The following is a 112,866-nucleotide window of genomic DNA, read 5'->3' as shown; positions in this document are numbered from 1 at the left end:
CGGTGAACAGGACGATCGCCAGCGCGGTCGGCAGTACCTGGGCCAGCGCGGCGACGGCGGCATGGGCGACGGCGACGGCCGGGTCGAGAACAGCGAGAACGGACATGGTGGAGCGAGCCCTCCGGGGGTCTCGGAAAACGAGTGGTCGACGGAGGACGGCCGCGCGGAACGGCGGAAGACGACGAAGCTACGCGGCCGCCGGGGCCGCACCCGGTGCCCTCGGGCGTCGCCTGCCCCGGGCATCGGGATCGCGCTGCGGCAGGAAGGCCGTACGGAACGCGCGCCGCCGCAACACCCCGCTGCGCACCGCCGTCGGCGCCCGCGCCCCCAGCAGCCGCGCCCCCGCCAGCGTGCCCGCGACCGCACCGGCCAGCAGCGCCACGGCGGCGACCGCCGCCACCGACGCGACCGTCCCGCCCTCGGTCACCAGCTCCCCGGTCAGCACCCGGAGCAGCCCGAGCAGCATCGCGACGACGGTCATGCGCTGCTCCTCCTTCGGCGTGATGGACCTGGGGCTGCACGGACTTCGCGGCCCTCGGGCTTCGGCCCCACGGACTTCTGGCTCCACGGACTCGGGGCCGGACTTCAGACGTTCAGGACGATCGCCGAGCCCGCCGAGTTCCCGCCCGGCGCGGAATTCCCGTGGCGCACCCGGCGCGCCGAGGTGCTTCGCGAGGCGGTGCAGGGGCGTAGCCGCAGGTGCTACACGGGGCTACCGTGGAGGGATGAAGACGATTACCCAGCGGGAGTTCCGGAACAACTCCGCCGCGGTGATGGACGCGGTGGAGGCCGGGGAGACCTTCCACATCACCAGGAACGGGGTCGAGGTCGCGGAGCTGCGACCGGTGTCCGGACGGCGGCGGCTCACGGCGGAGGAGCTGGTGGCGCGGCACGTGAAGCTGCCGCGGGTGGACTACCAGCAGATGCGCAAGGAGGCCGAGGAGTACTTCGGGCCGGAGGAGCTGGTGGGCGACGAGGGCGACGACCCGTTCGAGCGGCGGCGTGGCTGAGCGCAGGCGGGCAGCCCGGCGGCGGCCGGCCGGGGTGCTCGACACCTGTGTCTACATCGATCTGGCCCTGCTCTCCCCGGCGAACCTGCCGGCCGTGCCGGAGCTGACCGCGATCACCTTCGCGGAGCTGCAACAAGGCGTGTCGATGGCCCGCGACGCGGTCAGCCGGGCGGCCCGGCTGGAGGTGCTGGGCGCGGCGATGGCCGACTTCGACCCGCTGCCGTTCGACGCGGCGGCGGCCGCCCGCTACGGCACGCTGGTGACCCTCACCATCGCCGCCGGGCGGCAGCCGCGCCCGCGCCGGATCGACCTGATGATCGCGGCCGTGGCCTCGGCCCACGGCCTGCCGCTGTACACCCGCAACGTCGCGGACTTCCGGGGCCTGGGTTCGGCGGTGGAGGTCATCGGGGTGTGACGGCCGCCGCTCGCCGGTGGAGCCGTGCTCTTCGCGCTCTTCGTGTCGCTGGCCTGCCGCCCCCGCCCCGCTGGCTGGTCATCTAAGCAGCTTAGAAGTGGAATCGAGGGATGGAAGGGGGCGGCAGGCCCGGCAGTCGCTCAGCCCAGGCGGACCGCGGTGCCCGTGGCGGCGGAGGCCCGGGCGGCCTCCAGGACGGCCAGGGTGGCCACCGCGTCGCGCGGGTCGACCGGGGGCGGGGTGCCCGGGGAGGCCAGGGCGGCGGCGATGCCCGCGTAGAAGGCGGGGTAGTCGCCCGGTTCGGTGGGCAGCGCGATCGAGGACTCGTCGGTGCCGAGGGTGCCGTACTGCGAGGGCTGGTCGGCACCCCACGGGCGGGCGCCGTCCGGTCGGTGCCCGGCCCGCAGTTCCGCCTCCTGCGGGTCCATGCCGGGCTTGACGTACCCGGCGGCGTCGCCGAGCACCCGCAGCCGGGGGCCGATCAGCGGGGTGATGGCGCTGGTCCACAGGTGCGAGCGGGTGCCGGAGGCGTGGGTGAGGGCGAGGAAGGCGTCGTCGTCGACGACCGCGCCGTCCCGGCGCACGTCGACCTCCGCGTACACCGTCTCCACCGGGCCGAACAGGGTCAGCGCCTGGTCCACCAGGTGGCTGCCCAGGTCGTACAGCGTGCCGCCGACCTCCGCCGGGTCGGCGAGCTCGCGCCAGCCGGGCTTGGGCTTCGGGCGGAACCGCTCGAAGCGGGACTCGAAGCGGTGCACCCGGCCGAGCGCGCCGCCCCGGACCAGCCGGGCGGCGGTCAGGAAATCGCCGTCCCAGCGCCGGTTCTGGAACACGGAGAGCAGGGTGCCCCCGGCCTCGGCGAGCTGGCACAGCTCCAGCGCCTCGGCGGCGGTGCCGGCCAGCGGCTTGTCGACGACGGTGGCCAGCCCGGCGCGCAGGGCGGCGCGGGCGAGCGGCGCGTGGGTGCGGTTGGGCGAGGCGACGACGACGAGGTCGAGCGCGTTCGGGTCGGCGAGCAACTGCTCGGGGGTGTCGACGGCGCGGGCACCGGGGTGTTCGCGGCGCAGCTGCTCGCGGCGCTCGGGGTTGGCGGTGACCACGGCGTCCAACCGCAGCCCCGGCGTGGTGGCGATGAGCGGGGCGTGGAAGGCGGAGCCGGCCAGGCCGTAGCCGATCAGGCCGACGCGGAACGGGCGGTCCGGAGAGGACGAGGGGGTCGAGGCGCTCATGCGCCCACTCAATCACGAGGCGCCCGGTTGCTCCCGGTTTCGCAGGGGCGGGGCCCGGGAGACGGGGCGGACGTCGGTTCGCGTCCTCGCTCGTCGGACGGCATGGGGGCGAGGCGTCTCAGGGCAGTTGACGGGTCAGCCGACGCAGCCGGGTACCGAGGGGGAGCTGCCGACGCAGTTGTCGGGGGTGTTTCCACTGACCGGTGTCGTGGTGAGTGTCATGGTGCCGTTCTGCCGGTAGATGCCGCCGGCCGTCATGACGGCATGGTTGGCGCTGATCCGGGTGCTGGTCAGCGTGGTGGCGGTGGAGTCGATGGCGGCGATGCCGCCGCCCTGGGATCCGGAGCTGTTGCCCGCGTCGATGAAACTGCTGGTGGTGGTGAGCGAGCCGCGTAGGCCGTTGTAGATCCCGCCGCCCTGGCCGGTGGCGCTGTTCCCGGCCACGGTGCTGTTCGTGAAGGTCGCCACCGCCCCCTTCTGGGGGGCGCCGACGTCCTCGTTGGCCAGGCCGCCGCCCCTGCCCTGGGCGGTGTTGCCGGTCAGGGCGCTGGCCGTGAGGGTCACCGCGCCGTAGTTGAGGATGCCGCCGCCGTCGGTGACGGTGGAGCCGTTGCTGAGGGTGACGTTGCCCTTGAGGGTGAGGCTGGCGCCCGCGGCCACCTTGACGATGCGGAAGCCGGCCGTACCGGCCGTCGTCGAGCGCGTGATGGTGTCGTTGTCACCGGTCAGGGTGATGGCGGTGGTTATGACCGGCAGCGCGTTCGCGCCGTCGGTGTCACTGCTGTGCGACGAGGCGATGGTGTAGACGCAGTCGGTCGCGAGGACGACGTTGCCCCCGCCGGCGCTGTTGGCGGCGTTGATCGCCGCGACCAGCGCCGTCTCGTTGCAGGCCACGGCCGCCTGTGCGGAGGTGGGGGCCAGTGCGGCCAGCACGGCGGTCAGGACGACGGAACCGGCGAGGACCGGAATGGTGCGGATGCGTCGCATGACGCTCCCTTCGGGTTGATGGAGACCCCCGTGTTCGTGGTGCCGTGCCAGCAGCAGCAGCAGCGGGCGCGGGCGCGCCCGGCTCGGCCCGCGCGAGCAGACCGGGCCAGGCCGTGGAGGCTTCGCGCCACGGCCTGGCCCGGCGGCCGAGCGATGCCGCGCGTCCGTCTCAGGTGGTGGGGACCGGCGGAACGGCGCAGGCCTTCACGGCGGCGGTGCTGGCGGTGGCGGCGGTGGCGGCCGCGGTGGCGGCAGCGGTGGAGGAGGTGACCGCGGCGGCCTCGGCGGCGGCGGCGCTGGTGGCGGCTGCGGCCTCGGCGGCGGCGTTGGGTGGCACGGCTTGGGTCGCCGCGATGAAGGTCTTGAGGGCGGCGGCGGCCGACGCGGCGTCGGCCTGCGCCGCGGCTGCCGCGGTGGAGGCGTTGGCGGCGGCGACCGACGAGGAGACGGTGGCGGCCGCGCAGGCCACGGCGTCCCTGTGGGCCTGGCCGGTCGACGCCGAACTCGGTGTGTTCGTCGAGATGTTGGTGGCCCCGGCCGCAGCCGTGCCTCCGGCCAGCAAGGTGCCGATGGCAAGAGCTGCGACGGCTATGCGATGGATCTTCATGGGTCCCTGTCCTGGGAAGGATGGGCTCACGTGCCCGGCAGCACAGCCGAACACGGATGCCACGGTGACGGGAGCCGAACCGGCTCCCACCAGAACAAGAACACCGAGCGGCTCGCCTGTCCCTTCGACCATCGCGCCGACGTGCTGAACAGCCGGACCGGAACTGTCCGACTTCCTGTGCGACTTCGCTGGTCAGGAGCGCACGGGAAGGTCTGGTACGAACTGCTCGGTGGTCCCCTCATCGGCGTAGCGCGTTTGCGCGGAGGAACCCGCCCACCGGCCGGCTGCCTCCGTTCGCACCGCGGCCGTGCCTGGGCGGAAGTGGTGCACGCGGATGCGTTGCTGCCGGCGTGCCGTGGCCGTTCCCGTCCGGGGCCGCCCCGGTCGGCCCGAGGAGGCAGGCTCTAGGCTGGTGCGTGTTGGGGCAGCCAGTGGCGCCCGGCCGGCCGAGGGTGTCCGGTCCGGAGCGATGTGCGAAATCGTTCAGAACCGTTGCAAGACCAAGGAGACACCTACGTGGCAGACCGCAAGCCCATCGAGTCCTGGCTGACCGACATGGACGGCGTCCTCATCCACGAGGGCACGCCGATTCCCGGTGCGAAGGAGTTCCTGCGCAGGCTGCGGGAGTCCGGCAAGCCGTTCCTGGTCCTCACCAACAACTCCATCTACACCCCGCGCGACCTCAGCGCCCGCCTGGCCGGGATGGGCCTGGAGGTGCCGGAGGAGTGCATCTGGACCTCCGCCCTGGCCACCGCCAAATTCCTCAAGGGCCAGCGCCCGGGCGGCACCGCCTACGTGATCGGCGAGGCGGGGCTCACCACCGCGCTGTACCAGGCCGGTTACGTGCTGACCGACAACAACCCGGACTACGTCGTCCTCGGCGAGACCCGCACCTACAGCTTCGAGGCGCTCACCAAGGCGATCCGCCTGATCAACCAGGGCGCCCGGTTCATCTGCACCAACCCCGACGAGACCGGCCCGTCCCCCGAGGGCGTGCTGCCGGCCACCGGCTCGGTCGCGGCCCTGATCACCAAGGCGACCGGCGTCGAGCCGTACTTCGTCGGCAAGCCCAACCCGCTGATGATGCGCGAGGCGCTGAACACCGCCGGGGCCCACTCCGAGACCGCCGTGATGATCGGCGACCGGATGGACACCGACATCGTCGCGGGCATGGAGGCCGGCATGGAGACCATCCTGGTGCTCACCGGCCTGACCGCCGCCGCCGACGTCGAGCGCTTCCCGTACCGGCCGACCCGGGTGGTCAAGTCGATCGCGGACCTGGTCGAGCTGGTCTAGCCTCTGCGGTGCTGTCGTGGGCCCCGTTCCGGCCGGTCGCCGGAGCGGGGCCCGTTTCGTACCTGTGGTTCGTACCTGTGGGGAGGCACCGGCGCAATGAGCGCGACGGGGGACGCGGGGCCGCCGGAGGCGCGGCGGGATGCCGGGGGCGTTGGCGGGGAGGCCGACGAGAAGCGGGTCACCTGGGCCGAGCTCTACTTCGACCTGGTCTTCGTCTTCGCGATCACCCAGGTCTCCGGGCTGCTGCACCACCACCACGACGCCACCGGGCTGGTCCGGGCGCTGGTGGTGTTCGTGCCGGTGTACTGGTGCTGGGTGGGCACCACCGTGCAGGCCAACATCCGGGACGTGGACAACCTGCGGGACCGCCTCGGCATCCTGGCGGTCGGGCTGGGCGGCCTGTTCATGGCGCTCGCCGTCCCGGGCGCGTACGGCGGGCGGGGCGTGCTGCTCGGCGCCGCGTACTGGCTGGCCCGGCTGGTGCTGCTGCTCCTGCTGATCCGCCTGCCGGGCGTCTGGCGCGGCCCGTACGGCGTCGGCGTGCTGGTCAGCGGGCCGCTGCTGGTCGTGGGCGGACTGCTGCCGGCCGGGCCGCGGCTGGCCCTGTGGACGGCGGCCGCGCTCTGCGACCTGGCCGCGCCGCTGGTGTTCCGGCGGCGGCTGGCGGCGGTGGCGTACCACCCCTCGCACATGCCGGAGCGGTTCGCGCTGTTCCTGCTGGTGGCGCTCGGCGAGTCGATCGTCGGGATCGGCGGGACGGCGGCCGGCGCCCGGCTCGACGTGGCCGAACTCGCGGCCGTGGCCGCCGCGTTCACCATCTCGGCGGGGCTGTGGTGGCAGTACTTCGTGTACGCGGCGGACGCCATGCGGTACGCCGTGGAGGTCGCCGACTCCCGGCGGGACGTCGTCCGGCGGATCTTCCAGTACGGGCACCTGGCGCTGGCCGCCGGGGTGATCGGGGTGGCGGTCGGCTTCGGGGAGACCGTCGCGGACCCGTGGCAGACGCTGGGCCCGGGGTCGGTGGCGCTGCTGTACGGCGGGTGCGGGCTGTACCTGCTGACCTTCGGGTACACCCGCTGGATGATGTTCCGCAAGGTGGCGACGACCCGGGTCGGTGCGGCGGCGGTGGTGCTGGGACTGGCGCCGGCGGTGGTGCGGCTGCCGGCGTTGGCGGTGCTGGTGGCACTGGCGGTGCTGCTGGTGGCGCTCAACGTGGTGGAGCACGTCCGGGTGGTGCGGGCGGTCGGTGCGGACCCCGCGCCGGTGCCGCCTGCCGGGTCCGCGCTGCCTGTTGGGTCCCCGCTTCCCGCTGGGTCCCCGCTGCCTCCGGCGGCTCCGGCGGCTTCTGCGGCTTCGGCGGAGTGAGTTGTCGGTGGGGCTGTGTAGCGTTCGGGGTGAAAGAGGGCGTGCGGCACAACAGCCGCGGTGTGGGAGGTAGATGTCGTGACGGACACGGTCGAGGCGGGCGTGGTGGAGGCCGGCGAGGGCGGCGGGCTGGAGCTGCCCGAGTCCTGGCGCCCGGTGCTGGGCGCCGAGACGGAGAAGCCGTACTTCGCCGAGCTGGCGGCCTTCGTGGCGGCCGAGCGTGCGCAGCACCAGGTGTTCCCGCCGAGCGGCCAGGAGTTCGCCGCGCTGGAGGCCACGCCGTACGAGAAGGTCCGGGTGCTGGTCCTCGGGCAGGACCCGTACCACGACGACGGCCAGGCCCACGGCATGAGCTTCTCGGTGCTGCCCGGCACCAGGACGCCGCCCTCGCTGCGCAACATCTTCAAGGAGCTGGACGCCGACCTCGGCGTCCCCGCCCCGGACAACGGCTACCTGATGCACTGGGCCGAGCAGGGCGTCCTGCTGCTCAACGCGGTGCTCACGGTGCGCGCGCACGAGGCCAACTCGCACAAGGCGAAGGGCTGGGAGAAGTTCACCGACGCCGTGATCAAGGCGGTGAGCGAGCGCGAGGAGCCGGTGGTCTTCGTGCTGTGGGGCAACTACGCGAAGAAGAAGCTGCCGCTGATCGACACGTCCAAGCACGTGGTCGTGCAGGGCGCGCACCCGTCGCCGCTGTCGGCCAAGCTGTTCTTCGGCAGCCGCCCGTTCTCGCAGATCGACACGGCGCTGGACGGTTTCGGCGGCGAGCCGATCGACTGGCAGGTGCCCAACCTGAAGCAGGGCTGAGCACCCGGGGCTGAGCGCCCGGGGGCTGGGTGAGGGGTGGTTCGGGCGGGCGGGGTCGCCCGTCCGCCCGCTCACGGCCACCCGGCGTTCACCGCCCGTCGCGGGCGGGCGGTGGCCGGTGTGCTTAGCTGGTGCCGACCGGTCGCCGGACCGGCTCTGGGGGAGGGGCGGTACGTGCGCCGGGTGGGACGGGTAGTGGCAATCCGACGGGCCGTGGGGGCGGCCCTGGTCGTGCTGTTGGCGGGGGCCGCGGGCTGTAGCGGTTCGACCGCCGGGTCGGCCAAGGGATCACCTGGCGGCCCGGGCGGCGGTGCCTCTGCCGGTGCCGCGGCCGGCGGGCCCGCCGCCGCGCCCACAGCCGCGCCCACCGCCTCCGCCGCGAACCCGGGCACCGGCCCCGCGAGCCTCGCCCAGCTCCCCGGCCAGGCCTTCTACGTCTCCGACCAGACCAACGCCGCCCGGCAGGTGACCGCCCTGCGCGGCCAAGGTCGACCGGTGGAGGCCGACACGCTGCTGCGGATCGCCGCCCAGCCCTCCTCGCAGTGGCTGGGCGAGCAGGGAGCCAAGGAGATCGCCGAACAGGTCAGCCGCCGGGCCGCCGAGGCGGACCGGACGGCGGTCTTCGTCGCCTACAACATCCCGCACCGCGACTGCGGCCTGTACTCGGCCGGCGGCGCCGCCGACGCGGCCTCCTACCGGGCCTGGATCAGCGGTGTCGCGGAGGCCCTCGGCGACCGCAAGGCCTGGGTGGTGCTGGAGCCGGACGCCGTCGCGCACACCCTGGACAGCTGCGGGATCAAGGGCGACCTGGCCGCCGAGCGGTACGGCCTGCTGGCCTTCGCCGTGCAGGAGCTGAAGAAGCGTCCGCAGGTGCGGGTCTACCTGGACGCGGGCAATCCCGGCTGGTCGCAGGACCCGGCCGAACTCTCCACCGCGCTGCGCAAGTCGGGGATCGCGGCGGCGGACGGCTTCGCGGTGAACGTCGCCAACTTCTACGACACCGGCCGCAACACGGCCTACGGCGGCCAGCTCTCCGCCGCCCTGGGCGGGAAGCACTTCGTCATCGACACCAGCCGCAACGGCAACGGCCCGCTGGGCGGCGACGCCTGGTGCAACCCGCCCGGCCGCGCGCTCGGCGAGCGGCCGACCGCCGACACCGGCCGGGACGGTGTCGACGCCTACCTGTGGATCAAGAACCCGGGGGAGTCGGACGGCGAGTGCGGGCGCGGCGAGCCCCGGGCGGGCGAGTTCTGGCTGCCGTACGCGCTCGGCCTGGCGCAGGCCGCCCGCTGAGGGGGCCGGTCCGCATCAGTGCCGGTCCGCGCCAGGCCGCGACGCACCGGTTCGCTCAGCCGGTCACCTGGATCCAGCGCGCGACCGACGGGGTGCCGGCGGCGTCGGTCAGGAACAGCATGTACCAGCCGGGCGGCAACAGGTTGGGGTTGGCGGGGAGCGTGAGCGAGACCCCGTCGGCCGTGCGACCGCTGATGTCCAGGGCCACCGACCGCTGTTCGACGTCGGTCACGTGGGTGACCGAACTCGGCCGGATCAGCTTGGCGGTGGCGACCGCGTCCGGCCGGGCGGTGCCGATCCGCACGGTGGTGCCGAGCTTCGCGGCCCCCGGCGCGGCGGCCACCTGCGGGCGGTCGCCGTGGAACAGGTACGGCGGGGTGTAGATCTCGATGCGCTGCTCGAAGCCGCCCGGTGTGGTCTCGGCCTTGTCCGCGAACAGCGGGTTGGAACCGAGCACGGCCACCCGGCCGTCCGGCAGCAGCAGCGCCTCGGAGTGGTAGTTGCGGCCGACGGCGGGCTCGGCGGCGGTGCTGAAGCTGTTGGTGTCCGGGTGGTACACCTGCGCCTTGAGCAGGTCGCTGGCGCCCCGGCCTCGGTAGCCGCTGGAGCCGCCGGTGGTGAACACGGTGTCGTCCGGGAGGATCACGCTGTTCAGGTAGCGGGTGCCGCCGGCCGGCAGGTCCGGGCCCGGGGTGAAGGCGGGCTTGGCGGCGGAGAGGTCGACGATGTCGGTTCGGGCGGTGGACAGCGGCGACTCGCCGACGCCCCCGCCGCCGAGCACCATCACCTTCTGCGCCTGCGCGGGCGGCAGCAGCACCGAGGACGAGGTCTCGGTGAGGGCGGGGTCGCGCAGGCCGGGGACGGGCTGGAAGCCGTTGTTCGACAGGTCCCACACCCCGGGGTCGCGGCCCTTGTCGGCCGGGCCGTAGCCGGCGTTCGAGCCCGAGTAGAAGAGCTTGCCGGAGGCGGTCAGGAAGATCGACGGGTAGGTCGGGAAGTAGCGGTCCGGGCCCTTGGACCAGGTCTTGTTCTTCGGGTCGTAGATCTCGTTGTCGTTGCCGTTGAGGATCTCCCCGGTGTCGTCCAGGCCCGAGACGGTGACCACCCGTCCGTCCCCCAGCCCGGTGAGCGTCGGGTACCAGCGGGCGTACGCCATGTCGGTGACCTGCTCGTACAGCTCGGTGTCCGGGTTGAACTCGAACGCGGAGCGGATGCCCTGGTACTCCTGCTTGTCCAGGGTCAGCTTCGCGCTCTGCCCGTACAGGTTGTGGGCGTCGGCCCCGGCCAGGCCCTTGATCCGGTACTGGGCGGGGGAGTCGGTGACGTAGCCGGCGCCCTCGCCGACCGCCTCGACGAACACGTGCTGCTCGCCGGCGGTGACGACGGTCTGCTTGCCGGTGCCCGTCTTCACCGCGGCCGGGACGGTCACCGGCACGGTGGAGGCGTACTCGCGCCCGTTCGGGCCGACGAAGACGGTGCCCTTGGGGAACGTCCTGGCGCGCTCGGGGCTCTCGTTGCGCACCCGCATGACGCCGGCCGCCCTCTTCACCACGCCCGCCAGCTTCTCGTACCGCTGGGTGCCGCCGGCCACCAGGACGCGGCCGTCCGGCAGCGAGGCGTGGCCGCCGCAGAACATGTCGGCCGGGGTGGGTATCAGCTTGTAGGTGTTCGCGGCCGGGTCCCAGAGCAGGCTGCGGAAGCTGCCCGCGTCGAAGCGCTTCTCGTCGTTGCCGGAGCCGGCCACGATGAGGACCTTGCCGGTGCGCAGCAGCGTGGCGTGGACGGCGTTGACCCGGAACTCGGCGGGGAGCGTGAGGGTTTGCCAGTGGCCGTACTCCGCCTTGTAGTCGGGGCGGTTGATCACGTACTGGTGGTACTGCTGGCCGGCGAAGCCGAGGACGGCGGGCGCGTTCATCCCGGCGACGGTCAGCGCGACGGTGCTGCCGAGGGCGAAGCGCTTGGTCCGGCCGGTCTTGTGGATCTTCACGGTGGTTGGTCCCCTCGTGAGGTTCGGGAGCTCGTGAGGTTCGGGGGTGCTGGCGGGTCGGGCGGCTTCAGCGGGTGGTGGTGTGCTCCGCCCGGTCGGGCACTGCGGGGGCGCCCGGCGGCGCGGCCGGGGCGGCCGGTGCGGTCGGGCCGCGCCGGGGATCGCGGGCGTGTCGGGGGCGGCGCTTCTCCAGGACGACCCTCGGGGTCGCCGCCGGACCGCCGGTGACGGTGAGCGTGGCCGTGGGCCGGGCGCGGCGGCGGCGGACGGCGTCGCCGGCCAGCACCAGGATCGGCAGCACGGTCAGGACCAGGGCGATCCAGGCCCAGGTGCGCATCGCGACGTGGTCGTAGCCGGTGAAGAAGGAGGCCGCTATCGCGCCGCCGAACACCAGCGTCCAGAACAGGTGGAAGCGGAAGGTGCTCACCCGGTCCGCGCTGGCCGAACGACCCTTCGGCGTCACCACGAAGCGGCTGCGCCGCCGCAGCAGCGCCTGCACCAGCGAGGCCGCGTAGACCGGGCCGCAGAGCGCGGACATCAGCATGCCCGCGACCCCGGAGGAGCCGGCCGGCTCGTGCGGGCTGACGTTGTGCTTGCGGTTCCAGGTGTAGAGCAGCAGTTGGAGCGCGGCGGCGTCGCTGTACAGCATCATCCAGATCTCGGAGGACACGTGGACCCCCGAGGCACCGAACACCAGGTAGAGCACGCTGGACAGGCCGCCGAGCAGCCAGGTGAGCGCCGCCATCGGGTAGAAGCCCACCATCAGCGAGTAGTTGAGCAGCCGCCCGGGCGACAGCCGCCAGAGCACCCGCCAGTACTGGGTGAGCAGGGTCTCGTAGGTGCCGCGGCTCCAGCGCAGCTGCTGGGAGAAGAAGTCGGTCCAGGAGGACGGGCCCTCGCCGACCGCGAGCACGTCCGGGGTGTACACGGATTTCCAGCGTTCACCGGTCTCGGCGTTCCGGCTCCGGTGGAACTCCAGGCCGGTCGCCATATCCTCCGTGATGGAGTCGTACAACCCGCCGATCGACTGGAGCGCACGGATTCTGACGGCGTTGTTGGTGCCGACGAACATGGGCGCGCCGTAACGGTTTCCGGCGCGCTGGATGAGTGCGTGGAAGAGGTACTGCTGGCTCTCGGAGAATTTGGTGACGGCCGATCCCGAGCTGCGGTAGTTCCCGTACACCTGGGGTCCGACCACGAATGCCACGTCGGGGTCGCGGAAGTAGCCGAGCATCCGCTCGCAGAAGTCCGGCAGCGGGACGTGGTCGGTGTCCACCGAGACCCAGAAGTCGTAGTCGTCGCCGTGCGCCTGCAACCAGGCGTTGTAGTTGCCGTGCTTGGTGCCGGTGCGGAACCGGCCCTTGGGCTGGTTCCAGTACGGGCGGCCGAAGCGGCTGAAGTGGCGGACGCCCAGCTCGGTGCAGAGCGCCCGCATCGCAGGATCGTTTCCCTCGTCCAACAGCCAGACGTCGTACGGGCCGTCGTGCCGGACGGCGCGTGCCGCGACCAGCGTGGCCCGCACCATCTCCGCCGGCTCCTTGCCCGGCACGCAGGCGGTGACGAACGCGACCCGGGTGCCGGACTCCGGCGTCACCGGTATCGGATCGCGGGCGACGAGCGTGGCGTGGGTGTTGGACACGACGTTGACCAGCCGGAACACCTCGACCACGGCGATGATCCCGATCATCACCTTGTCGCCCAGCAGTACCAGGGCGTGCGTCTCGCCGGGGCGCTCCGGCCAGTGCTCCGGCAGCAGCAGCCAGACCAGCAGCACCACCTCCACCAGTGGGGCCGCGACCATCAGCAGGGCGGCGCGGATCCGGTGCGGCTCGCGGCGCAGCAGGCTGCGGTACTGGACGCGGTAGGAGGCGGTGGGGTCGACCTCTTGCACGGCCTCTTGCGCGGCCTGGTGCATGGTTTCCTGTGCGGCCTGGTGCGCGTGCCACGGTGTCGGCGGGGCTCCGTGGTGGGCGGGCTCGGGCCGGTAGACGCCGCCGCCGAGGTCGTCCTCCTCGTCCGGGTCGTGTGCCGGGCCGGCCAGCCGGCTGAAGTGACCGTAGTCGTACGGGGCTTCGGGTACGGGAACGGCGGCCAGGTCGTCGTCGAGCCGCCGTCCGGCGCCTCGCCCGCGGGCCGTCCCGGCGTCCTTCTGTCGCGCGAACGGCATGGTCATCGTCTGCTCCCCCCGGCCGGGGCCCGGCCGTGGCGGCGGGCCCGTTGGTGCGTGTTCAGACCGGGGGTATGCGATCCGCCGTTCCGCGGCGCGCCTGGCCGGCCGCGTTCGGCGGGGCTGGTCCGCTCCCCCCGGAGCCTTGCTTCGCCTTGCCTCTTGCCTCGAAAGCCGCCCCCGTGAAACACCGCCCGGTGGACCGCCGTTGTTTCCAAGCGGTTTTCGGGCCGTCATTCGCGTCATGCGCCTGCTCGCGCCGGTGGGCGTTTGCGAGCGGAATTCATTGCGCGCCTGCCGGGGACTTCGAATGCGGATCCCGGTGCGCTCCCGGCTTCCCCTCCGGGCACGCGGGATCCACGGCGCCCCCAACTCTCCCGGAGGGCAACCGTGATCGCAACCTGTCTGGGAAATGATCACCGCGCAAGCGTGAAGATCCCACGGTTCCCGGCCAATCCGCACCGCGGTGGTGCTAATGCGGCGAATTCGGCGGGCAGGGCGGCGGTAGTGGCGCCACGGAGGCAAAGCGAACGGCCGGACCTCCCCGACGGGAGGTCCGGCCGCTGCCGCGGGGCGGGGCCGGTGCGTCCGTTCCGGCTGGTGCTGGCCGGTCCGGTCGACCAGGTCCGGTCAGAGCCGTGGAAGGAGGGCGGCGCCCGTCGCGGCCTGGACGTCCGCGAACCCCGTGCCCGGGGCCGTCTCCACCACCCGCAGCCCGTCCGGCGTCACGTCGATCACGGCCAGATCGGTCACGATCCGGTTGACAACTCCGCGTCCGGTGGCGGGAAGTGAGAGCTCATCGACGATCTTCGGGGAGCCGTCCCGGGCGGTGTGCTCCATGACCACGATCAGTCGGCGGGCCCCGTGCACGAGGTCCATCGCGCCGCCCATGCCCTTGACCATCTTGCCGGGGATCATCCAGTTGGCGAGGTCGCCGGCCGCCGAGACCTGCATGGCGCCGAGCACCGAGACGTCGATCCGGCCGGCCCGGATCATGCCGAAGGAGAAGGCCGAGTCGAAGTACGAGGCGCCGGGGGCGACCGTCACCGTCTCCTTCCCGGCGTTGATCAGATCGGCGTGCTCCGTGCCCTCGACCGGGTACGGGCCCACGCCCAGGATGCCGTTCTCCGAGTGCAGCACCACCTCGACGCCCGGCGGGAGATGACTGGGGATCAGGGTGGGCAGGCCGATGCCCAGGTTCACGTACTGGCCGTCGCGCAGTTCGCGGGCGGCCAGGGCGGCCAGGGCGTTGCGCGGGTCGAGGTCGGGCTGCGGACGGCGGACGGGGTGCGGGTCGAGGTCGGGCTGCGGACGGCGGACGGGGTGCGGGTGGTGGAAGGCCTGCGGTCGGTGGGCGGTCTGCGAGGTGGGCGCGGGGGCCGGGGTGCTGGTCGGGGTGGGCATCGGTTCAGGCCTCCTGGAGTGCGGGGCGGACGGTCCGGCGCTCGATGCGGCGGTCCGCGGGATCGGCGGCCACCACCCGGTCCACGTACACGCCGGGCAGGTGCACGGCGTCCGGGGCGAGCTCGCCCGCCTCGACGATCCGGTCCGCCTCGACCAGGGTGATCCGGCCCGCCGTCGCGCAGAGCGGGTTGAAATTGCGGGCGGCGGCGTGGAACACGCAGTTCCCGTGCCGGTCCGCCACCTCGGCCCGGACCAGCGCGAAGTCCGCCGTGATGGCTTCCTCCAGCAGGTACCGGCGGCCGCCGAACTCCCGGACCTCCTTGGCCGGTGAGGCCAGCGCCACCGAGCCGTCCGCCGCGTAGCGCCAGGGCAGCCCGCCCTCCTCGACCTGGGTGCCGACCCCGGCCGGGGTGTAGAACGCGGGGACGCCGGCGCCGCCGGCCCGCAGCCGCTCGGCCAGCGTGCCCTGCGGGGTGAGTTCCACCTCCAGCTCGCCGGAGAGGTACTGCCGGGCGAACTCCTTGTTCTCGCCGACGTACGAGGACGTCATCCGGGCGATCCGGCCCGCGCGCAGCAGCAGGCCGAGCCCCCAGTCGTCCACCCCGCAGTTGTTCGAGACCACCTGGAGGCCGGTGGTGCCGGTGTCCGCCAGGGCGCCGATCAGGGTGCTCGGGATGCCGCAGAGGCCGAAGCCGCCGACGGCCAGCACCGCGCCGTCGGGGATGTCCCCGACAGCGTCGGCGGGGGAGTCCAGGACCTTGTCCAAGGGATCACCTCGTGAGGAGTGGGATACGGGAGAGGGCACGCCCGGGCCGGGCCCGGTGGGAAGACCCGGCGGGATGGCTCGGCGGGAAGACCCGGCGGCCGCCGCCGGACGGCTGCCGAGCCCCTCCACCGTCACCGGACGCGGGCCGCCGCAGCCATGGCGGCTCCCGCCATGGGCGGGTACGAGCTCGTGTCGGCTGGCCACACCCGAACGTCCGGGGAACGGCGCCGCCCGGGTGGTATGTCGGCCGGAGCCACATCACGGTGGGCCGATGCGTCGCCCGGGCACATGTCGCCAGTCCCACCGCACACCTACGGTTCCGGCATCCACCCCGCCGCACCCTCAGGAGTCGGTCACCATGCGCAGCTCGACAGCCCCCACTCGGCCCGCCTCCGGCGCCCGCCCGGGCGAGACCCTGACCGGCGGCCCGGCCCGGAAGCTCGCCGCCGTCGCGGCGTGCGTCCTGCTCGCCGCGGGCTGCGCCAAGGCCGGCACCGCCGGGACGGTCTCGGCGGACGGCGGTGGCGCGAAGAGCCCGGTCAAGGTCGGCCTGGTGTACTCCAAGACCGGACCGCTGGCCGCCTACGGCAAGCAGTACCTGGAGGGCTTCAAGGCGGGGCTGAACTACGCGACCAAGGGCACCGGCGCGGTCGACGGACACAAGGTCGAGTTCGAGGAGCAGGACGACGCGGGCGACCCGGCCAAGGCGGTGTCGGCTGCCAAGGACCTGATCGGCAAGGGCTACAAGGTCCTGGCCGGTTCCACCGCTTCGGGCGTCGCCCTCCAGGTCGGCCCGATCGCCGCCCAGAACAAGGTGCTCTTCATCAGCGGCCCGGCCGCCGCCGACAAGGTCACCGGCTTGAACAAGTACACCTTCCGTTCCGGCCGCCAGTCCTTCCAGGACATCCGCACCGCGGCCTCGTTCATCGGTGACGCCAAGGGCAAGAAGGTCACCGTGCTCGCTCAGGACAACGCCTTCGGGCAGGCCAACGTGGCTGCCGTCAAGGCCGTGCTCGGAGCCCAGGGTGCGACGGTCGACCAGGTGCTCGCCCCGCCGAGCGCCACCGACCTCACCCCGTTCGCCACCCAGGCCAAGACCGCCAAGCCCGACCTGCTGTTCGTCGCCTGGGCCGGCGACACCTCCTCGGCCCTGTGGACGGCGCTCAACCAGCAGGACGTGTTCGCCGACACCAAGGTCGTCACCGGCCTGGACCTGGCCGCCTCCTACCCGCTGTTCGGCCCGGCGGCCGAGAAGATCTCCTTCCTGAACCACTACTTCGACGGAGCCGCCGGCACCCCGGTGGAGAAGGCCATGGACGAAGCCGTCACCGCCGCCGGCGGGAAGACCGACATCTTCACGCCCGACGGCTTCACCGCCGCCCAGCTGATCGTGCACGCCGTCGAGGCCAACCACGGCTCCGCCGACGACACGTCGGCCCTGGTCAAGGCGCTGGAGGGCTGGAGCTTCGACGGGGTGAAGGGGCGTACCACGGTGCGTGCCGAGGACCACGCCCTCCTCCAGCCGATGTTCCAGGCCCGGCTGACCGGCACCGGGGCCGCCGCCAAGCCCTCGGTGGAGAAGGCCCTGACCGCGGACGAGGTGGCGCCCCCGGTCACCCCGATGGCGGGCTGATCCCGATGCCCGCTCCCACCGCCCCCACTCCTTCCGCAGCCGGTTTCCCGGCCTCGGCCACGGTCTCGCCTGCCCCGGTGCTGCGGCTGGACGGACTCGGCTGGTCCGTCCGCGGGGTGCCGATCGTCGAGGACGTCTCCTTCTCGGTCGGCGAAGGCGAGTTCATCGCCTTCATCGGCCCCAACGGCGCCGGCAAGACCTCCCTCTTCAACCTGATCTCCGGCATCTACCCGGCGAGCCACGGAAGCCTCCACCTCGACGGCGTGGACGTCACCGTCGAGGCCGTGCACACCCGGGCGCGCCGCGGCCTCGGCCGCACCTTCCAGACCTCCTCCCTCTGGCCGGGGATGACGGTCGCCGACCACGTCCGACTGGCCGCCCAGGCGGCGGCGGGACCGCGCGCCTCGTACCGGCTCTGGCGCCGTGCCGACCGGTACCAGGAGCAGCTGGCCGAGACCCTCCACCGCACCGAACTCACCCACCGTGCGGACACCTTGGCGGGCGCGCTCTCGCACGGCGAGAAGCGCAAACTGGAACTGGCCGTCCTCCTCGTCTCCGATCCGCGGCTGATCCTGCTGGACGAGCCGATGGCCGGGGTCAGCGCCGAGGAGGTACCGGCCCTCACCGAGCTGATCCGGTCCGTGCACCGCGACCTGGGCCGGACCGTCCTGATGGTCGAGCACCACATGGACGTCCTGCTCGGGCTGGCCGACCGCCTCGCGGTGATGCACCACGGCACGCTGCTCGCGCTGGACACCCCCGAGGCCGTGATGGCCGACCCGACCGTGCAACAGGCCTACCTGGGCGAGGCGCTGTGACCTCCTCTCCGCTCCCCTCGCCCGTCTCCACCTCCACCTCTGCCTCTGCCTCTGCGGCCGTGCCTACGCCTCCTGCCGTCCCTCTCCTCTCCGTACGCGATCTGCGGGTGGTCGTCGGCGGGCTGCACATCCTGCACGGTGTCGACCTCGACGTGGCCCCCGCCGGGGTCACCGCACTCCTCGGCCGCAACGGCGCTGGCAAGACCACCACCGTCAAGGCCGTGATGGGCCTGGTGCCGCGCACCGGAAGCGTCCGCTTCTCCGGTGTCGAACTCGCCTCCCTTCCCACGCACCTGGTGGTCCGTCATGGCATCGGCTACGCGCCCGAGGACCGGGGGATCTTCGCTGGCCTGACGGTCGCCGAGAACCTCCGCCTCGCCGAGCGCGCCGTCCGGGGCGGGGGCGAGGCGGACGAGCCGAACTATCCGCTCGTCCACGAGCTCTTCCCCGAACTCAAGCAGCGGGCCGGCCAGTTGGCCGGGACGCTCTCCGGCGGCCAGCAGCAGATGGTGGCGATAGGCCGGACGCTGCTCAACCGCAACCGGTTGATCATCGCCGACGAGCCCACCAAGGGTCTGGCGCCGAAGATCGTCGCGGAGGTGGCCGAGGTACTGGCGCGAGCGGCCGAGGCCGTGCCCGTTCTCCTGGTCGAGCAGAACCTCGCCCTCGTCCGACGGCTGGCCGGCACCTGCGCCGTCCTGGCCGACGGCCGTACCGCCCACCGGGGCGACACCGCCGAGCTGTTGGCCGACGAGGAGGCCGCCCGCCGCCTGCTCGGCGTCGGCTCCCGTCGCCCGCTCGCCGGCGGACCCCGGCCCGCCACTTCTCCGGCCACCCCTGTCGTCACCGCGGAGGTGAAGCCCTGATGGACACCGTCGTCCTCCTCTCCTGTACCGGACTCGGTCTTGGTGCGCTGTACTTCCTGGTCGCCTCCGGCCTGTCGTTGATCTTCGGTCTGATGGACGTGCTCAACTTCGCGCACGGCGCCCTGCTCTCCATCGGCGCCTATGCCACCTGGTGGGCAGGCACCGAGGCCGGCCTCTCCTTCTGGCTCGCGGTGCCGTTCGGCACCCTGGTCGGAACGGCCGCCGCCGTCCTGCTGGAGCTCTTCCTGATCCGCCCGCTCTACAGCCGGCCGCGCGATCAGATCCTCGCCACCGTCGGGGTCGGGCTCGCCGTGCCCGCCCTCCTGATGGGGGTCTGGGGCGCGGACGCCCGCCCCTTCCCCCAGCCGGCCGTGCTCTCCGGCACCTGGCACGTGCTCGGTGCGACCGTCCCGGTCAACCGCTTCGTGCTCGTGGCCGCGGCCGCGCTGCTGCTGCTCGCTCTTCGGTTGTTCCTCGCCCGTACCCGCTACGGGCTGATCGTCCGGGCCGGCGTCGAGGACCGGGCGATGGTCACGGCGCTCGGCATCGACGTCCGGAAGGCGTTCACCCTCGTCTTCGCCATCGGCGGGGCGGCCGCCGCGCTCGGCGGTGCCCTCGGTGGCCTCTACTTCGGTTCGGTCAATCCCGGCCAGGGGACCGGGCTGCTCATCTTCGCCTTCGTCGTCGTGGTGATGGGCGGCATGGGCTCCGTCACCGGGGCCGCCGTCGCCTCCGTGGGCGTTGGTCTCGTCCAGCAGTTCGCCAACTACTACACCGGCGCCGGGCTCGGTGACCTCTCGGTCGTCGTCCTGCTCGCCGTGCTGCTTCTCGTCCGACCCCGTGGACTCACCGGGAGGCTCGCGTGAGCGCCGAAACTCCGATCACGAGCACCGGTGGCCCCGCGGCCGACCGCAGCGCCGCCACCATGGCAGGGGGGACTGACACCAGCCCTGCCATGACCGCCATGCTGGCAGAGGGGACTGACACCAGCTCCGCCAACACCGTCACTGTGGCAAGGGGGACTGACACCAGCCTTGCCGGGACCCATTGTGAACACACGACCGACCTCGGCGCCATCCCTCGAACAGGTGATTCAGTCACTAATCGCTGGACACCGGTACACAGAGCGCTACGCTGGTGGCCGATCGCCCTGCTGATCACGCTCCTTGTCGCCCCATATAGTGCGCTTCCCGTCCCGGGACTGCTCGACGGCCCGCTCGGCAGCCCCGGCAGCCTGCAACTGCTCGCCCTGTGCCTGCTCTACGGGGCCCTCGCCTCCGGCTACGACCTCCTGCTCGGCCGTACCGGACTGCTCTCCTTCGGCCACGCTCTCTACTTCGCGACCGGCCTCTACGCCACCGACCTCGGCATGCTGGAACTACGACTGCCGTTCGCCGCCGCGGCGGTCTTCGGCGTCGCCTGCACCGTCGCGCTGGCCCTGCTGCTCGGCTCGGTGAGCCTCCGCGTCACCGGCATCGGCTTCTCCATGGTCACCCTCGCCTTCGCCCAGGCCGGCTCGATCCTCGTCCAGCGCAACCCCGGTGGCGTCACCGGCGGAGAGGAGGGCCGCTCGGCCCCGGCCGACCTGCTGCCCTCCGGCCTGCTCGGGATCGAGAACACCGCCAACCTCTACTGGATCGCCGTCGGCTACCTGGTGCTGACGGTCGCCGTGGTCCACTGGGCCGTCAACTCGCCGGCCGGACGGGTCTGGGAGGGGATCAAGGAGAACGAGCGCCGGGTGGAGGTGCTCGGACTTCGGCCCTACGGCTACAAGTTGGTCGCCTTCGTCCTCGCCGGCGGCCTCGCCGGGTTGGGTGGGGTGGTCTACCTGCTGCTGACCGGCGGCGCCACCCCGCAGGCCGCTGGCTCCGACGCCACGCTCGCCCTGCTGGTGATGGTGGTGCTCGGCGGCTCGGGGACTCGCTGGGGTCCGCTGCTCGGCGGTGTCCTCTACACCTGGGCCGGCCACCGGCTCGGCGACCTCGCCAACTCGACGACGATCGCGGACCTGCCCGCGGTCCTGCGGGTGCCGCTCTCCCAACCCCTGTTCCTGCTGGGCACCCTGTTCGTCGCGGTGGTCTACCTGCTGCCCGGTGGCCTGGCTAGACTGCCTGCCCGCATCCGCGCCGCCCGATCCGCCCGTGCGGTCCGCACTCCGGCCGCTGCCCGGACCGCCCGTCCCACCGGAGGTACCCCCGCGTGAGCCAGTCGCCCCTGAAGCCCGAGGAGTTGACCGTCGCCGTGCCCGGAGGGGAGCTGGCGGTCCTGCGCTGGCCCGCAGCCGAGCCGGACGCCCCGACGGTCGTGGCGGTGCACGGCATCACCGCCAACGGCCTCGCCTGGTACGAGGTCGCCCGCCAACTCGCCGGGCGGGTCACCCTGCTCGCGCCCGACCTGCGGGGGCGCGGCGGGAGCCGCGCGGTCGCCGGGCCGTACGGGCTGGCCCGGCACGCCGACGACGTGGCCGCGCTGATCACGGCCCTCGGTACGGGCCCGACCACCGTGGTCGGCCACTCGATGGGCGCCTGGGTCACCGCCCTGGCCGCCGTCCGGCACCCGGAACTCGTCCGCCGGGTGCTGCTGGTGGACGGCGCGCTGACCTTCCCGCTGCCGGAGGGCATCAGTGAGGAGGACGCGCTGGCCGCGGTGCTCGGCCCCGCGCTGGCCCGGCTGTCGATGACCTTCCCGGACCGGGATGCCTACCGGGAGTTCTGGCAGCGGCACCCGGCCTTCGGGGCGGCCTGGTCAGCGGAGATCGACGCCTACACCCAGCGCGACCTGGTCGGCGTCGAGCCCGAACTGCGCTCCTCCTGCGTGCTGGAGGCCGTACAGACCGACGGTGCCCAGGTCCTGCTGGACCGGGACGCGGCCACCGCCGTGCACCGGCTGCCCTGCCCGGCCGAACTGCTCTGGGCCGAGCGCGGCCTGCTCGACGAGCCCCAGGGCCTCTACGACCACCAGCGGATCGGACTGGCCGGGCTGGACCGGGAGCGGGTGCCGGCCTCGCTCGTGCCGGACACCAACCACTACTCGATCCTCTGGGGAGAGCCGGGGGCCGAGCGCATCGTCCGCGGCCTGCTCGCGGACGTCACCGCCGCGGGGTAGCGGGCCCGGCCCCGACGACGGCGGCCGGCGGGGTCCGTCCACCCCGCCGGCCGCGCCTGTCTCGTTCTGCCCTGCTCGGTCCGCCCGTCTCAGCCCGCGGCGCCGAGGAAGGTCTCCCAACCGCCGCTCGGCGCCTGGCCGACGTTGAGCGTGCGCAGCTTGCGCAGGGTGGACTGGTCCTGCACCTCCAGCCACTCGACCAGCTGCCTGAAGGAGACCAGCCGGACGTCCGGCTTGCCGGCGATGGTCTTGAGGGTCTCCTCGACGGCGTCCATGTAGATGCCGCCGTTCCACTGCTCGAAGTGGTTGCCGATGAAGAACGGCGCACGGTTGCTGTTGTAGGCGCGGTCGAAGCCGGCCAGGTAGGAGTCCTTGGCCTGGGTGCGCCAGTCGTTGTACTTGGACGGGTCGCCCTTGGTGCTGCCCGCGGACTGGTTGGCCAGGATGTTGTAGTCCATCGACAGCACCTGGAAGGTGTGCCCGGGGAACGGGATGGACTGCAGCGGGAAGTCCCAGACCTTACCGTCCTGCACCTTCTGCGGCCATATCTGCAGGCCGCCGGAGGAGCTGGCGTCGTACTTCCAGCCCAGCTTCGCGACCGTCGGCAGGAGCGCCTTCTGGCCCTCCAGGCAGGGAGTGCGGCCGCCGATGAGCTCCTTCTTGTAGTCGAAGGGCAGCGGGTCGACGTCGGTGAAGCCCGTGTTGGTCCGCCACTGGGTCACGAAGCCGATCGCCTGGTCGATCTCGCTCTGCCAGTCCTCCGGGGTCCACATGTTGACCCCGTTCTTGTCCGGGCGGCTGGAGCAGAAGTGCCCGTTGAAGTGGGTGCCGATCTCGTGCCCGGCCAGCCACGCCTGGCTGACGAGCTTGAGCGTGCTCTTGACCGCGCCGTCCGACAGGTACGGGATGTCGGAGGCGCCGACCGAGTGCTTCGGCGGGTGGTACAGGTCGGCCTTGCCCTTGGGGAGGGCGTAGATCCCGGAGAGGAAGAAGGTCATCGTGGCCTTGTACTGCTCCGCCAGCTTGAGGAAGCGGGGGAACTGGCCGTCGTCGGTGCCACCCGCGCCGTCCCAGGAGAACACCACGAACTGCGGCGGCCGCTCGCCGGGCTTGAGCTTCTCGGGCTTCGGCTGGTTCGGCTGCGGGCCGGTGTCGGCGTTGGAGCCGTCGCCGATCGGAGTGCCCTTGGGCACCCCCGTCTTGGTCGGGTCGGTCGTGCCCGCCGGGGTGGTGCCGGGGCTGCCGCCGGTCGTGGGGGAGGAGGAGTTCTGGCTCGAACCGGATCCGCTGCTGGAACAGGCCGCGACCGCGCCGAGGGCCGCGGTCGCAGCGGTCGCACTGAGCACCGTCCTGCGCGAGATGCTGGTCATGGTCTCCCCTGGGTGCCGATGCCGGTGGTGAGGGCGGCCCGGGGCCGCACCGGTCAAATCGGGCAATTGATGAATTTTCCGCCGTTAGCATGCCATGTGGCCGCAGCGGCCACCAAGGCCGTCGACCCTCTACGAGAGTCAACACGTCAGCAGGACCGGGCTGGGCTGCAAGGATTCGTGGTCTGTTGCCGTCCTGTGACGCTTCGCTCCTCGCGCCGCCAGGGGAGTACGGTACCGCCGGTCCGGCGGGGCGGGTCAGAGTTCGTCATCGCTCGGTACGGCCCGTCGTCCGTCCGGGCAGATCTCGCCGATGGCGAGGGTGCGGCGAGGGGTGGCCGGGGCGCCCGGGGCCGGGGGTGCAGGCCGAGGCGCAGTGGTCAGAGCGCGGCGAGCCGCCGGTTGCGGCGCACTATTCGTGCGATCGCGGTGCTGACGATGGTGGCGGCGGTGCAGGACACCGCGAGGCTCAGCCAGGCGGTGTCGAACCAGTGGCTGTTCAGCCAGCCCAGCGTCACGATGTAGGCGGCCCAGACCAGCGCCGCCAGCGCCGACCAGTGCAGGAAGCGGTGCGGGTGGGCGGGGGAGTGGCCGATGGCCACGTCCAGGACGGTCCGCCCGGCCGGGACGAACCGGGCGACCACCACCATGGCCGCGGCCGCCCCGTGGGGGCGTTCGACCAGGGCCTGCTGGACCCTGGTCACGCTGGCCGCCAGTTCCGGGCGCTGGGCGAGCCGGCGCTGGAGCAGCGGGGCGCCGCGCCGGGCGAGGTGCAGGAGGAGGAGGTCGCCGAGGAACGAGGCCACTGCCACGCCCAGGCCGAGCAGCACCGGGGCGCCGTCGATCCGCGCCGTCTTGAGCACCGCCAGGATGACCAGTGTCCCGCTGGGGATGAAGGGGAGGAGGGCGTCTCCGAGCACGGCGAAGAGCGCCAGGGCGCAGATCCACGAGGATCCGATCGCCGCCACGAAGTTCAAGGCCTGTACTCCCTCCACGCCGCCCGGGGGAGCAGGTGGCTGCTGAGGTCAACGCTAGCGCCTCGACTTTTCATGTCATGAAGCACCCCGGTATGCCATGGGTCACAGACCCCGGCCCCGACCTGCACAAAGGCGCGAGCCCCTGGAGCGGGGTGCCGCTCCAGGGGCTCGCGGGGATCGATCGGCGCTGGTCCAGCCCGACGATCTTGCTGGCGGAACGCGGATCCTGTTGGGCGGATCCGGTCCTGTCCACCAGCCTGCCGGACGCCGACCGCCGGCCGCGAGCCCTCCGCCTGGCGACGTCCGGCGCTGGCGTGAAGTCGCCAGGCGTCTCCGTGCGCTGGCTCTCCGTCATCCGAATGGTCGGTCGGCGGCACCGTACCGGGCCGTGCCCGCCGACGCCGAGCGGGGCCGGAGCGGGGCCGGATCGGGGCTGGCGTACGGGTCGGAGCGGGGTCGCCGCACGGGCCGCGACGGAGCGGGCGTGAGGTCGGCGCGGTGACCGGCGTGCAGGCCGACACGTGCCGGATGCGGGAACAGCCGGCTCGGCGCGGTGGTTGACCCCGGTCGGCAGCAGCGACCGCCGGGCCACCCGAGACCCGCGGTCGCCCACCAGGGCCGGCTCACGAAAGCCAGAAGGGCGGACGGCATGACCACCGAGGACCAGCAGGAGCACCCGACCGAACCGCGAACCGGCGCGGCGATCCGGGGCACCGCCCGCGGCACGGCGCCCGCCCCGCTCTCCATCCTCGACCTGGCCACCGTGGGCGTCGGCTACACGCCCGCCGAGGCCCTGGCCGCGACCACCGCGCTGGCCCGCAACGCTGAGCAGTGGGGCTACCACCGCTTCTGGGTGGCCGAGCACCACGGCATGCCGGGAGTGGCCAGCTCCACCCCGGCCGTCCTGCTCGCCCACCTCGGCGCCAACACCACGACCCTGCGACTGGGCTCGGGCGGGGTGATGCTCCCCAACCACGCCCCGCTGGCCATCGCCGAGCAGTTCGGCCTGCTGGAGGCCCTGCACCCGGGCCGGATCGACCTGGGGCTCGGCCGCGCCCCCGGCACCGACCCGGCCACCGCCCGGGCGCTGCGCCGCGGCCGCGCCGAGGGCGCCGACGACTTCCCGCAGCAGCTCGCCGAGCTGACCCACTTCCTCGACGGCGACTTCCCTTCCGGCCACCCCTACGCCCAGCTGACCGCCGTCCCCCGGGGCGACGGGCGCCCGCCGGTCTGGCTGCTCGGGTCCTCCGGCTTCAGCGCCCAGCTGGCCGGCCGCCTCGGCCTGCCGTTCGCCTTCGCCCACCACTTCAGCAGCGTCAACACCATCCCGGCGCTCGACCTCTACCGGGAGTCCTTCCGGCCCTCCGCGGTGCTCGCCGAGCCCTATGCGCTGATCGGTGTGAGCGCGGTCGCCGCCGAGGACGAGGGCGCGGCCCGTCGCCTCGCCCGCTCCGCGGCCCTCGGCATGCTCCGGCTGCGGCGCGGCAACCCCGGCCCGATCCCCACTCCGGAGGAGGCCGAGGCCTACCAGTACAGCCCGGCCGAGGCGGAGTTCATCGACAGCTGGCTCGACAACGTGGTGCTCGGCGCCCCGGGCGAGGTCGCGGACGGGCTGGAGGTCCTGCGCAAGCGGACCGGCGTCGACGAGCTGATGGTCACCTCGCACATCCACGGCCACGAGGCCCGGCTCCGCTCCTACGGCCTGATCGCCGAGGCGTACGGCCTGACGGCGGAAGTCTGACGGCCGAGGCCTGAGCGGGGGAGGCCTGAACGGAGCGGCCCGGCCGCCGGTCCCGGTTACCGGCTGGTGTCCGGGCCGGGGCGGCCCTCGCGGAGTATGGCGGCGACGAGCTCGGCCTCGCCCGGCCGGGCGAAGTACCAGCCCTGGGCGGTGTCGCAGCCGGTCAGCCGTAGCCGTTCGGCCTGCGCGGCGCTCTCGATGCCCTCGGCGGTGACGGTCAGGCCGAGGGTGTGGGCCAGCTGCACCATCGCGCCCACGATCTGCTCGTCGGCGTCGCTGCGGCGGGAGCCGAGTTCGGGGAGCTCCGAAGGGTTCGTCGCCGGGGCCGGGTCGCGGAACCCCTCGATGAAGGTGCCGTCGAGCTTCAGGACGTGCACCGGCAGCCGGGAGAGGTAGGCCAGGTTGGAGTAGCCGGTGCCGAAGTCGTCGATCGCGATCCGCACGCCCATGTCCGCGAGCGCCTGGAGCGCCTGCAACGGCCGTCCGCCGGGGCCGAGCAGGGCGCTCTCGGTGATCTCCAGCTGGAGCAGCCGAGCCGGCAACCCGGTGCGTTCGAGGGCGCGGGCGACGTCGGCGACCACGTCGGAGTCCCAGATCTGGCGGGCGGCCAGATTGACGCTCACGAAGGTCTCGGTCTCGGGGAACTCGGTGAGCCACTGCCGGGCCTGGCGGCAGGACTCCTCCAGTACCCAGGTGCCGAGGGGCACGATCGCGCCGGTCTCCTCGGCGAGCGGGATGAAGCGGTCTGGGGAGAGCGTCCCGTAGCGGGGGTGGCGCCAGCGGACGAGGGCCTCCGCGCCGTGGACGGCTCCGTCGGCCAGGCCGACCAGCGGCTGGTACTCGATGGTGAACTCGCCGCGCTCCAGGGCGGGCCGCAGCGCGGTGGCGAGGAGCTGGCGGGTCAGCTGGTGGGCGCCGCGGTCCGGGTCGTAGAGGGTCCAGCGGGCGCGGCCGTCGGCCTTGGACCAGTAGAGCGTGGCGTCGGCGTCCTTGACCAGGTCGGTGGGGGTGGTCTCGTGCACGGACCGCTCGACGACGCCGACGCTGGCCGTGATGACCAGCCGGTGTCCGGCGACGTCGAAGGGGTGTTCCAGTTCCTGGAGGATCCGGGCGGCCAGGTCGGTCAGTTGGTCGCTGCCCCGGCTGTCGGTGACCAGGACGGCGAACTCGTCACCGCCCATCCGGGCCACCAGGTGGGCGTCGTGCTCGGAGAACCCGCGGCGCAGCCGGGCGGCGACGGCGATCAGCAACTGGTCGCCGATGTGGTGCCCGAGCGTCTCGTTGATCGCCGCGAAGCCGTCGAGGTCCAGGTAGCAGACGCCGACCCGGCGCCCGTCCGCCGGTGCGAGGACGGTGTCGCTGGTGCCGGCGGTGTCGGGGGTGTTGGGAGCCTCGGCGGGCTCAGCAGCCCCGGTGGCCCCGGTGGCCGTGACGCAGGCGGCGTCGAGCCGTTCGAAGAAGGACGTCCGGTTGGGCAGTCGGGTCAGCGGGTCGTGCAGGGCTTGGTACTCCAGGCGGTCACCGAGCCGGCGCTGCTCGGTGATGTCCTCCACCAGCGCGAGGGTGTAGAGCGGCTGGCCGGCGCCGTCCCGGATCAGCGAGACGGTGACCTTGCTCCAGACGGTGCGGCCCTCGCGGTGCTTGAGCTGCTTCTCCACGCGGAACCGCTCCCGCTCGCCGTGGACGAGTTCGGGGAAGAGCCGGTGCGGCATGCCCTCCGGATCGATGATCTCGTGCAGGTGGGTGCGGACCAGTTCGCCGACGCCGCGTCCGATCAGCGCGGCGAAGGCGGGATTGACCTCGATGATCCGGTCCTCGGGGTCGATCAGGGCCATCCCGATGACTGCGTCGCAGAAGGCGGCCCGGAAGCGGGATTCGCTGGCCCGCAGCGCGGCCAGCAGCCGGTCGTTCCCGCCCTTCTCCTGGCCGAGGCCGTCGACGGCGCTCCGGTGGGTGCCGTCGGTCAGCGGCGCCGAGCAGGTGGGGCAGAGCAGCATCCCGGGGTCGTCCAGCATGGTTCCCGTCGCACCCGTCGCACCCGTCGCACCCGTCGCACCCGTCGTGCCGACGGCCCGGCCGCCGGCCGCGACAGCAGCACCGACGGCCGTGACGGAACCGGCGCCACCGACCGGACCGACCGGACCGACGGGACCGATCGAACCGACCGAATCAACCGAACCAGCCGGACCGACGGTGCTGATGTTCGGGCCCAGGAGGGGTGTTGTGAGGTGACGGTGGTGCGGTGTTTCCTCGTGCCGCACGCCCGGGTGGTGTGCGTCGGCCCCCTCGTTCTGGCCCGGCACGGCATGCTCCCGTCCGCTGCTGACGCTGGATGCTGGTCCGGCCGGCCAATCGGGACTCCGGCGGCCGGCTCCGCACTCTGTCGAGGTCCTCGGAGTCGGTCCGGTGCGGGGCGCCCGCCGTGGGGCGCTGTCGCGCGGAGACCCGCGTGAAGAACAGGGCGCTGCGGCCGATCATAGGCCGCGGCGGCAACACGCGGTGACCGCCGCCAGGGTGATTCGCCCGCTTTGTGATCATGTGCGGCGGTACATGCAGACGCCCCCGGTGCACATCACATGATGTGCGCCAGGGGCGCGTGCGCCGAGATCGCGCCCCCGGGCGCCGACCGCGCGCCCGGAGCGGCCGGAGCGCGCCGGGATCCGTCGCGATCCGTCGGGGCGTCAGGCCAGCTTGGCGGTGAGGGTGATGGTGGTGCCGGCGAGCGCCTTGCTGACCGGGCAGTTGGCCTTGGCGTCCTCGGCGGCCTTGGTGAAGTCGGCCTCGTCCAGTCCGGGCACCTCGCCGGTGACGGTCAGGTGGATGCCGGTGATGCCGGTGCCGGGCTGGAAGGTGACGTCGGCCTGGGTGTCCAGCTTGACGGGCGGGGTGCCGGCGCCGGTCAGGCCGTGTGAGAGGGCCATCGAGAAGCACGCGGAGTGAGCGGCGGCGATCAGCTCCTCCGGGCTGGTCTTGCCGTTGGGCTGTTCGGCCCGGGCCGGCCAGGAGACGGGGTACTCGCCGATCCCGGACGAGGCGAAGGTCACCTGCCCCTTGCCGTCGAGCAGGTTGCCCTCCCAAGCGGTGCGGGCGGTGCGGGTGGTTGCCACGATCGGTACCTCCATTACTGAGGGACTGCTGAGTCGTCACTTCCGGTCATGCGCACACCAGCCTACGGGGCGGCCCCGGTTCGGCCCGGGGCGGCACGGGCCCGGATCGGTACGGGGCGCCGGGTGGCGCGGGCGATGTCCGGATTGTGGACGGATCCGCCAAAAGGTGCGGCTCCACCACGGGGGCCCTGTTAGATTTGCCCGGGCCCGAGCCCGGCCGCCGTACGGCCGGGTGCCCACTTCAGACACCGGGAGCCGCCCCGATGACGGACCACCCCACGACCCCCGACGCCGGCCTGCCCGACGGGGTCGACGCCGCCGTGCGGGCGGAGCTGACCAGCCTGCGCGAGAGCATCGACAACATCGACGCCGCGGTGGTCCACATGCTGGCCGAGCGCTTCAAGGCGACCCAGCGGGTCGGCAGGCTCAAGGCCGAGCACAAGCTGCCGCCGGCCGATCCGGCGCGTGAGCGCGACCAGATCAAGCGGCTGCGGGAGCTGGCCGCCGGGGCCAAGCTGGACCCGGTCTTCGCCGAGAAGTTCCTGACGTTCATCATCGCCGAGGTCATCCGGCACCACGAGGCCATCGCCCGCGCTTGAGAGCACCCCTGAGGGGGCCGGTGGTGAGCCGTCGAGAACGGCCCCGGCGCCGCCCGGCCCGGACATGTCGGGGGCGGCTAAACGCCGGATTTCGTGAGGCTCCGGGGTTGGCGTAGCGTGCAGGTTCCCCCAGCCGGAGAGGTGGAGCAGCGACGATGGCGGTGAACCTGCCCGAAACGCCGAGCGATGCCGGGTCCGGTCCGGCCCCCGCCGCCGGACGCGACCCCGGTGCTTCCGACGCCCGTGACGCGCCCGGAGGCCGCGCCGAGGCCCGCCGCCGTGCGCGCGGTTCGCGCGGCCGCAAGGCCCGGCGGACCGGGCGCAGGCCCCGGCCCTGGTGGATCGAGATCCCGGCGATGGTGGCGGTGGGCCTGGTGGTCGCGCTGCTGATCAAGACCTGCCTGTTCCAGGTGTTCACCATCCCGTCCGGCTCGATGGAGAACACGCTGCGGATCGGCGACCGGGTGGGCGTGAACAAGCTGGCGCCGTTGACCGGCTGGAAGCCGGAGCCCGGGCAGCCGGTGGTGTTCAAGGATCCGGGTGGCTGGCTCCCGCCGCAGCCCATCGACTCGAACCCGTTCACCAACGCGGCCGGCTCGGTGCTGAGCTTCGTCGGCCTGGTGCCGCCGAAGGACGACAACTACCTGGTCAAGCGGGTCATCGCGACCGGCGGCCAGACCGTGCAGTGCACGGGCACCACGCTGACCGTCGACGGGAAGAAGGTCGACGAGCCGTACCTGCACCCCGGTGACGACTCCTGCGCGGGCCTGGACTTCGGGCCGGTGACGGTGCCCTCGGGCCACGTCTGGGTCGAGGGCGACCACCGCAGCGACTCGGCGGACTCCCGCTACCACCAGCGCGGTCCCGGGGACGGGGCCGTGCCGGTGGACAACGTGGTCGGGCCGGTGTCGGCCGTGGTGTGGCCGCTCAATCACCTCGACTGGTTCGGCTGGTTCGGCCGCTGACCTGCCGCTCGGCGGTGACCCGTTCCGGAGAGCCCGGAGCATCCCGGGCGTCCGGAGCACCCCCGGCGTCCGCGGCCTCCATGGCCGCCGGCTTGCCGGTCTGCGCCGCGAAGGCGCCGGTCAGCACGAGCAGGCCGCCCGCGATCTGCGGCAGACCGAGGTGCTCGCCGAGCAGCACCCAGGCCAGCACGGTGGCGACGACCGCCTCCAGGTTGGCGACCACCCCGGCGACCGGGGGCGAGAGGTGCCCGACGGCGATCACGCCGGTCAGGTAGGCGAGCACGGTCGCGATCAGGATCATCCAGGCGGCCGGGAGCAGCGCGGGCAGGGTGTGCCCGTTCATCACCACGGATCCGCCGAGCGTGCTCCAGTCGGCCTGCCAGGGCCGGGTGAAGACGGTGAGCAGGACGGCGCCGATCAGCAGCCCGAACGCGCTGACCGCCAGTGGGTCGACCGGGCGCTCGCCCCGGCGTCCGGCGTCGGCGAGCACGAAGTAGCCGACCTGGCAGCAGGCCGCGCCGAGGGCGAAGAGCACGCCCAGCGCGTCGAAGCTCAGGCCGTTCCAGACCTCCACCACGCAGGCCAGCCCGGCGACCGCGACGCCGGCGCCGATCGCGGCGCCCCGGCTGATCGGCTTGCGCTGGACGAACTTGACGTAGCCGATGAGCAGCGGCGGTCCGAGGTACTCGATGAGCAGGGCGACGCCGACCGGGATGCGGGAGATCGCCGCGAAGTAGCAGGCCTGGACGCCGGCCACGGCGAGCAGGCCGAACCCGATCAGCAGGCCGGGGCGGCGCAGGACGGCGTCCCGGTGGCGGTAGGCGATGGGGAGCAGGGCCACGGCGGCACCGGTGACCCGGAGCCACACCACGTGCAGCGGTGAGAGGCCGGCCTCGATCAGTGGTTTCGCGGCGGTGCCGGAGCCGCCGAAGGCGAACGCGGAGACCAGCGCGAGGCTGAGGCCGAGGGTTCTGCCCGTGGGGAGGGTGGGCGAGGCCGTTGATCTGTGCACCGACGCATTGTGGCAGTCATACCGGGCGGTCAGTAAGGTGCCATTCCGTCATTTGGTCCTGCACGGAACTGTGCGCAGCGGCGCACTCACCCGGCCCGCGCACGCCCCTGCGCCGTCCGCGCCCCCTCGCCGGCCCGAGCCCTCCCGCCACTCGGGCGCCCCGCCCCCGCCGCCGCTACCCGGCGTTCGCCCCCGCCCCGGTGAGCGTGTCCGACCCGCCCGTGGGCTGGGTGGTCGGCTGCGTGGTCGGCGCCGTGGTCGGGCCGGTGGAGGGTGTCGGCCGTCCGGTGGGCCGTCCGGTGGGCCGCGTCGTCGGCGGGGCGGTCGGCTGCTGGGTGGCCGGGGGCGCGGTCGGCGGGCTGGTCACACCGCCGCCGCCGGAGTTCGAGCCGCCGGCCGGCGTGGTCGGGCCCGAGCCGGCCCCGGCCCCGGCCCCGGCGCCGTCGCCCGGCGGGGTGGTCGGCGCCGCGGGGGCGGTCGAGGCGCCGTTCGAGCCGGTCCCGGTCGACGGGGTGCTGCTCGGCGAGGACGGGGCCGTCGGCAGATCGGTGGCGCCGGAGGAGTCGCCGCCGTCGGCCGGGGTCTGGAAGTCGCTGACCGGCACGCCCTTGAGCGCCGCCTTCATGTAGCTGGTCCAGATCTGCGCCGGGAACTGGCCGCCCGCCGCGCCGTCGATCCCGCCGACGCCGCTCAGGCTGACCTGGGCCCCGCTGCCCGGGTCCTGGCCGAACAGGGCCACCGAGGTGACCAGCTCGGGGGTGTAGCCGACGAACCAGACCGACTTCTGGTCGTCGGTGGTGCCGGTCTTGCCGGCCACCGGGCGGCCCAGCGCCTTGGCTCGCCAGCCGGTGCCGCCCGGGTCGTTCACCACACCCTGGAGCATCGAGGTGACCTGGTTCGCGGTGTCCGTGCTGATCGCCTGGGTGGTCTTGTGCGCGGGCAGCGGGACGGCCTCGCCCTCGCGGTCCACGGACTGCACCAGCCACGGGGTGATCTGCTTGCCGCCGTTGTCCAGCGCCGCGTACACGCCGGCCATGTCGAGCACGCTCGGGGTGGCCGCGCCGAGCGGGATGGACGGCACCGGGTCGAGGCCCGGGGTGCTGCCGGGCAGGCCCAGCGCGATGCCGGTGTCCTTGACCTTCTGGAGCCCGGTGTCCTGGGCCAGCTGGGCGAACGCCGAGTTGACCGACCAGTCGGTGGCCTGCTGGAGGGAGATCTGGCCGTAGCTCCTGTCGCCCTCGTTCGGCGGCGCGTACGGGGTGCCCTTGCCGCCGCGGACCTTGCGGCCGCTGGTGCCGTCGTAGACGGTGCGCGGGGTGACGGTCCGGCCGTCCTGGGTCTTGGCGTTGTTCTCGAACGCGGCCGCCAGGGCGATCGCCTTGAAGGTCGAGCCGGCCTGGTAGTCCCGCCGGGTCGCGTTGTCGACGTAGTGCTTGACGTAGTCGACGCCGCCGTAGAGGGCGACGACCGCACCGGTCTTCGGGTCCACGGAGACGGCGCCGGCCTGGGCGGCCGCGTCCTTCTTCCGCTTGTCCGGGTTCAGGGTGTCGTGCAGCTGCGCCTGGACGGAGTCCTGGAGGGCCTGCTGGCGGGCCGGGTCGATGCTCAGCTTGATCGTGTAGCCGCCCTTGGCCAGCTCGGTCTCGCTGATGACCTGGTTCGAGGTGAGGTACTGGGTGGCCTCGTTCACCAGGTAGCCGGTCTGGCCGGACAGGCCCGGGTTGGGCTGCGGGTCCTTGACGTCCGGGAAGGTGGTGGCGGACCGTTCCTCGGCGGAGAGCCAGCCCTCCTTGACCATGCCGTCCAGCACGTAGTTCCAGCGGTTGACGGCGTTCTGCTTGCCGGCCGGGGTCGCGGTGGCCACGTCGTAGGCGCTCGGGGCGTTCAGCAGGGTGGCCAGGTAGGCGCCCTGGGCGGGGTTGAGCGCGGAGGCGTCGACGCCGAAGTACGCGTGGGCGGCGGCCTGGATGCCGTAGGCGCCGCGGCCGTAGTAGGAGGTGTTCAGGTAGCCGGAGAGGACGTCGTCCTTGCTCTCGGTGGCGTCCACCTTGATGGCTATGAAGAGTTCCTTCACCTTGCGGGTGACCGACTGCTTCTGGTTCAGGTACGTGTTCTTCACGTACTGCTGGGTGATCGTGGAGCCGCCCTGGGTGCCCGCGCCCTTGGCGGTGTTGACCGCGGCCCGGAGCAGGCCCTGCACGTTGACGGCGCCCTCGTGGTAGAAGTTGCGGTCCTCGGCGGCCAGTGCGGCGTGCTGGGCGGCGGGGGAGACCTTGTCCAGGCTGACGTTCTGCCGGTTGGTCTGGCCGGTGCGGGTGATCACGGAGCCGTCGGCGTAGAGCCAGGTGTTGCTCTGCGCGGTCGCGGCGGCGTGCGCGTCGGGGACCTTCACCAGCGTGACCCCGAGCACGAACAGGCCGACGCCGAGCAGCAGGGCCGCGGCGAGGCCGAGCAGGCTCATCCGCCAGGTGGGGATCAGCCGGCGCCAGCCGGTGCGCTTCGGGCGGCGGGGCTTCCCGCCGCCCGTCACGGGGGCGGCGCGCTTGAAGCGTTTGACCGGTCGGAGGCCTGTCGACGGCGTGCGACGGCCGCTCTGGGCGTTCTCGGACAAGGCGCGGCCTTTCCTGCGGGCGGACCGGGTCAGCCTGCACGGACGGGGACATCGGTGGTTAGGGACCTTTGTCCCGATTCCGGTTTACTGCCCTGGACGAGCCGGGCGGGCCGATTGGCTCCACCGGAACGGCAATCGAGACCGACATCACACGCAAAACGGACGTCGAAGGCCAAAAAATTGAGGAGCCCCTCGCTGTTGCGAGAGGCTCCCCAAATGTCTGTGCGCCGCCAGGGACTCGAACCCCGGACCCGCTGATTAAGAGTCAGCTGCTCTAACCAACTGAGCTAGCGGCGCCTGCTGACCTGGAAAACAATACACGGTCCCGGCGGGTGCCTCGAACCGCCCGGAACCGCCCGCGGCCGCGCGGGAACGAGCCCGCCGCCGAGGTGTCCGTTTCCGCCCGGTTGGGGTGCAGTTCGCCGCCGGTTAGGGTGGAACGGTGCCCAGCCCCAAGCCCGGACACCCGAACGCGCGGAAGGCGGTCGCCGCGCTGCTGATGCTCAGCGCCACGGCGTACACCGCGTGGGTGCTGGAGGTCGTGCTGAGCACCGGACTCGACCCGGTGCAGGCGTACATCAGCGAACTCGCGGCCGAGGACCAGCCGCTGGGCGGCCTGTTCCGGGCCACCGACCTGGTCGCCGGGCTCTGTGTGCTCGCCGCGGCCGTCACCGCCCTCGCCGGTGGGCAGGCCGGGCCGCGCGGCGCCCGGCGCGGGTGGGCGGTGGTCGGCTGGTCCGCCCTCGCCCTGTTCGGCGCGGCGACCGCCGCCGACTCCCGGCTGCCGCTCAGCTGCGCCCCCACCAGCGACGAGATGTGCGCCGCCCGCGAGACCGCCGGGCTCGTCCCCGCGACCCACACCGCGCACGCCGTCACCAGCAGCCTCGCCATGCTCGGTGCGCTCACCGGGCTGGCCGCGCTCACCGTCGCCGCCCGCCGCTACGGCTGGTGGCCGCCGGTGCGCCGGATCGGGCCCTGGCTGCTCGGCGCCGAACTGCTGGCCACCGGCTGGAGCCTGGCCGCGATCGCCGCCTTCGAGGCCGGGCGCGGCACCTGGGCGCTCGGGGCCGGCCAGCGGCTCCAGGTGCTGCTGGTGGCGCTCTGGCTGGCCGTCCTGGCGCTGAGCCTGGCCCTCCCCGCAGGGGCGCCGTCCGACGAATCCACCTGGTCCGACGCTTCTCCGCCGCACCGGGGGCCCCGGCCGGCCGAACGGCCCCCGGGCCGGGAGCCGGCATGACCGCACCCGACGACCCCCGCACCCGGGCGCGCTTCCTGCGCGTCGACGGCGTCCCGCTGCACGTCCGCACCGAGGGCAGCGGCCCGGTCTGCCTGCTCACCGGGGGCCTCGGCAGCAGCTGGTTCGACTGGGACCTGGTCGTCCCCTTCCTCACGCCCTACCGCACCGTGGTCCGCTTCGACCGGCCCGGCTACGGGCTGAGCGCCCCCGAGCCCGCCACCGGGCGGCCCGCTCCGACGGCCGCCGGCGAGGCCGAGCGGATCCGCGCGGTGCTGGACGGCCTCGGGCTGCGCGGGCCCTGCACCGTCGTCGGCCACTCGCTGGCCGGCTTCCACGTCGAGGCCTTCGCCCGGCTGCACCCCGACCGGGCCGCCGGGCTGGTCCTGGTGGACGGCAGCGTCGAACCGGCGGCCCGGCCGTACCCGGCCCCCGGCGCGCGCGACCTGGCGGCCCGGGCGCTCGCGGGCGCCGCCACCGCCGTCGCCGTGCCGTACCTGCTCGGCCCGGCCGCCCGCCGACTGACGGCCAGGCTGTCCACGGTCTGCCGCGAGGACCTCGCCCCGGCGCCGCTGGTGCGGCACTGCTACCGCACCGGCCGGGCCCTGCGCGCCCTGCTGCGGGAGAACGCGCGCTACCTCGACCTGGCCGCCGAGGTGGACGGGCTGCGGCGCACCCGGCCGCTGCCCGAGGGCCTGCCGGTCACCGTGCTCGCCGCCGACGACGGCTGCCGCAGCCGCCGTACCGAGGAGTGGCTGGCCGGCCAGCGGGAGCTGGCGGCGCTGCTCGGGGCCGACTACCGCACCACCGCCCCGGCCGGGCACCTGGTGATGTTCGACCGCCCGGACGCGGTGGCCTCCGCCGTCCTGGACACTGGTTGAGGCCGGGCATCCGTTGAGGCCGGGCGCCTTCTGAGGCCGGGCACCCGGCGCGACGCCCACTGAAACGCCTCAGGCCGCCCACCGAAGTGAGCGGCCTGAGACCTTGCCATGTGCGCCGCCAGGGACTCGAACCCCGGACCCGCTGATTAAGAGTCAGCTGCTCTAACCAACTGAGCTAGCGGCGCCTGCTGACCCGGAGAACTTTACACGGCACCCGGTCGATCCGCCGAATCGCTTTCGGACGGTCACCTGCAGTGATCACCCGCAGTGGTCGCCCGCGGCGATCACAGGCGGCCGGCTACGACTCCGGGTAGTGGCAGGCCGCCTGGTGGTCCTGTGCGGGGATGTCGTCGAGGAGCGCCGGCCGTTCCTGTTCGCACCGCGTGCGGGCGGCCGGGTCGGCGAGGCGGGCGTACACCGGGCAGCGGGTGCGGAAGGAACAGCCGGTGCGGCGCTCGGTGGGGGAGGGCGGGTCGCCGGCGAGCAGGATGCGGTCGCGGGCGCGCTCGGCGGCGGGGTCGGGCAGTGGGACGGCGGAGAGCAGGGCGCGGGTGTACGGGTGCCGGGGGCGGTCGAAGACGGCGGAGACCTCGCCCTGTTCGACCGTCCGCCCGAGGTACATGACGCTGACCCGGTCGGCGAGGTGCCGGATCACCGAGAGGTCGTGCGAGACGAACAGGTAGGAGAGGCCGAGTTCGGCCTTGAGCGCTTGCAGCAGGTTGAGCACCCCGGCCTGGATGGAGACGTCCAGGGCGGAGACCGGTTCGTCCAGGACCAGCAGTTTCGGCCGGACGGCCAGGGCCCGGGCGATGGAGACGCGCTGGCGCTGCCCGCCGGAGAACTGGTGCGGGTAGCGGGCGGCGTGGTCCGGGTCGAGGCCGACCTGGTGCAGCAGTTCGGGCACCCGGCGGGCGATCTCCTCGCGGGCGGCGTGCTGGGCGCGCAGTGGTTCGGCGATGATGTCGCCGATCGGCATCCGCGGGTCGAGGCTGGCCATCGGGTCCTGGAAGACGATCTGCAGCCGGGCGCGCAGCCGGTGGGCCTCGGCGCGGGAGAGCTCGGCGGTGTCGTGGCCGAGCAGTTCGATCCGGCCGGTCTCGGGGGCGGTGAGGTTCAGCAGTTCGAACAGCGTGGTGGACTTGCCGGAGCCGGACTCCCCGACCAGGCCGAGGGTTTCGCCCTCCCGGAGGTCCAGGTCGACGCCGTCCACCGCGTAGACCTCGCCGACCCGGCGCTTGAACACCGTGCCCTTGAGGAGCGGAAACGTTTTGCCAAGGCCGCTCACCGCCAGCACCGGCGCCCGCGAGCTCCGGTCCCCCCGGTCCTCCGGAGCGGCCGACGGGGCCGGAAGCGCCGGCACCGGGTAGACGTCGGCCGGCGCGGGCCGCCGCTCGGCCAGCTCCGCCGACCGGACGCAGGCCGCCAGGTGACCGTCGCCCCCGGCCAGTTCCGGCTCCGCCGCCGAGCAGCGCTCCTCCGCCAGCGGGCAGCGGGCGGCGAACGGGCAGCCCGGCGGCAGGTCGGCCATCGGGGCGGGTGCGCCGGGGATCGGGACGAGCGGGCCGCCGAGCCCGTCCAGCCGGGGCACCGCGCCGATCAGGCCGAGCGTGTACGGGTGGCGCGGGGCCGCGAACAGCTCGTCCACCCCGGCGGTCTCGACCACCCGCCCCGCGTACATCACCGCGACCCGGTCGGCCATCCCGGCGATCACCCCGAGGTCGTGGCTGACCAGGACGAGGGCCGCGCCGGTCTCCCGCTGCGCGGTGCGCAGCACGTCCAGCACCTGGGCCTGGATGGTGACGTCCAGCGCGGTGGTCGGCTCGTCGGCGAGCAGGACGTCGGGGCCGTTGGCGATCGCCATGGCGATCATCGCGCGCTGGCGCATGCCGCCGGAGAACTCGTGCGGGAAGCTGTCCAGGGCCCGTTCGGGGGCCGGGATGCCCACCAGGTCGAGGAGTTCGGCGGCCCGGCGGCGGGCGGCGACCCGGTCGACCCGCTGGTGGATGCGGACGGCCTCGGCGATCTGGTCGCCGATCCGGTAGACCGGGGTGAAGGCGGACAGCGGGTCCTGGAAGACCATGGCGATCCGGCGGCCGCGGATCGCGGCGAGCTCCTTGCCGGGCAGCCCGACCAGTTCCCGCCCGTCCAGTCGCACCGAGCCCTGGACGCCGGCCGTCCTCGGCAGCAGGCCGAGCACGGACAGCGCGGTGACGGACTTGCCGGAGCCGGACTCGCCGACGATGCCGAGGGTCTCGCCGCGCCGCAGGGTGAGGTCCACCCCGCGGACGGCGGGGACGGGGCCGTGCGGCCCGGCGAAGTCCACCCGCAGGTCGCTGACGGCGAGCAGGGGGGTGTCGACGGTGGTGGTCACGGCTTCTTCCTCCGGGCGGAGCGGCGGCGGGGCGCGCCCCCGGCGGTGGGGTCGAGGGCGTCGCGCAGCCCGTCGCCGATCAGGTTGACGGCGAGGACGAAGAGCACCAGCAGCCCGGCGGCGAAGTAGAACAGCCAGGGGAACACCGGGGCTTCGCTGGTCCCGGCGGCGAGCAGGGTGCCGAGCGAGACGTCCGGCGGTTTGACGCCGAAGCCGAAGTAGGAGAGCGCGGTCTCGCTCATCACGGCGCCGCCGACCGCGATGGTGGCGTCGATGATGAGGAAGGAGGCGACGTTCGGCAGGATGTGGCGGGTGATGATCCGCAGCGGCCGCACTCCCATGAACCGTGCGGCGCGGACGAATTCGCGCTCGCGCAGCGAGATGGTCATCGAGCGGACCACCCGGGCGGTGATCATCCAGTTGAACAGGGCGAGCAGCAGTACGAAGGCGATCCAGCCGGCGCTCTTCAGCCGGGGCGAGACGATGGTGATGATCAGGAAGCTGGGGAAGACCAGCAGCAGGTCCACCGCGAACATCAGCGCGCGGTCGGCCCAGCCGCCGAAGTAACCGGCGCAGGCGCCGACCAGGGAGGCCAGCACGGTGGAGAACAGGGCCACCAGCAGGCCGATGACCAGCGACTTCTGCAGGCCGCGGACGGTCTGGGCGAAGACGTCCTGGCCGATCCCGTTGGTGCCGAACCAGTGCTCGGCGGACGGCGGTTGGTGCAGCGCGCCGAAGTCGGGGGCGGCGTAGTCCCAGGGCGTGAGGTACGGCCCGCCGAAGGCGAGCGCGAACAGCAGCAGGACGATCACGGCTCCGGCGACGGCCCCGCGGGCGGCCAGCAGCCGGGCGAGGACGAGCCGGGCCCGGCCGGTGGTGCGGGGGGCGGCGGCCGGGGCGGCCGGTTCCACGGCGACGGTGGTCACGTCAGTTCACCTCCGGTCAGGACCGCACGCGCGGATCGAGGGCGGCGTGCAGGGTGTCGGCGAGGAAGCCGGAGGCGAGGACGACGACGGCGGTGAACAGGTTGACGGCGACGACCGAGTTGACGTCCTGTTCGTTGATCGACTGGATCAGCCACTCGCCCATGCCGTGCCAGCCGAAGATCGTCTCGGTGAAGATCGCGCCGGTGAAGATGCCCAGGAAGCTGTAGGCGAACATGGTCGACATCGGGATCACCGCGGTCCGCAGCCCGTGCTTGACCAGCGCCCTGCGGCGGGTGAGCCCCTTGGCCTCGGCGGTGCGCAGGTAGTCGGAGCCGAGCACGTCGAGCATGGTGCCGCGCTGGTAGCGGCTGTAGGTGGCGAGGCCGCCGAGCGCGAGCGAGATGGTGGGCAGCAGCAGGTGCAGCGCCCAGTCGGCGAGGTGGGCGCCGAGGCCGCCGGTCAGTCCGGGGGTCTCGTAGCCGGTGAACGGGATGACGTCGTGGCCGGCCGCGTCCTTGGCGGCGATGGCGCCGTTCTTGAGGAACAGCGCGACCAGGAAGACCGGGGTGGAGAGCAGGACGAAGGAGAGCACGGTGAGCAGCCGGTCGGAGATCCGGTACTGGCGGACGGCGCTCCAGGCCCCGGCGGCGATGCCGAGGACGATGCCGAGCAGGCTGCCGAGCAGCAGCAGCCGCAGCGAGACCCAGACCCGGCGGCCGAAGTCGTCGGTGACCGGGGTGTCGTGGATGGTCCGGCCGAGGTCGCCGTGGAGCAGCCCGTCGGCCCAGTGGCCGAAGCGTTCGACGACCGGGGTGCGGTCGTTCAGGTTGAGCGCGGTGAGCTGGCGCTCGACCGACTCGGCGGCCGGGCGGGGGACCTTGGCGTCGAAGTAGGTGCGCGGCTGGAGGGCGGTCGCGGAGATCGCGTACGCCAGGAAGACGGCGGCGATCAGCAGCACCGCGTAGTAGCTCAGGCGCTTCGCCAGGTAACGGAGCATCAACGGCCGCCCGGGGTGGGGGAGGGGCCGACGCGTCTGGTGGGCATCGGGTGGTGGCCTTCGGTCGGGGCCCGTTCAGGCCTTCGGACGGCAGGAGGACGAGGCGGTACGGGGAAAGCGCAGGTCAGAGTCTGGCAGCGGTGCGCGGCCGGGGTGTTGCGGCAGTATTGCCGCGGATGACTTCTGGATCAGGTGTGCGGTTCTCCCCCTGGTGACGGAACTGATCGGCTGTTACGTTCTGCTGGCCCGGTGCCGACTTGGCTGCCCACGCTCAAGCCCCGCCACACCTCACGCGGCACAACTGCCCGTTACCGCCCGTTTCGAAGACCTCACCAGGGGGACTCCATGGACGCTTCCACCACGGCCCGCCGCCTCGGCCGGGCGACTGCCCTCGCCGTCGCCGTCGCGCTGGCGGTCACCGCGTGCACCTCGGGCGGGGGCGGCTCGGCCGACAAGGTGGCGAAGAGCGAGCCGCCCCGGCAGGACTCCCAGGACATCAACGCCAAGCCGCTGGACCAGGTCAAGGACGGCGGCGAGGTGCGGTTCCCGCTGTACCAGTGGATCACCCAGTGGAACCCGCTCCAGGTGGACGGCACCTACGGCGACGCGGTCTCGATCATGCGCGCCCTGGAGCCGTCGCTCTTCAACACGGACGCCTCCGGCACCTTCCAGCCCAACGCCGACTACCTGCTGGACGCCAAGGTCACCTCGACCTCGCCCGAGGTGATCACCTACAAGCTCAACCCCAAGGCCAAGTGGTCGGACGGCAAGCCGCTCAGCTACCTGGACTTCAAGGCCGACTGGCAGGCCAGCAACGGCAAGGACCCGGCGTACAACATCGCCGACCCGTCCGGTTACGAGCAGATCTCCGCCGTCGAGCAGGGGGCCGACCCGAGCGAGGTGAAGGTCACCTTCTCCGAGCCGTACGCGGACTGGCAGAACCTGTTCCGCCCGCTGATCCCGGCGGCCGGCATCGCCACCCCGGACGACTTCAACAAGGGCTGGGTGGAGAAGATCCCGATCACCGCGGGCGCGCTGAAGATCGGCGTGGCGGACAAGACCGCGCAGACCCTCACGCTCGTCCCGGACCCGGCCTGGTGGGGCACCAAGGCCAAGGCGGACAAGATCACCTTCCGGGTGATGACCCAGTCCGCGACCACCCAGTCGTACCTCAACAACGAGATCGACCTCGCCACGGCCGGCACCGCCGCCGCGTACGGGCAGCTCAAGGACGCCAAGGACACCGCGATCCGGGCCGCCAGCCCGTGGGACGAGGTGCACATCTCCTTCGGCTCCGGCGGCGCGCTGGCGGACCAGAAGGTCCGCCAGGCGCTCGGCAAGGCGCTCGACCGGTCCGCGCTGATCAAGATCGCCAACAACGGGGTGCCGGTGGAGTTCAAGCCGCTCGGCAACCACATCTTCATGCCCAACCAGACCGGCTACCAGGACAACTCGGGCGAGTGGGCGAAGTTCGACGTGCCCGCCGCCAAGAAGCTGCTGGACGACGCCGGTTGGAAGGAGGCGGGCGCCGGCCAGCCGCGCACCAAGGACGGCCAGTCGCTGCAACTGCACTGGACGGTCAACGAGTCCACCCCGCAGGCCCAGATCGACCTGGCCACCGCCGCCGCCGCGATGTGGCTGCAGGCCGGGGTCAAGGTGAGCCTGGACAAGGTGCCCGCCAACGACTTCTTCACCAAGTACGTGAACCCGGGCAAGTTCGAGATCGCGAGCTGGCGCAACACCGACTCGTTCCCGCTCTCCAAGAGCCTGGGCAACTTCCGTCTGCCGGTGGGGGACAACACCTTCAACAACCCTTCGCGGATCGGCAGCCAGGAGGTCGACGACCTGCTCAAGAAGGCGGCCGGGACGGTCGACCCGGTGGAGGCCGCGAAGCTCTACAACCAGGCCGACGCGAAGATCTGGGAACTCGGCCACACCGTCGAGCTCTACCAGCGGCCGACCGTGGTGGCGACGCGCAAGGGCCTCGCCAACTACGGCGCCTTCGGCCTGGCCGGGGAGGACTACGCCAAGGTCGGCTGGGAGAAGTAGCCCCCGCCGCGGACGCGGCGAGAGCGACCGGGCGGCAGGCGCTGGCGAGCAGCGCGGTGATCACGAGGCCGGTGGTACGGACACGGGAAGGTCGGCTCTGCCGCCCCCGCTCTCCTGCCACCGGCCTTGACCTTCCGCGTTGCCCGCAGGCCGCCCGTGTCGTGGGGCCCCGCAAGGCCCGCGCTCGCTTCCAACCGGGGACGAATCTAGCGGGGCCGTCCGGCCGGCCGCGGCGCAGCGCGCGGGGCGCGCCCGGAAACCCGCCGCGCTGTCACCCGGTTCGCGCACCGGGGCGTCAACTACGGCTGACGGCAAGGAAAAAAGCGGACGAAAGGCGCAATCGATCCCGGGATCGCGAACCGCTGCGCCCGTCGCGCCGGTGCGTGCGCGGGGCCCGGGCCGCTGCCAGGATGCGCGGGACAGCCAGCCCCTCCCGAACCCGGAGCAGCACCGATGGCCAGCGAATCCGCCGCCGCCCCCCACCCGCGCCCCGTCGACCCGCCCCCGGTGCGCCGGATGGTCCCGCGCGACCGGGACGAGCCGCACCGGGTCGCCACCCCGCTGGAACTCTTCTTCGACCTCTGCTTCGTGGTCGCCGTCGGCCAGGCCGGGCGCGAACTCGCCCACTCCCTGGCGGCCGGCCACTACGGCGACGGCCTGCGCGGCTACGCGATCGCCTTCTTCGCGATCTGGTGGGCCTGGATGAACTTCACCTGGTTCGCCTCCGCGTACGACTGCGACGACGTGCCGTACCGGGTCACCACGCTGGTGCAGATCGCCGGGGTGCTGGTCCTCGCGGCCGGGGTGCCACGGCTGTTCGCCACCCAGGACCTGACGCTGGCGATCGCCGGGTACGTGGTGATGCGCCTGGCGATGGTCACCCAGTGGCTGCGGGCGGCGGCCAGCGAGCAGGGCGAGGCGCGCCGGGTCGCCGTGCGGTACGCGGTCGGGATCGCGCTCTGCCAGGTGGGCTGGGTGGTGGTGGTGCTGCTGCCGGACGCCGTCCGGCCGGTGGTCATCCCGCTCGGGGTGCTGTGCGAGCTGGCCGTGCCGGTGGTCGCCGAACTGCGGAAGCAGACCTCCTGGCACCCGCACCACATCGCCGAGCGGTACGGGCTGTTCACCCTGATCGTGCTCGGCGAGACGGTGGCGGCCGCGACGGTCGCGGTGCAGTCGGCGGTGGACGAGCACGAGGAGCTGGGCCGGCTGCTGCCGGTGGCGGTCGGCGGCCTGCTGATCTGCTTCGCGGCCTGGTGGATCTACTTCGCCCGGCCGGTCCACGAGCACCTGCGCTCCAACCGGCAGGCCTTCGCCTGGGGGTACGGCCACTACCTGGTGTTCGGCGCGGCCGCCGCGATCGGCACCGGACTGGAGGTGGCGGTGGAGTCGGCCGTGCACCAGGCGGAGATCTCCGCGACGGCCGCCACCGCGACGGTCACCGTGCCCACCGCGCTCTACCTGCTCACGGTCTGGCTGCTGCACTCCCGGCACACCAAGACCGGCTTGGCGCAGGCGCTGGCCCCGACCGGGGCGGTGCTGGTGCTGGCCTGCACGGCGTTCGGGGGCTCCGGTGTGCCGGCGGCGGGCCTGGTCTGCGCGCTGACCGTGGCGGTGGGCGTGGTGCTGCACAGCCGGGAGGGCTGACGGGGGTGCCCGGCGGTTCTGGGGTGCTTGGCCGTCGTGGGGTGCCCGGCCGTCGTCCGCCGGCCGAGCGGGAAGGTGATGCTCAGGCGCAGTCCAGCAGGATCGGCTCGTGCCGGGCCAGCCAGGCCAGGTAGGCCGGGTTGACCTTGGCCAGGTCCAGGTAGGCGGCGCGCAGTTCGCCGTACAGCGCGTCCAGCGCGGGCTGGCTGAGCGCGCGAGGGCGCCAGGTGAGGAGCAGCCGGACGGCCAGCGGGTCCCCGTGCACGGGGCGCACCACCGTGCCGGGACCGGGGGCGGAGGTCGGCTGGCAGGGGCGGACGGCCTCGCCGGAGGCGACCAGTTCGGCGGCGGTGGCGTTGTCCCGCACCTGGACCACCCGGGGGTTGAGCCCGGCATCGCTGAACACCCGGCGCATCGCCGCGTACTCGTGGTCGGCGGTCGGGTCGACCATCCAGGTGTCCTCGGCGAGATCGGTCAGGTGGACGACCGGGCGGGCGGCGGCCGGGTGTCCGGCGGCGAGCGCGACGAACTGGGGCTCACGGGCCATCAGCACCCGGTGCTCGGCGTCCGGCGGCACCCGTAGCGGGAAGCCCTCGCTCTCGTAGACGAAGGCCACGTCCAGCTGGTCGGCGGCGACCATCCGCAGCAGGGCGCTGGCCGAGACGTCGACGTGGATGGTGGTGTCGGTGTCCGGCAGCCGTTCGTGCACCCGGCGCAGCCAGGCGGCGACCGCCCGGCTGCCGACGCTGCCGATCCGCAGCCGGCGCTGCCGCCCGGGGCCGGCCGCGTCGCGGGCCTCCTGGCGGGCGGCGGCCACCAGCGCGGCCATCTCGGTGATCACCGGCCGGGCCCGGGACAGCACCGAGTGGCCGAGCGCGGTGGGCCGGCTGCCGGTCTGCTCGCGGGTGAACAGGGTGCCGCCGATGGCCCGTTCGATGCGGTGCAGCTGGGTGGTGAGGGAGGGCTGGGTCATGCCGAGCTGGAGCGCGGCCTTGCGGAGGCTGCCGGTGTCGGCGATAGCGCACACCACCCGGAGGTGTCTCACGTCGAGCTCCACGCCCGGAGCATAGACGCCACCCGGCCTTGTCGCCAAGGACATGACAGAACAAAGCGCGGCGGGAGGGCGCGCTGCGGGCCCCGCCGGTATGCGGCGGTGCTATCGCCGGTTGACATCATCCGCCGCGGGCCCGGGCGGGTCGAAGCTCGGGGACAGCGAATCCGCCCCGGCCCCACCGGGGCGCCCCCACCGTCGCCGCAGCCGTGTCCGGCCCCCACCGGCCCCGGCGGTTCGGCGTACCGCGAATCCGGAGCCCCCACATGAAGCGATCCGTGCTGTCCGCGACCCTCGGCCTGGCCCTCGCGGCCGGTCTCGCCGTGCTGCCCGCCACCGCCGCGTCCGCCGCCACCCCCGGCCCGGCCGTCCAGGGCTACACCGCCTCGACGTACGCCGGTTCGGCCGCCGAGGCCGCGAACAACCAGGCGTTCTTCCACGCCGTGATGGCCTCCGCCAAGGCCAAGCAGGCAGCCAACCCGTGGCTGCAGACCGTCACCGTCACCTACGACACCGCCGGCGCGCCCTCCTTCACCAGTCAGATATCCCAGGCCGCGCAGATCTGGAACAGCTCGGTCAGCAACGTCCAGCTCCAGGCGAGCAGCGGCACCGGCGACTTCTCGTACTACGAGGGCAACGACAGCCGCGGCTCCTACGCCAGCACCGACGGCCACGGCCACGGCTACGTCTTCCTCGACTACCAGCAGAACCAGCAGTACAGCTCGCTGCGCGTCACCGCGCACGAGACCGGGCACGTGCTCGGCCTGCCCGACAACTACTCCGGCCCGTGCAGCGAGCTGATGTCCGGCGGCGGCCCCGGCCCGTCCTGCACCAACCCCTACCCCGACAGCAACGAGCGCGGCCAGGTCGACAGCCTCTGGTCGAACGGCGTCGAGTCCGTGAACTAGGCAAGCCTGCGGACCGGGCAAGCCCGCGGACTGGGCGAGTCCGCGAACTGGGGAAGCCCTCGAATCGGAGGAGCCCGCGAACTCGTTGCGGCGCCAAGGAAGTTGCCGATGCCCTTCGGGTGCGGCGGGCCGCCCGGCCGGAATCGGGTGGCCCGCCGCTCGGTTGCTTCCCCGATCGGGAGCCTAACCGCCGGTGGAGCGGAATGCCAGGGGCACGCGCGAGTCAAGGCCGGTTAAAGACATCTCAAATCCCTTTACCGCAAGGGGTATTGATCCAAGCTATCGCGGGTTGACATCATCCGCCCGCCCGCCGGGCTGCCCGAAGCTCTGGGGACATCACCCGCTGACCAGGTGTCCCCCAGGGCCGGCCCCCAACCGGCCACGGCACCACCGGAATCGGAGCCCCCACATGAAGCGATCCGTGCTGTCCGCGACCCTCGGCCTGGCCCTCGCGGCCGGTCTCGCCGTGCTGCCCGCCACCGCCGCGTCCGCCGCCACCCCCGGCCCGGCCGTCCAGGGCTACACCGCCTCGACGTACGCCGGTTCGGCCGCCGAGGCCGCGAACAACCAGGCGTTCTTCCAGGCCGTGATGGCCTCCGCGAAGGCCAAGCAGGCCGCCAGCCCGAACCTGGCGACCGTCGTCGTCACCTACGACGCCAGCTCGGCACCGACCTTCCGCACCCAGATAGCCAACGCCGCGCAGATCTGGAACAGCTCGGTCAGCAACGTCCAGCTGCGGGCCGGCTCGGGCGGCGACTTCTCGTACTACGAGGGCAACGACAGTCGCGGCTCCTACGCCAGCACCGACGGCCACGGGCGCGGCTACGTCTTCCTCGACTACCAGCAGAACCGGCAGTACAACTCGGTCCGGGTGACCGCGCACGAGACCGGGCACGTGCTCGGCCTGCCGGACCACTACTCCGGCCCGTGCAGCGAGCTGATGTCCGGCGGCGGCCCCGGCACCTCCTGCACCAACCCGTACCCGAACAGCACCGAGCGCAGCCGCGTCAACTCCCTCTGGGCGCGCGGCTGACCTTTCTGAGGACCGCACCTCGGCCCGGCCGCAGTCCGCTGCGGCCGGTCCGGGGCGTTGTCGGTGCCGCGTGCGAGCATTCGGGCGAGACCCGTTCGCCCCCGACCGTGAGGTGCCGCCGCCATGCCGCGTTCCGCCCCCGACCAGCTCGCCGACCTGCCGTACGCGGACCTGCTCCGCCCCCACACCGGGCGGCTGCGCAGCGACGAGCGCTACGACACCACGCACTTCGACGGCGGCGAGCACACCGACGAGTCGGCGGCCGGGGCGGCGTTCCTGGAGTGCGCCTTCACCGGGGTCGCGCTCAGCGGGGTCAAGCTGCGCCAGGCCCGCTTCAACGAGGTCTGGGTGCAGGCCGGCCGCTGGGTGGCCTGCGACCTGAGCGACACCGAGTGGCAGGACAGCGCCTTCGTCGGCGGCGTGCTGGCCGGGGTCGCCGGATACGGCTCGGCGCTGCGCCGGGTGGTGTTCCGCGGCTGCAAGCTGGAGGCGGTCAACCTGCGGGCGGCCGTGCTGCGGGACGTCGTGTTCGAGGACTGCCTGCTGCGCGACGTGGACTTCGGCGAGGCCAAGCTGACCGAGGTGTCCTTCCCCGGCTCCACGCTGGAGGAGGTCCGGCTGCGCGGTGCCACCCTGAAGAAGACCGACCTGCGCGGGGCCGCCCGGCTCGGACTCGCGGACGGCCACCAGGGGCTGCGCGGCGCGGTCATCAGCTCCACCCAACTGCTGGAGCTGGCGCCGCAGTTCGCCCAGGCACTGGGAATCGAGGTCAAGGACCGCTGACCAGCCGCCCGCTCCGTCCCTCCCCGGCGTTTCCGCCGCCCGTTCAGCCCGGCGTCGCTCGGTGACACCCGGACGAACAGTCCGCCAACCCTGCCGCGCGCATCTGGTGGACGCCTCCGGCCGGGGTGGAAGATGCTCCGCGATCGATGAGCCCCGACTTGTGTACACAACATCGCCAGATCGCCAGTGAAGGGACGGGCCGGGCTGATGGCCGAGCTGAGTCGTAGGAAGTTCGTCACGCTGTCCGGTGCCGCCGCGGCGGGACTCGCCGTGGCAGGCACCAGCGCCGCAGGGGCCGCCCCCGGCGCGCCCGCGGTGGCCTCCACCGCCACGCTCCAGCAGACCGGCACCATCAACGACGTGCAGCACGTGGTGATCCTGATGCAGGAGAACCGCAGCTTCGACCACTACTTCGGCACGCTGCGCGGCGTGCGCGGCTTCGCCGACCGCAGCGCCATCCAGATAGCCGGCGGCTACAGCGTCTTCAACCAGCCCAACGGCCTGCTCGGCCGCCAGTACCCGTGGCAGTTCAGCCAGACCAAGCCGGCCGGCGGCGCCGACCCCGAGCGCCTCGCCCAATGCAACGGTGACCTCAGCCACGGCTGGAGCGATCAGCACAAGGCCTGGAACAGCGGCAAGATGGACTCCTGGGTCGCCGCCAAGGGCAACGTCCGCACCCTCGGCTTCCTCACCCGCCAGGACATCCCGTTCCACTACGCGCTGGCCGAGAACTGGACCATCTGCGACGCCTACCACTGCTCCGTGCTCAGCGCGACCGGCCCCAACCGCACCTACCACTGGTCCGGCCAGATCGACCCGGCCGGCAGCGCCGGCGGCCCCGCGTACGACGGCGGCGACGAGAAGGGCCTGCGCTGGCAGACCTACGCGGAGGCGCTGGAGAGCGCCGGCGTCAGCTGGAAGGTCTACCAGAACGCCGCCGACAACTACGGCGACAACGCCCTCGCGTACTTCACCCAGTTCTCCGGCGCCCCGGCCGGCAGCCCGCTGGCCGTCAAGGGCATGGGCTCGGTGCCCAAGGCCACCGGCAGGACCCCGGACGACATCGCCGCCGCGATCAGGGCCGACGTGCTGAACGGCACCCTCCCGCAGGTCTCCTGGATCGTCCCCGACCAGGCCTCCTCCGAACACCCGTACGCCACCCCGGCCGACGGCGCGCACTTCGTCCACCTGGTGATCGACGCGCTGAACGCCGACCCGAACGTCTTCAACTCGTCCGTCCTGTTCATCAACTACGACGAGAACGACGGCTTCTTCGACCACGTCCCGCCGCCGGCCGCCCCCGCCGGCACCCCGGGCGAGTTCTACAACGGCACCAACATCGGCCTCGGCTTCCGCGTCCCCATGATCGCCGTCTCGCCCTGGACCCGCGGCGGCTGGGTCAACTCCGAGACCTTCGACCACACCTCCGTGCTGCGCTTCCTGGAGACCTGGACGGCCGCCCTCGGCACGCCCGCGCAATGCCGGAACATCAGCGACTGGCGCCGCCGCGTCTGCGGCGACCTGACCAGCGCGTTCGACTTCGCCAACCCGGTCTACGGCCTGCCCGGGCTGCCCGACACCTCGCAGACCATCGGCCTGTCGGCGTGCGGCCCGCTGCCCAACCCGGCCCCGGTCAACAACCAGCTGCCGATCCAGGAGACCGGCACCCGGCCGGCCCGCGCCCTGCCGTACCAGCCGAACGCCAACCTGGACCACCTGGAGTTCGGCTCCGGCGGGGTGATGAAGGTCTGGATCACGATGGACAACGGGGGCGCGGCAGCGGCGAAGTCCGCCCACTTCGCCGCCTACGCCAACGCCTACCGCAGCGGCGGCCCCTGGCAGTACACCGTCGATCCGGGCGGCACCACCAGCGACTTCTTCAACTGCGGCACCAACTTCGGCGGCGGCCCCTACGACCTCACCGTCGTCGGCCCCAACCGCTTCCTGCGCCGCTTCAAGGGCGACGCCACCAAGGCGGGCAAGAACGCGGCCGTCACCGCCTCGTACGCGGTCGAGCCGGGGACGGGCAAGCTGGCGGTCTACTTCAAGCTCGCCAACTCCGGTACGACGCCGCTGACCTTCACGATCGCCTCCAACAACTACCGGACGGACGGCCCCTGGACGTACCAGGTCCCCGCCGGCGGCAACGTCACCGATTTCTTCAACGCCGTGGCCTACAACAACGGCTGGTACGACTTCACGGTGACGGTGGACGCGGACGCCGGCTGGTCCCAGCGCTTCACCGGCCACCTGGAGACGGGCACCCCCAGCGTCACCGGCTGACGGTCGCCGCTACATGGACGGAGACCCCACTACCCGCCTCGCCGGGTAGTGGGGTCTTGGGCGGACCGAACAGGGGGATCGGACGGCGGAGTCGCACGGTCCCGTCGCCACCGTGGATGCCGTGCTGGGGCTGGAGGTCTCCGTGCACCCACCCTTCGGCGTGGAGGTCTGCCACGGCGCGGCACAGCCCGACCGCAGCGGCCAGGGCCTCGTCCCGCCCTCCTTCGCCCTTGCGCAGGGGGCGGAGGGCCTGCCAGGTGGACGGTCCGACCAGCCACGGGGTGACGAACCAGACGCCGTCGTCGAACCGGCCGGCGGTCACGGTGTAGCCGGGGAGCTGGTCCAGCACCGAGGCTTCCCTCGCGGTGACCTCGGCGGCCTCGCCGGTGCCGAGCTTGATACTCGCGACGCCCCGCGGACCGGTCGCCTTCCAGACCGCCGAGCCCCGCCGGTTGCTGATCTCCTCCAGCTCCAGCGGTCCGCAGATGGCCGCCGCGGTTTTCAGCGCTTCGGCGGCCTCAGGAGTGAACTCGCCCATTCTCTTACTGCCTTCCACTCGCAAGGGATGTGCCGCTTGCGAGATGCGTCGGACCCGCTCCGAATGCGCCGGCCTGCTCCCCTTGCGCTCTTGAATGTCCGTCATCTCTGCGGAACGGTAATGCAAGGACGCGCAACCGGCTTGGCACGGGAGGACCCGATGGCACTACGGTTCAACGGGATGGACCCCGAGACCCAGGGGAACGGATCGCCGACGGTGTGGGTGGACGACCACGAGCGGGAGCTGGTGTTCCAGGGCTGGAAGCCCAGGGAGGAACTGCTGACCGAGGTCAGCACGACCGAGTGGGTTCCTGGCCACACGATCGGCGTCCCCGAGGGTGAGGCCGTGGTCCGTATCCCGCTCCGCATGGCGGCGATCATTAGGAAGGCACTCGATGACGCAGAACGTTCCGGACTTCTCTGACCTGCTCAAGGCCGCGCAACACTCGGCCGTGCACCTGGAGATGCGTGACTGGTACGGCGTGGGCGATGAGTCGACGGACTTCGCACGCTTCCAGCGGAGCGGCGTCCACCCCGATCTCGACCCCGAGTCCGAGGGCTGGGCCGGGTGGGTGCCTCTCGTCCGGGAGGCCGTCAGCCGGGGCGTGGTCATGCGCAGGGCCCGGATCGTTTCGGAGCCGGTGACCGACTACATCCGCTTCGAGCACGCCGGGACCGCCGTGAACGTCGCGGCCGGCGAACAGGTCCGTTGGCTTCCGCGCCGCCGGGCGTCGGACATCGCACTACCGGGCAATGACTTCTGGGTCTTCGACGGCCGGTTGGTCGAGTTCAACCACTTCACCGGCGTCGGGGACTGGGCCGACCCCAAATATGAACTGTCCGAGGACCCGGCGGTGGTGAAGCTCTGCGTCTCGGCCTTCGAAGCCGTCTGGGAGCGGGGCATCGACCACCCGGAATACACCGTCTGACCTCTGCGATATCCCACCGGACAGCCAGTTCATGCCCGCTTCTCCCTCATCCAGCGCGCAGGCCGCCCGCGCCGCCGTTGCCGCGCGTCTGCGCGAGCTGATGCTGGACGCCGGCCTCAAGGGGCAAGAACTGTCTGCCCGGTGTGGATGGCACCCGGCGAAGACCTCGCGCATCCTCTCCGCGAAAACGGCCCCTTCCGATGCGGACGTTCGGGCCTGGTGCATCGCCTGTGGCGCCGAGGAACAGGTGCAAGACCTCATTGCCACGGCGCGCGCGGTGGAGTCGATGTACATGGAGTGGCGTCGGCTCCAGCGCAACGGCATGCGCAAGGTCCAGGAGGACGTCTACGCGCTGAACGAGCGGGCCCGTCTGTGCCGGGTGTACGTGTCCAACGTCGTGCCCGGATTCTTCCAGACGCCGGCCTACGCCACGGCCTTGATGCGCTCCATCACGCAGTTCCAGGGAACTCCCGACGACGTGACAGAGGCCGTTGCCGCCCGCGTGGCCCGCAGCCGGTTCCTGTACGAGGGCGGCCGCCGGTTCGTGGTGTTGATGGAGGAGTCAGTGCTGAGGTACCGCATCGGCGATACCGAGGTGATGCGTGGCCAGCTTCGGCACCTGCTCACCGTGGGGCCGCTCGCCACCGTCTCCCTCGGGATCGTTCCGTTCACCGCCCAGCGCACCGTCTGGCCGCTGGAAGCGTTCTACCTGTTCGATGACCGGCACGCCGTGGTGGAGACCCTGACAGCCGAGATCAACGTCAGGCAGCCTCGCGAACTGGCCGACTACGCCAAGGCGTTCGTCCAGTTGTCCGAAGCGGCCGTCTACGGGGACGCGGCTCGCGCCGTGATCACAGCCGCGCTCGACACTCTCGGGTGAATCGGCGCAATATCTCGCAACTTCGTTGAGGCCGGGCGTGGCTTCTCCCTACCGTCGTTGGTGTTGCTCGGGCCGTGGAAGAGCACGGCAACGAAGAACATGGAGGCGCAGCACAGATGACAACCGCACCGTGGGGCACGACCCGAATGGGTCCGTACCCGGACACCCGCTCGGTCCCTGCCGTCTCGGCCGTGATCGACCCCGAAACGCAGGTTGCCGTGTTCGTGGACGATCAGGGTCGCAAGGTCGAGATGGGGGCGCACGGCACCAGCACGGAGACCAGCACGCCCACGAACACGGGCGGCGGTGACGGGCAGAGCGGCGGGCAGAGCGCACCCACCGACATGGACAGCATGCCAGCGAACGACCAGGACCAGGGCGCTGGCTGACATGGCGCAGGACCGACACCGGGCTGTCCTGGTCCTGACCAACGCGCACGACGTGACGGCCGATGTGGTGCTCCGCATCCTGGCCGAGCGCCGAGTCCCGGTCGTCCGGGTGGACCCCGGTGCCGATCTGCTCGGGGGTGCCTCGCTGACCGCCCACTACAGCAGGAGCGAGCAGCGGGGCACTCTCCGCACATCAAGCCGGGAACTCGACCTCACTCGGGTGCGGTCGGTCTGGGTCCGCCGGCCCTCGCCCTACCGGGCGCCGCCGGGACTGGACGAACACGCGTCCAAGTTCACCAGTGCGCAAGCATTTTGGGGTGCTGGCGGCATCTTCGCGTCGCTTCCCGACGCCCACTACGTCAATCACCCGTGGCACATCCGGAACGCGGAGTACAAGCCCGCACAGCTTGTCGTGGCGGGCCGGAGCGGTTTCCTGGTGCCGAACACGGTCATCACCGCCGATACCGACGAAGCGCGCCGGTTCTGCGCCGACCAGTCCGGCGGAGCCGTCTACAAGCCGGTGTGGGACAGCCGGTACCGAGCCCCCGACGGCACTGCGCAAACGGTGTGGGTACGGGAAGTCGATCCGGCCGAGATCACCGACGCCGTGTCCGTGTGTCCGCACATGTTCCAAGCCGCCGTGTCCAAGTCGTTCGACGTGCGGGTGACCGCCGTGGGTGACCGGTTGTTCGGTGTCCGGATCGGCAGTCCCGATCTCGACTGGCGCGAGCGTCAAGACCTGATGACGTGCACGCCGATCGAAGTGCCCGGGCCCGTTGCGCGCTCTGTGATCGCTTATCTGAACGAACTCCGTTTGGTTTACGGTGCGTTCGACTTCGCGGTGACCGCCGCAGGTGACTGGTACTTCCTTGAGTGCAACCCCAACGGCCAATGGGCCTGGCAGGGTGTCGATACCGCTTCGGCGATTGCCCACGCCATCGCCGACCAACTGGAGAAGGGCCCCGACTCGTGACCACATCGGCTCAGCTCCGCGCCGCCCTGGTGGACGGGCTCACCGGGGGCGACGCGGTCGACGATCCGGCCTGGAGGGCCGCCGCGTTGGCGGTGCCCCGGGAACTGTTCGTCGGATCGTTCTTCGCGGCGGTCCCGGGAAGCAATCCGACCGCGTACCGCCCGGTGCACAGGACCGACCCTGGTTGGCTGGAGCAGGTCTACTCGAACGAGACGCTGGTCACCCAGCTCGACGGGCGGACCCGCCCCGAGGACGTGGCCGAGGGGGCGGTGATCGGGACTCCGTCGTCATCGTCCACCTTGCCGTCGCTGGTGCTGCGCATGTGGCACCAGCTCGGCGCCGAGACCGGGCACCGGGTGCTGGAGATCGGCACGGGGACCGGCTACTCGACCGCCCTCGGCGCGCACCGCCTCGGGGACGCCAACCTGACCAGCATCGAGTACGACCCGGCGGTCGGCGCCACTGCCGCTGCCGCGATCAAGGCGGCGGGGTTCGCCCCCCGGCTGGTCATCGGTGACGGGCTGCTCGGCGACCCGGACGGGGGCGAGTACGACCGGCTGATCGCCACCTGTGCGGTCCGGTACCTGCCACCCCGCTGGCTGCACCAGGTGAAGCCCGGCGGCGTCATCCTGGCCACCCTGTCCGGGTGGGGGCTCGGGTTCGGACTCGTGCGGCTGGTCGTGACGGCCCCGGGAGAGGGGACGGGGCTGTTCATGCCCGGCTACACCAGCTTCATGATCGCCCGCCCGCACGACCGCCCGCCACGCCAAAGCCTCTCGCTGCTTCCGGGGGACGAACGTCCGTCGCGGATCGACCCCGAGGTCATCGGCACGTGGACCGGCAGTTGGGTCGCCCAGCTCGCGGCGCCCTCGGCCGAACGGATGGGAGCCGGCGGGCACCAGATCCTCTCCGACGTGGCCACCGGATCGCAGGCCCGGACCATGCCCGACCCTGACGGGGGATGGGCCGTGGTCCAGCGTGGCCCGCTCCGGCTCTGGGACCAGGTGGAGAACGCCGTCGAAGCCTGGCAGCGGGCCGGCGAGCCGCACCAGGAGGGGTTCGGCATGACGGTCTCGGCGGCCGGGCAGCGGGTCTGGGTCGGAAGTGCGGACGGACCGGGCTGGAACCTGCCGATCTGACCCTTGTGCTCGGGCCGGGCGTCAGGCGGTGTCGAACTCGCCGGCTCGGAGGGCGGAGACGAAGGACTGCCAGGCCTCGGTCGCGAAGAGGAGGGCCGGGCCGTCGGTGTCCTTGGAGTCTCGGACGGGGACGGTCCCGGACGGGATCAAGTCCCCCGCGACCTCGATGCAGTCGCCGCCGTTGCTGCTGTACGAAGACTTGAACCACTGAGGCTCGGCGGTCACGGTAGTTCCTCTCTCAGCTGGCTGATCAGGGCCACAGACTCGGCTTGTGAGAGTGCGAGGGCCTGTAGCTGATAGTAGGCCGTGAGGATCGGCGGTACTGCGCCGCTGTCCCGTTCCAGGTGCCCTTGCTGCGCTGATTCGGCGTAGGACATCAGCGATCGGTCCGGAAAGGTGATGATGTTCACCGGGAGATCGAACGATCGTTCCTCGCCTATGGCGTACGGAGCCACCTGGAGAACGGTGTTGGGCAGCCGGGCGAAGGCTGCAAGCTCGTCGAGCTGGGCGGCCATGATGGACTTTCCGCCGACCGGCCGTCGGATGCAGCTCTCGTCCAGGACGACGTGGATCAGCGGAGGGGTTTCCCGGCGCAAGTTCGCCTGTCGGCGCGCAAGGTAGGCAACCCGCTCCTCGGCCTGGTCCTCCGTGATGCTGCCCCGCCGGAGCGCGCCCGCCGCGATGGCCCGTGCGTAGTCCATGGTCTGAAGCAGCCCCGGCACGATACCCAAGGTGAACAGTCTCAGTTCCACCGCCCTTGACTCGTGCGTGACGTACTCCGGGAAGCCTTCGAGGAGCGCCGAGGTCTTGAGGTCGAGCGCCTTGCGGGCGAAGACGCGATCCCATCCGAAGGCTTTGTCAAGTTCGCGAGCCAGGCGTGGTGTTGGGGGACGTCGACCAGTTTCCACGGCTGACACGTGCGTGGGTGAATAGCCGATGGCGCTCGCCAAATCTTCCTGCCGCCAACCCCGTTCCTCTCGTGAGCTGCGGAGGAACGCACCGAACTCTGCGGCTGGAGACGAGTCGGGGTCCAGCTCGGCCTTGTTCATGAACCACTCTCCACGCACGTTTGAGAGGTTGAAGGACGTCCAATGCTAGAGGACAGTGGCGACCCCGGGTAGTCATCAAACTACGGAACGGAGTCAGCTGTGGTGAGCAAGGAGTCCCCGACCGGGCCGCTCTACCGCCCGCAGGTCGGCGAGTTGGTCGAGGACGGGACGACCGGCAGGGACGTCGTCTCCATGGGCGTCCCCGCCGAGCCCCGTGGTCGGACCGCGTGAAGCGCCAACCGGCGCTCGGCGTAGACGTGTTGGCCGTAGTCCTCATGTTCGGCGTCGTCGCGTCCGAACCGATCATCCGGCGGGCCACCCGGCGGCGACTCAGCCGGGACCGCCGCCGATGACCGACCCTCCGACCTGCCCCGCACCGGACTGCTGCGCCCCGGTCGATCTGCTCAACGACGCCAACGCGGCCGGACGGACGTGGAACTGCCCGAACTGCGCCCGGTGGGGCGTCGCCTGGTCGTCGGGCTACCTGGCGAACCAGCCGTTCGAGGAGCCCCTCGTCGTCCTCGGCCACCGGAAAGTCCGGAAGGTGGTGAACCGCGATGCCGATGTTCGGGCGCGCGTTCCTCGGCCTGATGCGTAAGGCTCGGGTCACCTGCTTGTGGCTCTGGGGTGCACACCTCCAGTTCGCGCCGCCGGTCCTGTGGCTCAGCCCTGAACGGCGCCGAGCGGTCGCGGCGGTGGAACGGACGCTCGCCGAGGAACGGCACATCCGGCAGACCTGCGACGAGGCCGCCCGGGACGCCCTGCACGCCGAGCTGTGCGAGGCGATGGCCGGACTCCACCTCGCCCCGGCGCCCCGCCGCCGACCTCGGGCGGCGCCCCGACCGCCCAACCGTCCCAACTGATTACGACGGCTCAGACGAACGGGCCGCGCGGGAACCACGGGTCGCGGACCTCCCGGGGCCCGTCCGGAGTCAGCAGGGTGAGGGTGTACGGCGAGGCCGCGTACTCGGCGAGCTGCACCGAGCCGTAGCGGGTCTCCAGTTCGGCCTGCACCGGGACCGGCAGCCTGCTCAGCGCCCGCCGCAGTTGCAGCGCGTCCCGGCGGCTGATCGGGTGCGGGGTGCGCAGGACCAGTCGCAGCGGGCTCAGCGGCCCGGCGACCGGCACACCGGTGCCCAGCTCGTAGCCGACCGCGCCGATCGGGCCCCAGGACAGCCGGTGGTCCGCGACCAGCCGGCCGACCGCCGGCAGCAGGGCCAGCGCCGGAATCCCGGCGACCCGCTCGGGGTCCAGCCGCCCGCACCGCCCGGCCAGCTGCTCGGGCCGCAGCGTCCGGGCCACCGCGGCCCAGGGCGCCAGCGCGTCCAGCCGCTGTCCGGGGCGCGGCCCGCGCACGATCACCGGGATCCACTGCTCGGGCGCGGCCTCCGGGTCCCGGGTGCAGCGCTGCGGGTGCGGCACGTCCGCCGGGGTGCCGACCAGGGAGGGGGCCCGGCCGACCGTCACCCAGGGGTGCACCCGCAGCACGGCCCGCGTCCAGTCCGGCAGCTCGCCGCCCGCCAGCGGGCGCAGCGAACTGGGGCACTGCATCAGCAGCAGGTCGTGGGTGCCGGGCAGCCGCCCGTCCAGCGCGGCCAGCGGCCCGACCCGCCGGCGCGGCCCGTCGTGGGGGTCCTCGGCGGTGCGACGGGCTTGGCGGGCGGAAGGTACGACGGTCACGGTGGGCTCCAGACGGTGGCGTCAGTTCGGCCGACGGCTCCAATCTGCGCCGGGTGCCCGCCTCCGCGCCACGGCCGTTGGGCGCGTTCACCAGGGACCAAAGGCTCAACGTGCGGCTCGGGGTGCCCGGTGTGAGAGTGGGGGAAGCCCGGTATCCGTTCGGAGGAGGAGTCATGGGCATCTTCGACAGGTTCCGCCACAAGGCGCACGAGGCGACCGGGCAGGACGCCGCCGAGCGTGCCGCCATCGCCCACGACGAGGCCGTGGACGCGTACAGCCCCGAGATCGAGCGGGCCCGCGAGACCCAGGAGGCCCGCGAGTCGGAGCGGCGTGCCGCCCAGGACGAGGCCGACCGGCGCGCGGCCGAGAACATGACGGCCGAGGGCGACCCCTGGGGCTGAAACCTCAGAAGACCCCCAAGCCCCAAGCCCCAAGCCCCAAGCCCCAAGCTCCAAGCCCCAAGCCCCAAGCCCCCAGGTCACCGCGCCCGCGGCGGCAGCGGCGGGCGTCGCAGGTCCGGCCGGGGGGTGTCCTCCGGCGGGGGAGCCGCGGCGGGCGCGTCCTCCAGCAGGTCCAGCGCCAGCTGGACGGCGGCGACCAGCTCGGGGTGGCGCCCGCGGGCCCAGTCGCGCGGGGTGCGCAGCACGTGCACGTCCGGTTCGACGCCGCGGTTCTCCACCGACCAGCCGAGTCCGCCTTCGAACCAGGAGGCGTTCTTGGGCACCGAGATCCGGGTGCCGTCGCCGAGGGTGTGCCGCCCGGTCATCCCGACGACCCCGCCCCAGGTCCGGTTGCCGACGACGGGGCCGAGGCCGAGCAGCTTGATCGCCGCGATGACCACGTCGCCGTCCGAGCTGGTCGCCTCGTCGGCGAGCGCCACGAGCGGGCCGCGCAGTGCGTGCCGGGGCCAGCGGACCGGCTGGCGGTCCCGGCCGAAGTCCCAGGCGAGGACGTGCCGGGTGAGTTTCTCCAGGACCAGTTCGGAGACGTTGCCGCCGGCGTTGCCGCGCACGTCCAGGACGAGTGCGGGCTTGTCCAGCTCGCGCCGCAGGTCGCGGTTGAACTGCGCCCAGCCGGAGCCGCCGAGGTCCGGGATGTGCAGGTAGCCGCACCGGCCGTCGCTGAACTCCCGCACCAGGAGGCGGCGTTTGGTCACCCAGTCCTGGTAGCGGACGGCCCGTTCGTCGGTCAGCGGGGTGACGGTGATCCGCCGTACCGGGCCGTCCGGGCTGCTACGCAGGGCCAGTTCGACGGTGGTCCCGCCGGTGCCGGCCAGCAGCGGCAGCGGGCCGCGCACCGGGTCCACCGGGCGGCCGCCGACGGCGAGCAGTTCGTCGCCGTCCCGGACGCCCTGGGCGGCGAGCGGGGCGCGGGCGCGCGGGTCGGAGGTCTCGCCGGGCAGCACCCGCTCGACCAGCCAGCGTCCGTCGGGGGAGCGGTGCGCGTTGGCGCCGAGCAGGCCGAGCGGCTGCTGGCCGAGCGAGGGCCCTTCGGCGCGCCGGGACGGGGTGACGTAGGCGTGCGAGGTGCCGAGTTCGCCGAGGAGTTCGCGCAGCAGGTCGGCGAAGTCGTCGGGTGAGCAGACCCGGTCCAGCAGCGGCTCGTACTGGGCGGTCAGGGCGGGCCAGTCCAGGCCGGACATCCGCTCGTCCCAGAACTGGTCCCGGACGATCCGGGCGGCCTCGTGGTAGGCCTGGCGCCACTCGGCGGCGGGGTGCACGGTGTGGGTGATCCGCCGCAGGTCGACGGTGCTGCCGACGCCACCGGTGACCGGGACGATCCGCAGGGTCCCGGCCGAGTAGACCGCGATCGAGCCGCCGTCCCCGGAGACGGCGTAGCCGTCCAGCTTGTCGACCAGGGTGGTGCGGGTGCCCCGGGCGAGGTCGAAGTACTCCAGCGAGGGGCGGCCGGAGGTGTCGTCGGGGCTGGCGAAGGTCTGCCCGAGGGTGCCGGAGATCGGCCAGCGCAGCCAGACCAGGCCGCCGCGCACCGCGTCGGTGGCCGAGTACTTGGAGGCGATCACCGGGAACTGCAGCAGCCGCTCGCCGATGCCCTGCGGGTCGACGCGGACGGTGCCGTCGCCGCCGCCGTTGCCGTGCGGGGCGCCGTCCTCGGCGGGCGCGGCGAACGGGGACGGCGTGTCGGCGGTGAGCGGGACGAGGTAGGGGCGGCAGCCGAGCGGGAAGGAGAGGTCGCCGGTGTGCACGTCGTGGACGGGGTCGAAGCCGCGCCAGGACAGGAAGGCCAGGTAGCGGCCGTCCCGGGTGAACACCGGCTGCTCGTCCTCGAAGCGGCCGTCGGTGACTTCGGTGACCGGCCCGGGTGCTTCGGTGCGGGTGAGCCGGATCCGGCGCAGTGAGCGCCCGGCCACCGGCTGGGACCAGGCGATCCAGTGCGAGTCGGGGGAGAAGCGGGCGCTGGAGACCGGCCCGTAGCCGGAGGCGGCGAGTTCGCGGACGGCGCCGTCGGCGGCGGCGACCAGCAGCAGCCGCCCGTCGGAGGCGGCGACGGCGAGGTGGGCGCCGTCGGGGGAGGCGGTGAGTTCCAGGACGCGGCCGATCCGGTCGGCGGCGAGCACCCGGTGGCGGTGCTTCTCCGTTTCCTCGTGCCCCGGCAGCGGCATCACCTCGATCGCGTCGGCGCCCTCGGCGTCGGTGATCCAGGCGGCCTCGCCGGTGTGTCCGAGGATCACCGGCAGCCGGGTCCGCACCCCGGGGGTGTCGGCGAGCGCGCGGGCCGGGCCGTCCTTGTGGGTGAGCCAGTACTGGCTGCCGCGCACGGTGATCACCCCGGCCCGGCCGCTCTGGTCGCAGGCCAGGTCCTTGACCTGGGAGGCGGCGCTGACCTGGTACGGGCGGCGGCCGGCCCGGGCGCCGCCGAGCGGGACGGCGAGCCGGCGCGGGGCGGGGGCGTCCAGGCCGTCCAGCAGCCAGAGGTCGCCGGCGTGCTGGTAGACGATCCGGGTGCCGTCGGTGGCGGCCTCGCGGGCGTAGTAGGAGGCGTGGTCGGTGTGCCGGCGCAGGTCGGTGCCGTCGGGGCGGCAGGAGTAGACGTTGCCGATGCCCTCGTGGTCGGAGAGGAAGGCGATCCGCCCGGTGACGGGCATGGGTGAGGCGAGGTGGCCGGGGTGGCCGGCCAGGATCTGTTCGCCGTCCGCCCAGAGCCGGCCGGTGGCGCCGCCCCGGTAGCGCTTCCAGGCGGCGGGCTCGTGCGGGGCGGCGCCGGTGAGCAGCACGGTGCGTTCGCGGCTCATCTGGGCGTCGCCGACGGGGCCCCAGGGCATGCGGCGGCCGGGGGAGCCGTCGGGCGGCAGGGCGTGCGCCCAGGTGTAGTGGCCGAACGGCTCGTGGTAGGAGGTGACGGCGAGCACCTCGCCGTCCGGCAGCCAGCCGCGCACCCGGGTGTCCTGGCTGCCCCAGTGGCTGAGCCGTTCGGCCTCGCCGCCCTCGACGGGGGCGGTCCACACTTCGGGGGTCAGGTTCAGCCAGCTGGTCCAGGCGAGGGTGCGGCCGTCGGGGGAGAAGCGGGGGTGGCTGACCCGGGTGCGGTCGCAGCTGACCCGCCAGGCCCGGCCGGCGGCGCCGTCGGCGTCGAGCGGGGCGATCCAGATGTCGTCCTCGGCGGTGAAGGCGAGCAGCCCGCCGTGCAGGTGGGGGTAGCGGAGGTAGCCGGGCGGGGTCACCCCTCCATCCTTCGACGGGGTGTCACCTCCGGCAACCGGGGCGGCCCGTCGGGGCTGCCGGGCGGCCCGCGCCCAGGGTGCGGACCGGTCTGGACCATTGACACCGCAGTGTCGAATCCACTTCAGTGGTCTAGTCCAACTTGGGTGCCAGGCCGGGCCGCTCCCCCCACTGGCGCGTGCTCCGGCGTGCCCTCGGACGTCCCCCACGACCGCGCCATCGCAGGAGCCCCCGCATGCGCAGAACCACACCCGCACCCGCCCCCGCCCGCCGGAAGCAGCCCCGCACCCTGCTCGCCGCCGGCACCGCCTCCGCCGTCGCCGCGGCCACCCTGGTCGGCGTCACCCTGGGCCTGGCGCCCGCCGCCTCGGCCGGCGAGTTCCTGGTCAACGGCGGCTTCGAGTCCGGCTCGCTCGGCCCCTGGAGCTGCACCGGCAACTCCGGCAGCGTCGTCACCAGCCCGGTGCACGGCGGCGGCTACGCCCTCGCCGCCGCGGCCACCGCGGGCGACACCGCCCAGTGCGGCCAGACCGTCACCGTCGCCCCCAGCACCACGTACACGCTCAGCGCGTACGTCAACGGCTCGTACGTCTACCTGGGCGTCGACGGCGGCGGCCCCAGCACCTGGACCCCCGGCACCGGCGGCGGCTACCAGAAGCTCAGCGTCAGCTTCACCACCGGCGCCACCCAGACCAGCGCCACCGTCTACACCCACGGCTGGTACGGCCAGGGGACCTACTACGCGGACGACGTCTCGCTCGACGGGCCGGGCGCCCCCAGTCCGACGCCGACGCCCACCGGGTCCCCGACGCCCACGCCGACCACGACGCCCACCGGCACCCCGACGGGCACCCCGACCGGGACACCGACCGGGACACCGACGGGAACGCCCACCGGGACACCGACCACCCCGCCGCCGCCCGGCAGCCACGCCCTGGTCGGCTACCTGCACGCCAGCTTCGCCAACGGCGCCGGCTACACCCGGATGGCCGACGTCCCCAACTCCTGGGACTTCATCGACCTCTCCTTCGGCGAGCCCACCTCCGTCACCTCCGGCGACATCCGGTTCAACCGCTGCTCCGTCACCGACTGCCCGACCGTGGAGTCCGACGCCGACTTCAAGGCCGCCATCGCCGCCAAGCGGGCCCAGGGCAAGAAGGTGCTGATCTCGATCGGCGGCCAGAACGGCCAGGTCCAGCTGACCACCGCCGCCGCCCGCGACACCTTCGTCAGCTCGGTCTCGGCGATCATCGACAAGTGGGGCCTGGACGGCCTGGACATCGACTTCGAGGGGCACTCGCTCTCCCTCAACACCGGTGACACCGACTTCAAGAACCCGACCAGCCCGGTCATCGTCAACCTGATCTCCGCGCTGAAGACCCTCAAGGCCAAGTACGGCCCGGGCTTCGTGCTGACCATGGCGCCGGAGACCTTCTTCGTCCAACTCGGCTACCAGTACTACGGTTCCGGTCCCTGGGGCGGCCAGGACCCGCGCGCCGGGGCGTACCTGCCGGTCATCTACGCGCTGCGCGACGACCTCACCCTGCTGCACGTCCAGGACTACAACTCCGGCTCCATCATGGGCCTGGACAACCAGTACCACTCGATGGGCGGCGCCGACTTCCACGTCGCGATGACCGACCTGCTGCTCAACGGCTTCCCGGTGGCGGGCAACACGAACAACATGTTCCCGCCGCTGCCCGCCTCCAAGGTGGCCATCGGCATGCCGGCCACCACCAACGCCGGCAACGGCTACGTCGCCCCGGCCGAGGTGAACAAGGCCCTGGACTGCCTCACCAAACTGGCCAACTGCGGTTCTTACGTGCCGCGTTCGGGCGCCCAGCCGAACCTGCGCGGGCTGATGACCTGGTCCGTCAACTGGGACCAGTTCGGGGGCCGGGAGTTCTCCAAGAACTTCGACGGCTACTTCCGCCGCTGAGGTGACGTCGGCGGGAACCGTGCTTGAACCTGACACCGGTGTGAGGATCGAGCATGGTTCCCATGGCGACCACACAGCTCCCGACTCCCGTAGCCCGCACCCCTTTTCCCCTGCCTGCCCTGCTCGCCCTGGCCACCGCCGTCTTCGTCACCGCGCTCACCGAGACCCTGCCCGCCGGCGTGCTGCCCGGGATGGGCGGGGCCCTCGGCGTCAGCGAGTCGGCCGCCGGGCAGACCGTCACCGTCTACGCGCTCGGGACCGCCGCCACCGCGATCCCGCTCACCGCGGCCACCGCCGGCTGGGGCCGCAAGCGGCTGCTGCTCACCGCGATGGCCGGCTTCGCCGCCGCCAACACCGTCACCGCGGCCTCCGCGAACTACCCGCTCACCCTGGCCGCCCGCTTCCTCGCGGGCGTCGCGGCCGGCCTCGCCTGGGCGCTGCTGGCCGGGTACGCGCGCAGGCTGGTGCCGGTCGAGCAGCAGGGCCGGGCCATGGCCGTGGCGATGGCGGGCGTGCCGGTGGCGCTGTCGCTGGGAGTGCCGGTCGGCACCTTCCTCGGCCAGGCGCTCGCCTGGTGGGTGCCCTTCCTGGCCATGACGGCACTGGCGCTCGGCGTGATCGGCTGGATCGCGGCCCTGCTGCCGGACCAGCCCGGACGACCCGCCGGTGAGCGCGCCCCGGTGCGGAGCGCGCTCACCGTGCCCGGGGTGGCGCCGGTGCTCACCGTGACGGTGCTCTTCGTGCTCGCCCACACCATCCTGTTCACCTACATCGCGCCCTTCCTCGACCGGACCGGCCTCGGCGACGCGACCGACACCGTGCTGCTGGTCTTCGGCCTGGCCTCGCTGGCGAGCATCTGGTTCACCGGCGTCCACATCCACCGCCGGCTACGGCAGTTGACGATCGGCGGCGCGCTGCTGGTCGCCCTGGCCGCGGGCCTGCTCGGCCTCTGGTCGCACAGCACACCGCTGGTGTACGCCGCCGCCGCGCTCTGGGGCCTGGGCTGGGGCGGCGCCCCGACCCTGCTGCAGACCGCCGTCGGCGACGCGGGCGGCGAGCGGGCGGACGCCGCCCAGGCGGTACTGGTCACTCTGTGGAACGCCGCGATGGCGGGCGGCGGCGTGGTCGGCGGCCTGGTGCTGGGCCGCCTGGGCACCGGCGCCCTGCCCTGGACGGTGCTCGCCCTGATGCTGCCCGTCCTGGCGGTGGTCACCGGCGCCCGCCGCCACGGCTTCCCGACCGGGCGCCGTTAGCGCAGCTGGAGCCCGTTGGCCAGCAGTTCGGCGACCAGCTCGGGCCGGGCCGTCGCGACCGAGCCCGCCGAGTACGGCGGCTGCGGGTCGTACTCGATGACCAGCTGGATCGCCTCCGCGGTCGCGTCCCCGGCCATCAGGCCGGTCAGCGTCAGCGCGAGGTCGATCCCGGCCGAGACCCCGGCCGCGGTCGCGTACTTGCCGTCGACCACGACCCGCTCCGTCCCGGTCGGCTCCGCCCCGAACTTCTTCAGCGCGTCGAGGCAGCACCAGTGCGAGGTGGCCCGGCGCCCCGCCAGCAGTCCGGCGGCGCCCAGCAGCAGGGAGCCCGAGCAGACCGAGGTGGTCCAGGTGGTGGTGGCGTCCACCGCGCGCACCCACTCCAGCACGGCCTGGTCGGCCAGCCGGGCCTCCGTCCCGGGACCGCCCGGGACGAGCAGCACGTCGGCCGAGTCCACCTCGTCCAGGGCGGCCTCCGCGGTCAGCGACAGGGTCTTCATGTCGGTGCGGACCGGGCCGCGCTTCGCGGCGGTGAACACCACCTCGGCGCCGGGGATGCGGGACAGCACCTCGCAGGGGCCGACGGCGTCCAGGGCGGTGAACCGGTCGTAGAGCAGAACGGCGATGCGCATCAGTGTCCTCCAACAGGATCGGGTCGGAAGCGGCGTCGGTACTCGGCGGGCGGGGCGGCCAGGGACCGGACGAAGGCGCGCCGCATCGCCTCCGGGGTGCCGTAGCCGCAGGAGCGCGCGATCTCCTCGATGCCGTCGGCGGTGTCCTCCAGCAGCCGCCGGGCGGCCTCCAGCCGGACCCCGTCCACGTACCGGCCCGGGGTCACCCCCACCTCGGTGGCGAAGGCCCGGGCGAAGTGCCGCGGTGACAGCGCCGACCTGCGGGCCAGCGCCTCGACCGACAGGTCGGCCTCCGGGTGCTCGGCGATCCACCGCTGCACCTCGCGCAGCGGCTGCCGGGCCGCCACCTGGGCGGCCAGCTGGGTGCTGAACTGGGCCTGGTTGCCCGGCCTGCGCAGGAAGACCACCAGGTGGCGGGCGATCAGCAGGGCGGCGTCGCGTCCCAGGTCCTCCTCGACCAGGGCCAGCGCCAGGTCGATCCCGGCGGTGACCCCGGCCGAGGTGGCGACGTTCCCGTCCCGGACGTGGATCGGGTCCGGGTCCACCTCGACGTCCGGGAACCGCCGGGCCAGCGCCTCGCAGTACGCCCAGTGCGTGGTCGCCCGGCGCCCGGCCAGCAGCCCGGCCTCGGCGAGCAGGAAGGCCCCGGTGCACACCGACACCACCCGCTCGGCCCGGCCGGCCAGCTCCCGGATCCGTGCCACCAGCGCACCGTCCGGGAGGTCGCTGCCCAGCCCGCCGGGGACCAGCAGGGTGTGCACCGGCCCGACCCCGGCCAGGTCCGTGTCCGGCAGCAGCCGCAGCCCGCTGTGGCTGCGCACCGGCCCGCCGCCCGGGGAGGCGGTGGTCACCCGGTACGCTCCCGGCTGCCCGGCGGCCGCGCCCGCCCCCGCGAAGACCTCCACGGGACCGGTCACGTCGAGGCTCTGCACGCCCTCGTAGAGGACGACGACCACGCTGCGCGCTCTCATGCGACCAGCCTGTCACCGGGCCGCAGTGGCAGCAATGACCCGTTTCCCACCTTTCCTGCCACAGTCGGCGGGGATGCCGGTGGGGGTGCCGGTGGGGGTGCCGGTGGGGAGCGCGGAAACGCCGGAAGGCCCCTCGCTCTCGCGAAGGGCCTTCCGGCTGTCTGTGCGCCGCCAGGGACTCGAACCCCGGACCCGCTGATTAAGAGTCAGCTGCTCTAACCAACTGAGCTAGCGGCGCCTGCTGACGCGGAGAACATTACCTGGTCAGCAGCCGAAACACACAATCGGCCCGGGCGGCTGCGCACGCAGCGTCACGGCACCAGGACCACCTTGCCCCGGACGTGCCCGGCGCCGACCAGCCGGTGGGCCTCGGCGGCCCGTTCCAGCGGCAGCGCCTCGGCGATCTCCAGCCGAAGCCCGCCCGCCTCCCACAGCCGCACCAGCTCGGTCAGCCGTGCGGCCGTGCGCGGCCCCCGTAGCCCCCGGACGCCCAGCCGCTCGGCCTCCGGGTAGTCGACCACGGTGCCGATCCGGCTCCGGTCGGCGACCAGCTCGACCGAGGCCGCCAGCGCGCCCCGCCCGGCGGCGTCGAAGGCGGCGTCCACGCCCTGCGGTGCCACCGCCCGGACCCGCTCGACCAGCCCCTCGCCGTACGCGACCGGGATCGCGCCCAGGTCGCGCAGGTAGTCGTGGTTGCGCTCGCTCGCGGTGCCGATCACGGTGGCGCCCCAGGCCCGGGCGAGCTGGACGGCGACGGTGCCGACCCCGCCGGAGGCGCCGTGCACCAGGACGGTGTCGCCGGGGCCCACCGCGAGCAGGGTGAGCGCCAGGTGCGCGGTCTGGCCGGAGGCGGAGAGCGAGCCGGCCTGCTCCCAGGGCATGCCGGCGGGCTTGGCCACCAGCTGGGCGGCGTCCACCGTGACGAGCTCGGCCTGGCTGTCCAGGAGGCGGAAGCCCAGCACCTCGTCGCCGACCTGCCGGCCGGAGCCGTCCGGTCCGAGCCGGTCCACCACTCCGGCGAACTCGTTGCCGAGGACGAACGGCGGCTCGACGACGGCCCCCGGCGGGCGGAAGCCCTCCCGGATCGCGAGGTCGACCGGCTGCACCCCGGCCGCGAGGACCCGCACCCGCACCTCGCCGGGCCCGGGTTCCGGGTCGGGCACCTCGGTGACCCGCAGGACCTCCGGGCCGCCGGACCGCGTGACGGTGACCGCCTTCATGTCTGCTCCCGCCCTCTCGAATGTTCGACATTCGACTGCTTGACTGTTCGAACACTCCCGATCCTCGGACCTGAAGTCCGCTTGAGGTCAAGCGATTGTTCGGCGTGTCTTCACTGATGGGCGCATTGTCAGATTTATCCTGGGCGGCGCTCAGCCGTCCGTTGTGGAGAGGAACGTTTCCGTGGGCCAGCTGCCCCTGTTCTTCCTGGTGCTGCTCGCCTCCGTGGTGACCATGCCGCTCGCACGCAGGACCGGAGTGCCGCAACCGGTCCTGATGACCCTGCTCGGCATCGTCATGGCGCTCGTCCCGCAGATCCCGGACGTCACCATCGAGCCCGAGCTGATCCTCCCGCTGGTCCTGCCGCCGCTGATCTTCGCGGTCGCGCGGCGCTCCTCGGTGCGCTACTTCAAGGCCAACGTCCGCTCGATCCTGCTGCTGGCCGTCGCCCTGGTGGTGGTCACCACGGCCGCGGTGGCCGGGGCGGTGCACTGGCTGCTGCCCGCCCTGCCGGTCGCCGCCGCGATCGCGGTCGGCGCGCTGGTCTCCCCGCCCGACCCGGTGGCCGCCGTCGCGGTGGCCGGCAGCGTCGGCCTGCCCCGGCGCCTGGTGTCGATCCTGGAGAGCGAGGGCCTGTTCAACGACGTCACGGCGATCGTCGTCTACTCGCTGGCCATCGAGGCGGTGGTCAGCGGCGACTTCTCGGTCGGCCACGCGGTGCTGCGCTTCATCCTGTCCGCGGTGCTCGCCGTGGTCGTCGGCATCGCCCTCGGCTGGGTCAACACCAAGCTCGCCGAGCGCCTGGACGACCCGACCCAGCAGGTCGCGCTCAACCTGCTGGTGCCCTTCGCCGCCTACGCCATCGCCGAGGAGATCCACGGCTCCGGCGTGCTCGCCGTCGTGGTCTGCGCGCTCTACCTCGCCGAGCGGGCCTCCGACGCCGACGCCGTCTCCTTCCGGCTGGTCGGCAACGCCTTCTGGGAGGTCGTCGAGATCCTGATCACCGGCGTCGCCTTCGGCCTGATCGGCCTGGAGCTGGCCACCGTGCTCAAGGAGGCCGGCCGCGGCTGGACCGGCTTCATCGGCGACGCCGCCGTGGTCATCGGCGTGGTCGTGGTGGTCCGGCTGCTCTGGCTGCTGCCGGCCGGCTGGCTGTCGAAGAAGCTGCGCAGCGGCGACGACGAGGACACCCCGTTCAGCTGGAAGGAGAGCGTGATCCTCTGGTGGTCCGGCATGCGCGGCGTGGCCACCGTCGCCCTGGCCCTCGCCATCCCGCTCACCCTCCACTCCGGCGAGGAGTTCCCCGAGCGCGGCCGCCTGGTCTTCATCGCCTTCAGCGTGGTGCTGTTCACCCTGCTGGTGCAGGGTCTCACCCTGCCCTGGCTGGCCAAGCGGTTCGAACTGGACATCGACCAGGACAAGCACGAGCAGGCCGTCCGCCAGCTCTGGTGGCGGGCCGCCAAGGCCGGGCTCAGGCGGCTGGGCGAACTGGAGGAGCAGGACCGGCTGCCCGCCGAGGTCGCCGACCGCCTGCGGGACCGTCAGCACGACCGGCTGGCCCGGCTCTGCCCGGAGAACTACGCCGAGGAGGAGGCCGCCGAGGCCAAGCTGCGGCTCAGCCAGTGGCGGGCCGCCCGGGAGGTCGAGCAGGAGATGATCGCCGCCTCCCGGCGCGAGATGCTCGCCGCCCGCAGCGAACTCGGCGCAGACCCGGAGCTGGTCGACCAGGTGCTGCGGGGGCTGGACCTGCGCTCGGAACGCAAGTGACGGCCTGTCCGGCCCCGCCGGGCGGAATGTGCGCGACCGGCTCCGCGGTTGCATAGGCTGAGCCCGGGCAGGCCGTCAACGGAGTCGGCGCACCACCAGTACCACCAGTACCCGCACGACCTCGCGAGACCCTCACCGCCTGGCCCTGCCGGTTTCCGCACCCAGATGAATCGAGGAACCACCGATGTCGGAGACCCGTGCCGACGCCCGCACCCCGCTCGACCGCACCCCGCAGTGGGCCGCCCTCGGCAAGCACCGGGCCGCGCTGGGCGAGACGCACCTGCGCGAGCTGTTCGCCGCCGACCCGGAGCGCGGCCGCCGCTACACCCTCCAGGTCGGCGACCTGCACGTGGACTACGCCAAGCACCTGGTCACCGACGAGACGCTGGAACTGCTGCGCGAACTCGCCGCGGCCACCGGCGTCGCCGAGCTGCGGGACGCGATGTTCCGCGGCGAGAAGATCAACAACACCGAGCACCGCGCCGTCCTGCACACCGCGCTGCGCGCCCCGCGCGGTGCCGTGATCGAGGTCGACGGCGAGAACGTGGTGCCCGCCGTGCACGCCGTCCTCGACAAGATGGCCGGCTTCGCCGAGCGGGTCCGCGGCGGCGAGTGGCGCGGCCACACCGGCAAGCCGATCCGCACCGTCGTCAACATCGGCATCGGCGGCTCCGACCTCGGCCCCGCGATGGCCTACGAGGTGCTCCGCTCGTTCGCCAAGCGCGACCTCGACGTCCGCTTCGTCTCCAACGTGGACGGCGCCGACCTGCACGAGGCGGTGCGCGACCTCGACCCGGCCGAGACGCTGTTCATCGTCGCCTCGAAGACCTTCACCACCATCGAGACCATCACCAACGCGGTCTCGGCCCGCGACTGGCTGCTCACCGGGCTGGGCGCCGGCACCGAGGCGGTGGCCAAGCACTTCGTCGCGCTGTCCACCAACGCCGAGGGCGTGCGGGACTTCGGCATCGACACCGACAACATGTTCGAGTTCTGGGACTGGGTCGGCGGTCGCTACTCCTACGACTCGGCGATCGGCCTCTCGCTGATGATCGCCATCGGCCCCGACGCCTTCCGCGAGATGCTGGACGGCTTCCACCTGGTCGACGAGCACTTCCGCACCGCGCCGCCGGAGCAGAACGTCCCGCTGCTGCTCGGCCTGCTCGGCGTCTGGTACGGCGCGTTCTTCGACGCCCAGGCGCACGCCGTGCTGCCCTACTCGCACTACCTGTCGAAGTTCACCGCCTACCTCCAGCAGCTGGACATGGAGTCCAACGGCAAGTCGGTGACCCGCGACGGTTCGCCGGTGACCTGGCAGACCGGCCCGGTGGTCTGGGGCACCCCCGGCACCAACGGCCAGCACGCCTACTACCAGCTGCTGCACCAGGGCACCAAGCTGATCCCGGCCGACTTCATCGGCTTCGCCAAGCCGGTCGCCGACCTGCTCCCGGGCCTGGTCGCCCAGCACGACCTGCTGCTGGCCAACTTCTTCGCCCAGACCCAGGCGCTGGCCTTCGGCAAGACCCCGGAGGAGGTGGCGGCCGAGGGCGTGCCCGCCGAACTCGTTCCGCACAAGACCTTCCAGGGCAACCACCCGACCAGCACCATCCTGGCCGCCGAGCTGACCCCCTCGGTGCTCGGCCAGCTGGTCGCGCTCTACGAGCACAAGGTCTTCGTCCAGGGCGCGATCTGGAACATCGACTCCTTCGACCAGTGGGGCGTCGAGCTGGGCAAGGTGCTCGCCAAGCGGATCGAGCCGGTGCTGCTGACCGGCGAGGGCGCCGAGCAGCTGGACAGCTCCACCGCCGAGCTGGTCGCCCGTTACCGCGCGCTGCGCGGCCGCTGAGCCCCGGGCGGGCCGTCCGCTCCGGCGGGCGGCCCGGTCCTGTTTCCTTGTTCGCTGATCCGCCGGTTCGCCGGTTCGTGCGGGAAACGCCGAGAGGCCCCTTGCTTTCGCAAGGGGCCTCTCGGCTGTCTGTGCGCCGCCAGGGACTCGAACCCCGGACCCGCTGATTAAGAGTCAGCTGCTCTAACCAACTGAGCTAGCGGCGCCTGCTGACAGAGAAGACTTTAGCAGCGCCCGGGGTCCGCGCCAAAATCGAATACCGGCCGTCCTCCGTTCACCCCCCGGTCACGGCCGCCGCTCCGGCGGGCACGGCCGCAGCCGGCTCCCGGGCCGCCCGCACGCACGCCCACAGCACCACCGAGGCGCCCGGCAGCCACGGCTCCCGGTCCTCCGGGGCGACGATCCACCGGCCGGAGCCCAGCCCGGGGGAGTCCGGGCCGTTCACCATCCGCTGCACCGGCGGCACGGTCACCGCGTCGCCCTTGCCGTGGCACAGCAGGGGCGGCACGTCCCGGGCCCACTCCTCCCAGGCCAGCAGCCTGCGCAGCCGGGGCCCCGCGCCGGGCTGGACGAACAGCAGCGTCCGCCCCCGGTAGGAGGCGACCGGCCCGCAGCCCGGCCCGGAGGCCCACAGCTCGTCCAGCACCCGGCGGCCGAACAGCGACGGCATGCTGATCACGTCGAAGGCGCGCCCGCAGGGCAGCACCGAGGGCGCCCACGGCCGGGCCTCCCAGAGGGCGCGCATGCTGCGCGGGTACTCGCTGGCGGAGGCGAGCCAGGCCTCGCCGGCCACGGTGACGTACTCCACCGACTGATACGTCCAGATGTCCACGGACAGCAGCCTGTGCCGTCCGCGGGCCGGACGGGAGGGAAAGCACGGTTTGCCGTACAGGACGACGGGGAACGGCGTACCCTTCCCCGCTCGCGCATATGCCAGCGGCTGATGCCGGAGCACCGGGGCCCGGCGCTCCGGCGCCCCGTGCCCGGCTGCGCTCAGTCCTCGTGGCGGCGGGGCTGGAGCAGCCCGCGGCCGTACTCGATCATCTTGGCCGCGTAGTCGGGGGTCCAGTCCGCCCGCTGCGCGATCTCGGCGTCGGACAGCGCGTCGAAGCGGCGCGGGTCCGCCAGCTGTGCGGCGGCGACCGCCTGGAAGTCGGTGGCCCGCTCGGCGGCCGTCCGGAAGGCCAGGGCCAGCTCGGTGGAGCGGCGCAGCAGGTCCGCGGGGTCGTCGATCGACTCCAGATCGAAGAATCGTTCCGGCTCCGGTTCGGCGGACTGCGGCTCGAACAGCAGCTGCACCGGACGCAGACGCCGCGCGGGGTCGGCCTGACCGCCGTGGTCGGACGCCTTCGTGTGGGAGTCGGGCATGAACGGACACCTCCGGGTCTCGGTGGGGGTGGGCGGCGGCTGCTCCGGGCCGCGCCGCACGGCCGTGGCCGCCGTCCATTGTCGCGCGGCGGCGGCCGGTAACGGAACGGTGCGCGTGCGGGCGCTATTCCCCCGCACGCGCCGGGGTCGCGCTACTCCTTCGGGTGGTCGGGCGCGTGCGGTGGCGTCGGGGCGTCGGGGCCGTCGTTGTCCCGGGTGTTCCAGCGATCCACCACCCAGGGAGAACCCATGCCCCTACGCAAGGGCCTCGCGGCCGGACTCCTGCTGATCGCCCCGGCCCTCGGGCTGGCCGCGGCACCTGCGGCCGGGGCCGCCGAGACGACCGTCGTGGTGACCGGGCCGTGGAGCGGCCCTGGCGGCTGGTCGATGGCGACCTGCCCCCAGGGCTCCCACCTCACCGGGGGCGGCTACGCCTTCCGACCCGCCGCCTCCGGCGACGCCGTCCTGGTCAACGCGCCGAACCCCGACGACCCGAGCACCTGGGCGGTGCGGGCCGAGCACGGGACCGTCCGGGCCTACGCCGCCTGCGAGACCGAGACCGAGACCGAGACCTGACCCGCCCGGCCGGTCAGCCCAGCCGCACCCGGTGGCCGCTCAGGTGGTGCAGCACCTGGTGGTTGGCCTCCCAGCCGTCCGGGAAGGCGACCGGGACGCCCAGCTGGACCGGCTCGGTGGACGGGTGCTCGTCCAGCAGCTCGCCGATCCCGGCCCGGGCGACCACGATGCAGGCGTGCCGGTGCCGGGAGGCGAGCACGCACAGCCGGCCGGTCTCCAGGTGGAAGGCCGTCGCGTCGGGCCGCCCGGACAACGGGTGCAGCACCACCGTGACGTCGTACTCGCGGCCCTGCAACCGGTTGGCGGTGTCCACCGTGACGGCCGGGCCGACCGCCTGGTCCACCGGGACGCCCACCCTGAGCAGGGCCGCGCGGACGGCCGCGGCCTGGTCCCGGTGGGCGGTGCCGACCGCGATCCGGTCGGCGGTGAGAGGCGCCTCGCCCTGCTCGGAGCGGGCGGTCAGCCCGCGCTCCAGCAACCGCCGGACGGTGGCCGCGACGGCCGCCACCGCCTGCGGATCGGTCCGCACGGTGTGCCGGGCGGGCAGCTCCAGCAGCGCCCAGCCGTGCTCGGCGGCCCGGTCGATCGCGGCGTCCAGCGCGCCGCCGTCCGGCCGGACGGCGGCGCTCAGCCGGCGGTCGTCCGGCCCGGTGCCGGAGCGGAACGGCGTGTACGGGTAGAACGCCCGCGAGATCAGCGGCGCCGCGCTGGCCGGCAGCCGCCAGGAGACCGGCAGCCGGTGCGGCTCGATCTGCGGGTTGTGCGCCAGCATGGTGACCACGGCGCTGCTCGACGGGTCGTACGACAGACCCGCCCACTGCTCGGTGCCGACCACGGTGAACGGGTCCAGCTGGCCCGGGTCGCCGACGAACAGCGCCCGCTCGAACAGCCGGGCCACCGCGAGCAGGGCGTCCGAACGCATCTGGTACGCCTCGTCGACGATCGCGTGCCGCCACGGCGCCTCGGCCCGCACCCACTGCCACTTCGCCGAGGTGGAGACCACCACGTCGTGCTCGACCAGCTCGGCGACCTTGTCGGAGGGCGTGACGTTGGCGTGCTTCAGCACCTCCGGGCCGGGCCGGGCGTCGGCGGCGTGCAGCCGGCCGATCGTCAGGTCCGGCGCCTTCTCGGCGAGTCGGCCGACCAGGTCGTCCACCTGGCCGTTGGTCTGGGCGACGATCATCAGCCGCTCGCCGGCCTCGACCAGCTCCCGGGCCGCCCGCACCACCAGCGTCGACTTCCCGGCACCGGGCGGGGAATCGACCACCACGCCGCGCGGGGCGCCGGCCGCCGGGTGGACGGTCGCGGCCAGGATCCGGGCCACGGCGGCGTCGGCGGCCGCGCCCGGTGCCTGCTCGGCGCTCGACTCGGCCATCATTCCCACTCCTCGGAGACGGACGGGGCGGGTGCGGGCGCGGCGCCGGGCGGGCCGCCGTGCGTCCACGGGGTGTCGTCCGGCTCGGGCAGCGGCGCGGACTGGCGGACCGTCAGCTCGAACAGGGTGAAGGTGACCGGATCGCCGGGCTCGGGCAGGCTGCCCGGCTCGGGCTCCTTCCTGCGCCCCATGCCGGACAGCAGGCGCAGGGTGATGGTGCCCCCGGCCGGGTCGACCGCCGCGATCTCCGCCTTCTGCGGGGACCGGCCGCCGCCGGCCTCCGGCTGGGGGGACCCCCACACCCGGTGCGCCTCCCGTCCGAGGTCCGCGTGCGGGCGGTCGGCGGTGCGCAGGGTGATCAGCGGGCGCGGCTTGGGGGAGCGGCCGGTGGTGTCGTAGTCCGGCACCACCTCGGTCACCACGCCGCTGAACGCCTCGCCGGACAGCCGGTGTTCGGCCATCGCCAGCGGATCGTCCAGCGCCTCCTGGACGTCCAGCCGGGTCTGCTCGCGCTCGCGCTGGGCGAGCTTGCGGGCGGCCGTGACGGCGTCGTCCTGCCGCGGCTGCGGCGGCTCGCCGGCCGCCAGCCGGTCCCGGTGGCCGGTGTAGGACCAGCGGTCGCCGGTCCAGCGTTCCGCCAGGTGCCCGGCGGGCGGCAGCCCGCGCAACAGGTCCAGGCCGCGCCAGACGTCCCGCCAGGTGGGCAGCAGCACGGCCGCCAGCACCTCGCGCAACTGCTCGACCGCGGCCCGGACGGCCGCCCGGGCACGCTCGGCGGCGGCCTCGTCGCGCTGCTCGGTGCTGTGCTGAAGGGCGGCCGTGGCGGTGTCGTAGCGGGCGATCGCCGGGGCGAGCACGAACTCGTCGAAGCGCGGATCGGTGGCCGGGCCGGCCGGCGGGTGCAGCAGCTGCCCCCGGTCGTCCCGGGCGGACTCGGCGCGCTCGGCCGCCTCGGCACCGGTCAGGCCGTCCGGCGGGGCGTGCCAGGCCAGGTGGGCGGCCAGGTGCTGGTCCTCCAGGTGGCTCTGGCCGGTGGCCCAGTGCCGGGCCAGCAGGCCGGTCATCGGCAGCAGCAGGCTGGTGCCGGGCACCTGGGCGCGGTCGGTGAGGTGGGTCAGCCAGCGGCCGAGCAGCGGCACCCGCACCGGCGCGGGGTACGGCCCCGGTTCGTCGTCCTCGACCGTGCGGCGGAACCGGGTGGAGCGGCCGAGCAGGGCCAGGTGCCGCACGCCCGCGCCGTTCGGCACGATCAGCTGCGGCGCGTCGGCGCACAGCTCGCGGAACACCTGGGTCTTCTCGCCGGTCTCCGGGTCCTTCTCGGAGCCCTCGATCTGCTCCACGTCCTCGGCGAAGGACTCCAGGTACGGCAGCAGGTCGGCGGCCAGCTCGGCCAGGAAGTCGAACCGCAGGGTGCGGTTGAGCGGCTGCGGTACCAGGTGCAGCCGGGGCGCGTCCCGGTCGGTGCCCAGCAGCACCGCCAGCGGCGCGCCGGCCTCACCGGCGGCCGTCAGCGGCACGACCACCATCGGGCGGTCGGACAGGTGCCGGTGCCGGACGGTGGCCAGCGGCTCGGCCCGCCCGCTGCGGACGGCCTCCAGCCGGGCGAGGGTGGTCAGCAGGCTCATGCGCCCGCCCCCGCCTCGGGCCCGCCGCGTTCGCGTACGGCCGTGCTGCGCCCGCTCATGCGTGGCCCGCCGTCGGGGCCTTGCCCAGCGCCTCGGCGCGCAGCGCGGCCGCGTAGGCCAGCCGGTCGGCCGCCTCGTCCACGTCGGTGTCGGCGGTGTCGGCGTTGTCGTCCAGGTCGGCGTTCTCGGCCACGGCGGCGGTGCCGGCTTCGGCGGCGGCCAGGGCCCGCGTCACCGTCCGGATGCTGCCCAGTTCGCCGCGCACGCCCCGGCCGAGCTGCTCGACCCGGTCGCCGCAGCGGGCCTGGGCGCGGCAGTGGAAGCCGAGCTCGCAGGTGGAGAGGCAGTCCGGGCCGTACGCGGCGGGCACCGCCTGGACCGAGGCGGTCAGCTCCTCGGCGGAGCGGGCCGGCACGCCCTCCTCGTCGGCCGCCAGGTCGAAGTCGGCGCCCGCCGGCAGCTCCGCCAGCAGCCGGTCGATGCCGGTCATCCGGCTCAGCTGACGGCGGGTGGTGGCCAGCTCGCGGCGGACGTCGACGGCTACGGCCGTCGGCCGGTTGCCGAAGTCCTTCGGGCAGACCAGCAGCACGCTCGACCGGGGGCTGCCGGGCAGCCGCTGCTCGGTGTACGGGTCGGCGTCGAGCGGGTGGCCGGCCAGCGCGGCGGCGGTCCGCTGGAGCGCCAGCACGTACACGGCGGCCTGGCGGGCGGCGGCGCCGACCTTGGCCGGGTCCGCGCCGCCGTCCAGCACGGGGAAGGACTTGATCTCGACCACCGTGCACCGCCCGCCGTGCACCACGACCGCGTCCGGCTCCAGGTAGGCGGTGCCGCCGGCCACGTCCAGGCGCAGCATCGGGTGGTCCAGCAGCGTCCAGGCGTCCGGGTCGGCGGCGGCCCGGGCCAGCGCCTCGACCGTCCGGTCGGCCCGGACGGCGGGCCCGGAACGGTGCAGCAGGTCCGGCACCTGCAAGGGGGTGCCGCCGTCCGCCGGGACGCCGAGGTGGCCGCGCAGCGGCTCCAGCAGCGCGGCGTAGTCGTCCGCCTTCAGCCGGGACTCGAAGATCACGCCGCGGGCGATCGCGAACGGGGACTGCCCGAAGGGCGCGGGGCGGCCGAGCCGGGCGGCCAGCGTCGACTTGTCCACCCCCGCCGCGTCGAGCACGGCGCGGCGGTGGCAGCCCGGATTGGCGGCGAGCGCGGCGAGGGAACGGGCGTTCAGGCTGCGCTGCGGCGCGGGACCGCGCAGTTCGGCGAGCCGCTGGGCGAGCGGCTCAGCGTGCCCGGTGGACGGGACGTTCGTCGAGACGTTCATGGTGCGGCCCAGTGTCGCACCCGGGTCCGACAATGCGGTGCGGACCGGCCTGTTCCGGCCTGAACCGCGCGTGCGTGCCGGGTGGGGACACCCCGGGACCCGGCCGGCCCGGGCACCGAGGCCGTTTCGGTCCGCCGCCCCCTCCGGGCCGTTTCGGCCCGCCGTCGCCTTCCGGGCCGTTTCGGCCCGGCCCGCGATCGTGCCCGCCGTCCGGGTGAGGGATCATGGAACCCGGTGCTCAAGGGTGAGACCGACCGTTGCCACCGCCCCGCTGCGAGGAGCCTGCCATGCCCGCCCGAATCGTGCTGGTCCGCCACGGCGAGACCGAATGGTCGGCCACCGGCCGCCACACCGGCCGCACCGACATCCCGCTGACCGAGGAGGGCAGGGCGATGGCCCGGGCGCTCGGCGCCCGCCTCGCCAAGGCCCCCTGGAACGGGCTGCCGGACGCGCTCGTCTACACCAGTCCGCTCGGCCGCGCCGAGGAGACCTGTGCCCTGGCCGGCTTCGGCGACCGGGCGGTGGAGCGCCCGGAGCTCCTGGAGTGGGACTACGGCCAGTACGAGGGCCGCACCGGCGCGGACATCCGCGCCACCGACCACCCCGGCTGGCTGATCTGGCGCGACGGCGTGCCCGGCGGCGAGAAGCTCTCCGAGGTGGCCGCCCGGGTGGACGCCTTCCTCGCCGGCCTCAACGAGGAGCACGGCGTCCCCGAGCCGGACACCACCGTCATGCACTGCGCGGACCGGGACGTCGTCCTGTTCGCGCACGGCCACCTGCTGCGCATCCTGACCGCGCGCTGGCTGGGCCTGCCGCCCGAGTTCGCCCAGCGCTTCAAGCTCGGCACCGCCGCGCTCTGCGTGCTCTCCTGGGAGTACGGCGCGCCGGCCGTGGAGGTCTGGAACGACCTCTCCCACCTGGAGGGCCTGGCCGCCGGTCACTGACGGACCGTCAGGATCCGTCCCTCAGGCGGCTGTCGCCTGGTCGTACCCGGCCAGGAAGTGGCGCACCTCGGTCACGGCGGCGTGCGGGCGCAGCCGTTCGGCGGTGTCCGCCAGCATGCTCCGGATCCGGGCCGAGCGGACCTCGCCGAACAGCGCCACGGCGGCCGAACCGTGGTGCGCCGCACCCGCCAAGTCGCCCCGGCCGAGCCGGTCGTGGGCCAGCTCGGCGGTGTACAGCACCCGGTTGCGGACGAAGTGCGGCTTCTGCAGTGCTATGGCCAGCCCGGCCTGCTCGCTGGCGCGGTCCCAGTCGCCGAGCGCGGACCAGCACTGCGACTGCAGGCCGGCGATCTCCGCCTCGCCGAAGAAGGACATCCACTCCGGATCGTCCTCGGAGCGGCCGCGGCCGAACAGCGTGTACGCCCGGGCGATCGCGCGTTCGCAGGCGGCGCGGTCCTGCAGCAGCGCCCAGCCGCCGGCCTCCCGCATGGCCAGCAGTGCGAGCAGCCGGGCGGAGTCCAGTTGGCGGGCGGCGACCTGCCCGGCCTGGGCGGCGCGCAGCGCCTCGCGGGGGCGGCCGGCGTCCCGGGCGAGGAAGGCGCTGTTGCAGAACACGTGCGCCTCCAGTGCGGCGTCGCCGGCCATCCGGGCGGTGGCGAGCGCCTCGGCGTAGAGCGAGCGGGCGTCTGCCAGCCGGTTCGAGTCGTGCGCCAACCAGCCCACCGAGATGGCGAGTTCGCCGGCTCCGGCCTGGAGCCGGCGTTCGGTCTCCGCGCTGTACTCGCCCTCGTTGAGCAGCAGGTAGGCGGTGCGCAGCGACTGCCCGGCGCGTTCGAACAGGGTGTCGCCGCCGTGCGCGTCGTCGGCCAGCCGGATCTCCCGGACGGCCTCCTCGACGCCGAGCACCTCGGCGGCGCCGACCTTGCGGGGTGGCGGTACCGGCCCGGGGCGGCCGGGCACGAAGGCGCCGGGGCCGGGCTCGAACAGCACCGGTGCGGCGGGGTCGGCGGGGGCACTGCCGGTGGCCGCGGCGGCGGCCACGGTCGGCCGGTCGATGCCGATCACGGTGGCCAGCGCGGTCGGGCCGCCGGCCAGGAACGTACGGCGACGCACGTCGTCGTTCTCCTCGTCGAGATAGGGCGATCCATCAGGCCCCCGGGGCACCGCGACGGCCTTCGGCCACGGGGGCCTGGTCGGAGCGGCTGGATCCGCGTACGGCGAGGCAGCGTACGGGAGTTGAGTGGAGAGTGGTGAGCGCGGGGCGGGCGGGGGCGGGAACGGTGGGTGGAGCGGGGGGGCTTCGGCCCTCCCGCCAGCACCGTCCGCCGGGCGGCGGCGTACGGCGGTCCGGGGGGAGAAGCCGAGTTCGGTGAGCGTGCGATCCGGCCACATGTGCCGGAAGACCCGCTCGTAGGCGTAGTTGGGGCAGCGGATCTCACCGGATTCGACCCGTCCGACGTAGCGGGCGTCGCAGGAGACGTGCTCCCCGATCTCCCGGGCCGCCCGGCGCACGGCCATGGCGAACTCGCCGGGTGAGCGGTCGCCGCGCAGTGCGCGCATCACGGCGTTGGGTGACGGGCGGTTCGGCTCGGCCGGTGGGGTGGCTGCCATGGTGCGCTCCGTGGTCGTGCGGAGGGTGGTGGTGCGGGCGCGCGGCCGGCGGCGCCGGAGGTGCGCGGGTGTCGGGTGCGGGGGCGAAGTGCGGGTACGGTCCGGGTGTCGGCACGGTGGTGCGCGACGGTGCGGGAACGGCCCGGTGTGGCCGGTGGGGTCGTTGCGACCCGCCACCGACAGTACCGGGCGTGACCGGTCGACCACAGCCGGTTCCTGGGAGATGTGCCCCCAATTCGGTATAAAGCGGGCGTGGTTGCGGGTTATCCGCCATGAAATGCCATGCCTTGCTGTAAGGCGCCCCGTGGCCTGCGCGGTGTCCGCCGCGTTGTCCTGATACGTGGAAGCCCAGGCCGTCGCCCCGGCCTGCCGTCCGTCCCAGCGGCCCCCACCTCCCGGGCGGCGGCGCTTCCGACCCGACGAGGTACAGGAGGGCCCATGATGGCCACCGGACTGCCGCAGTACCGACCGGCCGCCGGCGGCGTGCTCGCCGGCGCCGCCCCCGCCCTGCTCCCCGACCCGGCCGACGACCGGATCCCCGGCCGGGGCCCGGTCGAAGGCGGACGCGCCCCCCGCGGCGGCCGGCACCCCGGCCACCGCCTCGGCCCCGGACCGGACCAGGACACCCTCGTCACCACCTGCGACACCGTGACGGTCGCCCTGCGGCACGGTCTGGAGGCGGTGGACATCCTGCGGCTACGCAGGGCCTGCGGGGCCGTCCTGCAGAGCCGCAACGGCAGCACCGTCACCTTCCTCGTCCCCGCCGGCACCAGCGAGACCTGGCACCTGCCCGGCAGTTCCTGTACCGCCGGCGCCCTGCTGCCGACCGCCACCGACCCACGGTGGGTGATGCCCCCCTCCGGCGCCGCCTGCGCCGCCCGCCCCACCGACGCCTGGGTGCTCCGATCCGCCCTCTGCGAGGCCGCCTGCACGCTCACCGCAGGCGGCCTCGGCCCGTTCTAGCGGGCGTGCCGTGCGGATCCCGCCGGGCCCGCGAGCCTGGCCCGCCCCTCCGGCCGGATCCACCTGGCACGCCCCCGGACCTCCCTGACCGGCGAGGCCTCCCCGCCCGGCGGCGATAATGGCGGTCATGGGACGAAGCAGCAGAGCAGCCCGGGGCACGGGCCGCGGCACCGAGCGCGACACCGGGCCGGACGTCACCGGCCCCGGCGGCCGCGCCCACGCCCAGGGCCCGCTCACCCGCCCGGTCGGCTCCGGCCTCGCCGAACTGCGCCCCGACCGGGACCGCCCCGCCGCCTGGTCGCTGCTGATCGACGGTGCTCCGCAGTCCATGGTCGACCTCGCCGACCCCACCCACCTCGGTTTCGAGTACCAGCGCCGGCTCGGCCACCTGATCGACCTGGTCGCCCCGTCCGGCCGCCCGCTCACCGTGCTGCACCTCGGCGGCGGCGCCCTCACCCTGGCCCGTTACGTCGCGGCCACCCGGCCCCGCTCCCGCCAGCAGGTCGCCGAGATCGACACCGCGCTCACCGAACTCGTCCGCACCGAGCTGCCGTTGGAACGCAGCTGGCAGATCAAGGTGCGCGGCGCCGACGCCCGCAGCGTGCTCGAACGCACCCCCGAGGGCAGCGCCGACCTGGTCATCACCGACGTCTTCTCCGGCGCCCGCACCCCGGCCCACTGCACCACCGTCGAGTTCACCGCCCTCGCCGCCCGCGCCCTCGCCCCCGGCGGCTGGTATGCGGCGAACATCGCCGACGGCTCGGCGCTGCCCTTCGCCCGCTCCCAGATCGCCACCCTCGGTGCGGTCTTCCCCGAACTGTGCCTGGTCGCCGACCCCGCCGTCCTGCGCGGCAAGCGCTTCGGCAACCTCGTCCTCGCCGGCGCGCACGCCCCCTTCCCGATCGCCGACCTCACCCGCCGCGTCGCCTCCGACGCCGCCCTCGGCCGGGTCGAACACGGCCCCGCCCTCACCGCGTTCGCCGCCGGGGCCGTCCCCGCCACGGACGCCACCGCCGCCCCCTCCCCGGCCCCGCCCCTGGGCGTCTTCCGCTGACCTCCCGGCTGACTGCCCGGTTGACCGCCCGACTGACCGCCCGGCGGGGCTCGCGTCCGGCTCACCGCTCGGCGGGGCGCCCGGCTGACCTCCTGGCTGACCGCCCGGCGGGGTTGCCCACCGCCTGAAATCCTTTGACGGCGGTCCGGGTCGAGGCTGACAGCGGTGGTCGCCGTCCGGCCTGCGCCGACTCGGCATCCCGACTCCGGTCCGGACGCGGAGCCGTCCCGGCCGGCGAGGAGTGCGACCCGGATCGGCAGCACGCCGCCCGGTTCGCCCCCGGGCGTGCACGTCCGCGGCCGGCGCTGGAGCCGTCGCCAGGAGCGTGAGCCCGGTCAGTGCCCGCGCGGCAGGCCGCGGTGCTTGCACATGGCCGCGCCGGTCAGCAGCAGCCCGGCGGCGATCGGCGCGAGGACGGCGGTCGCGGTGGCGGAGCCGTCGCCCACGGCCGTCACCGTGGCGGTGTCGGCGAGCACGAGGGTTTCGGGCGGCTGGGCGGGTGCGCCGGGCCCGACCGGCGGGGCGGTGGTGGTGCCCGTCCGGTCACGACTCGTGGCGGGTCCGGCCGCGCTCCGCCCGTCCGGGGCGGTGGCCTCCTGGACCGGGGGCGCGTCGGCCGCCCCGGACGGGCGGGTGGTGGCGGCCGGTGCGGCGGAGCGGCCTCCGGCGGCGCCGGACCGTGCGGTGGCGGGCAGTTCGGCGGGCCCGCCCTCCCGGGAGGCGCGGGTCTCGGCGGGGCGGCCCTGGGCGGGGACGGTGTCGAGCAGGCCGGAGGCGATCGCGAAGGCGTCGGGGACGGCGGCCCGTTGGCCGGGCAGGGGGAGGCCGCCGGCCCGGATCCGGTCCTGGAAGACGCTGCCGACCGTGCCGGTGGCGCCGTCGATCCCGGCGTCGGGGACGGCGCCGGTCAGTTCCCCGGCGAGCCCGGGGGAGGGGCGGTCGGTCTCCTCGGCCGCCGGGCGCCCGGGGGTGTCGGACCGCTCGGCCGACGGCCCGTCGTACGCGGGCCGCCCGGCCTGGACGAGCCGGCCGGGCGCCGACCCGCCGGCCAGGGTGCGGCGGACGGCTGGTCGGGTCTGGTCCGGCAGCGGGTCGGCGGAGGCGCCCTGCGCGCCGAAGCCCCCGAGTTGGGCGAGGAGGGCGCCGCCGGCGGCGAGGACGCGGGGCAGCCACCGGCCGATCGCGCGCCGTGCGCCGACGCCGCGGGGGGCGGGTTCCTGGGGCTTGGTCGCGTGATTGGCTCGCATGTGAGTTGAGAACGAGCGGACGGGTCGTGAGGTCACGCCCGCCGTCACGGACAGTCATCGCACGGGTGGCCCCGGGGCCGGGTTGCCCGGGGCCACCGGCCGTGGCGCGGTCAGGAGTTGGGGCGCAGCGTCCAGGTGACGGTCATCACACCGGTGACGGCGCCGTCGGCGCGGGTGATCTCGACGGTGACCGGGAACTCGGGGCGGCCGCCGGCGTCCAGCTCGGCGACGACCTCGGCGGCGGGGCGACCGAGAACGGCGGTGGCGGTGACCTCGCCCATGGCGAGCTTCTTGTAGGCGATCTCGGCGTTCACCGCGAGCGGCACGGCCCGGGAGAGCTGGTCGCCGAAGGCGGCGAGCACGATGCAGCCGCTGGCGGACTCGGCGAGGGTGAACATCGCGCCGGCGTGCGGTCCGCCGACGTGGTTGTGGTACGCGGGCTGGTCGGGCAGTCGCAGTACGGCGCGGTCCGGGGCGGTCTCCAGGTACTCCAGCTTGAGGGTGTGCGCCATCGGCACGGTGGAGTCGAGCAGCTGGCCGATCGAAGGTGTGGTCATGGCAGGAATGTTACTAGCCGGTAGCTTCTGACGGCAGGCCTGCGCCGGGAAAACCCGAACCGCGGTGGAGAGTTGAGGAAACGCGAAAACGCCTGAGGGGCCGATCTCTCGAAGAGATCGGCCCCTCAGGCTCTGGGGTGAGTGACGGGACTTGAACCCGCGGCCACCTGGACCACAACCAGGTGCTCTACCAACTGAGCTACACCCACCATCTGTCCGGCTCGTTCCCGCTTCCGCGTTCCCGTTCCGACAGGAAGAACTCTACAGGATCCGGGAGGGTGCTCGCGCCAGGCTTTCGTCCAGGCGAACGCGGGCACCTCTCCCGGGCTCCTCCGGTCAGCCCTCCGGGGCCTGGTACTTCTCGGCGATGGCGCGCGCGGTGTCGGTGTCCGGTCCGGGCTGCGGGACGAACACCGCCTCGCGGTAGTACCGCAGTTCGTCGATGCTCTCGCGGATGTCGGCGAGCGCCCGGTGGTTGCCGCCCTTCTGCGGGCTGTTGTAGTACGCCTTCGGGTACCAGCGGCGGGCCAGCTCCTTGATCGAGGAGACGTCCACGATCCGGTAGTGCAGGTGCTTCTCCAGGGCCGGCATGTCCCGGGCGAGGAAGCCGCGGTCGGTGGCCACCGAGTTCCCGCACAGCGGCGTCCGGCCGGCCTCCGGCACGTGCTCGCGGATGTACGCGAGCACCCGCGCCTCGGCCTCGGCCAGCGTCACGCCCTGCTCCAGCTCCTCCAGCAGGCCGGAGGAGGTGTGCATCGCGCGCACCACCTCGGGCATGCCCGCCAGCGCCTCCGCCGGCGGGCGGATGATGACGTCCACACCCTCGCCGAGGATGTTGAGCTCGGAGTCCGTCACCAGTGCCGCGACCTCGACCAGGGCGTCCTGGTCGAGGTCGAGGCCGGTCATTTCACAGTCGATCCATACCAAACGGTCATTCACACAACTCACCCTACGGCGCGATCACGCGCCGCGGGGACCGGCGGAGCCGAGCGGGGCTCCGGGGCACAGCCCTCGGCCTGGTGCTCCTCCGCGCCGCCGTGCGGGCCGTGGCCGTCCGGCCGCTCGCCCTCCCGCCCGGTCCGGACCGCGTGACCGTCCCGGGCCGGACGGGCCTCGCGCGCCGCCCGGGCACCGTCGGTCGCCGCCGCCCGGCCGCCCTGCGGACGGGCCTGCGGCACCCGTGCCTGCCGGCCCCGGAGCTCGCCCGCCCCGGTCGTCGGCTGCCCGGTGGGGGCGGGGGCCGGCACCCGGCCGCTCGCCGAGCCGTGACCGCGGGCGGAGCCCGCCGCGGCACCCGGTTCGTCCGCGGGCCGTTCGACCGCACTGCGGTGCCCCTGCCCCTGGCCGCGCGCCCCCGGCTGGGGGTGGCCGTCCTCCGCCGCCGCGTGCTCCGCGGTGCGCGGCGGACGCCCCGCCCCCGACCCGGCCTGCGGCGGCACCAGCGGAGACCGCACCGGACCGCGCCCCGCACCCTGCTGCCCGGGGTGCGGCTGCTGCGCGGCCTGCTGGTGCGGGTACGGCTGCCCGGCACGGGCGTGGAAGGCCCGGTCGGCCGACGTCCCGGCCTGCCCCGGAGCGAACGGGCCGGGCTGGCCGTGCGGGCCCGGCTGCCCCGCCGAGGCCGGTGACGCGCCGTGCGGCAGCGGCTGGCCGTGCGGTCCGGCCTGCGCCGGTGCGCCGTTCCCGGCCGGGAACGGGTACGCGGGCTGCGTGCCGTGCTGCGTGCCGTGCTGCGTGCCGTGTGCCCCGCCGAACAGCGCCGCGCCCGCCGCCGACCCGGCCGCGGCCGCCGCGTGCGGCAGCGCGCCGGGCAGCCGCAGGTCGCCGCCGTGCGGACCGGTCGGCACCGCCGACTGCGGCCCGGGCCGGCGCGCCCGGTAGCTGGTCCGGTACGCGGCCGGCGAGACCCCGAGCTGGCGGCGGAAGTGCCCGCGCAGCGCCACCGGCGAACGGAACCCGCACCGGCGGGCGACGTCGTCCACCGACAGCTCCGAGGTCTCCAGCAGCCGCTGCGCCTGGAGCACCCGCTGGGTGATCAGCCACTGCAGCGGCGCGCTGCCGGTGAGCGTGCGGAACCGCCGGTCGAAGGTGCGTCGGCTCATGTACGCGCGGGCCGCCAGCACCTCGACGTCGAACTGCTGGTTGAGGTTCTCCAACGCCCAGGTGACCACCTCGGCCAGCGGGTCGTTGCCGATCTCCTCCGGTAAAGACTGATCGATGTACTGGGCCTGTCCGCCGCCGCTGCGACGGCTCGGGACCACCAGGCGGCGGGCCAGCGCGTTGGCCGCCTCGGCGCCGTGGTCGCTGCGCACCACGTGCAGGCACAGGTCGATGCCGGCGGCGGTGCCGGCCGAGGTGAGCACGTCGCCGTCGTCGACGAAGAGCTCGCGCGGGTCCACGTGCACCCGGGGGTAGCGCTTGGCCAGCGTCGGCGCGTACATCCAGTGGGTGGTCGCCGGACGGCCGTCCAGGAGGCCGGCGGCGGCCAGGACGAAGGCGCCGGTGCAGAGCCCGATGATCCGCGCGCCCTCGTGGTGGGCCTTGCGCAGGGCGGTGATCGCCTCGACCGGCGGGGGCTGCGAGATCGAGCGCCAGGCCGGTACGACGATCGTGCCGGCCCGGGCGAGGGCCTCCAGACCGTACGGAGCGGAGAGGGTGAGGCCGCCGGTGGTGGCGAGCGGGCCGTCCTCGCCGGCGCAGACCAGCAGCCGGTAGCGCGGCACCCCGGCGTCCTGGCGGTCGACGCCGAAGACGGACAGCGGGATCGAGCTCTCGAAGATCGGGGCCCCGCCGAAGATCAGCACCGCGACGGTCTCCCGGCGGCGGCGGCCGGAGAGCTTGCGCGGGGCGGAGACCGTCATCGGGGTCGACGAGCCGTTCGCGCCCGGGCCACCGCCGTGGCTCAGCGGGCCGTGGCCGGGGGAGCCCAGGGGGAGGCCGGCGAGCGGGCCGCCCAGGGAGCCGGTGGGGGCGCCGTTCAGGCCAGGAGTGCCGTTCGCCCCGATCGCGCCGATCGCGCCGTTCGGCGCGCCCGTCCCCGGGTAGCCGGGGTAGGCCGGGAAGTCGGCGCCGTAGGCCTGCGCCGGGCTGACGGTGCCTCGGCTGACGGCCTGTCCGGAGTGCGACTGCTGGCCGCCGTGCACTGCTCCGCCGTGTGCCGACCCGCCGTATGCCTGCCCGCCGTACGCGGGACCGCCGTACGCCTGCCCGCCGTGTGCCGCTCCGCCGTGCTCCGCGGCCGCCGCCGGGGTGCCGGTGGCGGCGGTGCCGGGGGAGGGCACTGTGGGGTACGAGGAGTGCGAGGCGGCGCCCGGGGTGCCGGAGTTGCGGGTGGTGGCGGCGGTCGCGGAGGTGCCGGTGCTTCTCGCGGACCGAGCCGCGATACCGGCCGCCGCCTGGCCGCTGTCAGGACCCGCGTCGCTCCTGCTCACCCTGCTCAAGGCGCTCAAGCCCCCTCGGTGGTGTGGTGTGGGTGGTGCGGCACTGCTCGCCAAGATCGAAATCTATCGGGTTGACCATTGCCGTTGTGACAAGTTCACCATCCGACGCTATGTCGACATGGCAATTTGGCGTGATGCATTCGATCACGAAGCGTGGCACCCGTCGACCCTTCTGGGAAGAGGGCCGGTGTAACGGTGGCTGGTTGTCGCGGGGCCGCTCCTGGGGCGTCCGGCCCGCGCGCGCCCGGTCGGCGGGTCTGGGCTGCGGATTTGCCCAAGCGGGAGGGATTGGCGCGAAATTGACCGAAAATCGGCGGTGCACGAGAGGGCGCACGAAATGAGCTCGTGCGCCTCCCAGGCTTCATCCGGCCAGGGCCGGGGCGGCGAAACCGGGGCGTGACGTCCGGGTTACCGTCCTGCCGTGAACACCAACAGCCGGCTCGAACAGGCCAACGACAACGCCGCCGCCTTCTGGCTCGCCCAAGCCCGCGTGCACGGCTGGCGGTTCCGCACCCGCCCGGGCTTGACGGCGGTCCGCTGCGCCCGCACCCCGGAGGACTCGCACCGCTTCGTGGTCACCGGTCCGTATATCGAACCAGCGCTGATGGAAGGCGAATTGGCGGACCTCCTGAAGGAGTGGGAAACCATCTGCTTCACCCTGGAGGACCCGTACGGCGCACTCGACCTGACCCGGTTCGGCGCCACCCGGATGCCGGTCATGCCGGTGATGACCCGTGAACCCGGCCCGGTCGACGGCGTCCCGGCCGTCCTCCCCTTCCGCTCGGAGGCTTACGGCGGAGGATCCCTGACGGTCGATGAGGCGCTGGACGGCGATGCGTTCGCGCAGGTCGAGCGTGCGATCGTGGACGGCTTCCCGCTGCCCGCCCGGCAGCCCTGGACCCGTGGCGACGCGCTGCCGGAACAGCTCCTGCGCGAACCCGGGCTCCGGGCCTGGCTGGGCCGCGTCGACGGCGCCACCGCCGGCACCTGTCTCACCTACGACGACGGCCGGGCCACCGGGGTGTACTGGGTCGCCACCCTGCCCAGCCGGCGCGGCCAGGGCGTGGCCCGCGCCGTGCTCCAGACCGCCCTGGCCCACGCGCACCCCGATCGCCCGGCCACCCTGGTCGCCACCTCGCTCGGCGAACCGCTCTACCGCAAGCTCGGGTTCACCGAGCAGGCCCGCACCTGCTGGTGGACCCGGACCTCCGCGCACGGCTGACGGCCGGACCGCCCCGCTGCGGGTCGTCGCCAGGTGCGGGGCGGGTCGCTGGGTGCGGTGCGGTGCGGTGCGGTGGGGTGCGGTGCGGTGGGGTGCGTGAAGGGCGTGTGGGGCGGGGTGCGCGAGGTGGCGCTTTCGAGCAGGGCGCTACGGGGCGGCCGCCGCCGGTGCGACGGCGAACGTGGTCCGCGCGGGCCCGACCCCATCCGCCGCCGTGCGGACGGCCGTTGGGCGCGCCACCGCGACGGGGCGCAGCACGCTCGACCCAAGGTCCGTCGCCGGGCCCGCGCCGGGGATCAGGCCAGGACGGCTGTCGGCGACCACGGCAAACTCGCCGGTGCGGTTTCGGACATCCGACCCCGCCGTCGAACCATCGGGGGCACTCGCCGCTCCGGCGTTCACGGCGGCAGGCGTGAACGGGCCGTCAGGGGCGGATTCCGTCAGCTGTGCGCCGGTCAGCGCGCCGGCGAGCGCCCCCGCGCGCACCGGCACCCCGGCGGACCGCCGCTGGACCGGCCCGCCCGCGCGCAGGCCTGGCCTGGCCGACGGCGCGCCGCGTGCGGCGAGCACCTGGCCGACGGCCTCCGGCAGGCCGGCCGCCTTCAGCGTCGGCCGGTAGCCGCTCTCGGCCCAGGGCCGGCCGTGGTGCAGCCAGACGCTGCGCAGGCCGGCCAGTTCGGCGCCGGCGATGTCCGCGGGCGCGTGGTCCCCGACCATCCAGGTGTGCGCGGCCCACGTCCCGGTGGGCGCGACGCCGCACCGCTGGGCGGCGATCTCGAAGATCAGCGGATCCGGCTTGACGCAGTCGGCCTCCTCGGAGATGACCCAGCCGTCGACCAGCGGCCCCAGCCCGGTCAGCCGGATCTTCTCCAACTGCGGCCGGGTGCCGCCGTTGCTGACGATGCCGAGCGTCCACCCGGCCGCCCGTGCCGCCCGCAGCGCGTCGACGTGTCCGGGCGGGCAGTGGATGTGGGAGTTGATACCGCGTCGGTAGTGGGCGAGCAGGAACTCGGCGGAGACGTCCAACCCGTAGCGGCGCCGGACGGCAGACAGTACGGTGCTGCGCGGCACGTAGCCGCCGCCGTCGAGGGTGACGAACCAGTCGAGGTCTCCGGGCGGCAGGTCGCGCTCGGACAGGAAATCCTGAGCCCAGGCCCGGAAAGCGGCGTCCCTGGGGAGCAGCGTGTTGTCGAGGTCGAACAGGAGCAGGGGCATGTCGAGCATGGTGCCAGCGGCCGCGCCTATGCACCTGGCAAATGCCAGACCGCGTCGCGAAGCCGTACGTAGTGGCTGAAACGGGTTCCAGAACCTGGTGTACGGGTGGGTCCGGGCGGGCCGGCTGAGGCTGGCGGGACGTGACGGTTCGCGACGTGTGGCAACGGATCGTCGCCGATCCATGACAGTCCGGTCACGGTGTCCGGCAGGCCTGTTGCGTCGCCCGGTCCGCTCAGTCAAGCTCCAGGGAACCTCCTTTCTGGAGGGGGCGCGTGGCCTGCGGGCAGGGCGCACTGCCGACGGCGGGCGCATCCTCCTTTCGCGGGAACAATGCCGCTCCGAGGCCTCACCGCTGGGCTGGGCCTCACACCCGTCGTACTCTGAAAGGAACAGGTCACATACGGTGCTGCGCGGCGCAGACCGACGTCATCCCGTGGGCGGGCCTGCTGCCCGGGCGGCGTTGTCCTCTCCTGTCGGCCCCTCTCCCATGAAGAGCCGTGAGCCATGGCTGGTTTTGAGTCCTTCCGACCGGTGGAGCCGGACGCGCCCCGCAACGCGGGCGCAGACACCGGGGACGACGGCGGCCGCGCGGACCTCGCTCCAGCCGACGGCCACGCCGATGCATCGGGTCGCCTGCCCGCCACCAGGCAGGCCGATGGCCAGGCCGACGCCCAGGCCGACGAGCCGGGCTGCGTACCGGCCGACGAGCACGGGGGTGAGCGTGGGGGCGAGCGGGCTGATGATCGTGTCGACGAGCACGCCGGCGAGCGGGTTGTCGGCGAGCGGGTTGGCGACGCCGCCGCCCAGCGAGCCGGCGAACCAACTGGCTCCTCGGGCGTCGCTGGTACCGCCGATCTCACCCCGGGCGCCGAGGAAGCAGGCCTGGAGCCGGGCGCTCCCCGGGGCCTCGTGCGCGCTCTGTGCGGCCTCCTGGTCCGACGGGGCGGCCTCGCCCGGCATGACCGTCCAGGGCCTCGCCAGCGGCGTGGCGGGCACCCGGCCGACCCCGCAGGGTCTCCGGTGACGGGCCGCCTGGGCCCGGGCGCCGAGCGCCCGGAGGCGTCCGGCTTGCCCGGCGCGCACGCCGAGTCGACGGCCCGGGACGCGTCCGCACGCTCCCTCGACCCGGTCTTCCAGCACGGCGTGGTCGTCGGCTTCGACGGCTCCCTGTCGAGCGAGCGCGCCCTCGCGTACGCGGTGGGCATGGCGCGCCGTTCGCAGTGCGGCCTGGTGATCGTGCACGTCGCCAACCGCCTGCCCGCCACTGTCTGGGCGGGCTGTGAACCTCCCGTCTTCGTCGACCTCCCCGACCACCGGACCGAGGTCCTGGGCCTGGAGCTCGCCTGCGCGGACTTCCTCACCGGGGTGCCGTGGATCCTGATCGAGCGGGGCGGCGACATCTGCCACGAGATCGAGGAGGTCGGCCGCGAGTACGCCGCCGACGCGATCGTCGTCGGCACGACGCACGGCCTGCTCGGCAAGATCTTCGGCTCGGTCTCCGGGCGGCTGGCGCGGCGGGCCAACCGCCCGGTGATCGTGATTCCCTGACGCTCCGTCGGGCGCTGCGTGTCCGCGCCCCCGGAGACGTCTCCCCGTTGTCGGCCGATGGTGCCGGCCGCCGATGGTGTCGGACGCCCCGCCGACTTCGGCCCGCTCCTCTGTGTCGTGGGCTCCTCAATGCCGCCTGAGGAGCGGGTAGTTGCTCCGGTGGGGCCGGATCAGAACCCGGCGCCGATCTCCCGGGCGATGAGCATGCGCTGAACCTCCGATGTGCCCTCCCCGATTTCCAGGATCTTGCAGTCGCGCCAGAAGCGGGCGACCGGGAACTCGTTCATGAAGCCGTACCCGCCGTGGATCTGGGTCGCCTCGCGGGCGTTGTCGACGGCGGCCTCGGACGAGTACAGCTTCGCGATCGCGGCCTCCTTCTTGAACGGTTCGCCGTGCAGCAGCCGGGAGGCGGCGTCCCGCCAGGCCAGGCGGGAGGTGTGGGCGCGCAGCTCCATGTCGGCGAGCTTGAACTGGATGGCCTGGTTGGCGCCGATCGGCCGACCGAAGGCCCGGCGCGTGCCGGCGTACTTGACGGACTCGTCGACGCATCCCTGGGCCAGGCCGGTGGCCAGGGCCGCGATCGCGATGCGGCCCTCGTCGAGGATCCGCAGGAACTGGGCGTAGCCTCGGCCACGCTCGCCCAGCAGGTTGGCCGCGGGAACGCGGCAGTCGGTAAAGGACAGTTCGCGGGTGTCGGATGCGTTCCACCCGACCTTCGAGTACTTCTTCGATACCTGGAACCCCGGGGTCCCGGTGGGCACGATGATGGAAGAGATTTCGCGCGTTGGCGAGCGGAATTCGCCTTCTTCACTCGAACGAGCGATCGGTTCCGTGAGTGCGGTGACGGTGACCAGACCGGTGATGTCCGTGCCGGAGTTGGTGATGAAGCACTTGGTGCCGTTGATGACCCACTCGTCGGTGGTCTCGTCGTACCGCGCGGTCGTGCGGGTCGCGCCGGCGTCCGAGCCGCCCTCGGGCTCGGTCAGGCCGAAGGCGCCGAGGAGTTCGCCGGAAGTCAGCCGGGGCAGCCACTCGCGCTTCTGCTCCTCCGTCCCGAACCGGTGGATCGGCATCGCGCCGAGCGAGACGGCCGCCTCCAGGGTGATCGCCACCGAGGAGTCGACCCGGGCGAGTTCCTCCAGGGCGATGCCCAGTGCGAAGTAGTCGCCGCCCATGCCGCCGTACTCCTCCGGGAAGGGCAGGCCGAACAGGCCCATGCGCCCCATCTCGCGGACGATCTCGTAGGGGAACTCCTCCCGCTCGTAGAACCCGCCGATCTTCGGCGCCACCACGTCCTGGGCGAACTCGGCGACGGTGCGCCGCAGTTCCTCGTACTCGCTGCTGAGCCGGTGGTCGAACACGGTGATCCTCCTGGAGCCCGGCCGGGGTGGCCGCGGGCGTGAGCGGGACGACCGGCGTCCGTCTGACGGTGTGACGGTCGCACGGTGTGGTTGGGCGATGAACGTGGTGCCCGGTGCCGGCCGCGGCCGGGATTCCGCGCGGCCGGCACCGGGGAGCGGTGGTGCGGCGGGGTCAGCCCCGGGCGGCGCCGAGCAGCGCCTGGACGGTGCGGGACGGGCTCGGACGGCCGAGCCGCTCGGCCATCCACCCGCTGGTGGCGACCAGCGCGCGCAGGTCGACCCCGGTCCGGATGCCGAGCCCGTGCAGCATCCACACCAGGTCCTCGGTGGCCAGGTTGCCGGTGGCGCTCTTCGCGTACGGGCAGCCGCCGAGCCCGCCCGCCGACGCGTCCACCGTGGTGACCCCCTCGCGCAAGGCCGCCAGGGTGTTGCTGAGCGCCTGGCCGTAGGTGTCGTGGAAGTGCACGGCGAGCCGGTCGGCCGGCACCCCGGCCCGCGCGAAGCCGGCCAGCAGGGCGCCGACCTGCCCGGGGGTGGCCACGCCGATGGTGTCGCCGAGGCTCAGCTCCGCGCAGCCCATCTCCAGCAGCCGCACGCCGTACGCGACCACCTGGGAGACCGGGACCGGACCCTCCCAGGGGTCTCCGAAGCACATCGAGAGGTAGCCGCGGACCGCCAGCCCGGCCTCGGCCGCCCGCGCCACGACCGGGCGGAACATGGCCATCGCCTCGTCCGCCGAGCGGTTGAGGTTGCGGCGGGCGAAGGTCTCGGTGGCGCTGGCGAACACCGCGACGTCGGTGGCGTGGTGGGCGAGCGCCCGGTCGAGGCCGCGTTCGTTGGGCACCAGTACCGGCAGCCGAAGGCCGGGGTGGCGCTCCGGCAGGCCGGCGAGCCGGGGCATCAGCTCCTCGGCGTCGGCCAGCTGAGGGACCCATTTCGGGTGGACGAAGCTGGTGGCCTCGACGGTGCGCAGCCCGGCGGCCGCGAGCCGGGCGATGAACTCCGCCTTGACCTCCACGGGCACCAGGGAGCCCTCGTTCTGCAGCCCGTCGCGCGGTCCGACCTCGTGGATCCGGACCTCCTCGGGCAGGCCGGGGGCGCGGACGGGGTCGGGCAGGCCCAGGTCCAGCGCGTCGGGCTCGCGGGCGGGTGCGGTCATGACCGCACCCCGGCGGCCGCGGGGGCGCCCTGCTCGTCGGCGCCGTCCCCGGCCGGGGCGACCACGACCAGCAGTTCCTCCATCGCGACGGTGGCGCCGGCGGTGGCCCGCAGCTCGGCCACGACACCGTCGTGCGGGGCGGCGATCACGTGTTCCATCTTCATGGCCTCCAGCACGAGCAGGGGCTGGCCCTTGCGGACCGTCTCGCCCGTCGTGGTCTTGACGACGGTGACGGTCCCGGGCATCGGGGCGGTCAGGGCGCCGTGGTGGGCGGCGGTTCCGGCGGCGCGCTCGCCCACCGGGTCGTGGGTGTGCAGCGACCAGGCGTCGCCCTCGACGCCGAGCCAGGTCACCGGGCCGGCGGCGAGGCCGGGAGCGGCGTCGGTGGCCAGCGCGAACGTGGTCTGCAGGCCGTCGACGGTCAGGTGCAGCCGGTCGGCGGTCCGGGTCGCGCGGGCACGGTGGACGGGCCCGGCGCCGAGCCGTAGCTCGACCTCGCGGGTGAGCTCGGCGGGATTGTCAGTGGCATCGGCTACGTTGCCCGCAGTGATCGAACGGATGCGCACCGAGACCGGATCCTGGCCGGGGGTACGGAGTCGGTGGGTGGTCCAGGCGGGGGTGCCGCTCAGGCGCCAGCCGGAGGGAAGGGAGAAGGGGTCGGTCCAGCCGCCGAGGTCGGCGGCCGGGGTGAGGTCCAGGTGCCGCGCCAGCGCGGCCGCGTAGTAGAGGAGGTGGGCAGGTGGTGGCGTCTCGGCCGTCAGCGGGTCGGCAGTTGTGGCATCGGCCTCGTGCTCGTCATCGGCCTCGTTGGCCTTGTCGGCCTCGCCGGTCTCGTTCGCGTCGCTCGGCGCGTTCGCCGGGGAGTACGGCGAGGCGAGCAGGGCGGGCTGCTGTTGGGCCGTCTGTTCCACCAGGCCGGTGTCCAGTCGGCCGGCGACGACCTCGGGGTGTGCGAGCAGCCGTCGCAGGAAGCCGGTGTTGGTGGTGACGCCCAGGATGCGGGTGTCGGCCAGCGCGGCGCGGAGCCGACGCAGCGCGGTCGGGCGGTCGGGCCCGTACGCGATGACCTTGGCGAGCATCGGGTCGTAGGCGCTGGTGACGACGGATCCGGGGGCGACTCCGGAGTCGACGCGCACGCCCTCGCCCTGGGGCTCGTCCAGGACGAGGATGCGGCCGCCGGTGGGCAGGAAGTCCCGTTCCGGGTCCTCGGCGCAGATCCGGGCCTCGATGGCGTGGCCCAGGAAGGAGATGTCGGACTGATCGAAGGAGAGCCGTTCGCCCGAGGCGATCCGTAGCTGCCACTCGACCAGGTCGAGTCGGGCTGAATCGTCGCCGACGGCGACGGCGAGTTCGGTGACGGGGTGTTCGACCTGGAGGCGGGTGTTCATCTCCATGAAGAAGAAGTCCCGTACCCCCTCGGTGGAGGCGGTGGCGGGGGAGTCCGGGTCGATGCCGGGAACGATGAATTCCACGGTGCCGGCCCCGGTGTAGCCGCAGGACTCCGCGGCGCGGACGGCCGCGGCGCCCATCGCGGCGCGGGTCTCGGTATTGAGCAGAACGGAGGGGGCTTCTTCGATCAGTTTCTGATGGCGGCGCTGGAGGCTGCATTCGCGCTCGCCGAGGTGGACGGTGGTGCCGTGGGCGTCGGCGAGCACCTGCACCTCGATGTGCCGCGGCCGGTCGACCCAGCGTTCCAGCAGCAGGGTGTCGTCGCCGAAGGCGGTCCGGGCGACGCGGCGGGCGGCGGCGATCTCGGTGGGCAGGTCGGCGCGGTCCCGCACGAGGCGCATACCCTTGCCGCCGCCTCCGGCGGACGGCTTGAGCAGGACGGGGTAGCCGATCTCCTCGGCGGCGGCGAGGAGTTCCCCGTCGGTGGGCGCGGTGGCCTGGCTGCCGGGGACCACCGGAACGCCGGCGGTTCGGACGGCTTCCTTGGCGTTGATCTTGTCACCCATCAGCTCGACCGCACCGGGAGGAGGTCCGATGAAGACGAGGCCGGCGTCGGCGCAGGCGCGGGCGAAGCCGGCGTTCTCGGCGAGGAAGCCGTAACCGGGGTGCACGGCCTGGGCCCCGGTGCGGCGGGCGGCGGCGAGGATCTGGTCGGTGCGCAGGTAGGTCTCGGCCGCCGAGCTGTCGCTGCGGTCGGCGGGGCCGAGCCGGACGGCGACGTCCGCCTCGCGGACGTGCGGCGCGTCGGCGTCGGCGTCGCTGAACACGGCGACCGAGCGCACGCCGAGCCGCCGCAGGGTGCGGATCACCCGGAGGGCGATCTCGCCGCGGTTGGCGACCAGAACTGTGTCGAACATGGGAGGCGTTCCTCCGGGTCGAGGGGAGCCGTACGAAGGAGGTGGCGGCGGAGTGGCGGCGGGGAGGGGAGAGCGCCGGCCCGGGCGGTGAGCCGGCGCCGCGGGAGTCACGCCCGCAGGAGCGGGGTCACACCGACAGGAGAGGAGAGGTCGCGTGGGAGGGGCGGGTCACACTCGCCGGGGCGGGGTCACATCCGGAAGACCCCGTACGGGCCGGGCGGCGGAAGCGGGGCGTTGGCGCAGGCGGTGAGGGCGAGGCCGACGACGGTGCGGGTGTCCATCGGGTCGATCACGCCGTCATCCCAGAGGCGGGCGGTGGCGTAGTAGGCGTTGCCCTGGCGCTCGTACTGCTCGCGGACGGGGCGCTTGAACTCCTCCTCCGCCTCGGCCGGCCACTGCTCGCCGCGGGCCTCCAGTTGGTCGCGGCGGACGGTGGCGAGGACGGACGCCGCCTGCTCGCCGCCCATCACGGAGATCTTCGAGCCCGGCCACATCCACAGGAAGCGAGGTGAATAGGCCCGGCCGCACATCGAGTAGTTGCCGGCTCCGTACGAGCCGCCGATCACCACGGTCAGCTTCGGGACGCGGGTGCTGGCGACGGCGTTGACCATCTTGGCGCCGTGCTTGGCGATGCCGCCCGCCTCGTACTGCCGGCCGACCATGAATCCGGTGATGTTCTGCAGGAAGAGGAGGGGGATGCCGCGCTGGTCGCACAACTCGATGAAGTGGGCGCCCTTGAGGGCCGACTCGGAGAACAGCACGCCGTTGTTGGCGACGATGCCGACGGGGTGGCCGTGGATCCGGGCGAAGCCGGTGACCAGGGTCGCGCCGTACTCGGCCTTGAACTCGGCGAACCGGCTGCCGTCGACCAGCCGGGCGATCACCTCGCGCACGTCGTAGGGCGTGCGCGGGTCGACCGGGACGGCCCCGTACAGGCCGACCGGGTCCACGGCCGGCGGCTCGACCGGGGTGAGCGGCCACGGCCTGGCCGAGCGCGGGCCGAGCCCGGCCACGATCGTGCGGACGATGGAGAGGGCGTGGGCGTCGTCCTCGGCCAGGTGGTCCGTCACCCCCGAGGTGCGGGAGTGCAGGTCACCACCGCCCAGTTCCTCGGCGGTGACCACCTCTCCGGTGGCGGCCTTCACCAGCGGCGGCCCGCCCAGGAAGATCGTGCCCTGGTTGCGGACGATCACGGCCTGGTCGCTCATCGCCGGGACGTACGCCCCGCCGGCGGTGCAGGAGCCGAGTACGGCGGCGATCTGCGGGATGCCCGCGGCGGAGAGCCTGGCCTGGTTGTAGAAGATCCGGCCGAAGTGGTCGCGGTCCGGGAAGACCTCGTCCTGCATGGGGAGGAAGGCGCCGCCGGAGTCCACCAGGTAGACGCAGGGCAGCCGGTTCTCCAGCGCGACCTCCTGGGCGCGCAGGTGCTTCTTCACGGTCATCGGGTAGTAGGTGCCGCCCTTGACGGTGGCGTCGTTGGCGACCACCACCACCTCGCGTCCGGTGACCCGGCCGATGCCCGCGATCACCCCGGCCGCGGGCGCCGCCCCGTCGTACATCCCGTCGGCGGCCAGCGGGGCCAGTTCCAGGAAGGGCGAGGCCTGGTCGAGCAGGGTGTCCACCCGGTCGCGGGGGAGCAGCTTGCCGCGCGCCGTGTGCCGGGCGCGGGCCCTGGCACCGCCGCCGAGGGCCGCCGCGTCGAGCTTCTCGCGCAGCTCGGCGACGAGGGCCCGGTGTGCCTCGGTGTTGGCCCGGTAGGCGGTGGAGCCCGGGTCGACCGCGGTGCCGAGCCGGGGAGCGGGAGCAGCGGCTCCCGGCGGTACGGCGCCCGGCGCCGCCGTGGTGCCGGCCGCTGCGCTGCCATGGACGCCGGTGGGTACACCGGCGGTTGAGATGACCATTCCCAAGAGCTCCCTTGCCCTCGGCACCAGGTGGGCGGCCGAATGCGGTGCGCCCGTGGACCTCACGTTAATTAACGTTAACTCACGCGCCCAGGTTAACGGCCGATAACCCCACTGTCTACGATGGGCAGCATGCCGAACGTCCCCGCAGCCTCCGCGCTCCCACGCCGCGACCAGATCCGTCGGGAGGCCGCGCGACTCTTCGCGGCCCGGGGTTTCCTCGGGGTGGGTGTGGACGAGATCGGCAAGGCCGTCGGCATCAGCGGGCCCGGGCTCTACCGCCACTTCGCCGGAAAGGACGCGATGCTCGCCGATCTGCTGATCGGCATCAGCGAGCGCCTGCTGGAGGAGGGGCGGCGCCGGGCGGGCGGCGGTGACGGTCCGGCCGCCGCGCTGGACGCGCTGATCGGCGGCCACGTCGACTTCGCCCTCGACGACCGCGACCTGATCACCCTCCACGACCGCGAGCTGCTGAACCTCAAGGAGGAGGACCGCCGCACCGTCCGCCGGCTCCAGCGCGGCTACGTCGAGCTGTGGGTGGACGTGGTCCGGCAGGCCTATCCGCAGCTGACGGGCCCCGCCGCCGAACCGGTGGCCAGGGCCGCCGTCCACGCCGTCTTCGGCCTGATCAACTCGACCCCGCACAGCCTCGGCCCGGGCCCCGCCCAGGACGAGCGCTCCGGCCTCCAGCGCGACGGCATGGCCGTCCTGCTGCACGCCCTCGCCCACGGCGCCTTCGCGGCGGCGGCCGAGTCGGTGTCCGCGCAGGCCTGAGCCCTGCGCGCCCCCGGAGGGCCTGCCCGGTGGTCCGGGCTCAAGGGTCGGCGGTCCGGCTCCGAGGCCGGAGGTCCAGGACCACCGGAGGTCTAGGACCAAAGGATGGCGCCCGCCCGCCCCTGGCCGCTGGGCCTTCGGCGGGTCGTCCGCGACCCTGGAGTCAGGCGACCCTGGAGGCGGGCGGGGTCGGCGGGCCGTGCGCGCGTTCGGCCGGGACGCGTTCGGCCGGGAATCACCGCAGGCCGCAGGCTGTTGGCCAGTCCGCCGGACCGGACGATCCGGGCCTCCCCGGCCCGCTCCGGCCCCATCCGGGCCGGAAACGCCATGGCGGCCACCCGACGAAATGGTTAGCATCCCTAAATATGCCTGAGACTCACGGATCCACGGTGGAGCAATCCCCGAGCGGCTCGCCGGACCCCGGCGCGAGCCCGCAGCTGGACGGCGACCACCCGCAGCCGGACGGCGACCACCCGCAGCCGGACGGCGACCACCCGCAGGCCGTCGGCTGGCTGCGCCGCCTGGTCGGCTACTGCTGGCGGTCCCGCCGCAGCGTGCTGCTCGCCTTCGGCGCCTCGCTCGTCGGCATGGCCGTCACCTCGCTGGTGCCGCTGGTCACCAAGGTGATCATCGACGACGTCATCACCGCGCACACCCGCTCGCTGGTCCCCTGGGCGGTGGTGCTGCTGCTCGCCGCCGTCGTCGTCTTCGGTTGCACCCAGGTCCGCCGCTACTACGGCGGTCAGCTCGCCCTGGACGTCCAGCACGACATGCGTAGCGACCTGTTCCGCTCGCTCGGCCGGCTCGACGGCCACCGCCAGGACCGGCTGGACACCGGCCAGGTGGTCGGGCGCGCGACCTCCGACCTCCAGCTGATCAACGGCCTGCTCTCGATGCTGCCGATGATGACCGGCTACCTGGTGATGTTCGTCATGTCGCTGGCCGTGATGGTCTGGCTCTCCCCGCCGCTCACCCTGATAGCCCTGGTGATGGCCCCCGCGCTGTGGTGGATCACCGTCCTCAGCCGCAAGCGCCTCTTCCCCGCCACCTGGGCCGCCCAGCAGGAGGCGGCCGCCGTCGCGGGCGTGGTGGACGGCGCGATCGGCGGCGTCCGGGTGGTCAAGGGCTTCGGTCAGGAGGCGCAGGAGCTGGACAAGCTGGAGCGGGCCTCCCGTCACCTGTTCGCCGCCCGGCTCCGGTCGATCCGGCTCAACGCCCGCTACAACCCGGCGATGCAGGCCATCCCGGCGCTCGCGCAGGTCGCGGTGCTGGCCTTCGGCGGCTGGCTGGCCGTCGACGGCCAGGTGTCGCTCGGGACCTTCGTCGCCTTCTCCACCTACGTCGCGCAGATGACCGGGCCGGTGCGGATGCTCACCATGGTCATCACGGTCGGCCAGCAGGCCCGGGCCGGTGTGGAGCGCGTCCTCCAGCTGATCGACGAGCGCCCGCTGGTCCAGGAGCGCCCGGACGCGCTCACCCTGGACCTCACCGGGGACGGCACCCGCGAAGGCACCGCCACCGGCGTCCGCGAAGGCAGCGCCGCAGGCCCTCGCGCCACCGCAGGCCCTCGCGCCACCGCAGACACCCGCGCCACCACAGGCCCCCGAACCTCCGATGTCGCCCTGGAGTTCGACCAGGTCGAGTTCCGCTACGACCCCGAGCACCCCGCCCCCGTCCTGCACGGCCTCAGCCTGAAGCTGGCCCCCGGCGAGACCCTCGCCCTGGTCGGGGCTTCCGGCTCCGGCAAGTCGACGGTGGCGCAGCTGGTGCCGCGCTTCTACGACCCGGCGGCCGGCGCCGTCCGCCTCTACGGCCACGACCTGCGCGACCTCACCCTGGACTCGGTCCGGTCGGCGGTCGGCATCGTCCCCGAGGAGAGCTTCCTGTTCTCCGAGTCGGTCCGCACCAACATCGCCTACGGCCGTCCGGACGCCACGGACGAGCAGGTGGTGGCGGCCGCGCGGGCCGCCCAGGCCGACGAGTTCGTCCGCGCGCTGCCCGACGGCTACGAGACCAAGGTCGGCGAGCAGGGCCTGACCCTCTCCGGAGGCCAGCGCCAGCGGATCGCGCTGGCCCGGGCGATCCTCACCGACCCCCGGATCCTGCTGCTGGACGATGCCACCTCGGCGGTGGACCCGCAGGTCGAGGCGGAGATCCACGACGCGCTGCGCTCGGTGATGACCGGCCGCACCACGCTGCTGATCGCCCACCGCCGTTCGACCCTGCAGCTCGCCGACCGGATAGCCGTCCTGGATCACGGCCGGCTGCTGGACATCGGCACGCACGAGGAACTCGACGCCCGATGTCCCCAGTACCGGGCTCTGATCACCGACCCCGAGGCCGGCCGCACACCCCGGTCGTCCGAGACCCCGCAGACCCCCGAGCAGACCTCTCCGCAGACCCCCGAGCAGCCCGCTGGGCAGCAGGCCCCCGAGCAGCAGACCCCTGAGCAGAAGGCCGCTGAGCAGACCGAGGCGCGGTCCACCCCCGAGCCTGTCCACGAACCGACCCCCACGCCGGCCTCGCCCCCCACCCCGGAACCCATCGCCACGCAGGCCCCCGCCCCGGCCACCCCCGACCTCCCCACCCCCGCCCTGGTCAAGGCGGCCCGCACCGCCGACCCCGACCTGCTGGCCAAGGTCGCGGCCCTCCCGCCGGCCGCCGACTCCCCGGCGGTCCCGCGCGCCGAGGCCGAGGCCGGTGACCCGGACTTCACCCTCCGCCGCCTGCTGCGCCCCTTCCGCGTCCCGCTCGCCTTGGCCCTGCTGCTCGTCGCGCTCGACGCGGCCTCCGGCCTGGTGCTGCCGGTGCTGATCCGGCACGGCATCGACCAGGGAGTCAGCAAGGCCCTGATGTCCGGGGTCGCCGTGGCCGCGCTCGCCGCGCTGGTGGTGGTGCTGCTGGACTGGTTGGTGCAGAGCGCCGAGAACCGGGTCAGCGGCCGGACCGGTGAGCGGGTGCTCTACCTGCTCCGCCTCAAGATCTTCGCCCACCTCAACCGGCTCGGCCTGGACTACTACGAGCGCGAGCTGTCCGGCCGGATCATGACCCGGATGACCACCGACCTGGACTCGCTGACGTCCTTCCTGCAGACCGGCGTGGTCACCGCCGTGGTCAGCCTGCTGACCTTCGGCGGGATCTTCGCCGCGCTGCTGATCATCGACGCCGGCCTGGCCCTGGTGGTCTTCGCGGTGCTGCCCCTGCTGGTGATCGCGACGCTGGTGTTCCGCCGGAAGTCCAGGGACCAGTACGAGTTGTCCCGGGACCTCATCAGCACCGTCAACGCCGACCTCCAGGAGAACGTGGCGGGCATGCGGATCGTCCAGGCCTTCCGCCGCCTGGACACCAACACGGACCGCTTCGTCGCCCGGGGCGTCGCCTACCGCGAGGCCCGGGTGCGCGCGCAGCTGTACATCTCGTTGTACTTCCCGTTCGTCCAGTTCCTCTCCAGCGTGGCCGCCGCGCTGGTGCTGATCGTGGGCGCGGCCCGGGTCGACGCCGGGACGCTGACGGTCGGCGCGCTGGTCGCGTACCTGCTGTACATCGATCTGTTCTTCGCACCGGTCAACCAGCTGTCCCAGGTGTTCGACGGCTACCAGCAGGCTTCGGTGGGTCTCGGCCGGATCCGGGAGCTGCTGCGCACCCCGACCGCCACGGCCGAGGCGGCCGACCCCGTGCCGGTGCCCGAGGGGCTGCGCGGCGAGATCTCCTTCGAGGGCGTCGGCTTCGCCTACAACGGCGGTGCGGACGGCGCCCCGAACGTGCTGACCGGTGTGGACCTGCACATTCCGGCCGGGCAGACGGTGGCGCTGGTGGGCGAGACCGGCGCCGGCAAGTCGACGCTGGTGAAGCTGGTCGCCCGGTTCTACGACGCGACGGAGGGCACCGTGCGGGTGGACGGGGTCGACCTCACCCGCTTCGACCTGGCGCAGTACCGCCACCGGCTGGGCGTGGTGCCGCAGGAGGCGTACCTGTTCGCGGGCACGGTGCGCGAGGCGATCGCGTACGGCCGGCCCGACGCCTCGCCGGCCGAGGTGGAGGCGGCGGCCCGGGCGGTCGGTGCGCACGACATGATCGTCCGGCTGTCCGGCGGCTACGACCACGAGGTCGCGGGTCGCGGCCGCAACCTCTCGGCCGGCCAGCGGCAGTTGATCGCGCTGGCCCGGGCCGAGCTGGTCGATCCGGACGTCCTGCTGCTCGACGAGGCGACCGCGGCGCTCGACCTGGCCACCGAGGCGGCGGTCAACCAGGCCGCGGACCGGCTCAGCGGTGGCCGCACCACGCTGGTCATCGCCCACCGGCTGACCACCGCCGAGCGCGCAGACCGGGTCGTCGTGCTGGACCACGGCCGGGTGGTCGAGGACGGCACGCACACCGAGCTGCTCGCCCGGGGCGGCACGTACGCCCGGCTCTGGCAGGCGTTCATCGCGGACGGCCACCCGGCGGTCGAGGCCGTCGCCGCCGGGTAGCCGACTGCCCGCGATCAGTCTGGCGGACCGTCGCCGGCGGCCCGTCAGGCTGATCGTCAGGCGGCGATCAGCGAGGCCAGCAGGCCGGTGGCGTCGATCCCGCGCGGCAGGTCGCTGACCTGTCCGTCGCCGACCTCGACCACGCGCCAGCCGGAGCCGTCGGCCCGGTTGGCGAGGTCGGTGGTGACGAAGCGGCAGCCGAGCATCCGGACCAGGGGGCGGACGCCGGTGAGGTCGGGTTCGACATCGTGGTGAGGCGCGTCGGGGTGCGGCCCGACCAGGACGGGTTCGCCGTCCAGCCACCACACCCGCGCCTCCACGGCCCGCCCGCTCCCACGGCCCGAACGGTCATCCGACCCTCCATCCGGCCCTTCGCCCGATCCTTCGCCCGATCCTTTGCCCGAGTCGTCACCCGAGTCGTCACCCGAGCTGCCGCCCGGCCCGTCGGCCAGCGGCTCGAACTCCTCGTACCGCCGCAGCACCACCCCGCCGGTCAGGAAATCGCCCTGGAGCTCGACGAACCGCGCCACCACGCGTCCGACGCTCGTCAGATCGGCCAACTCGGGGACGTAGCAGGCCTCGTGCCACTCGTGCTTGCGCGACTTCACGTAGTCCTTGACGATCGCCGGCCCGATCCCGCCGAGCCGGGCCGCGGCGGCCGCCAGCTCTTCCGGCCCGGGCACCGCGGCAGCGGCGGCGGGGATCCACGCGCTGGGCGGGGTCGCCCCCTCGAACACGCCGTACCAGCCCGGCAGTTCGTGTGCCGTCGCATAGCCGGCCGGGCTGGTCAGCAGGGCGCAGCCGCGCGCGGCGAGCGCGGCGGCGAAGCCGGCGTAGCGGGCGGACGGAAGCATCCAGCCCCGGTACCAGAGCGGACCCCGGTCCTGCGGCACCCGTCGGACCGCCTGCTCGGCGTGCCCGGTGAGCAGCGCGTCGTGGTCGACCAGGTGGTGCTCGCCGCCCAACTCCCGCAGCAGCCTGGCCTCCCAGGCGAAGTGCGGGTCGGGCCGGCGCGGGTTGAGCGGGTCGGCGGGGAAGAGGATCGCGGGTACGGGCATGGCCGTCAGGGTAAGGCCCGGGCGGGGAGGCGTCGGCGGCTTTCGGCGCGTCAAACCCGCTCGACGGCCCGGCCGGGTGCTGGGAGAGTGATCCGATGCGAAATCTGCTGAGACTCCGTAGGCGTGTCCCCCGGCGGGCGGCTCGCACGGTGGTCCTGGACGAGGACGGCTCGGTCTTCCTGCTCCGTTCGGACAACGACGAGGTCGGCGTCCACTGGACCATGCCGGGCGGCGGGCTGGAGCCCGGCGAGACCCCGTGGACCGGCGCCCGGCGCGAACTCTGGGAGGAGACGGGCTGGAGCGACCTCGAACCGGGCCCGCTGCTCTGCACCTGGGAGCACGACTTCACCTGGCACGGCACCCCGGTCCGTCAGCACGAGCACATCTACCTCACGGGCGGACCGCACCGCGGCCCGGTCGGTGACGTCAGCGCGGTGCACGCCGAGGACCGGATCCTCGACTGGCGCTGGTGGACCCCGGCCGACCTGGCGGACGAGAACGCCGACGCGCTCTGGCCGCCCCGGCTGCCGGAGTTGCTGGCCGCCGTCCGCGAGGGCTGGGCCGTCGACGGGCGCCCCCCGGTACCCGTCGACCTCGGCTTCATCCCGAACGCCCCGGCCAGCCGCTGACGGCCGCCCGCCGACCGCTCCCCGACGCCCGGTCGACCGCGATCTCCCGGCTGCCGTCCCCTGGCCGTTGCCGGCGGCCCCTGAACGCGCGCTGCTACGACCGTTGCCGACGGGCCCTGCCCGCGCGCTGCTGCGACCACACGCTGCTACGAGCGGACGCCCCTACGGGCGCCCGCCGCGTCGTGCCCGCCCGCCCGGGCCGGATTCCCAGCCGTGCAGGTCCAGCTCCCGGTCGTGCAGCGCGCAGGGGTTCATCAGCACGGTCAGCTGCGCGTCGGTCAGCTGCTCGAAGGCGAGCCCGGTGGCGGACAGCAGTTGCTCGGTCGGCACCGAGACGGCGATGGCGGGGCGCCAGGAGGGCAGCACGATCAGGCTGGTGCCGCGGCCGATCCGGACCGGTTCCGCCGTCACCCGGATCGGCGCCCGCTCCTCCGGGCGGCCGACGGCCTCGGGCTGGTTCGGGCTGCCGCCGATCAGGATGCCGAGCGGTGTCTCGGCCCGCGCCGCCTCGGGGTCGGCGCCCGATGGCGCCGTCACCGCCCCGGTGCCTCCGATGGGTTCACCCGAACCGGGTGCGGCTGCCGCCCGGACCTCGGCCGGGAGAGCGGCGGAGGTCGCGGCCGTCTCCCGTGCGGCCGCCCCCTGCCCGGTCGCGTCGGCCTGCGGGTGCATCCGGCGCAGTCGGCGCGAGGGCGCGGGGCGCCGGGATCCGGCGGTCCGGAGTTCCTCGCGCGCCGCGCGCCGCACGGGTACGGCCCGGTCGCCCTCGGGCGCGACGGTCGGTCGACCGAACCGGCCTGCCCCGGTCCCGGCCCGCCCGCCCACGGCCTCGGCCTCACCACCCGGAACGTCTTCACGATGCTGAACGCCCGCGCCGCCCTCACGGACCCCGCCCTCACGGACCCCGCCGTCCCCGTCCTCGTCCTCGCCGTCCTCGGCGCTCTCGCCGAGCAGCGCCCGGACCTCCGTGGCCGGTCGCCGGCACGCGGCCGCCAGGTCGGCGACCGAGCGGCCTTGGGCGCGGGCGGCCCGCAGCCGGTCGGCGAGCGCCGCCCGCAGCCGCGAGGTGGTCGGATCGTCCGCAGCCGCCTCGCCCCCCGCCGCGAGTCCGCCGTTCTCCGCGCCGTCCTCCCGTCCGCGCGGCTGCGGAACCGAGTCGTGGCGTGAGCCGCCCGCCTGGCGCGGCCCGCCGACCGTGCCGGACGGGGCGGCGCCCGGAGCGCCGGCCGGGCCGGTCTCGGCGGCCGTCGCGATGGAGCAGCGCGCGGCGTGCGGGGGCGCGGATCCGGCGCTGCCCCCGGGCGGGCCGGGCAGGGACGGGTCGGTTGCGGCGGGGTGGAGCGAGGTCATCGGCACGGGCCCTTCGGCGGACGGTCCGGATGATCCTCCCGCACCGCGCGACCAGCTCCAAGAGTCAACTCCGGGGGTGTGCGCGAGACCACTGCCCGCCCCTACGCCCCGTGTCGACTCAAGTGCCGGGCGCGACGAAGCCCTTGAGGTCGGCGAGCACCGCGTTGGCGGCCATGACACCGAGCCCGAGGAACCAGGTCTCGTCCGAAACCGGCCGGGCCTGACCGGACTTGACCGCGCCGAGGGTCTTCCAGAGCGCGCCGCCAAGCACCGCGTCCTGGTTGGTGGAGCTGGGGCTGCCGTACACGCCGTAGAAGATCCAGTCGGCGTCGGCCTTGTCGATCTGCTCCGGGCTGACCTCCACCGCGAGTTCCTTGACCTGTTCGATCTTGGGCTGCGGCAGCGGGACGTCGGTGAGGATGGTGCCGATGAAGGACAGCTCGGCGTACAGCCGGGTCCGGCCGGGCATGAAGCGCAGCGGCGTGATGGTGGGCCGCTTGTCGCCGAGCTTGGCGCCGATCGCGGTGGCGGCCGCCTGGTACGCGTCGAGCTGGGTCTTGGCCTCGGCCTCCAGGCCGAACGGGCTGGCGTTGAGCTGGAAGTTCTGCTTCCAGGGGTAGCCGGGGCGCAGCGAGAAGACGGTCGGCGCGATCTTGGAAAGCTGCGTGTACTGGTCCTGGGCGCGCAGCTGGCTGCCGAGGATCAGGTCGGGCTTGAGCGCGGCGATGGCCTCCAGGTTGAGGCTGTTGATGGTGCCGACGTTGGCCGGGTTGCCGGCCTTGTCCTTGAGGTAGGACGGCAGGGACTTGGAGCCGTCGGTGTAGACGATGCCGACCGGCTGGATGCCGAGTGCGACGACGTTGTCGAGTTCGCCGGTGTCCAGGACCACGACCCGGGTGGGCTTGGCGGGGATGACGGTCTCGCCCATGGCGTGCTTGACGGTGCGCGGGTAGACGCCGGGGGCGGCGTCGGTGCCGAAGCCCTTCATCTTCTCGATCACGGTGGCGTAGTCGTCGCCGCCCTGCTTGACCGACTTCTGGTCGGGCGATGCGCCGCCGGTGCCGGGGGTCGCGCCGCCGGAGCCGCCGTTGCCGCCCGAGCCGCCGGAGCTGCCGCAGGCGGTGAGCAGTCCGCCGAGGCCGAGGACCGCCCCGCCGGCGATCCCGGCGGAGAGGAACCTGCGGCGGGAGGGGGTGCGGGGGACGAGGACCAGGTCGTCGGAGTGGGGGGCCACGCGACGCTCCTTCGAATCGAGGTTAGGTGAGGCAAACCTATCCGAAGCGTCCGAGGGGGGCGTGGTGACCCGTCCGGGCTGGGGGTGAACCATCTCAAACCTTGACATAAGGGAGAAATTCTCTTGACCCTGATCCTTTGAAACTAAGGTACACCGCTTAGCACGCCGTTAATGCTGCACCTTGATGGCCTTCGTCGAGAACGAATCGAAGCAAGTGGTTTAGATCACCAAGGGTTGGTCTACTCAACCTTCCATGCTCGCGCCTAGGGTGCGCTGGTGTTTGATCAGCAGCTCTCAGAGCACGGAAGCAGCGGCCGGGCAATGGCGCCCGGCGCTCCGCAGGGTGCCCCGGTCAGTGGCATCAGTGGTGGAGTCCCCGACCAGGGGACAGCTGGGGGAGCGGGGGACAAGGGTCTACGGGGCAACTCGGTGGGCCTGCTGGGCAGTGTGGTCCTGGGCGTTTCCACGGTCGCCCCGGTCTACTGCCTGACCGCGACACTCGGGCCGACCGTCACCGCGGTCGGCGTCCAGATGCCCGCCGTGTTCCTGGCCGGCTTCCTGCCGATGCTGCTCGTCGCGTTCGCCTACAAGGAGCTGAACAAGGACTTCCCGGACTGCGGCACGTCCTTCACCTGGACGGTCAAGGCCTTCGGCCCCCGGGTCGGCTGGATGGCCGGCTGGGGCCTGACCGTCGCGACCATCATCGTGCTGTCCAACCTGGCCGGGGTCGCGACCGACTTCCTCTACCTGATGCTCGGCGAGATGACCGGCAGGAGCTGGGTCGCCGAACTCGACCAGAACCAGGCCGTCCACCTGCTCACCGTCGTCCTGCTGATCGCCGGCGCCACCGCGATGAGCTACCGGGGGATGACCGCCACCAAGTGGTTCCAGTACAGCCTGGTCGGCCTCCAACTCGCCGTGCTGGTGCTCTTCTCGGCCATCGCCATCGGCAAGGCCGCCGCCGGCGACCTGCCCGACTCGATCGGCTTCTCGTTCTCCTGGCTCAACCCGCTCCAGGTCAGCTCCTTCAGCGCCTTCACCGCCGGCCTGTCGCTGTCGATCTTCATGTACTGGGGCTGGGACACCTGTCTCACCATGAACGAGGAGACCCTCGGCAGTGCCAAGACCCCTGGCCGCGCCGCGATGGTCTCCATGGTCACCCTGGTCGGCTCGTACCTGCTGGTCGCGATCTCCGCCCAGATGTTCGCGGGCGTCGGCTCCACCGGCTCCGGCCTCAGCAACCCGGAGACCTCCGACAACGTCTTCGCCGCGCTCGCCCGCCCGGTCCTCGGCTCGCCGTGGAGCGTCCTGCTCTTCCTGGCCGTCGTCGCCAGCGCCGCCGCCAGCCTCCAGACCACCTTCATCCCGGTGGCCCGCACCCTGCTCGCGATGAGCGCCTACCGTGCCGTGCCGCCGCGCTTCGGCGCCGTCCACCCGCGCTTCCGCACCCCCGGGTACGCCACCGTCGCGGCCGGCATCGCCACCGCCGTCTTCTACGTCGGCATGAGCCTGATCAGCGAGAACGTCGTCCAGGACACCATCCTGGCGCTCGGCCTGATGATCTGCTTCTACTACGCGCTGACCGCGTTCGCCTGCGTCTGGTACTTCCGCCGCTCGCTGCGCACCGGCCCCCGCGACCTGTTCCTCAAGGGCATCGCCCCGCTGCTCGGCGGCGTGCTGCTGAGCGGGGTCTTCCTGCAGACCCTCACCGACGCCTGGAACCCGGACTACGGCAGCGGCGCCGTCTTCGGCATCGGCTCGGTGTTCGTCATCGGCGTCGGCATCCTGCTGCTCGGCGCCGTCCTGATGACCTGCTACGGGCTGGCCCGGCCGGAGTTCTTCCGCGGCGAGACGCTGCGCAAGGACACCCCCGCGCTGGTCGTCGAGGACTGAGAGGACCGGGAGGACCGGGAGGACCGGAGCGCCGAAAGCCGACCACGCCGCCGGGCACCGACGCTATCCTCGACCGCATGAAGCTCTACGCGGGCCAGTGCTGGTGGCCGTCCTGAGGGACGGCCACCCCACCCGCTTGACCAGGGCCGTCCGGAATGGACGGCCCTTTCGCGTTTCCCACGGAACGGGCCCCCGCCCCGGACGGCCGCCACCACCGCCGTACCGAGGAGAAACCCGATGACCACCGAGACGACCGCGACCACCCCGACGACCCCGTCCGTGGCCACCACCGCCACCTTCACCGCCGACCCGGCCGGCCACCGCGTCCTCACCGGGGACCGCCCCACCGGACCGCTGCACCTCGGCCACTACTTCGGCACCCTGCACAACCGCGTCCAGCTCCAGAACCAGGGCGTCGAGATGTTCGTCGTGATCGCCGACTACCAGGTCATCACCGACCGGGACATCGCCGACCGGCTCGCCGAGCACACCGAGAACCTCGTTCTCGACTACCTCGCGGCCGGCCTCGACCCCGACCGCGCCACGATCTTCGCGCACAGCGCCGTCCCCGCCCTCAACCAACTGCTGCTGCCCTTCCTCAGCCTGGTCAGCGTCGCCGAACTGAACCGCAACCCCACCGTCAAGGACGAGATCGCGCACTCCCGCCAGTCCGCCGTCAACGGGCTGATGTTCACCTACCCCGCCCACCAGGCCGCCGACATCCTCTTCTGCAAGGCGAACCTCGTCCCGGTCGGCCAGGACCAGCTGCCCCACCTCGAAGTCGCCCGCACCATCGCCCGCCGCTTCAACGAGCGCTACCCGCACGCCGACGGCGGCGCCGTCTTCCCCACCCCCCGCGCACTGCTCTCCGACGCCCCGCTGCTGCTCGGCACCGACGGCGGCAAGATGAGCAAGAGCCGGGGCAACTCCGTCCCCCTCGGCGCGACCGAGGACGAGACCGCCCGGATCATCCGCGGCGCCAGGACCGATGCCGACCGCCGGATCGACTACGACCCGGCCAACCGGCCCGAGGTCTCCGGCCTCATCCTGCTCGCCGCGCTCTGCCAGGACCGCGCACCCGAGGAGATCGCCGAGGAAATCGGCGACGGCGGGGCCGCCGCGCTCAAACGCACCGTCACCGACTCCGTCAACGAGTACCTCCGCCCCCTGCGTGCCCGCCGCGCCGAACTCGCCGCCGACCGAGGCCACCTGCGCCAGGTCCTGCGCGACGGGGCCGAACGCGCCAACGCCGTCGCCGACGCCACCCTCGACGAGGTCAGGAAGGTGATGGGGGCGATCTGAAGAACCGCCCCGCACCTCCGGCGCACCTTCGGGGCACCTTCGGCCCGAAGACGTCGGCTCGCGGACATCGGCCCGTCGACACGGGGGCATATCGTCACCGGGCGGCCTCGACCACGCCGAGGCCGCCCGTACCCGGCCTCCCCCGAAAGGCGTCCCGGACCATGGACCAGCACCCGACCACGCCCGGCCAGGGTCTGACCCGCCCGCCGCACCTGCGCCCCGGCGACCACATCGCCGTCGTCGCCCCCAGCGGCCCGATCGACTCCCAGCGGCTCACCGACGGCTGCGCGGTCCTCCGCTCCTGGGGCCTGCGGGTCACCGTCGCCCCGCACGTCCTCGACGCCCACCCCACCCTCGGCTACCTCGCCGGCACCGACGCCGACCGCGCCGCCGACCTCCAGTCCGCCTGGCTCGACCCCACCGTCGACGCCGTCATCTGCGCCCGTGGCGGCTACGGCGTCCACCGCATGGTCGACCTGCTCGACTGGGACGCCATGCGCGCCGTCCCGCCCAAGCCGTTCATCGGCTTCAGCGACGTCTCCTCCCTCCAGGAGGCCTTCGCCCAGCGGCTCGGCATCGCCACCCTCTACGGGCCGATGAGCGCGGCCGGCTCCTTCATCACCGACGGACCGACCGCCGACCACCTGCGCCGCACCCTCTTCGAGCCCACGGCCACCACCGTGCTCACCTCACCGACCGCCACCGCCCTCGTCCCCGGCCGCGCCCGGGGCGTCACCGCGGGCGGCTGCCTCCACGTCCTCGCGGCCGAGCGCGGCACGCCCGCCGCCCGGCCCTCCTACGCCGGCGGCATCCTGATCCTGGAGGACGTCCACGAGCAGCCGTACCAGCTCGACCGGCTCCTCACCCAGTTCCTGCGCTCCGGTGCGTTCGACGGGGTCGCCGGCATCGCACTCGGCTCCTGGGACGGCTGCGGACGGCTCGACCGCGTCCGGGACGTCATGCTCGACCGCCTCGGCCCGCTCGGCATACCCGTCATCTGGGAACTCGGCTTCGGCCACTGCCCCTCCACCCTGACCGTCCCGCTCGGCGTCCCCGCCGTCCTCGACGCCGACGCCGGCACCCTCACCCTGGAGGTGCCCGCCCTCGCCGAGCGGTGAGGCCCGTGCCGACGGTGAGTAGGGTGCGGCCATGAACGAGGACCGCCTCACCGCCCTCGCCCTCGGCTTCCTCCGGGGCCCGGGCAGCAACGCCCGCACGATCCTCGGACTTGCCGGCCCGCCCGCCGCCGGCAAGTCCACCCTGGCCCGGCACCTGGTCGCCGAGATCGAACGCGCCGAGGGCCCCGGCAGCGCCGCGTACGTCCCACTCGACGGCTTCCACCTGTCCGCCGCCCAACTGGACCGCCTCGCCCTGACCCACCGCAAGGGCGCCCCCGCCACCTTCGACGCCCACGGCTACGTCGCCCTGCTGCGCCGCATCGCCGCCGACCGCTTCCAGGACATCTACGCCCCCGACTTCGACCGCACCCTCGACGAACCGGTCGCCGCCCGCCACGTCGTCCGCCCGCACACCCGCCTCGTCATCACCGAGGGCAACTACCTCGCCTCCACCGACACCCCGTGGCCGGAGGCCCGCCGCCTGCTGCGTGAACTCTGGTACGTGGACACCGACGACGCCCTCCGCGAGGAGCGCCTGCTCCGCCGCCACCGCGACGGCGGCCGCGACGAGGCCACCGCCCGCCACTGGGTGGCCGGCAACGACCACCCCAACGGCGAGTACGTGAAAGTCGGCCGCGCACTCTGCACCCGGACCGTCCCCGGCAGCGGCTTGCCCGCGACGCCGACCAGGGGTAGTGTTCTCTAGTCGCTCGGCAGGGAGCACCGGACACGCATCGGCGCGGACGGTCCCGGGGCGGCCAATCCTCTTGAAACACCATTTCCCGGTTCGGGCTGGGTCGCGTCTTGTCGCGGCTTGGTTCCTATTCGGCGTGTTCGTTTTATTGGATTGCGGTCGATTCGCTTTTCGGAGCTGGGATCGGATAGAGTTTGAAACGTCGGACGGGGCGTCAAGCCGCAGAAGACGCCAGCGAGTTGGATGAACGAAGCGCCGGAAACGGGGCGGAAAACATCTGGTAAGCTGGGAACACGAAAGAACGAAGCGCCCGGAGGGCCCGCTGGAAGGCGGTCCGAAGGAAGTGTCCGTTCCTTGAGAACTCAACAGCGTGCCAAAAGTCAAC

94 protein-coding genes, 5 tRNA genes and 1 pseudogene (1 of these 100 only partly in view) are annotated in these 112,866 nt (G+C 73.3%); 49 read left to right on the top strand and 51 right to left on the bottom strand.

Going from position 1 to position 112,866, the window contains the following annotated elements; all coding sequences use genetic code 11:
* Positions 1-106: the beginning of a YidC/Oxa1 family membrane protein insertase gene (locus AB0O19_RS16015; RefSeq protein ID WP_363620021.1), read on the bottom strand. 587 nt of this gene lie to the left of the window's left edge; 106 of the gene's 693 nt are visible here — the first part of the coding sequence; it begins with the start codon at positions 104-106; the stop codon falls past the left edge of the window.
* Positions 107-187: 81 nt separating this feature from the next.
* A complete protein-coding gene (locus AB0O19_RS16010) occupies positions 188-481 on the bottom strand; it encodes a DUF6412 domain-containing protein (protein ID WP_063349248.1) in 294 nt (97 codons plus the stop codon).
* A gap of 244 nt (positions 482-725) precedes the next feature.
* On the opposite strand from AB0O19_RS16010, the gene AB0O19_RS16005 reads away from it, so the two are divergent.
* Both AB0O19_RS16005 and AB0O19_RS16000 read left to right on the top strand, forming a co-directional pair.
* The gene (locus AB0O19_RS16005; RefSeq protein WP_063349249.1) at positions 726-1,010 is read left to right on the top strand and encodes a type II toxin-antitoxin system prevent-host-death family antitoxin; all 285 of its coding nucleotides are present in this window, start codon (positions 726-728) and stop codon (positions 1,008-1,010) included.
* Entirely contained in the window at positions 1,003-1,425 is a 423-nt protein-coding gene (locus AB0O19_RS16000) for a type II toxin-antitoxin system VapC family toxin (protein WP_363370200.1), read from the top strand. The genes AB0O19_RS16005 and AB0O19_RS16000 overlap by 8 nt, the downstream gene beginning before the upstream one ends.
* Before the next feature lie 140 nt (positions 1,426-1,565).
* Here the strand turns inward: AB0O19_RS16000 and AB0O19_RS15995 are convergent, their stop codons facing one another.
* The 3 genes from AB0O19_RS15995 to AB0O19_RS15985 form a co-directional block, all read right to left on the bottom strand.
* Positions 1,566-2,654, bottom strand: a complete 1,089-nt coding sequence (locus tag AB0O19_RS15995) for a Gfo/Idh/MocA family oxidoreductase (RefSeq protein ID WP_363620020.1) — start codon at positions 2,652-2,654, stop codon at positions 1,566-1,568.
* A gap of 135 nt (positions 2,655-2,789) precedes the next feature.
* Positions 2,790-3,641 carry a hypothetical protein gene (locus AB0O19_RS15990; RefSeq protein WP_363620018.1) on the bottom strand — a complete coding sequence of 284 codons (852 nt, stop codon included), beginning with the start codon at positions 3,639-3,641 and terminating at the stop codon, positions 2,790-2,792.
* 169 nt (positions 3,642-3,810) lie between these two features.
* Positions 3,811-4,248 (bottom strand): hypothetical protein, encoded by a 438-nt coding sequence (locus AB0O19_RS15985; RefSeq protein ID WP_363620015.1) that lies wholly within the window; start codon positions 4,246-4,248, stop codon positions 3,811-3,813.
* Between the two features lie 516 nt (positions 4,249-4,764).
* Here AB0O19_RS15985 and AB0O19_RS15980 point away from each other — a divergent pair.
* The 4 genes from AB0O19_RS15980 (at position 4,765) to AB0O19_RS15965 (ending at position 9,009) form a co-directional block, all read left to right on the top strand.
* Entirely contained in the window at positions 4,765-5,544 is a 780-nt protein-coding gene (locus tag AB0O19_RS15980; protein WP_063349252.1) for an HAD-IIA family hydrolase, read from the top strand.
* Between the two features lie 96 nt (positions 5,545-5,640).
* The gene (locus AB0O19_RS15975; protein ID WP_363620013.1) at positions 5,641-6,909 is read left to right on the top strand and encodes a low temperature requirement protein A; all 1,269 of its coding nucleotides are present in this window, start codon (positions 5,641-5,643) and stop codon (positions 6,907-6,909) included.
* Positions 6,910-6,987: 78 nt separating this feature from the next.
* Entirely contained in the window at positions 6,988-7,716 is a 729-nt protein-coding gene (locus tag AB0O19_RS15970) for a uracil-DNA glycosylase (RefSeq protein WP_363583676.1), read from the top strand.
* 195 nt (positions 7,717-7,911) lie between these two features.
* On the top strand, positions 7,912-9,009 hold the full coding sequence (locus AB0O19_RS15965) for a glycoside hydrolase family 6 protein (RefSeq protein WP_363620011.1): 1,098 nt from the start codon (positions 7,912-7,914) through the stop codon (positions 9,007-9,009).
* Between the two features lie 55 nt (positions 9,010-9,064).
* Here the strand turns inward: AB0O19_RS15965 and AB0O19_RS15960 are convergent, their stop codons facing one another.
* From AB0O19_RS15960 to AB0O19_RS15945, 4 genes are all read right to left on the bottom strand, one after another.
* Complete coding sequence (locus AB0O19_RS15960) at positions 9,065-10,924, bottom strand: galactose oxidase-like domain-containing protein (protein ID WP_363620167.1); 1,860 nt, start codon at positions 10,922-10,924, stop codon at positions 9,065-9,067.
* A gap of 139 nt (positions 10,925-11,063) precedes the next feature.
* Entirely contained in the window at positions 11,064-12,911 is a 1,848-nt protein-coding gene (locus AB0O19_RS15955) for a cellulose synthase catalytic subunit (RefSeq protein WP_363620165.1), read from the bottom strand.
* 882 nt (positions 12,912-13,793) lie between these two features.
* Complete coding sequence (locus AB0O19_RS15950; RefSeq protein ID WP_363620009.1) at positions 13,794-14,567, bottom strand: 3-oxoacid CoA-transferase subunit B; 774 nt, start codon at positions 14,565-14,567, stop codon at positions 13,794-13,796.
* A 4-nt stretch (positions 14,568-14,571) separates the two neighbouring features.
* Complete coding sequence (locus AB0O19_RS15945) at positions 14,572-15,333, bottom strand: CoA transferase subunit A (RefSeq protein ID WP_363583670.1); 762 nt, start codon at positions 15,331-15,333, stop codon at positions 14,572-14,574.
* Between the two features lie 358 nt (positions 15,334-15,691).
* Between AB0O19_RS15945 and AB0O19_RS15940 the strand changes: the two genes are divergently transcribed.
* The 6 genes from AB0O19_RS15940 (at position 15,692) to AB0O19_RS15915 (ending at position 21,755) form a co-directional block, all read left to right on the top strand.
* On the top strand, positions 15,692-16,966 hold the full coding sequence (locus AB0O19_RS15940; protein ID WP_363620007.1) for a substrate-binding domain-containing protein: 1,275 nt from the start codon (positions 15,692-15,694) through the stop codon (positions 16,964-16,966).
* Positions 16,967-16,971: 5 nt separating this feature from the next.
* Positions 16,972-17,784, top strand: coding sequence for an ABC transporter ATP-binding protein (locus AB0O19_RS15935; protein ID WP_363620005.1), 813 nt, complete (start codon positions 16,972-16,974; stop codon positions 17,782-17,784).
* 59 nt (positions 17,785-17,843) lie between these two features.
* Positions 17,844-18,650 carry an ABC transporter ATP-binding protein gene (locus AB0O19_RS15930; RefSeq protein ID WP_363620003.1) on the top strand — a complete coding sequence of 269 codons (807 nt, stop codon included), beginning with the start codon at positions 17,844-17,846 and terminating at the stop codon, positions 18,648-18,650.
* Positions 18,650-19,516, top strand: coding sequence for a branched-chain amino acid ABC transporter permease (locus AB0O19_RS15925; RefSeq protein ID WP_063349260.1), 867 nt, complete (start codon positions 18,650-18,652; stop codon positions 19,514-19,516). The genes AB0O19_RS15930 and AB0O19_RS15925 overlap by 1 nt, the downstream gene beginning before the upstream one ends.
* Positions 19,517-19,725: 209 nt before the next feature.
* Complete coding sequence (locus AB0O19_RS15920) at positions 19,726-20,853, top strand: branched-chain amino acid ABC transporter permease (protein ID WP_363620163.1); 1,128 nt, start codon at positions 19,726-19,728, stop codon at positions 20,851-20,853.
* Positions 20,850-21,755 carry an alpha/beta hydrolase gene (locus AB0O19_RS15915; RefSeq protein WP_363620001.1) on the top strand — a complete coding sequence of 302 codons (906 nt, stop codon included), beginning with the start codon at positions 20,850-20,852 and terminating at the stop codon, positions 21,753-21,755. The genes AB0O19_RS15920 and AB0O19_RS15915 overlap by 4 nt, the downstream gene beginning before the upstream one ends.
* Before the next feature lie 89 nt (positions 21,756-21,844).
* On the opposite strand, the gene AB0O19_RS15910 is transcribed toward AB0O19_RS15915, so the two are convergent.
* On the bottom strand, positions 21,845-23,125 hold the full coding sequence (locus tag AB0O19_RS15910; RefSeq protein ID WP_363619999.1) for a hypothetical protein: 1,281 nt from the start codon (positions 23,123-23,125) through the stop codon (positions 21,845-21,847).
* 377 nt (positions 23,126-23,502) lie between these two features.
* Positions 23,503-24,090: a VTT domain-containing protein gene (locus AB0O19_RS15905; RefSeq protein ID WP_350882667.1), complete on the bottom strand. Its 588-nt coding sequence runs from the start codon at positions 24,088-24,090 to the stop codon at positions 23,503-23,505.
* 658 nt (positions 24,091-24,748) lie between these two features.
* On the opposite strand from AB0O19_RS15905, the gene AB0O19_RS15900 reads away from it, so the two are divergent.
* The gene (locus AB0O19_RS15900; protein ID WP_363619997.1) at positions 24,749-25,840 is read left to right on the top strand and encodes an LLM class flavin-dependent oxidoreductase; all 1,092 of its coding nucleotides are present in this window, start codon (positions 24,749-24,751) and stop codon (positions 25,838-25,840) included.
* 56 nt (positions 25,841-25,896) lie between these two features.
* On the opposite strand, the gene AB0O19_RS15895 is transcribed toward AB0O19_RS15900, so the two are convergent.
* Positions 25,897-27,855, bottom strand: coding sequence for an EAL domain-containing protein (locus tag AB0O19_RS15895; protein ID WP_363619995.1), 1,959 nt, complete (start codon positions 27,853-27,855; stop codon positions 25,897-25,899).
* Between the two features lie 666 nt (positions 27,856-28,521).
* Positions 28,522-28,947: an OsmC family protein gene (locus tag AB0O19_RS15890; RefSeq protein ID WP_363583650.1), complete on the bottom strand. Its 426-nt coding sequence runs from the start codon at positions 28,945-28,947 to the stop codon at positions 28,522-28,524.
* A 263-nt stretch (positions 28,948-29,210) separates the two neighbouring features.
* Here AB0O19_RS15890 and AB0O19_RS15885 point away from each other — a divergent pair, with 263 nt between their 5' ends.
* Positions 29,211-29,546 (top strand): chorismate mutase, encoded by a 336-nt coding sequence (locus AB0O19_RS15885; protein WP_363583648.1) that lies wholly within the window; start codon positions 29,211-29,213, stop codon positions 29,544-29,546.
* 155 nt (positions 29,547-29,701) lie between these two features.
* Positions 29,702-30,511, top strand: coding sequence for a signal peptidase I (gene lepB / locus AB0O19_RS15880; protein ID WP_363619993.1), 810 nt, complete (start codon positions 29,702-29,704; stop codon positions 30,509-30,511).
* Here lepB and AB0O19_RS15875 read toward each other — a convergent pair.
* The 3 genes from AB0O19_RS15875 to AB0O19_RS15865 all read right to left on the bottom strand — a co-directional run bounded on the left by AB0O19_RS15875 (position 30,474) and on the right by AB0O19_RS15865 (position 34,431).
* Complete coding sequence (locus AB0O19_RS15875) at positions 30,474-31,523, bottom strand: EamA family transporter (protein WP_363619991.1); 1,050 nt, start codon at positions 31,521-31,523, stop codon at positions 30,474-30,476. The genes lepB and AB0O19_RS15875 overlap by 38 nt on opposite strands.
* A gap of 175 nt (positions 31,524-31,698) precedes the next feature.
* Entirely contained in the window at positions 31,699-34,134 is a 2,436-nt protein-coding gene (locus AB0O19_RS15870) for a transglycosylase domain-containing protein (RefSeq protein ID WP_363619989.1), read from the bottom strand.
* Positions 34,135-34,357: 223 nt separating this feature from the next.
* A tRNA-Lys gene (locus AB0O19_RS15865) sits at positions 34,358-34,431 on the bottom strand.
* Positions 34,432-34,633: 202 nt separating this feature from the next.
* Here AB0O19_RS15865 and AB0O19_RS15860 point away from each other — a divergent pair.
* Together AB0O19_RS15860 and AB0O19_RS15855 are read left to right on the top strand one after the other, a co-directional pair.
* On the top strand, positions 34,634-35,371 hold the full coding sequence (locus AB0O19_RS15860) for a DUF998 domain-containing protein (protein ID WP_363583761.1): 738 nt from the start codon (positions 34,634-34,636) through the stop codon (positions 35,369-35,371).
* Positions 35,368-36,249 carry an alpha/beta hydrolase gene (locus AB0O19_RS15855; RefSeq protein WP_363619987.1) on the top strand — a complete coding sequence of 294 codons (882 nt, stop codon included), beginning with the start codon at positions 35,368-35,370 and terminating at the stop codon, positions 36,247-36,249. Before AB0O19_RS15860 ends, AB0O19_RS15855 begins: the two co-directional genes overlap by 4 nt.
* 111 nt (positions 36,250-36,360) lie before the next feature.
* On the opposite strand, the gene AB0O19_RS15850 is transcribed toward AB0O19_RS15855, so the two are convergent.
* The 4 genes from AB0O19_RS15850 to AB0O19_RS15835 all read right to left on the bottom strand — a co-directional run bounded on the left by AB0O19_RS15850 (position 36,361) and on the right by AB0O19_RS15835 (position 40,543).
* A tRNA-Lys gene (locus tag AB0O19_RS15850) sits at positions 36,361-36,434 on the bottom strand.
* A gap of 113 nt (positions 36,435-36,547) precedes the next feature.
* A complete protein-coding gene (locus AB0O19_RS15845; RefSeq protein WP_363619985.1) occupies positions 36,548-38,620 on the bottom strand; it encodes an ABC transporter ATP-binding protein in 2,073 nt (690 codons plus the stop codon).
* Positions 38,617-39,546 (bottom strand): ABC transporter permease, encoded by a 930-nt coding sequence (locus AB0O19_RS15840; RefSeq protein WP_350882605.1) that lies wholly within the window; start codon positions 39,544-39,546, stop codon positions 38,617-38,619. Before AB0O19_RS15840 ends, AB0O19_RS15845 begins: the two co-directional genes overlap by 4 nt.
* Positions 39,547-39,562: 16 nt before the next feature.
* On the bottom strand, positions 39,563-40,543 hold the full coding sequence (locus AB0O19_RS15835; protein WP_350882603.1) for an ABC transporter permease: 981 nt from the start codon (positions 40,541-40,543) through the stop codon (positions 39,563-39,565).
* A 345-nt stretch (positions 40,544-40,888) separates the two neighbouring features.
* On the opposite strand from AB0O19_RS15835, the gene AB0O19_RS15830 reads away from it, so the two are divergent.
* On the top strand, positions 40,889-42,592 hold the full coding sequence (locus tag AB0O19_RS15830) for an ABC transporter family substrate-binding protein (RefSeq protein WP_363619983.1): 1,704 nt from the start codon (positions 40,889-40,891) through the stop codon (positions 42,590-42,592).
* Between the two features lie 453 nt (positions 42,593-43,045).
* Entirely contained in the window at positions 43,046-44,236 is a 1,191-nt protein-coding gene (locus tag AB0O19_RS15825; RefSeq protein ID WP_363619981.1) for a low temperature requirement protein A, read from the top strand.
* Positions 44,237-44,318: 82 nt separating this feature from the next.
* Here the strand turns inward: AB0O19_RS15825 and AB0O19_RS15820 are convergent, their stop codons facing one another.
* Positions 44,319-45,293, bottom strand: a complete 975-nt coding sequence (locus tag AB0O19_RS15820; protein WP_363619979.1) for a LysR family transcriptional regulator — start codon at positions 45,291-45,293, stop codon at positions 44,319-44,321.
* A 260-nt stretch (positions 45,294-45,553) separates the two neighbouring features.
* Here AB0O19_RS15820 and snpA (AB0O19_RS15815) point away from each other — a divergent pair, with 260 nt between their 5' ends.
* The 4 genes from snpA (AB0O19_RS15815) to AB0O19_RS15800 all read left to right on the top strand — a co-directional run bounded on the left by snpA (AB0O19_RS15815) (position 45,554) and on the right by AB0O19_RS15800 (position 50,294).
* Positions 45,554-46,195: a snapalysin gene (snpA, locus tag AB0O19_RS15815; protein ID WP_363619978.1), complete on the top strand. Its 642-nt coding sequence runs from the start codon at positions 45,554-45,556 to the stop codon at positions 46,193-46,195.
* 409 nt (positions 46,196-46,604) lie between these two features.
* Positions 46,605-47,228, top strand: coding sequence for a snapalysin (gene snpA, locus AB0O19_RS15810; protein ID WP_350882593.1), 624 nt, complete (start codon positions 46,605-46,607; stop codon positions 47,226-47,228).
* A gap of 123 nt (positions 47,229-47,351) precedes the next feature.
* Entirely contained in the window at positions 47,352-48,011 is a 660-nt protein-coding gene (locus tag AB0O19_RS15805) for a pentapeptide repeat-containing protein (protein ID WP_363619975.1), read from the top strand.
* Between the two features lie 207 nt (positions 48,012-48,218).
* On the top strand, positions 48,219-50,294 hold the full coding sequence (locus tag AB0O19_RS15800; protein ID WP_363619973.1) for a phosphocholine-specific phospholipase C: 2,076 nt from the start codon (positions 48,219-48,221) through the stop codon (positions 50,292-50,294).
* On the opposite strand, the gene AB0O19_RS15795 is transcribed toward AB0O19_RS15800, so the two are convergent.
* Complete coding sequence (locus tag AB0O19_RS15795; protein ID WP_363619971.1) at positions 50,284-50,832, bottom strand: hypothetical protein; 549 nt, start codon at positions 50,830-50,832, stop codon at positions 50,284-50,286. The two genes, AB0O19_RS15800 and AB0O19_RS15795, sit on opposite strands and share 11 nt — an antisense overlap.
* 180 nt (positions 50,833-51,012) lie before the next feature.
* Here AB0O19_RS15795 and AB0O19_RS15790 point away from each other — a divergent pair, with 180 nt between their 5' ends.
* The 6 genes from AB0O19_RS15790 (at position 51,013) to tgmC (ending at position 55,141) form a co-directional block, all read left to right on the top strand.
* Positions 51,013-51,255, top strand: coding sequence for a hypothetical protein (locus AB0O19_RS15790; RefSeq protein WP_363583622.1), 243 nt, complete (start codon positions 51,013-51,015; stop codon positions 51,253-51,255).
* Positions 51,227-51,760, top strand: a complete 534-nt coding sequence (locus AB0O19_RS15785) for a DUF6879 family protein (RefSeq protein ID WP_363583620.1) — start codon at positions 51,227-51,229, stop codon at positions 51,758-51,760. Before AB0O19_RS15790 ends, AB0O19_RS15785 begins: the two co-directional genes overlap by 29 nt.
* Before the next feature lie 31 nt (positions 51,761-51,791).
* The gene (locus AB0O19_RS15780) at positions 51,792-52,640 is read left to right on the top strand and encodes a helix-turn-helix transcriptional regulator (RefSeq protein ID WP_363619969.1); all 849 of its coding nucleotides are present in this window, start codon (positions 51,792-51,794) and stop codon (positions 52,638-52,640) included.
* Between the two features lie 116 nt (positions 52,641-52,756).
* Positions 52,757-53,029, top strand: a complete 273-nt coding sequence (gene tgmA, locus AB0O19_RS15775; RefSeq protein ID WP_363583616.1) for a putative ATP-grasp-modified RiPP — start codon at positions 52,757-52,759, stop codon at positions 53,027-53,029.
* Position 53,030: 1 nt separating this feature from the next.
* On the top strand, positions 53,031-54,002 hold the full coding sequence (gene tgmB / locus AB0O19_RS15770; protein ID WP_363583614.1) for an ATP-grasp ribosomal peptide maturase: 972 nt from the start codon (positions 53,031-53,033) through the stop codon (positions 54,000-54,002).
* Complete coding sequence (gene tgmC / locus AB0O19_RS15765) at positions 53,999-55,141, top strand: ATP-grasp peptide maturase system methyltransferase (protein ID WP_363619968.1); 1,143 nt, start codon at positions 53,999-54,001, stop codon at positions 55,139-55,141. Before tgmB ends, tgmC begins: the two co-directional genes overlap by 4 nt.
* A gap of 21 nt (positions 55,142-55,162) precedes the next feature.
* On the opposite strand, the gene AB0O19_RS15760 is transcribed toward tgmC, so the two are convergent.
* Together AB0O19_RS15760 and AB0O19_RS15755 are read right to left on the bottom strand one after the other, a co-directional pair.
* The gene (locus tag AB0O19_RS15760) at positions 55,163-55,366 is read right to left on the bottom strand and encodes a DUF397 domain-containing protein (protein ID WP_363619966.1); all 204 of its coding nucleotides are present in this window, start codon (positions 55,364-55,366) and stop codon (positions 55,163-55,165) included.
* Positions 55,363-56,190, bottom strand: coding sequence for a helix-turn-helix transcriptional regulator (locus tag AB0O19_RS15755; RefSeq protein WP_363619964.1), 828 nt, complete (start codon positions 56,188-56,190; stop codon positions 55,363-55,365). The genes AB0O19_RS15760 and AB0O19_RS15755 overlap by 4 nt, the downstream gene beginning before the upstream one ends.
* 102 nt (positions 56,191-56,292) lie before the next feature.
* Here AB0O19_RS15755 and AB0O19_RS15750 point away from each other — a divergent pair, with 102 nt between their 5' ends.
* Both AB0O19_RS15750 and AB0O19_RS15745 read left to right on the top strand, forming a co-directional pair.
* On the top strand, positions 56,293-56,421 hold the full coding sequence (locus AB0O19_RS15750; RefSeq protein ID WP_363619962.1) for a hypothetical protein: 129 nt from the start codon (positions 56,293-56,295) through the stop codon (positions 56,419-56,421).
* Between the two features lie 326 nt (positions 56,422-56,747).
* Positions 56,748-57,053 carry a hypothetical protein gene (locus tag AB0O19_RS15745; protein ID WP_363619961.1) on the top strand — a complete coding sequence of 102 codons (306 nt, stop codon included), beginning with the start codon at positions 56,748-56,750 and terminating at the stop codon, positions 57,051-57,053.
* A gap of 10 nt (positions 57,054-57,063) precedes the next feature.
* Here the strand turns inward: AB0O19_RS15745 and AB0O19_RS15740 are convergent, their stop codons facing one another.
* On the bottom strand, positions 57,064-57,870 hold the full coding sequence (locus AB0O19_RS15740) for a phosphoribosyl-dephospho-CoA transferase MdcG domain-containing protein (protein WP_363619959.1): 807 nt from the start codon (positions 57,868-57,870) through the stop codon (positions 57,064-57,066).
* Between the two features lie 173 nt (positions 57,871-58,043).
* On the opposite strand from AB0O19_RS15740, the gene AB0O19_RS15735 reads away from it, so the two are divergent.
* On the top strand, positions 58,044-58,271 hold the full coding sequence (locus tag AB0O19_RS15735; RefSeq protein WP_363583600.1) for a hypothetical protein: 228 nt from the start codon (positions 58,044-58,046) through the stop codon (positions 58,269-58,271).
* A 77-nt stretch (positions 58,272-58,348) separates the two neighbouring features.
* On the opposite strand, the gene AB0O19_RS15730 is transcribed toward AB0O19_RS15735, so the two are convergent.
* A complete protein-coding gene (locus AB0O19_RS15730) occupies positions 58,349-61,552 on the bottom strand; it encodes a S41 family peptidase (protein ID WP_363619957.1) in 3,204 nt (1,067 codons plus the stop codon).
* 233 nt (positions 61,553-61,785) lie between these two features.
* On the opposite strand from AB0O19_RS15730, the gene AB0O19_RS15725 reads away from it, so the two are divergent.
* Both AB0O19_RS15725 and AB0O19_RS15720 read left to right on the top strand, forming a co-directional pair.
* On the top strand, positions 61,786-63,489 hold the full coding sequence (locus AB0O19_RS15725) for a glycosyl hydrolase family 18 protein (protein ID WP_363619955.1): 1,704 nt from the start codon (positions 61,786-61,788) through the stop codon (positions 63,487-63,489).
* 62 nt (positions 63,490-63,551) lie between these two features.
* Complete coding sequence (locus AB0O19_RS15720) at positions 63,552-64,742, top strand: MFS transporter (RefSeq protein ID WP_363619953.1); 1,191 nt, start codon at positions 63,552-63,554, stop codon at positions 64,740-64,742.
* Here the strand turns inward: AB0O19_RS15720 and AB0O19_RS15715 are convergent.
* The 4 genes from AB0O19_RS15715 to AB0O19_RS15700 form a co-directional block, all read right to left on the bottom strand.
* Positions 64,739-65,374, bottom strand: coding sequence for a DJ-1/PfpI family protein (locus AB0O19_RS15715; protein WP_363619951.1), 636 nt, complete (start codon positions 65,372-65,374; stop codon positions 64,739-64,741). The genes AB0O19_RS15720 and AB0O19_RS15715 overlap by 4 nt on opposite strands.
* Positions 65,374-66,345 (bottom strand): GlxA family transcriptional regulator, encoded by a 972-nt coding sequence (locus AB0O19_RS15710; RefSeq protein WP_363619950.1) that lies wholly within the window; start codon positions 66,343-66,345, stop codon positions 65,374-65,376. Before AB0O19_RS15710 ends, AB0O19_RS15715 begins: the two co-directional genes overlap by 1 nt.
* A 164-nt stretch (positions 66,346-66,509) precedes the next feature.
* Positions 66,510-66,583 (bottom strand) — tRNA-Lys (locus AB0O19_RS15705).
* A 73-nt stretch (positions 66,584-66,656) separates the two neighbouring features.
* A complete protein-coding gene (locus tag AB0O19_RS15700; protein WP_363619948.1) occupies positions 66,657-67,565 on the bottom strand; it encodes an NADP-dependent oxidoreductase in 909 nt (302 codons plus the stop codon).
* Between the two features lie 181 nt (positions 67,566-67,746).
* Between AB0O19_RS15700 and AB0O19_RS15695 the strand changes: the two genes are divergently transcribed.
* Together AB0O19_RS15695 and pgi are read left to right on the top strand one after the other, a co-directional pair.
* A complete protein-coding gene (locus AB0O19_RS15695) occupies positions 67,747-69,330 on the top strand; it encodes a Na+/H+ antiporter (RefSeq protein ID WP_363619946.1) in 1,584 nt (527 codons plus the stop codon).
* A 184-nt stretch (positions 69,331-69,514) separates the two neighbouring features.
* On the top strand, positions 69,515-71,176 hold the full coding sequence (gene pgi, locus AB0O19_RS15690) for a glucose-6-phosphate isomerase (protein ID WP_350882566.1): 1,662 nt from the start codon (positions 69,515-69,517) through the stop codon (positions 71,174-71,176).
* Between the two features lie 132 nt (positions 71,177-71,308).
* Here pgi and AB0O19_RS15685 read toward each other — a convergent pair.
* The 3 genes from AB0O19_RS15685 to AB0O19_RS15675 all read right to left on the bottom strand — a co-directional run bounded on the left by AB0O19_RS15685 (position 71,309) and on the right by AB0O19_RS15675 (position 72,544).
* Positions 71,309-71,382, bottom strand: a tRNA-Lys gene (locus AB0O19_RS15685).
* 68 nt (positions 71,383-71,450) lie between these two features.
* Positions 71,451-72,008, bottom strand: coding sequence for a bifunctional DNA primase/polymerase (locus AB0O19_RS15680; RefSeq protein ID WP_063349288.1), 558 nt, complete (start codon positions 72,006-72,008; stop codon positions 71,451-71,453).
* 161 nt (positions 72,009-72,169) lie between these two features.
* Complete coding sequence (locus AB0O19_RS15675; protein ID WP_363583584.1) at positions 72,170-72,544, bottom strand: hypothetical protein; 375 nt, start codon at positions 72,542-72,544, stop codon at positions 72,170-72,172.
* Positions 72,545-72,793: 249 nt separating this feature from the next.
* Here AB0O19_RS15675 and AB0O19_RS15670 point away from each other — a divergent pair, with 249 nt between their 5' ends.
* Entirely contained in the window at positions 72,794-73,120 is a 327-nt protein-coding gene (locus AB0O19_RS15670) for a hypothetical protein (protein WP_363619944.1), read from the top strand.
* A 13-nt stretch (positions 73,121-73,133) separates the two neighbouring features.
* Here the strand turns inward: AB0O19_RS15670 and AB0O19_RS15665 are convergent, their stop codons facing one another.
* The 3 genes from AB0O19_RS15665 to AB0O19_RS15655 are packed head-to-tail and all read right to left on the bottom strand — an operon-like array spanning position 73,134 to position 77,432.
* Positions 73,134-74,498: an AAA family ATPase gene (locus tag AB0O19_RS15665; RefSeq protein WP_363619942.1), complete on the bottom strand. Its 1,365-nt coding sequence runs from the start codon at positions 74,496-74,498 to the stop codon at positions 73,134-73,136.
* Positions 74,495-76,120, bottom strand: a complete 1,626-nt coding sequence (locus tag AB0O19_RS15660; protein WP_363619940.1) for a hypothetical protein — start codon at positions 76,118-76,120, stop codon at positions 74,495-74,497. The genes AB0O19_RS15665 and AB0O19_RS15660 overlap by 4 nt, the downstream gene beginning before the upstream one ends.
* Positions 76,121-76,175: 55 nt before the next feature.
* Positions 76,176-77,432 carry a hypothetical protein gene (locus AB0O19_RS15655; RefSeq protein WP_363619938.1) on the bottom strand — a complete coding sequence of 419 codons (1,257 nt, stop codon included), beginning with the start codon at positions 77,430-77,432 and terminating at the stop codon, positions 76,176-76,178.
* A 287-nt stretch (positions 77,433-77,719) separates the two neighbouring features.
* Between AB0O19_RS15655 and AB0O19_RS15650 the strand changes: the two genes are divergently transcribed.
* On the top strand, positions 77,720-78,376 hold the full coding sequence (locus tag AB0O19_RS15650; protein ID WP_363583574.1) for a histidine phosphatase family protein: 657 nt from the start codon (positions 77,720-77,722) through the stop codon (positions 78,374-78,376).
* 21 nt (positions 78,377-78,397) lie between these two features.
* On the opposite strand, the gene AB0O19_RS15645 is transcribed toward AB0O19_RS15650, so the two are convergent.
* Positions 78,398-79,987: a tetratricopeptide repeat protein gene (locus AB0O19_RS15645; RefSeq protein WP_363619936.1), complete on the bottom strand. Its 1,590-nt coding sequence runs from the start codon at positions 79,985-79,987 to the stop codon at positions 78,398-78,400.
* A 438-nt stretch (positions 79,988-80,425) separates the two neighbouring features.
* Here AB0O19_RS15645 and AB0O19_RS15640 point away from each other — a divergent pair, with 438 nt between their 5' ends.
* Together AB0O19_RS15640 and AB0O19_RS15635 are read left to right on the top strand one after the other, a co-directional pair.
* A complete protein-coding gene (locus AB0O19_RS15640; RefSeq protein WP_363619934.1) occupies positions 80,426-80,950 on the top strand; it encodes a hypothetical protein in 525 nt (174 codons plus the stop codon).
* Between the two features lie 127 nt (positions 80,951-81,077).
* Positions 81,078-82,004 carry a fused MFS/spermidine synthase gene (locus AB0O19_RS15635; protein WP_363619932.1) on the top strand — a complete coding sequence of 309 codons (927 nt, stop codon included), beginning with the start codon at positions 81,078-81,080 and terminating at the stop codon, positions 82,002-82,004.
* Between the two features lie 335 nt (positions 82,005-82,339).
* Here AB0O19_RS15635 and AB0O19_RS15630 read toward each other — a convergent pair whose 3' ends face one another.
* From AB0O19_RS15630 to AB0O19_RS15610, 5 genes and pseudogenes are all read right to left on the bottom strand, one after another.
* Positions 82,340-83,251 (bottom strand): hypothetical protein, encoded by a 912-nt coding sequence (locus tag AB0O19_RS15630; RefSeq protein WP_363619930.1) that lies wholly within the window; start codon positions 83,249-83,251, stop codon positions 82,340-82,342.
* Positions 83,252-83,361: 110 nt separating this feature from the next.
* Positions 83,362-83,808 carry a DUF4442 domain-containing protein gene (locus tag AB0O19_RS15625; protein ID WP_363583564.1) on the bottom strand — a complete coding sequence of 149 codons (447 nt, stop codon included), beginning with the start codon at positions 83,806-83,808 and terminating at the stop codon, positions 83,362-83,364.
* A 133-nt stretch (positions 83,809-83,941) separates the two neighbouring features.
* A tRNA-His gene (locus AB0O19_RS15620) sits at positions 83,942-84,017 on the bottom strand.
* 127 nt (positions 84,018-84,144) lie between these two features.
* Positions 84,145-84,747 carry an oligoribonuclease gene (gene orn, locus AB0O19_RS15615; protein WP_063349299.1) on the bottom strand — a complete coding sequence of 201 codons (603 nt, stop codon included), beginning with the start codon at positions 84,745-84,747 and terminating at the stop codon, positions 84,145-84,147.
* A 923-nt stretch (positions 84,748-85,670) separates the two neighbouring features.
* Positions 85,671-86,669, bottom strand: a pseudogene (locus tag AB0O19_RS15610) (helix-turn-helix domain-containing protein); the annotation flags it as partial.
* A 1,000-nt stretch (positions 86,670-87,669) separates the two neighbouring features.
* On the opposite strand from AB0O19_RS15610, the gene AB0O19_RS15605 reads away from it, so the two are divergent.
* Positions 87,670-88,470 carry a GNAT family N-acetyltransferase gene (locus AB0O19_RS15605; RefSeq protein WP_363619928.1) on the top strand — a complete coding sequence of 267 codons (801 nt, stop codon included), beginning with the start codon at positions 87,670-87,672 and terminating at the stop codon, positions 88,468-88,470.
* Positions 88,471-88,617: 147 nt separating this feature from the next.
* Here the strand turns inward: AB0O19_RS15605 and AB0O19_RS15600 are convergent, their stop codons facing one another.
* Both AB0O19_RS15600 and AB0O19_RS15595 read right to left on the bottom strand, forming a co-directional pair.
* Positions 88,618-89,685 carry an HAD family hydrolase gene (locus AB0O19_RS15600; RefSeq protein WP_363619927.1) on the bottom strand — a complete coding sequence of 356 codons (1,068 nt, stop codon included), beginning with the start codon at positions 89,683-89,685 and terminating at the stop codon, positions 88,618-88,620.
* A 426-nt stretch (positions 89,686-90,111) separates the two neighbouring features.
* Entirely contained in the window at positions 90,112-90,681 is a 570-nt protein-coding gene (locus tag AB0O19_RS15595; RefSeq protein WP_363619925.1) for a hypothetical protein, read from the bottom strand.
* Positions 90,682-90,753: 72 nt separating this feature from the next.
* Between AB0O19_RS15595 and AB0O19_RS15590 the strand changes: the two genes are divergently transcribed.
* Positions 90,754-91,233 (top strand): universal stress protein, encoded by a 480-nt coding sequence (locus tag AB0O19_RS15590; RefSeq protein ID WP_363620161.1) that lies wholly within the window; start codon positions 90,754-90,756, stop codon positions 91,231-91,233.
* Positions 91,234-91,403: 170 nt separating this feature from the next.
* On the opposite strand, the gene AB0O19_RS15585 is transcribed toward AB0O19_RS15590, so the two are convergent.
* The 4 genes from AB0O19_RS15585 to AB0O19_RS15570 form a co-directional block, all read right to left on the bottom strand.
* Positions 91,404-92,594: an acyl-CoA dehydrogenase family protein gene (locus AB0O19_RS15585; RefSeq protein ID WP_063349303.1), complete on the bottom strand. Its 1,191-nt coding sequence runs from the start codon at positions 92,592-92,594 to the stop codon at positions 91,404-91,406.
* A 172-nt stretch (positions 92,595-92,766) separates the two neighbouring features.
* Positions 92,767-93,753, bottom strand: a complete 987-nt coding sequence (locus AB0O19_RS15580; RefSeq protein WP_363619923.1) for a hydroxymethylglutaryl-CoA lyase — start codon at positions 93,751-93,753, stop codon at positions 92,767-92,769.
* Positions 93,750-96,059 (bottom strand): biotin carboxylase N-terminal domain-containing protein, encoded by a 2,310-nt coding sequence (locus tag AB0O19_RS15575; RefSeq protein ID WP_363619921.1) that lies wholly within the window; start codon positions 96,057-96,059, stop codon positions 93,750-93,752. Before AB0O19_RS15575 ends, AB0O19_RS15580 begins: the two co-directional genes overlap by 4 nt.
* Before the next feature lie 188 nt (positions 96,060-96,247).
* Entirely contained in the window at positions 96,248-97,960 is a 1,713-nt protein-coding gene (locus tag AB0O19_RS15570; protein ID WP_363619919.1) for a carboxyl transferase domain-containing protein, read from the bottom strand.
* Positions 97,961-98,092: 132 nt separating this feature from the next.
* On the opposite strand from AB0O19_RS15570, the gene AB0O19_RS15565 reads away from it, so the two are divergent.
* Both AB0O19_RS15565 and AB0O19_RS15560 read left to right on the top strand, forming a co-directional pair.
* Positions 98,093-98,734, top strand: a complete 642-nt coding sequence (locus AB0O19_RS15565; protein ID WP_363583548.1) for a TetR/AcrR family transcriptional regulator — start codon at positions 98,093-98,095, stop codon at positions 98,732-98,734.
* Positions 98,735-99,099: 365 nt separating this feature from the next.
* Positions 99,100-103,203 (top strand): ABC transporter transmembrane domain-containing protein, encoded by a 4,104-nt coding sequence (locus AB0O19_RS15560; RefSeq protein WP_363619917.1) that lies wholly within the window; start codon positions 99,100-99,102, stop codon positions 103,201-103,203.
* 56 nt (positions 103,204-103,259) lie between these two features.
* On the opposite strand, the gene AB0O19_RS15555 is transcribed toward AB0O19_RS15560, so the two are convergent.
* Positions 103,260-104,261, bottom strand: a complete 1,002-nt coding sequence (locus tag AB0O19_RS15555) for an ATP-grasp domain-containing protein (protein WP_363619915.1) — start codon at positions 104,259-104,261, stop codon at positions 103,260-103,262.
* Between the two features lie 95 nt (positions 104,262-104,356).
* On the opposite strand from AB0O19_RS15555, the gene AB0O19_RS15550 reads away from it, so the two are divergent.
* Positions 104,357-104,890, top strand: coding sequence for an NUDIX domain-containing protein (locus AB0O19_RS15550; protein ID WP_363619913.1), 534 nt, complete (start codon positions 104,357-104,359; stop codon positions 104,888-104,890).
* Positions 104,891-105,052: 162 nt separating this feature from the next.
* Here AB0O19_RS15550 and AB0O19_RS15545 read toward each other — a convergent pair whose 3' ends face one another.
* Together AB0O19_RS15545 and AB0O19_RS15540 are read right to left on the bottom strand one after the other, a co-directional pair.
* Entirely contained in the window at positions 105,053-106,240 is a 1,188-nt protein-coding gene (locus AB0O19_RS15545; RefSeq protein WP_363619911.1) for a hypothetical protein, read from the bottom strand.
* Positions 106,241-106,358: 118 nt separating this feature from the next.
* A complete protein-coding gene (locus tag AB0O19_RS15540) occupies positions 106,359-107,474 on the bottom strand; it encodes an iron-siderophore ABC transporter substrate-binding protein (protein ID WP_363619909.1) in 1,116 nt (371 codons plus the stop codon).
* Between the two features lie 321 nt (positions 107,475-107,795).
* Between AB0O19_RS15540 and AB0O19_RS15535 the strand changes: the two genes are divergently transcribed.
* From AB0O19_RS15535 to AB0O19_RS15520, 4 genes are all read left to right on the top strand, one after another.
* Positions 107,796-109,367: an APC family permease gene (locus AB0O19_RS15535; RefSeq protein WP_363620159.1), complete on the top strand. Its 1,572-nt coding sequence runs from the start codon at positions 107,796-107,798 to the stop codon at positions 109,365-109,367.
* A gap of 237 nt (positions 109,368-109,604) precedes the next feature.
* On the top strand, positions 109,605-110,669 hold the full coding sequence (gene trpS / locus AB0O19_RS15530) for a tryptophan--tRNA ligase (RefSeq protein WP_363619907.1): 1,065 nt from the start codon (positions 109,605-109,607) through the stop codon (positions 110,667-110,669).
* Between the two features lie 161 nt (positions 110,670-110,830).
* Complete coding sequence (locus AB0O19_RS15525; RefSeq protein WP_363619906.1) at positions 110,831-111,787, top strand: LD-carboxypeptidase; 957 nt, start codon at positions 110,831-110,833, stop codon at positions 111,785-111,787.
* A 31-nt stretch (positions 111,788-111,818) separates the two neighbouring features.
* Positions 111,819-112,493, top strand: coding sequence for a nucleoside/nucleotide kinase family protein (locus AB0O19_RS15520; protein ID WP_363619904.1), 675 nt, complete (start codon positions 111,819-111,821; stop codon positions 112,491-112,493).
* The last annotated feature ends 373 nt before the right edge of the window (positions 112,494-112,866 follow it).

The sequence above is a fragment of the Kitasatospora sp. NPDC091276 genome (genome assembly GCF_040684355.1).
Classification (GTDB): domain Bacteria; phylum Actinomycetota; class Actinomycetes; order Streptomycetales; family Streptomycetaceae; genus Kitasatospora.
This window is presented reverse-complemented; position numbering and strand designations above follow the sequence as displayed.

Excerpts from the sequence above, each read along its gene's own strand:
- AB0O19_RS16010 (WP_063349248.1), bottom strand. The coding sequence starts at position 481 with ATGACCGTCGTCGCGATGCTGCTCGGGCTGCTCCGGGTGCTGACCGGG.
- AB0O19_RS16005 (WP_063349249.1), top strand. The coding sequence starts at position 726 with ATGAAGACGATTACCCAGCGGGAGTTCCGGAACAACTCCGCCGCGGTG.
- AB0O19_RS15995 (WP_363620020.1), bottom strand. The coding sequence starts at position 2,654 with ATGAGCGCCTCGACCCCCTCGTCCTCTCCGGACCGCCCGTTCCGCGTC.
- AB0O19_RS15990 (WP_363620018.1), bottom strand. The coding sequence starts at position 3,641 with ATGCGACGCATCCGCACCATTCCGGTCCTCGCCGGTTCCGTCGTCCTG.
- AB0O19_RS15985 (WP_363620015.1), bottom strand. The coding sequence starts at position 4,248 with ATGAAGATCCATCGCATAGCCGTCGCAGCTCTTGCCATCGGCACCTTG.
- AB0O19_RS15975 (WP_363620013.1), top strand. The coding sequence starts at position 5,641 with ATGAGCGCGACGGGGGACGCGGGGCCGCCGGAGGCGCGGCGGGATGCC.
- AB0O19_RS15960 (WP_363620167.1), bottom strand. The coding sequence starts at position 10,924 with ATGAACGCGCCCGCCGTCCTCGGCTTCGCCGGCCAGCAGTACCACCAG.
- AB0O19_RS15955 (WP_363620165.1), bottom strand. The coding sequence starts at position 12,911 with ATGCACCAGGCCGCGCAAGAGGCCGTGCAAGAGGTCGACCCCACCGCC.
- AB0O19_RS15950 (WP_363620009.1), bottom strand. The coding sequence starts at position 14,567 with ATGCCCACCCCGACCAGCACCCCGGCCCCCGCGCCCACCTCGCAGACC.
- AB0O19_RS15940 (WP_363620007.1), top strand. The coding sequence starts at position 15,692 with ATGCGCAGCTCGACAGCCCCCACTCGGCCCGCCTCCGGCGCCCGCCCG.
- AB0O19_RS15935 (WP_363620005.1), top strand. The coding sequence starts at position 16,972 with ATGCCCGCTCCCACCGCCCCCACTCCTTCCGCAGCCGGTTTCCCGGCC.
- AB0O19_RS15925 (WP_063349260.1), top strand. The coding sequence starts at position 18,650 with ATGGACACCGTCGTCCTCCTCTCCTGTACCGGACTCGGTCTTGGTGCG.
- AB0O19_RS15910 (WP_363619999.1), bottom strand. The coding sequence starts at position 23,125 with ATGACCAGCATCTCGCGCAGGACGGTGCTCAGTGCGACCGCTGCGACC.
- AB0O19_RS15900 (WP_363619997.1), top strand. The coding sequence starts at position 24,749 with ATGACCACCGAGGACCAGCAGGAGCACCCGACCGAACCGCGAACCGGC.
- AB0O19_RS15895 (WP_363619995.1), bottom strand. The coding sequence starts at position 27,855 with ATGCTGGACGACCCCGGGATGCTGCTCTGCCCCACCTGCTCGGCGCCG.
- AB0O19_RS15885 (WP_363583648.1), top strand. The coding sequence starts at position 29,211 with ATGACGGACCACCCCACGACCCCCGACGCCGGCCTGCCCGACGGGGTC.
- lepB (WP_363619993.1), top strand. The coding sequence starts at position 29,702 with ATGGCGGTGAACCTGCCCGAAACGCCGAGCGATGCCGGGTCCGGTCCG.
- AB0O19_RS15860 (WP_363583761.1), top strand. The coding sequence starts at position 34,634 with ATGCTCAGCGCCACGGCGTACACCGCGTGGGTGCTGGAGGTCGTGCTG.
- AB0O19_RS15855 (WP_363619987.1), top strand. The coding sequence starts at position 35,368 with ATGACCGCACCCGACGACCCCCGCACCCGGGCGCGCTTCCTGCGCGTC.
- AB0O19_RS15835 (WP_350882603.1), bottom strand. The coding sequence starts at position 40,543 with ATGCTCCGTTACCTGGCGAAGCGCCTGAGCTACTACGCGGTGCTGCTG.
- AB0O19_RS15830 (WP_363619983.1), top strand. The coding sequence starts at position 40,889 with ATGGACGCTTCCACCACGGCCCGCCGCCTCGGCCGGGCGACTGCCCTC.
- AB0O19_RS15825 (WP_363619981.1), top strand. The coding sequence starts at position 43,046 with ATGGCCAGCGAATCCGCCGCCGCCCCCCACCCGCGCCCCGTCGACCCG.
- snpA (WP_363619978.1), top strand. The coding sequence starts at position 45,554 with ATGAAGCGATCCGTGCTGTCCGCGACCCTCGGCCTGGCCCTCGCGGCC.
- snpA (WP_350882593.1), top strand. The coding sequence starts at position 46,605 with ATGAAGCGATCCGTGCTGTCCGCGACCCTCGGCCTGGCCCTCGCGGCC.
- AB0O19_RS15805 (WP_363619975.1), top strand. The coding sequence starts at position 47,352 with ATGCCGCGTTCCGCCCCCGACCAGCTCGCCGACCTGCCGTACGCGGAC.
- AB0O19_RS15800 (WP_363619973.1), top strand. The coding sequence starts at position 48,219 with ATGGCCGAGCTGAGTCGTAGGAAGTTCGTCACGCTGTCCGGTGCCGCC.
- AB0O19_RS15795 (WP_363619971.1), bottom strand. The coding sequence starts at position 50,832 with ATGGGCGAGTTCACTCCTGAGGCCGCCGAAGCGCTGAAAACCGCGGCG.
- AB0O19_RS15790 (WP_363583622.1), top strand. The coding sequence starts at position 51,013 with ATGGACCCCGAGACCCAGGGGAACGGATCGCCGACGGTGTGGGTGGAC.
- AB0O19_RS15785 (WP_363583620.1), top strand. The coding sequence starts at position 51,227 with ATGACGCAGAACGTTCCGGACTTCTCTGACCTGCTCAAGGCCGCGCAA.
- AB0O19_RS15780 (WP_363619969.1), top strand. The coding sequence starts at position 51,792 with ATGCCCGCTTCTCCCTCATCCAGCGCGCAGGCCGCCCGCGCCGCCGTT.
- tgmA (WP_363583616.1), top strand. The coding sequence starts at position 52,757 with ATGACAACCGCACCGTGGGGCACGACCCGAATGGGTCCGTACCCGGAC.
- tgmB (WP_363583614.1), top strand. The coding sequence starts at position 53,031 with ATGGCGCAGGACCGACACCGGGCTGTCCTGGTCCTGACCAACGCGCAC.
- AB0O19_RS15755 (WP_363619964.1), bottom strand. The coding sequence starts at position 56,190 with ATGAACAAGGCCGAGCTGGACCCCGACTCGTCTCCAGCCGCAGAGTTC.
- AB0O19_RS15745 (WP_363619961.1), top strand. The coding sequence starts at position 56,748 with ATGCCGATGTTCGGGCGCGCGTTCCTCGGCCTGATGCGTAAGGCTCGG.
- AB0O19_RS15735 (WP_363583600.1), top strand. The coding sequence starts at position 58,044 with ATGGGCATCTTCGACAGGTTCCGCCACAAGGCGCACGAGGCGACCGGG.
- AB0O19_RS15725 (WP_363619955.1), top strand. The coding sequence starts at position 61,786 with ATGCGCAGAACCACACCCGCACCCGCCCCCGCCCGCCGGAAGCAGCCC.
- AB0O19_RS15720 (WP_363619953.1), top strand. The coding sequence starts at position 63,552 with ATGGCGACCACACAGCTCCCGACTCCCGTAGCCCGCACCCCTTTTCCC.
- AB0O19_RS15715 (WP_363619951.1), bottom strand. The coding sequence starts at position 65,374 with ATGCGCATCGCCGTTCTGCTCTACGACCGGTTCACCGCCCTGGACGCC.
- AB0O19_RS15710 (WP_363619950.1), bottom strand. The coding sequence starts at position 66,345 with ATGAGAGCGCGCAGCGTGGTCGTCGTCCTCTACGAGGGCGTGCAGAGC.
- AB0O19_RS15700 (WP_363619948.1), bottom strand. The coding sequence starts at position 67,565 with ATGAAGGCGGTCACCGTCACGCGGTCCGGCGGCCCGGAGGTCCTGCGG.
- pgi (WP_350882566.1), top strand. The coding sequence starts at position 69,515 with ATGTCGGAGACCCGTGCCGACGCCCGCACCCCGCTCGACCGCACCCCG.
- AB0O19_RS15675 (WP_363583584.1), bottom strand. The coding sequence starts at position 72,544 with ATGCCCGACTCCCACACGAAGGCGTCCGACCACGGCGGTCAGGCCGAC.
- AB0O19_RS15670 (WP_363619944.1), top strand. The coding sequence starts at position 72,794 with ATGCCCCTACGCAAGGGCCTCGCGGCCGGACTCCTGCTGATCGCCCCG.
- AB0O19_RS15665 (WP_363619942.1), bottom strand. The coding sequence starts at position 74,498 with ATGATGGCCGAGTCGAGCGCCGAGCAGGCACCGGGCGCGGCCGCCGAC.
- AB0O19_RS15660 (WP_363619940.1), bottom strand. The coding sequence starts at position 76,120 with ATGAGCCTGCTGACCACCCTCGCCCGGCTGGAGGCCGTCCGCAGCGGG.
- AB0O19_RS15655 (WP_363619938.1), bottom strand. The coding sequence starts at position 77,432 with ATGAACGTCTCGACGAACGTCCCGTCCACCGGGCACGCTGAGCCGCTC.
- AB0O19_RS15650 (WP_363583574.1), top strand. The coding sequence starts at position 77,720 with ATGCCCGCCCGAATCGTGCTGGTCCGCCACGGCGAGACCGAATGGTCG.
- AB0O19_RS15645 (WP_363619936.1), bottom strand. The coding sequence starts at position 79,987 with ATGGCAGCCACCCCACCGGCCGAGCCGAACCGCCCGTCACCCAACGCC.
- AB0O19_RS15640 (WP_363619934.1), top strand. The coding sequence starts at position 80,426 with ATGATGGCCACCGGACTGCCGCAGTACCGACCGGCCGCCGGCGGCGTG.
- AB0O19_RS15635 (WP_363619932.1), top strand. The coding sequence starts at position 81,078 with ATGGGACGAAGCAGCAGAGCAGCCCGGGGCACGGGCCGCGGCACCGAG.
- AB0O19_RS15630 (WP_363619930.1), bottom strand. The coding sequence starts at position 83,251 with ATGCGAGCCAATCACGCGACCAAGCCCCAGGAACCCGCCCCCCGCGGC.
- AB0O19_RS15625 (WP_363583564.1), bottom strand. The coding sequence starts at position 83,808 with ATGACCACACCTTCGATCGGCCAGCTGCTCGACTCCACCGTGCCGATG.
- AB0O19_RS15600 (WP_363619927.1), bottom strand. The coding sequence starts at position 89,685 with ATGCCCCTGCTCCTGTTCGACCTCGACAACACGCTGCTCCCCAGGGAC.
- AB0O19_RS15580 (WP_363619923.1), bottom strand. The coding sequence starts at position 93,753 with ATGACCGCACCCGCCCGCGAGCCCGACGCGCTGGACCTGGGCCTGCCC.
- AB0O19_RS15575 (WP_363619921.1), bottom strand. The coding sequence starts at position 96,059 with ATGTTCGACACAGTTCTGGTCGCCAACCGCGGCGAGATCGCCCTCCGG.
- AB0O19_RS15570 (WP_363619919.1), bottom strand. The coding sequence starts at position 97,960 with ATGGTCATCTCAACCGCCGGTGTACCCACCGGCGTCCATGGCAGCGCA.
- AB0O19_RS15565 (WP_363583548.1), top strand. The coding sequence starts at position 98,093 with ATGCCGAACGTCCCCGCAGCCTCCGCGCTCCCACGCCGCGACCAGATC.
- AB0O19_RS15560 (WP_363619917.1), top strand. The coding sequence starts at position 99,100 with ATGCCTGAGACTCACGGATCCACGGTGGAGCAATCCCCGAGCGGCTCG.
- AB0O19_RS15555 (WP_363619915.1), bottom strand. The coding sequence starts at position 104,261 with ATGCCCGTACCCGCGATCCTCTTCCCCGCCGACCCGCTCAACCCGCGC.
- AB0O19_RS15550 (WP_363619913.1), top strand. The coding sequence starts at position 104,357 with ATGCGAAATCTGCTGAGACTCCGTAGGCGTGTCCCCCGGCGGGCGGCT.
- AB0O19_RS15545 (WP_363619911.1), bottom strand. The coding sequence starts at position 106,240 with ATGACCTCGCTCCACCCCGCCGCAACCGACCCGTCCCTGCCCGGCCCG.
- AB0O19_RS15535 (WP_363620159.1), top strand. The coding sequence starts at position 107,796 with ATGGCGCCCGGCGCTCCGCAGGGTGCCCCGGTCAGTGGCATCAGTGGT.
- trpS (WP_363619907.1), top strand. The coding sequence starts at position 109,605 with ATGACCACCGAGACGACCGCGACCACCCCGACGACCCCGTCCGTGGCC.
- AB0O19_RS15525 (WP_363619906.1), top strand. The coding sequence starts at position 110,831 with ATGGACCAGCACCCGACCACGCCCGGCCAGGGTCTGACCCGCCCGCCG.
- AB0O19_RS15520 (WP_363619904.1), top strand. The coding sequence starts at position 111,819 with ATGAACGAGGACCGCCTCACCGCCCTCGCCCTCGGCTTCCTCCGGGGC.